Origin of the sequence: Bacillus sp. FSL K6-3431, from assembly GCF_038002605.1 — a bacterium.
GTDB lineage: Bacteria > Bacillota > Bacilli > Bacillales > Bacillaceae_C > Lederbergia.
Genome location: NZ_JBBOCT010000001.1, coordinates 3,284,800 through 3,400,142 on the forward strand (window position 1 = coordinate 3,284,800; position 115,343 = coordinate 3,400,142).

The window sequence follows — 115,343 nt, forward strand, 5'->3', positions numbered from 1 at the left end:
AGAGAATTAAGTAAAGAAAGGGGTGAAATAGATGAAGCCACATCCTCTTTTAAGTAAAAATAACCAAAATGAATTTAGGGTAAAATTTGATGATCACGCATCAGATAAGTTAATTTCTAAACGCCTCATTGAGCTTCTTCCTCCAAGTAAATACCGAACAGTGGTTATCGTTTGTATTGGAACTGATCGATCAACAGGTGATTCGCTTGGCCCATTGGTTGGGACATTTCTTCAGGAAACAGGACTACGACGATTTCAATTATATGGAACTTTAGATGACCCGGTTCATGCTGTAAATCTAGATGAAAAATTACAACTTATTCATCATACTCATTTCCGCCCCTTTATTATTGGAATTGACGCTTGTCTCGGGAAATTAAGTAATATCGGTTCAATAAAACTTGGTATTGGCCCCGTCAAACCCGGCGCTGCAGTGAATAAAGAGCTTTCTCCGGTAGGAGACATTCATATTACAGGTGTAGTAAATGTCGGCGGGTATATGGAATTATTAGTTCTTCAAAATACGAGATTAAATCTAGTAATGAAAATGGCAAAGCAAATGGCAAATGCTATCATCAAAGCTGATAAAGAATATTACGATAAAATGTCATTTTTACAGTTAGAATGGGATATAGATCAAGAATCATCTATTTAATAAAAAAATAAACTTAGAAGGTATATCCCAATTGGAATTGCTCTTCTGAGTTTATTTTGCGTTTATCATATCACCTTGTCTTTTAATTGTGTATAATAAATTAATAACTGACTATTTCGCCAATAGGAAAGGAGTTTAATATGAACGTTATATTACAATACAATGGCATTATTTTACTGAATAGTTATTTACAGCGCTTATTTGTTTTTGAAAAAATAAATTCTATGTTAGAAAATTCGAATGAACATATTCAAATAAATACAATTTCCCCTTTACTTGACACGATTGAAGAAATAGGAAATGAATTTAACCGAACAAAGCAGTTATCACAAGAAGATAAAGAAAAAGCACACTTAATAATAGGTGAAACACGCAAATTAATGAAAACATACTTACATAATATATCTACTTATACAAATTTTGAAGAAAAAATTGCTATCGCAGCATCTACTATCTATGGTGAAGAGCATATTAACAATGGGGTAATTAAATTAGGTGAGTTATTTAATTCAGAGATCCTAGATCGATATATGCAACAGAAGCCATACCACCAAAAACGCGTCGCATTAATTAATCATATTGTACACAAAAAGGTAATTGATAATTTACTAACAGATGATGAAATGATACAAATAGAAAAATGGTATGATGACGTAATCCAAAACAAAAATGGAATAGAGTCTGACTTAGATACAATCAATCGATTTATTGACGGTAAAGAATAAAGAAAGAAATAACTAAAAGCCCAGAAGAAACGCTAAGACATAGCATTTTTTCCGGGCTTATGTTGCTTTCATTTTATCCGGAATCCGGTGTAGGAACTTTCCAAAAATTGTTCCTAATATAATACATATTCCATTCATCAACGTACCTAAAAGCACCATAATTTCACCTATTACGGCAAATCCCTTCAATTAAAGAGAAGGAGTAACGACTAGGAGCGCCACGGGTCTTGGCAAAATCGTTGTACTCGCATCATAAAGGCCACACACTTTAGGAGAAGGCGGAAATTATATCACTCAAGAATTTCTAAAATCCTAGCGAGATCCTCTTTCGTTAAGAACTCTATTTCTATTTTCCCTTTTCGTTTTGATTGCTTAATCGTAACTGTAGTACCAAACTTTTCCCGCAAACTATTCTCATAACCTTCTATAAATACATCTTTTTTAGGAATAGGCTCTTTTGTTTCACGTGGAACATTTTCATTCATTTCTTGTACTAGCTTCTCTAGCTGACGAACATTCAAGCCTTCTTTTACGATTTTTTCAGCAATAGATGTTATCTTTTCTTTTCTTTTCAGCCCTAGTAATGTACGTCCATGTCCCATTGAAAGCTTTCCATCAGTTATAAATAGTTGAATATGCTCAGGTAGTGATAACAGTCGAACGTGATTGGCGATATGCGGACGGCTTTTACCTAATCTTTTTGCTAGTTCTTCCTGTGTTATATGTAGCTTATCCAATAAAGTTTGATAGGCAGTAGCTTCCTCAATAGGGGTCAAGTCTTCCCTTTGTAGATTTTCTAACACTGCGAGTTCCATCATTTGACGATCATTCAATTCACGAACAACTGCAGGAATTGTTTCTAGTTTTGCTGCTTTAGCTGCACGAAATCGTCGCTCTCCCACAACAATTTCATAGCCTTTAATATTTTTTCTAATAATAATTGGCTGTAAAATCCCATGTTCTAAAATGGAGTTTTTCAATTCCTCAATCGCTTCCACCTCAAAGACCTTTCTAGGTTGGTAAGGATTAGGTTTAATTTCTTGTAAGTCTATTTCTCGTACCGCTTCTTCTTTATTAATATCCATATTTGCAAATAAAGCATTAATCCCTTTTCCGAGACCTTTAGCCATGTTCAGCCACTTCCTTTGCAAGTTCTAAATAAACTTCCGCACCTCTAGACTTTGGATCATAAACAATAACCGGCTCGCCATGACTTGGCGCCTCACTAAGCCGAATATTACGGGGTATTATTGTTTTAAATACTTTATTTTGAAAGTATTTTTTCACTTCCTGGATGACTTGAAGTCCCAAATTTGTTCGAGCATCGAGCATCGTTAATAAAACGCCTTCAATCATCAATTCATTATTTAAGTGTTTTTGTACTAAACGTACTGTATTTAAAAGCTGGCTTAATCCCTCTAGTGCATAATACTCACATTGAACTGGAATTAGTACAGAATCAGATGCAGTTAACGAATTGAGAGTGAGCAGGCCCAACGATGGAGGACAATCAATTAATATATAGTCATATTCATCTTTTACCTGATCCACGGCACGTTTTAATCGAACTTCTCTTGATATTGTAGGAACCAATTCAATTTCAGCGCCCGCAAGCTGAATAGTTGCCGGAACAATGGAGAAGTTTTCTAATTTAGTTGCTATTATTACATCTTTGATATCCACATCATCTACGAGTACATCGTAAATACATTGGTGGACATCACCTTTATCAACCCCAGCTCCGCTTGTTGCGTTTCCCTGAGGATCAATATCAATCAGGAGTACTTTCTTCCCAATATATGCTAAACAGGCCCCCAAATTAACTGAGGTGGTCGTTTTTCCGACGCCGCCTTTTTGATTGGCCATGGAAATAATCTTCCCCAACGATGTCACCTACCTTTTACTTCCTCTAAAAATAACTGTCTTATCTTCTATTCTAGCAAACAATTTCCTTCATTTACTGTTTAATACAAAAAAAGATTATGATTATAAATTTTTATAGAGAAAAGTGAGAAACTCGATCTGCAAGTTTCTCACTTTTAGAATTCAGCCCCTACACAACATAGTGAACTTAACAAATGTTCCATTTTTGTACATGCTTCGATGAACAAAGCGCTGTAGCTAAGGCTCGCACGATGCAAGTCACAACGGCGTTGCCACATGACGTGGTTACCTTGGCCGTTGTTCCTTTATTGTCTAGCTCAAGGCTTTTTCTTTGGTATTTTAATTGTAAATTGATAAAAGTCCTCGAATTCTTCTTCTTCAGCATCAAGATTAATCCCGCTATCGGTGACCATTGACAGTGATTGGCGAATTGTATTTACAGCTATACGCATATCCTTACTAACTGCTTTGCGCTTTGCCTTACGTTTAGGTGTTTCTGTAGACAAAAGTTTGACCACTTGTTCTTCTGTCTGCTTCACGTTTAAACTTTTTTCAATAATGAGTTCCATTACCTGAATTTGTTTTGTTGGATCCTTTAATGGAATCAATGCACGCGCATGGCGCTCTGTGATTCTTTTTTTCAATAATTCTGTTTGCACTTCTTCTGGTAACTTTAAAAGCCGTAGTTTATTGGCAACGGTTGATTGTCCTTTTCCAAGTCGCTGGGCCAAGGCTTCTTGAGTCAAATCATGAATTTCCAAAAGTTTTCCGTATGCCATCGCTTCCTCAATCGGCGTTAATTCCTCACGCTGAAGATTCTCAATCAATGCTACTGATGCAGTTTCGGCATCACTTAAATTTTTAATAATTGCCGGCACATCTGCCCAACCGAGCATCTGGACCGCACGAAAACGGCGTTCTCCTGCAATGATTTCAAATTGGTCACCGGATGATTCTCTAACCACAATTGGCTGGATAATTCCATGTGTATGAATCGTTCTAGCCAATTCCTCAATTTTTGACTCATCAAAAATCGTTCTTGGTTGGAATTGATTTGGAACAATATCAGTAACTGGTATTTTCCGTACTTCATCCCGCTCTTCTGCCACTTCTTTTTCTATCGGCAATTCCTTGTCGCTCAAACCAAATAAACGAGAGAAAGGATGCTTCATCCTTCTACACCACCTTAATAGAACTCCCTTTAATACATCATTCTATTTTATTTAGCATTATCCTGCAAAACAACTGCTAATTTCCTCGAAATTAGGCTAAACAGCTCACTCTAAAGGCATTTTATTTGGTGTACCGGGTTTTCGGGGAAATTTATTAGGCGTTTTTTTGATTTTCTTAATTACGATAATATTTCGCTCACTATCCTCTATCGGCAATGTAAAAGAATGCACTGTAGATAGCTTCCCCCCGAGTTGTTTGATTGCATTATCAGCTGCAGTCAGCTCTTCCTCAGCATTAGCTGCTTTCATAGCTATGAACTGACCTCCCTGTTTTACTAAAGGTAAACACAGTTCGCTTAATACTGACATTCTTGCTACTGCCCGTGCTGTTACGATATCAAATTGTTCTCGAAATGCTTGATTTTTTGCAAATGTTTCCGCTCTATCATGATAAAAATGAGTGTTTACTAATCCTAGCTCTTTAGATAAATGTTCCAAAAAAGTAATTCTTTTGTTCAAAGAATCTACAATGGTAATATTTAAATTTGGATAACAAATTTTCATTGGTATACTAGGAAATCCAGCGCCAGCTCCAACATCACATAATTTGATCGGTTGTTGAAGATCCACAAAAAAAGCCGCACTCACTGAATCAAAAAAGTGTTTTAAATACACTTCTTCTTTTTCAGTGATTGCTGTCAAATTCATTTTTTCATTCCATTCAACAAGTAATTCGAAGTATCTCTCAAATTGTTCAAGTTGACGTGAATCAAGGACAATTCCTTGATCTTTTAACTTGTCTATAAATACATCTTTATTCATCTAGAATTCATTCCTTTTTAAACATCTCCAGATACTCGGGCAATTTTCCCATGTTCAATATATACAAGTAAAATTGAAATATCAGCAGGATTAACCCCTGCAATCCGTGAAGCCTGGGCTATTGAAAGCGGGCGTACTTCATTGAGTTTATGACGAGCCTCTGTAGCGATTCCATTGATGGCATCATAATCAATATTTTCAGGGATCTTTTTGTCTTCTAATTTTTTAAGTCTTTCCACTTGCTGTAGGGATTTATTAATATATCCTTCATATTTGATCTGGATCTCAACTTGTTCTGTTACATCTTTAGGTAAGTTGCTATCCGCCGGTATTATTTCATGAATGTGTTTATATGACATTTCTGTCCTTTTTAATAAATCGGATGCGCGAATCCCATCTTTTAATTCACTTCCACCTTCCCGACGTATCACATCTTGCACTTCTTCATTCGGTTTTAAAATAGTAGAACGAAGTCGATTTATCTCATCTTCTATTGCTGATTTTTTCTCAATATATTTATTATAACGTTTATCTGAAATAAGTCCTATTTCGTGGCCAATTTCAGTCAAACGTAAATCGGCGTTATCATGGCGAAGTAATAGTCGATATTCTGCTCTTGAAGTAAGCAAACGATATGGTTCATTTGTGCCTTTTGTTACAAGGTCATCAATTAATACTCCGATATAGCCATCAGAGCGACTTAAAATAACTTCTTCTTTGCCCAATATATTTCTTGCTGCATTGATCCCAGCCATAATACCTTGTGCAGCAGCTTCCTCATATCCTGATGTCCCATTAATTTGCCCAGCTGTATACAAGTTTTTAATTTTCTTTGTTTCCAATGTTGGCCATAGCTGTGTAGGTATAATCGCATCATACTCAATCGCATAGCCTGGTCTCATCATGCGGGCATTTTCCAAGCCCGGAACTGAAGTAATCAACTCATGTTGAATTTCTTCCGGCATGCTTGTGGAAAGTCCTTGTACGTACACTTCATTCGTATTACGTCCTTCAGGTTCAAGAAAAACTTGATGACGTGGCTTATCATGAAAACGAACGACTTTATCTTCAATAGAAGGACAATAGCGGGCGCCAGTTCCCTTTACCATACCTGAAAACATCGGTGAACGATGCAAGTTTTCGTCAATAAGCTGATGTGTTTTTGCAGTCGTATATGTGAGCCAGCACGGTAATTGATCTGTTATGAATTCAGTTGTTTCATAACTAAATGCTAACGGTTCATCATCACCAGGTTGAATTTCCGTTTTACTATAATCAATTGTTTTACTGTTAATTCTCGGTGGCGTCCCTGTTTTAAAGCGAGCCAATTCAAAACCCAATTGTTCAAGGTGTTCGGAAAGCTTAATCGATGGTTGTTGATTATTGGGACCGCTTGAATATTTCAATTCACCTAAAATGATTTCTCCCCGGAGGAATGTACCTGTTGTAATAATGACGGATTTCGCACGATAAACCGCTCCTGTTTTTGCTACTACACCCTTACATTCTTCATTTTCTACGATCAATTCATCAACCATTCCTTGAAGTAAGGTAAGGTTTCGTTCATTTTCCAATGTGTTCTTCATTTCATGTTGATATTGAAATTTATCTGCTTGTGCACGTAATGCTTGTACAGCTGGTCCCTTTCCTGTATTTAGCATGCGCATTTGAATATACGTTTTATCTAGGTTTTTTGCCATTTCTCCACCAAGTGCATCAATCTCACGAACGACAACCCCTTTAGCTGGACCTCCAACAGATGGGTTACATGGCATAAAAGCTACCATATCAAGATTAAGCGTAAGCATTAACGTATTTGCGCCCATTCGAGCAGCCGCTAAGCCCGCTTCACACCCGGCATGGCCTGCACCAATCACAATAACATCATATTGGCCTGCCTCATATTGTTTCATAATTAAATTGAACCTCCTTAAATTTCAAGACCCACACGACGTGGCGTCCTTAGCCGTTGTTCCTCTACTTCCCTAAGCAAAATTGGGAGAATAGCTCATTTATTAAGCTTTCCTGAACTGTATCGCCAATTATTTCTCCAAGTAATTCCCATGTACGGGTTAAATCTATTTGAATAATATCGATGGGTGTTCCAAAGTCTATACCCGATAGCACATCCTCTATAGCTTGTAACGCTTGATGTAGTAGAGCAATGTGGCGATTATTCGATACATAAGTAATATCTGCTGCTTCAAGTTTGCCTTGAAAAAACATGCCTGCTATCGCTTGTTCTAGATCATCAATTCCTTCTTCTTCTAATAATGAAGTCGTAACAATTTGATGACTTTCAGCAATTTCTCTGACGCGATCCATATTTATTTGTTGTGGTAAATCTGTTTTATTTATAATAACGATGACATCCATCTTTTCGACTGCAGCAAAAAGCTGTTCATCTTCGATTGTAAGTTCGTCCGCAGAATTAAGTACGAGTAAAATTAAATCGGCTTTCTTTAAAACTTGTCTTGAACGCTCTACACCAATTCGTTCTACAATGTCTTCCGTTTCCCTAATTCCTGCCGTATCAACCAATCTTAGTGGTACTCCACGTACATTTACATATTCTTCAATGACATCCCTAGTTGTCCCAGGTACATCTGTCACGATTGCTTTATTTTCTTGAACCAAACTATTCAATAAGGATGATTTACCAACATTTGGCCTTCCAATAATAACAGTGGAAAGACCTTCACGTAAAATTTTTCCTTGCTCTGAAGTTTGGATTAATTTTTGAAGTTCACCCTTTATATACGTGGCCTTATCAACAAGCATTCGATGGGTCATTTCTTCAACATCATCATATTCAGGGTAATCAATATTGACCTCAACATGTGCTACTGTATCAATAATCTCCTGCCTAAGCCCTTTAATCAGTTTTGATAGACGTCCTTCCATTTGTCCTAGGGCAACACCCATAGCTCGGTCTGTCTTTGCTCTAATCAAGTCCATAACCGCTTCCGCTTGTGATAAATCAATTCGACCATTAAGAAATGCACGTTTTGTAAATTCGCCAGGTTCGGCTAGTTGTGCTCCCGCATTTAATACTAGCTGCAGCACTCGATTAACAGAAACAATGCCACCGTGACAGTTAATTTCTACAACATCTTCCCGAGTAAAAGTGCGTGGACCTTTCATCACACTGACCATAACTTCCTCTGCCGTTTCTTGTGACTTTGGATCAATAATTCTACCATAGTGAATCGTATGTGATGGTACCTCTACAAGTTTACTTCCCCCTGCACTACGAAAAACTTGATCCGCAATTTTGATCGCTTCATCCCCACTTAAGCGTACAATAGCAATTGCTCCCTCACCCATGGGAGTAGAAATGGCGGTTATAGTTTCAAATTCCATCTTCTCCACCCCTCTTTCTCGTATTGACATTTATCTCATCATGCAGTTGCATGAAATTTATCATTTATAGGATATTTATCCCCAATATAATAGAGTAACAAAATTTCTATCTATATAAAAGAATATTTTACAGATGTAAAATATTACCCACATTTACAATGTAGTATTCCTTATTTTAACTTATCCACATGTGAATAACAATACGGCGTACTTATTTGTAAATTATCAATTGATGGCTATTCTTAATGAACGATAAAAAAACCTTGGCATTTAACCAAGGTTTCGTCAAATTATCTGGAATTTAGTTTATAATCGACAGCTTATTTCTTCCGCTATTTACCTTAATCATGTATAAATTTTAATAAATCACCAAAAATTACTTTATCCGAATAATTTAATTCTCGCTGAACCTGTTCAAAATATGGCGTGCATTTATTTCGTTTCACTTTCTCCCCTGTCTTTATACTAAGGCACTCTCCTTCACTAAATAAATGGTTAGAAGTAGCAAAGCTTCCATCTCGAAATATGACTAGGTTTTTATGATCATCCGCGAGTAAACTTGTACCAAATGCTACTGTTTCATCTTTTTTATCAATACCCAGTAAATCAAGAATGGTCGTTCTCAGATCTATTTGACCCCCAACCGTCTCGATAACCTGCCCTTCCAACCCTGGAATATGAATAATTAGCGGCACCTTTTGTAATTCCATATGATCTGCAGACGTTATTTGTTTATTCAAGACTTCCCCAAGTGCATCATAATAATTTCTTGAAATACCATAATGATCACCAACCAAGACAAATATAGAATTATTATATAACTCCGTTCCCTTTATTTGTTTAAAAAAGGTCTTAATCGCTTCATCTTCATAACGGACAGTTGTAAAATATCTATTCACTACACCTTGATCTGTTTCTGCTTCATCCATAAATAAATCTTCTGGTTCTAACAAAAACGGAAAGTGATTTGTTAATGTTAATAGTTTAGAATAAAAAGGTTGGGGTAAAGATTGTAAATACGGAACAGACTGTTGTAAGAATGGAATATCTTTTAATCCATAATTCACGGAATTATCATCATTTACTTCAAAATATTCCTTTGAATAAAATTCATCATATCCAAGTGATTCATACATGACCGAGCGATTCCAAAACTGTGCGTCATTACCATGAAAAGAAGCTGAAAAGTAATCCTTTTCTTTCAGAATTTGAGGTAAACTATAAAACACATTTTGTGGTCTTCTAACAAACACGGATCCCCCCGGAAGAGGATAAAGACTATTATCAATAATAAATTCAGCATCAGATGTTTTTCCTTGAGCTGTCTGATGATAGAAATTCGTGAAATACAAACTTTCTTCTTTCATTTTATTCAAAAAAGGTGTAACTTCTTGACTATTAATTTGTCTATCTATCACAAACGATTGAGTAGACTCTAGGAAAATCATTACAACATTTTTATTTTTAGCTATCCCATGTAATTCAGATGCTTTAGACTGTTTTTGTTTCTTATCCGTATAATTTTTAATCTCCAATATTTCCGTCCCATCAGCAAAGGCACTATTTACTGTGTTTTTGGAGTATGCAAGTAAATCATATAAATGATAATGATAGAGACCAAGTGACTTTACCATTAATTCCCTATCATACGATTTATTCCAAAAGCCAGTATTAATAATTAATGTTAAAACTAGCGGAGCAATTATTATCACACATGCCATTTTTCGCCATACACTTCTTTTTCCTGATAGTTGTGGAAGCCGTTTATTCTTTAAGAGCATAACTAGGATTACAATATCAAGAAATAATAATACATCAAAGATACTTATCAATTCCAATGTACTTTGGCTAAGCCCACCGACATTTTGGAATTGCAACAATACTGGTACGGTTATAAAATCAATATAAAATCGGTAATACAAGACATTTCCAAATAATAAAAAGGTAAGTATTATATGTATTATAAGTAGTGCAGCTATTCTCCTTTTCTTTGAAAACGCAAATCCAATGCCAAGAAGAAGTGTAGCCGATCCAAGTGAGGTTAAGGCTAAGGCTATTCCTTCACTCCATGACTGAACATTTATATGAAATACCCATATATAAAGCGCACCCATTTTCAACCAAAGAAATAAGACCGAAAGTATGTATAATGATATATCTTCACTTTGTTTTACTTCAATCAATTGTAAAAAATTTCTCCTCATATTCTCACTTCCTAATTATTCATTCTCTTATTTTAACATTATTATTTTAATAATCACTAAATAATACCATTACTCTTACTATTGACGATTTAGACATGATGAAAGTTTCAAAATGAGGTAAAACAAAAAGAACCTCCAATTTAGAAAGGTTCTTTTTATACTTTGTTTATTTCAGGTGCGATTTATTGATTTTTCTCTTTCAACCGAGGTTCAATTACAACATAACGTTTAGGTTCTTCCCCTTTTGAAAGAGTTTGGATATTCTTATTATTTGAAAGCGCAGTATGAACAACTTTTCGTTCATAATTTGGCATTGGTTCTAATAAAACAGGTTTTTTAAGGTGTAGTGCTTTTGATGCAAGCCGCTCAGCCAATTGAATCAATGTTTCTTTGCGTCTTTCTCGATAATCTTCTGGATTCAAAATAATTGTAATATAGTGTTTGGAATGTCGATTTGCCGCCAATTGAGTTAAATATTGTAGCGAATTAACAGTTTGTCCTCTTTTACCTATTAACAATCCCATTTTTTCACCAGAGATATGAAAAGTAACATTTCGTTCATCTTCTTGAACTGTTTCTATTTCAGCATCAATTTCCATATGCTTTAATACAGTTAGCAGATATTCCTTGGCAGTTTCTACTGCATCCGGCTTCATCGTAACTTCTACAACTGCTGGACGAGAACCAAATAAACCAAACAGCCCTCTTTTTCCCTCATCTACGATATTGATGTCTATTGTTTCTCTTGTTGCGTTTAGTTGAGCCAGTGCGGATTCTACTGCTTCCTCGACGGTCTGTCCTGTAGCAGTGATTTCTCTCACTTTTTAGCTCCCCCCGCTCCTCCATCTGTTTCTTTCACTTTTCCCACAACTGGCGATTTAATAAAATAAGTTTGAGCAATCATAAAAATATTACCTACTACCCAATAAAGCGCAAGTGCTGCTGGGAAGTTCACAGCAAAGATTAAGATCATAGCTGGCATGATGTATAACATCATTTGCATTTGTGGGTTTTGCCCCGACATACCAGACATCATAATTTTCTGTTGTAAAAACGTCGTTGCACCAGCAATAATCGGTAATAAATAAATAGGATCCGGTGCACCAAGGTCAAACCAAAGGAAGTCGCCCGCTTTCCCAATTCCTTCTGTTCTAATAATTGCTTGATAGAATCCAATTAAAATTGGCATTTGAACAAGTAATGGAAAACAGCCTGCAAGTGGATTAACTTTATGCGTTTGGAAAAGCTGCATTGTTTCTTGTTGCAATTGTTGTTGTGTTTTTTGATCTTTTGAACTGTACTTTTCTTTTAATTTCTTCATTTCTGGCTGAAGAGCCTGCATTGCCTTTGAATTTCTTGTTTGTTTAATCATCAATGGCAAAATAGCCAAACGAATTAAAAGTGTGACGATAATAATAGATAAGCCGTAGCTGTTACCCAATATTTCTGCTACTGTAGTAATAAGCCAAGAAAGCGGATAAACAATATATTCACTCCAAAATCCCGTACTTTCAGCTGTTATATAGTTAGGGTTATCAATTGTTGCACAACCTGTTGCTATCAGCATTAACACTAAGATTGCTGACATCAATAATATTCTTTTTTTCAAGCCTTTTTTCCTCCCTACTCACCTGAAATCACTATATCGGATATTTTAACACCTTTTAATGCTAATAGTAAAAAAACTGATATCTTTTTTTACTTTTCCCTACTTTTTAAACATTTTCCTAATCTAAGCACATGCTCCAGACTTTTTTTCACTGTATGATAATCCATTACAGCAACAGGTTTCCTGGCGATAATTACATAATCTTTCCCCGGTACCACATGCTCCGATAATTCATGAAAAACCTGGCGGACATAGCGTTTAATATGATTTCTTACTACTGCATTTCCGATTTTTTTACTAACTGATAAACCTAATCTATAGTTCTTTTGTTCCTCTTTGTTCAATATATATATAACAAACTGCCTGTTTGCAACCGATTTCCCTTTTTTGAAAACAGCTTGGAAGTCATCATTTTTCTTAATTCTAAAAGCTTTTTTCATACATTCACCCGCAATTTAAATCTATTAAAAACATTATTATAAGCACGGCACTTTATCATTATTTCTATAGAACTAGCCTCTTAAAGAAATTTTGTTTATAAGAGGCTAGCATCCTGCAGATCAGAAAAATAGTTTTTCCGTGTTTCCCATCATTTATTAGAAAAAAAGACCACTGAGACGTTTCAGTGGTCTACGCTGATAACACTTTTCTTCCTTTGCGACGACGAGCAGCCAAAATGTTGCGGCCAGTTTTTGAACTCATGCGCGCACGGAAACCGTGTACTTTGCTTCTTTTACGTTTATTTGGTTGGAAAGTTCTTTTCATACTATGACACCTCCTCGAAGGTAAAAAAAAATTCAATTCCAGACATACTAATCAATTATAAAGACCTAAGCAAATGATTGTCAACCCTTCATTCAAATTTCCCCTATTTTTTTGAAGTATATTTACTAAACTTCTCATTAATTTTAGGTTGTGGATAGATTTCGACACTGTTTTTATTATCCACAACACATATCGACAGCTTTTTCACAAACTAAGTGGCTGTGGACAATTTTAATTCACTGGCCATTAGGTTTGTGGATAATTTTCTTTGTGCATTGCTAAGCTTGCTTTTATTTGTTATGATTATGATGTTTTCACTCTGAATACATTTTGTGGGTAATTCACTTATCCCCAGATTGTGGATAAGATGTGGATAGTTTATTCACCATCGATGGATAAACTTGTCCACATTGCGTGGATGATGTCGAAAACCACTTCTCTTCCTTATTATATGTTTTCCACATTCATAGATTTGTATAATTATTAATATGAGTAAATTTGGTGAGAAACAGTTATATAACAGAAGATATAAAAGTTTATGTAAAGGAGGTATAGCTTTGGAGAATATAACTGATCTTTGGGATCAGGTCCTGATAAACATTGAAAAAAAGGTTAGTAAACCTAGTTTCGATACTTGGTTGAAATTTACGAAGGCTCACGTATTGCAAGGAGATACAATGGTTATTACTGCTCCAAATGAATTTGCTAGGGACTGGCTTGAAGGTAGATACTCCCAACTAATCTCAGGATTGCTGTATGAGATTATTGGAGAAGAGCTAAATGTGAAATTTATTATTCCACCCCAGCAAGAAGATGAAGATAATATTCCTCCCGTCGCAAACGATGTTAAAAATAATGAAGCTACAGATATTTATCAAAGTATGTTAAATCCCAAATATACATTCGACACCTTTGTTATTGGCTCCGGTAATCGCTTTGCACACGCAGCATCACTTGCTGTAGCAGAGGCTCCAGCAAATGCGTATAATCCTTTATTCATTTATGGAGGAGTTGGTATGGGTAAAACCCATTTAATGCACGCAATCGGCCACTATGTTCAAGAGCATAATCCAGCCGCAAAAGTAGTGTATTTGTCCTCTGAAAAGTTTACAAATGAATTTATCAACTCAATCCGCGATAATAAGGCTGTTGATTTTCGAAATAAATATCGAAATGCTGATGTTCTATTAATCGATGATATTCAATTTTTAGCTGGAAAAGAACAAACACAAGAGGAATTTTTCCATACATTTAATACTTTGCATGAAGAAAGCAAACAAATTGTCATTTCAAGTGATCGTCCTCCGAAAGAAATACCTACACTTGAAGATCGTTTAAGATCTAGATTTGAATGGGGACTAATTACTGATATTACACCCCCAGATCTTGAAACACGAATTGCCATTTTACGCAAAAAAGCGAAGGCTGATGGCCTTGATATTCCAAATGAAGTCATGCTATACATTGCTAATCAAATTGACTCGAATATCAGGGAATTAGAAGGTGCTCTTATTAGGGTTGTTGCGTATTCATCGCTAATTAATAAAGATATCAATGCGGATCTAGCAGCTGAAGCATTAAAAAATATTATTCCCAGCTCAAAACCAAAGGTCATTACTATCTTAGATATTCAAAAAATGATCGGTGCTGAATATAATATAAAACTTGAAGATTTTAAAGCGAAAAAACGTACACAGTCAATCGCCTTTCCACGTCAAATTGCTATGTTTTTATCTCGCGAAATGACAGATTTTTCTCTTCCTAAAATTGGAGAAGAATTTGGAGGCCGTGATCATACTACAGTTATTCATGCCCATGAAAAGATTTCAAAAATGTTGGCTTCTGACCCTGAATTTCATAGTAAAATAGAAGAAATTCGTGAGTCTCTAAAAAAACAATAATGGGGATTATGTGTATAACTGTGCCTATATTGCACACAGTCTGTCCACATGGGGATAGACTGTGTTTTCAAACGATTAACATAGTTATCCACATATCCACAAGCCCTACTACTATTACTACTATCTTTTCTTTTAAAAATAACTATATATACTGGCTTAATAGCCAAATTTTTAGACTTGGAGGAACATAGCATGAAATTCATCATTCAGCGAGATCGTCTTATTGATAATGTACAGGACGTGATGAAAGCCATTTCTACAAGAACAACCATCCCAATCCTTACAGGGATTAAAATTATTGCATCTGAAGAAGGAGTAACTTTTACTGGAAGTGACTCTGACATATCGATTGAATCTTTTATACCTACAGAAGAAGCAGGTATTGAAATAATTGAAATAATGCAAACTGGTGGAATCGTATTAAACGCTAAGTTTTTTGGAGAAATTGTTCGAAAGCTTCCGATGGATACCGTAGAAATTGAAGTTTTAAATCATCATCAAACAATTATTAGATCGGGAAAAGCTGAATTTAACTTAAATGGTCAAGATCCTGATGAATATCCGCATCTACCGCAAATTTCTGAGGAAAATGTTTTTTCTATACCAACCGATTTGCTAAAAACATTAGTCAGACAAACTGTATTTGCAGTGTCCACCTCAGAAACACGCCCTATCTTGACAGGTGTAAACTGGCAGATTACAGAGGGTATTCTTACTTGTACAGCAACAGACAGCCATAGGCTTGCTATGAGAACTGCTCCAATAGAAATTGACCCTGCGGTTTCATATACGGCTGTTATTCCAGGAAAAAGTTTAATTGAATTAAGTAAAATATTAGATGATTCTAATGATCCAGTTGAAATTGTATTTACGGAAAACCAAATTCTTTTTAAATCAAAAAACATTTTATTCTTTTCACGGAGATTGGAAGGAAATTATCCTGATACCTCAAGATTAATTCCGACAGAGAGTAAAACAGAACTTGTTTTACACGCACGTGAATTCCTTCAAGCGATCGATCGTGCTTCCTTGCTTGCACGTGGGGAAAGAAATAACGTTGTAAAATTAGCTACACTTGAAGGGAAAATTATAGAAGTTTCCTCAAACACCCCTGAAATTGGAAATGTAATTGAAGAAATTCAAAGTGAATCGATTGAGGGAGAAGAACTAAAAATATCATTTAGTGCAAAATATATGATGGATGCTTTAAGAGCACTAGAAGGTACAAATATAACTATTAGCTTTACCGGTGCGATGAGGCCATTTATCATTCGTTCTGCAGAGGATACTTCCATCTTGCAGCTGATCCTACCAGTTCGTACATTCTAAAAAAGTGGTTACTCTTCTATTTCGCTTATTTTAATCATAAAAGGTCCTGCCCATAAAGGTGGGGTTTTTTGTGATTATAGAAAATTGGATCTACATGGACATATTACGCATTTTTTACCGATTATTAGATCTTTGTAAAAAACGTTAAAGTTTAGTAAAATAAAGGAATGACTACTCATGGGAAAGAGTGAAAATGTGGAAAATAACATTAAAATTGATACGGAAGTAATTACATTAGGACAGTTTTTGAAACTTGCTGACATCATTCAATCAGGAGGAATGGCAAAGTGGTTTCTTAGTGAACATGATGTTTTTATAAATAGTGAACAAGATCAAAGAAGAGGTCGGAAACTTAAAGTAGGAGATCAAATTGAAATACCGGGAATTGGAACTTACGTTGTTACCCGTTAAAGGATGTCGACTTCATGTACATTGAAGATTTGGAGTTACAAAATTACAGAAATTATGAAAAACTCTCCATATCATTTGAAAATAATGTAAATGTTATCTTAGGAGAAAATGCGCAAGGAAAGACAAATGTCATGGAATCCATTTATGTTTTAGGTATGGCTAAATCACATCGAACATCGAACGATAAAGATTTAATCCGCTGGGATTCAGAGTATGCTAAAATAAAGGGTAGGGTTCAAAAGTCTAGAGGGGCTGTCCCGCTAGAATTAACAATCTCAAAAAAAGGAAAAAAGGCAAGATTTAATCATATTGAGCAACAAAAATTAAGTCAGTATGTTGGGAATATGAATGTTGTCATGTTTGCGCCAGAAGATCTCCACCTTGTGAAAGGTAGCCCTCAAATAAGGCGCCGTTTTATTGATATGGAAATTGGCCAAGTTTCCCCAGTCTATTTATATGATATGAGTCAATTTCAAAAAATTCTTCAGCAGCGTAATCATTATTTGAAACAGCTGCAAATAAAAAAGCAAACTGATTACACGTTTCTCCATGTTTTGACTGAACAATATATTGATGTAGCAGTAAAGGTCATAAAAAAGCGATTCGAGTTTATTCAAATGCTTGAGAATTGGGCTAAACCTATTCATTCTGGTATTTCTCGTGGACTAGAAAACCTTGAAATTCACTATAAACCTTCGTTTGAGGTATCAGGAAGTACAGACTGGTCAAAGATGGTAGAAGTGATGGAAAATAAAATCTCTGCTCTTCAAAACAGAGAAGTTGATCGTGGTGTAACTTTAGTTGGGCCACATCGTGACGAGATCCTTTTTAATGTAAACGGGCGGGATGTTCAGACATTTGGATCGCAAGGACAGCAACGTACAACGGCATTATCTGTAAAACTTGCTGAAATTGAACTAATTCATTCAGAAATAGGAGAATATCCAATCTTACTTCTAGATGATGTATTGTCTGAATTGGACGATTACCGCCAATCACATTTATTAAATACGATAAAAGGAAAAGTACAGACCTTTGTTACGACAACAACCATTGATGGTATTGATCATCAAACATTGAAGGAAGCAACAACCTTTTCCGTGAAAAACGGAGTGATGGATAGGGTGAGGTGAGCAGATGTATGTGCATATAGGCGATAATACAATGGTACGCTCTCGTGAGATTATAGTGATGCTTGAAAAAGATACTATCCATGCATCAGAAGAATTTCAAAAGCTATTTACTGAAAAAAAGGATCAAGTGATCAAGTTAACAAATGGTTCGTATAAATCGGTTATTTTTACAAGTAAGCAGATTTACCTTTCACCAATCGCTGTAGCTACATTGAAAAAGAGATTATTGAAATCAACAAGCTACCAGTTAATCATATAGTTTATCTAAAAGTTGTGACTTACCTTTTATGATATTGTGGATACTAGCTCCTGCTTACAGGGGCTCTAAGTAATAAGTCAATTGCTTTTGTTCTACAAATAGGAAAGTGCAGGTGAACTTTTTGACAATGGATCAAAAAGAATTGCAAGAACAATCATACGATGAAAATCAAATACAAGTTCTAGAGGGATTAGAAGCAGTCCGTAAACGTCCGGGTATGTATATTGGATCCACAAGTGCGAAAGGTTTACATCATCTAGTATGGGAAATCGTTGATAATAGTATTGATGAAGCATTAGCAGGCCATTGTGATGAAATTCTCCTCACAATAGAAGAAGATAATAGTATTACAGTTACTGATAATGGACGTGGAATCCCAGTTGGAATACAAGAAAAAATGGGAAGACCTGCAGTAGAGGTTATTTTGACTGTTTTACATGCAGGTGGAAAATTTGGCGGCGGTGGATATAAAGTCTCAGGTGGACTGCATGGCGTAGGTGCATCTGTGGTAAATGCACTATCTGAAAAATTAGAAGTATATGTGCACTTAAACGGGGAAATCCATTATCAAAAGTATGAGCGTGGTGTTCCTACTGCTGATTTAAAAGTAATCGGAGAAACAGACCATACCGGTACAACGATTCGCTTCAAGCCAGATTCAGAAATATTTACAGAAACAACGGAGTTTGACTATGATACACTAACAGCCCGAACTCGTGAATTGGCATTTCTAAACAAGGGTCTTACGTTAATCATCGAAGATAAGCGCGAGGAACCAAAAAGAAATGAATTTTTCTATGAAGGCGGAATTAAATCATACGTCGAACACTTAAATCGTACAAAAGAAGTTGTTCACGAAGAGCCAATTTATATCGAAGGTGAACGTGATGGAATTTCCGTTGAAGTGGCTATTCAATATAACGAAGGATTTGCAAGCAATTTATATTCATTCGCAAATAATATCAACACATATGAAGGTGGTACGCATGAGTCTGGGTTTAAGACTGCGTTAACGCGTGTTATCAATGATTATGCGCGTAAAAGTAATATTTTTAAAGATAGTGATAGTAATTTGTCTGGTGAAGATGTCCGTGAAGGCATGACTGCCATCATTTCTATTAAGCACCCTGACCCACAATTTGAAGGTCAAACGAAGACGAAACTAGGAAATTCAGAAGCGCGAACAATTACAGATTCTTTATTCTCTGAGCATTTAGATAAGGTCCTTATGGAAAACCCTGTACTTGCTCGTCAAATTGTGGATAAAGGGTTAATGGCAGCTAGAGCCCGCCTTGCTGCAAAAAAAGCGCGCGAATTAACACGTCGAAAAAGTGCCCTAGAAATTTCCAACTTACCAGGAAAACTAGCAGACTGTTCTTCCCGTGATCCCGAGATCAGTGAAGTATACGTCGTTGAAGGTGACTCTGCTGGCGGTTCAGCAAAGCAAGGAAGAGATCGACATTTTCAAGCGATTTTACCATTAAGAGGAAAGATTATTAATGTTGAAAAGGCACGCCTTGATAAAATCCTTTCCAATAATGAAATCCGAATGATCATTACCGCATTAGGAACAGGAATTGGTGAGGAATTTGATATTGCTAAAGCGCGCTATCATAAAATGGTGATTATGACAGATGCTGACGTAGATGGAGCTCATATTCGTACTTTGCTTTTGACGTTCTTTTACCGATACATGCGACCTTTGATAGAGGCGGGCTTTGTTTATGTTGCACAGCCACCTTTATATAAAATTAGCCAAGGTAAAAAGGAAAGCTATGTTTATTCAGATAAAGAGCTAGAAGACTTTTTAGCAGAAATTCCTCAAACACCTAAACCAGGACTCCAACGTTACAAAGGACTTGGTGAAATGAATCCTGAACAATTATGGGAAACAACGATGAATCCTGAAACCCGAACATTACTTCAAGTAAGTCTTGAAGATGCAATTGAGGCAGATGAAACATTTGATATGCTAATGGGCGAGAAGGTAGAACCTCGGAGAAATTTCATTGAGGAAAATGCTCTTTATGTTAAAAATTTAGATATCTAGAAACATGGCAAATGCAAATAGATCTGAGGCGTGTTAATAGTGCCTCATTCCTTTTTTGCCAATGAAAGGGAGGTTCCCAAAGGTATGGCGGATTTACCGAGATCGAATGTGAAAGAAATTAATTTGAGTCAAGAAATGCGTTCATCTTTTCTTGATTATGCAATGAGTGTTATTGTAGCACGTGCTTTACCTGATGTAAGGGATGGCTTGAAGCCTGTTCACCGTCGTATTTTATATGCGATGAATGATTTGGGTATGACAAGTGACAAAGCATTTAAAAAATCAGCACGGATTGTCGGTGAAGTAATCGGTAAGTATCATCCACATGGTGACTCTGCAGTTTATGAAACGATGGTGCGGATGGCACAAGACTTTAGCTATCGAAATATGCTTATAGAGGGACATGGAAACTTTGGGTCCGTTGATGGCGACGGTGCGGCTGCTATGCGTTATACAGAAGCAAGAATGTCAAAAATATCAATGGAACTTGTACGAGATTTAAATAAAGATACAATAGATTATAAAGATAACTATGATGGTTCAGAAAGAGAGCCAGTAGTTTTGCCAGCACGTTTTCCAAACTTACTAGTCAATGGTTCCTCCGGAATTGCTGTGGGGATGGCTACGAATATTCCTCCGCATCAACTAGGAGAAGTGATCAATGCGTTGATTGCCCTTAGTGAGGATCCGGAAATAACAATCCCAGAATTAATGGAATTTGTTCATGGCCCCGATTTTCCGACATACGGATTAATCGTTGGTAGAAGTGGTATTAGAAGTGCATATGAAACGGGCCGCGGTTCGATTATGATGCGTGCAAAAGTGGAAATTGAAACAAAAGCAAATGGTAGGGAAACAATTCTAGTGCATGAACTACCATTTCAAGTAAATAAAGCAAGATTAATTGAACGGATTGCTGAGCTCGTTCGGGATAAGAAGATTGAAGGATTAACTGATCTGCGTGATGAATCTGACCGAACAGGTATGAGAATTGTAATGGAAGTACGTAGAGATGCTAACGCTAATGTTATTTTAAATAATTTATATAAACTGACTGCCCTACAGACGAGTTTTGGAATAAATATGCTCGCATTGGTAGATGGACAACCTAAAGTATTAAATTTAAAACAATGCCTATACCATTATTTAGAGCATCAAAAGGTTGTCATTAGACGCAGAACAGAATTCGAGTTACGTAAAGCTGAAGCACGGGCCCATATCCTAGAGGGGCTAAGAATAGCGCTAGATCATATTGATGCAATCATTAGCTTAATCAGGGGCTCTGCTACAACGGATATTGCCCGCACAGGATTAATGGAACAATTCCAATTAAGTGAGAAACAAGCACAAGCAATTCTAGATATGAGACTTCAACGATTAACAGGCTTGGAACGGGAAAAAATAGAAGATGAATATCAAGAATTACTTAAAGTTATCTCTGAATTAAAAGGGATACTAGCAGATGATGAGAAAGTTCTGCAGATTATTAGAGAAGAATTAATCGAAATTAAAGAACGTTTCGACGATGGACGCCGGACTGAAATTATAGCAGGTGGTCTAGGACATATAGAAGATGAAGATCTTATTCCAAGAGAAAATATTGTCGTATCGCTAACTCATAATGGGTATATTAAACGCCTACCTATTTCTACTTACCGTAGCCAAAGACGGGGCGGACGAGGGATACAAGGGATGGGAACAAACGAAGATGATTTTGTTGAACATTTGATTACACCATCAACCCATGACACTATCTTGTTTTTTACAAATAAAGGTAAAGTGTATCGTGCAAAAGGGTATGAGATTCCCGAGTATAATAGAACGGCAAAAGGTTTACCGATTATTAATATGCTTGGAGTCGAAAAGGACGAATGGGTTAACACAATTATACCTGTGGAAGAATTTGTAGAAGATTGGTATTTATTCTTTGCGACGAAGCAAGGTGTGGTGAAACGAACTCCACTTACTGCCTTTGCTAATATTAGGAATAACGGTTTGATCGCCCTTGGACTTCGTGAAAATGATGAATTAATATCTGTTCAATTAACAGATAATAATAAAGACATGATTATGGGAACAAAAAATGGTCTGCTCATTCGCTTTAATGAAACAGACGTAAGGTCGATGGGACGAACAGCAACGGGTGTAAAAGGAATAACGTTATCGAATGATGATGAAGTGGTCGGAATGGAAATACTAGAAGAAAATCAAGATGTGCTAGTAGTGACAATGAATGGCTTTGGAAAAAGAACCCCCGCAAAAGAGTATAGAATCCAAACCCGTGGTGGAAAAGGATTAATTACTAGTAACATTACTGAAAGAACAGGTACGGTCGTTGCTGTAGAAACTGTCAACGGTGACGAAGACCTAATGATAATCACAGCTGGAGGAATTTTGATTCGGATGGATGTAAAGGATATCTCCATTTTAGGTCGGAATACACAAGGTGTTACGTTGATCAGGCTCGCTGATGAAGAATTCGTAGCTACTGTTGCGAAGGTTGAAAAAGAAGATGAAGTAGTTGAAGAAGTTGGGCAAGACGGGGAAAAGATAGAAAATAATGAGGATCACACAACCACCCCATTGGAAGAACCAATTGATGAATAAATGAATTCAAGCACTCTAGTCGATTGAAGCTAGAGCTAGGTATGAAAATTCAACTTGAAATTTTATCTCCCAAAAGACTTATATTTTCTTTCATATAGAAAAGGACGCCAATTGGTGTCCTTTTTTTATACGGAATTTTTTTATTTGAGCATATCTGTATAAAGTGATATATCCTACTGGGGCTAGGTGAACTAGGTTTATCAGCAGTTGCCAAAAGATCTTGGGAACTTTACTGATGTTACTTATATATCCCTTGAAGGCCAAGGGTCTACGCTTTTTCTGTGATACAATAGGAGTAAAGAATAGTTTTTGGGGTGATATATGTGAGGCTGAATGTGGAAGAAATACGTATAGACTTTATCTTGGAAAAAGATGTAATTGGCAAAACAAAGAATCCTATTATCGCAGCAAATACTGTGCTGACAGAGAAACACCTACATGTATTAAAAGCATTTTTAATAAAAGAAGTAGATATTCGAAATAAAGTCGCAAACGGTGATCTCAAAAAAACAGAAAGAAAAGTAAAAGCCGAAGTTGATAACACAAATACCGATATCGAATCGTCTAGCCTATTCTTTTCAGAAAAATATATGCATGCAATAGAGCAATATAAAAGAGAGTTTCAATCTTGGCAGTCAGGACTTGGGATAAATATGACCAGTTTAAGAAAATTACTTATTCCACTTATTGAGGAATCTGAACAAGATAAGGACTGGATTAAAAATATTCATCTTTATTCAAATAAAAAGAACTACTTATTCCACCATGCGATCGCCGTTGCTATGATTTCTAACTTTTTAGCACGGGGAATAGGATATGATAAAGGTCAATCTCTTCAAGTAGCGATTGCAGGATGTCTCGCGGATTCTGGTATGGCAAAAATAACTCCAAGTATTTTAACTAAAACAAAGCTTTTTACTGAAAGTGATTGGAATGAAATGAAGAAACACCCTATTTATAGTTATCAAATGGTAAAAACATTATCATTGCTGAAACCAGAAGCAAAATTAGCTATTTATCAACATCATGAGCGATTAGACGGTTCAGGTTATCCTACTGGTGAAAAAGGTGTCCGTGTACATCAATTATCACAAATACTGGCAATTGCTGATGTTTATCATGCAATGACAACAGAAAAACCGTATAAAGAAAAGCAACCACCATTTAAAACATTACAAATCATGGAAGAAGACTTATTTGGCCAATTTGATATAGCAATTTTAAAAGTTTTAGTTGCAGGAATTGCTTCACTTTCTGTAGGGAGCGCAGTAAAGCTTTCTAATGGAGAAACAGGAGAAATTGTTTATGTAAAATCGGAAGCGCTGACCCGACCTTTAATTAAGATAAAGGATAATGGCAATATGGTTGATTTAGAAAGAAATAGACATCTATATATAGAACAAATAATTAGTTAAGTGGTATAAGGTAACTAGCAGCCGTTATTTAATATTATATATGTATCGTGTTTAAAAATAGGTATTTTAAAATACTGCATCAAGCTCCAAACTCGGTCGAAACAAGATTTGTAGCTCTTTTATAGAAGAAAGAGTAGACGTTCATTAATACAAAATAAAAAAATGAACTTTATGTTATGAATAAGCTTTCAGTCTTTCTGCAAGGGTGGATACCTTGGCCTTCATAGCGTGGTGATACCTTTAAGTTTGGATTCGCCATCCCTGTGAAGGGCATACTTTGTGTAGAAATATAGCATTTAGTTAGAGGTTAAATAAATTGAATAAACTTTTTATTGAATAGCTATTGCAAATTCTAGTAGAACTTGTTATATTAATAGACGTCGCTGAAACAGAAGTTGCAGTGATTGAAAAAGCGGAAAAAGAAAAAGAAATAAACTATTGACTTTTCTAAGTAGAAGAGTTATGATAGTAAAGTTGCTGTTAGAAAGTAACGAACAAGTTTGATCTTTGAAAACTGAACGAAACAAAACGTCAAAAAGTAATACATGTAAGACCAGCAAATGAGCTACAAACACTTTAACGAGAGTTTGATCCTGGCTCAGGACGAACGCTGGCGGCGTGCCTAATACATGCAAGTCGAGCGAATGGAAGGGAGCTTGCTCCCGGAAGTTAGCGGCGGACGGGTGAGTAACACGTGGGCAACCTGCCTGTAAGACTGGGATAACTTCGGGAAACCGGAGCTAATACCGGATAATTTCTTTCTTCTCATGGAGGAAGGTTGAAAGATGGCTCCGGCTATCACTTACAGATGGGCCCGCGGCGCATTAGCTAGTTGGTGAGATAACGGCTCACCAAGGCAACGATGCGTAGCCGACCTGAGAGGGTGATCGGCCACACTGGGACTGAGACACGGCCCAGACTCCTACGGGAGGCAGCAGTAGGGAATCTTCCGCAATGGACGAAAGTCTGACGGAGCAACGCCGCGTGAGTGATGAAGGTTTTCGGATCGTAAAACTCTGTTGTCAGGGAAGAACAAGTATCGGAGTAACTGCCGGTACCTTGACGGTACCTGACCAGAAAGCCACGGCTAACTACGTGCCAGCAGCCGCGGTAATACGTAGGTGGCAAGCGTTGTCCGGAATTATTGGGCGTAAAGCGCGCGCAGGCGGTCCTTTAAGTCTGATGTGAAAGCCCACGGCTCAACCGTGGAAGGTCATTGGAAACTGGGGGACTTGAGTGCAGAAGAGAAGAGCGGAATTCCACGTGTAGCGGTGAAATGCGTAGAGATGTGGAGGAACACCAGTGGCGAAGGCGGCTCTTTGGTCTGTAACTGACGCTGAGGCGCGAAAGCGTGGGGAGCAAACAGGATTAGATACCCTGGTAGTCCACGCCGTAAACGATGAGTGCTAAGTGTTAGAGGGTTTCCGCCCTTTAGTGCTGCAGTTAACGCATTAAGCACTCCGCCTGGGGAGTACGGCCGCAAGGCTGAAACTCAAAGGAATTGACGGGGGCCCGCACAAGCGGTGGAGCATGTGGTTTAATTCGAAGCAACGCGAAGAACCTTACCAGGTCTTGACATCCTCTGACCACCCTAGAGATAGGGATTTCCCCTTCGGGGGACAGAGTGACAGGTGGTGCATGGTTGTCGTCAGCTCGTGTCGTGAGATGTTGGGTTAAGTCCCGCAACGAGCGCAACCCTTAATCTTAGTTGCCAGCATTCAGTTGGGCACTCTAAGGTGACTGCCGGTGACAAACCGGAGGAAGGTGGGGATGACGTCAAATCATCATGCCCCTTATGACCTGGGCTACACACGTGCTACAATGGATGGTACAAAGGGTTGCAAGACCGCGAGGTTTAGCTAATCCCATAAAACCATTCTCAGTTCGGATTGCAGGCTGCAACTCGCCTGCATGAAGCCGGAATCGCTAGTAATCGTGGATCAGCATGCCACGGTGAATACGTTCCCGGGCCTTGTACACACCGCCCGTCACACCACGAGAGTTTGTAACACCCGAAGTCGGTGGGGTAACCCTTACGGGAGCCAGCCGCCGAAGGTGGGACAGATGATTGGGGTGAAGTCGTAACAAGGTAGCCGTATCGGAAGGTGCGGCTGGATCACCTCCTTTCTAAGGAAACTGTTGGCCGCGGTGCCAACATAAACAGACGTTTTTGTTTCGTTCAGTTTTGAGAGGTCGAACTCTCTTACCATTCACACAATGTGGGCCTGTAGCTCAGCTGGTTAGAGCACACGCCTGATAAGCGTGAGGTCGGTGGTTCGAGTCCACTCAGGCCCACCATCCCACATTTGTTTATTTGAAATGGGGATATTTCTAATTTAATGGGGCCTTAGCTCAGCTGGGAGAGCGCCTGCCTTGCACGCAGGAGGTCAGCGGTTCGATCCCGCTAGGCTCCACCAAATACTTTCGTTCTTTGAAAACCAGATAAAATGAGAAGCAATAAACCGAGAAACATCACCTTATGGATTTATCCGTAAGTATGTATGACCTTTTTTTATGATCAGGCAATGAGAAGCTGACGCAGCAATGCATCGCTTATCATGGACCAAATGATTAAGTTAGAAAGGGCGCATGGTGGATGCCTTGGCACTAGGAGCCGATGAAGGACGGGACTAACACCGATATGCTTCGGGGAGCTGTAAGCAAGCGTTATATCCGAAGATTTCCGAATGGGGAAACCCACTGCTCGTAATGGAGTAGTATCTATTTCTGAATACATAGGAAATAGAAGGCAGACCCGGGGAACTGAAACATCTAAGTACCCGGAGGAAGAGAAAGAAACATCGATTCCCTGAGTAGCGGCGAGCGAAACGGGAAAAGCCCAAACCAAGAGGCTTGCCTCTTGGGGTTGTAGGACACTCTATACGGAGTTACAAAGGAACGGGGTAGACGAAGAGGCCTGGAAAGGCCCGCCAGAGAAGGTAACAGCCCTGTAATCGAAACTTCGTTCCCTCCAGAGTGGATCCTGAGTACGGCGGGACACGAGAAATCCCGTCGGAATCTGGGAGGACCATCTCCCAAGGCTAAATACTCCCTAGTGACCGATAGTGAACCAGTACCGTGAGGGAAAGGTGAAAAGCACCCCGGAAGGGGAGTGAAATAGATCCTGAAACCATGTGCCTACAAGTAGTCAGAGCGCGTTAATGCGTGATGGCGTGCCTTTTGTAGAATGAACCGGCGAGTTACGATTTCATGCAAGGTTAAGTTGAAGAGACGGAGCCGCAGCGAAAGCGAGTCTGAATAGGGCGAATAAGTATGAGGTCGTAGACCCGAAACCAGGTGATCTACCCATGTCCAGGGTGAAGGTAAGGTAACACTTACTGGAGGCCCGAACCCACGTACGTTGAAAAGTGCGGGGATGAGGTGTGGGTAGCGGTGAAATTCCAATCGAACCTGGAGATAGCTGGTTCTCTCCGAAATAGCTTTAGGGCTAGCCTCATGGTTAGAGTCTTGGAGGTAGAGCACTGTTTGGACTAGGGGCCCTCAACGGGTTACCGAATTCAGACAAACTCCGAATGCCAAAGACTTATCCATGGGAGTCAGACTGCGAGTGATAAGATCCGTAGTCGAGAGGGAAACAACCCAGACCGCCAGCTAAGGTCCCAAAGTATACGTTAAGTGGAAAAGGATGTGGAGTTGCTTAGACAACCAGGATGTTGGCTCAGAAGCAGCCATCATTTAAAGAGTGCGTAATAGCTCACTGGTCGAGTGACTCTGCGCCGAAAATGTACCGGGGCTAAACGTATCACCGAAGCTGCGGATTGACACCTCTGGTGTCAATGGTAGGAGAGCGTTCTAAGGGCTGTGAAGCTAGACCGGAAGGACTAGTGGAGCGCTTAGAAGTGAGAATGCCGGTATGAGTAGCGAAAGAAGGGTGAGAATCCCTTCCACCGAATGCCCAAGGTTTCCTGAGGAAGGCTCGTCCGCTCAGGGTTAGTCGGGGCCTAAGCCGAGGCCGAAAGGCGTAGGCGATGGATAACAGGTTGATATTCCTGTACCACCTTATTTCCGTTTGAGTAATGGGGGGACGCAGGAGGATAAGGTAAGCGCGCTGCTGGATATGCGCGTCCAAGCAGGTAGGCTGGAGTGGAGGTAAATCCTTCACTCTAAGGCTGAGCTGTGATGGCGAGGGAAATTTAGTACCGAAGTTCCTGATTCCACACTGCCAAGAAAAGCCTCTAGCGAGGAAATAGGTGCCCGTACCGCAAACCGACACAGGTAGGCGAGGAGAGAATCCTAAGGTGATCGAGAGAACTCTCGTTAAGGAACTCGGCAAAATCACCCCGTAACTTCGGGAGAAGGGGTGCTCATTTGGGTGAATAGCCCAGATGAGCCGCAGTGAATAGGCCCAGGCGACTGTTTAGCAAAAACACAGGTCTCTGCGAAGCCGCAAGGCGAAGTATAGGGGCTGACGCCTGCCCGGTGCTGGAAGGTTAAGAGGAGCGCTTAGACTTCGGTCGAAGGTGCGAATTGAAGCCCCAGTAAACGGCGGCCGTAACTATAACGGTCCTAAGGTAGCGAAATTCCTTGTCGGGTAAGTTCCGACCCGCACGAAAGGCGCAACGATCTGGGCACTGTCTCAACGAGAGACTCGGTGAAATTATAGTACCTGTGAAGATGCAGGTTACCCGCGACAGGACGGAAAGACCCCGTGGAGCTTTACTGCAGCCTGATATTGAATGTTGGTGCAGCTTGTACAGGATAGGTAGGAGCCGTAGAAACCGGAGCGCTAGCTTCGGTGGAGGCACTGGTGGGATACTACCCTTGCTGTACTGACATTCTAACCCGCAGCCGTGATCCGGCTGGGAGACAGTGTCTGGCAGGCAGTTTGACTGGGGCGGTCGCCTCCTAAAGAGTAACGGAGGCGCCCAAAGGTTCCCTCAGAATGGTTGGAAATCATTCGCAGAGTGTAAAGGCACAAGGGAGCTTGACTGCGAGACCTACAAGTCGAGCAGGGACGAAAGTCGGGCTTAGTGATCCGGTGGTTCCGCATGGAAGGGCCATCGCTCAACGGATAAAAGCTACCCCGGGGATAACAGGCTTATCTCCCCCAAGAGTTCACATCGACGGGGAGGTTTGGCACCTCGATGTCGGCTCATCGCATCCTGGGGCTGTAGTCGGTCCCAAGGGTTGGGCTGTTCGCCCATTAAAGCGGTACGCGAGCTGGGTTCAGAACGTCGTGAGACAGTTCGGTCCCTATCCGTCGTGGGCGCAGGAAATTTGAGAGGAGCTGTCCTTAGTACGAGAGGACCGGGATGGACGCACCGCTGGTGTACCAGTTGTTCCGCCAGGAGCATCGCTGGGTAGCTATGTGCGGCAGGGATAAGTGCTGAAAGCATCTAAGCATGAAGCCCCCCTCAAGATGAGATTTCCCATAGCGCAAGCTAGTAAGATCCCTGAAAGATGATCAGGTTGATAGGTCCGGTGTGGAAGTGTGGTGACACATGGAGCTGACGGATACTAATCGATCGAGGACTTAATCAAATATGAATTAAATCGATGTTTCACAAGTTTACCTTCTCATTTATCTGGTTTTGAAAGAATGAAAAGTTCTTTTCAATGATCTTCTGTTAAGATCGCCACGTCATGTGGCAACACAGAAGTCAGCACATCCGTGTGCAAGTCTGGTGGCGATAGCGAAGAGGTCACACCCGTTCCCATCTCGAACACGGTAGTTAAGCTCTTCAGCGCCGATGGTAGTTGGGGGTTTCCCCCTGCAAGAGCAGGACGTTGCCAGGCATCAAGGCACGACACATTTTATATGTGTCGTGCCTTTTTTTATTTTTTCTTCACTAGAAAAAAAGTTTCTAATGGTGACATATATTGAATTAGAGTTAGTTAGGTTTTACTTACATGTTTAATTTTTATTCTACGATATATTTCAAATATCTTTCTACCTTTAATAACTAATTTAATTAATCTGCAAGATGTGGAATTCCATTAATATGCAATTGGTAGTGTTGGCTGAGAAGTAACCATGGTATGCTAATTAACATTTCCTCAGAAACTGCTGAGATCTCTATGCAGTTAATAGTCGGAGATCTTATATATTTCATATAAATCCAATTAATTGATATAAAATAAAGAGAGATTATAATATTCTTCTTGAAAGTTTTATATAATACCTGTATAATATTATAAGTAAGGTCAAACGCATTTAAGTATGTGTGAGTCCGGTGATGATTGCGAAGAGGTCACACCCGTTCCCATCTCGAACACGGTAGTTAAGCTCTTCAGCGCCGATGGTAGTTGGGGGTTTCCCCCTGCAAGAGCAGGACATTGCCGGGCATATTAAAATAACACGATAAGGTGAATCGCCTAGTCGTGTTATTTTTTTATATTCTTCAGGCAAGAAAAACTTTTAAAGGACCTTTATAAGTTTTGATTTAAGATATTGGAGAATAAGGTATGGTCCCTTTTTTTCCGTGATCGATAAAAAGGTTTTAATAAAAGGGAAGTCAGCGTTTGGTGTAGTTTTGATTAAATCAAACCACCATTCCGTTTCATAGCGTGAAATCATGCTTAGATTATAGAGAAGTAGGTAATGGATAATAAGATCATGGAGCTGGCTATATGGATGAAGTGTACTAGGTAAACAAGCCTTTTGTTTAAATAGATGATATCTAAAAGGTGGTTGTACAGACGCCTCTTGATAAAAACTAAGTATGTTATTGCTTTCATCACACCAGGTTAGTGGACCATGATGCTTTGTATTCAAGTAATGTCTCAATCTTTTTTCACTCATATAGTATGACTCATGAATCTTGTTAGGAATATGCCAAAGTCCAGATTTGTTTTGATCTAGAAAAGTAATGTTATTACTATTTTTAATGAAAAGGAAAGCATCATCTAGTTCGGCGATAAGAGAAAATAAATCGCGCATAATAAATTTTTCACCTTCTAAATGTTTCACGTGAAACATTTGTTCTGAAAAATAAGTGCATAAGCCAAACTTTTGTACTTTAACTTCATCATTATAAAATTGATATTGACGTTTTTTTCTTTTTCTTGTTGAAACACCGTGAGCAAGGACAGAGGTTGTACTCGGATATAAAGGATCAACTGTAAGTAAAGATGCTTTTATTAAATGGACCAGCCCGTAAAATAGTAGTACTGGCTTGATAGAAAAGGGAGCATTAATAGCCTGATCGTAAAAGACTTTTCCTTGTTCTAAATAGTAAATAAAAGGATAAGAATTCTCGTACCCTTTTTGCTCTGGATCTTTTACAGCAATTTTATGATAACAATTTTTTAAATATTGTTGTGAAGTTTCTGCGGAATGAAAAAATAAAAGTTGTTTCCATGTAGTATCCTCATTATACAAATGTTTTCACTCCTTAAGTTATTTGAAAAATGGAACATAGCTATATATCCTTGACAGTATTGTAACCAATTGATAACCTACTAATAATATTTTCGGCAGGAGGAAGAAAAAAATGTGGGATTCCAAATTTGTAAAAGAGGGCTTAACCTTTGATGATGTGCTATTAATTCCAGCCCAATCAAACGTTTTACCAAATGAAGTTAATTTAAGTGTGGAGTTAACTAAGACACTCAAGCTGAATATACCAATTATCAGTGCAGGGATGGATACAGTCACCGAGTCGAAAATGGCTATCTCTATGGCTAGGCAAGGTGGATTAGGTATTATTCACAAGAACATGAGTATAGAGCAACAAGCAGAAAAAGTTGATAAGGTTAAGCGTTCTGAAAGTGGAGTAATTACCGATCCATTTTTCTTAACTCCGGAACATAAAGTATATGATGCTGAACATTTGATGGGTAAATACCGTATTTCTGGTGTTCCAATTGTTAATAACGTGGAGGATAAAATCCTTGTAGGTATTATTACTAATCGAGATATGCGTTTTATTCAAGACTTTTCTCTTTTAATTACAGATGTAATGACGAAAGAAAACTTGGTGACTGCTTCAGTAGGGACAACTCTTGCCGAGGCTGAGAAAATATTACAACAGCATCGAATTGAAAAGTTGCCACTAATTGATGATAATGGCGTTTTAAAAGGACTAATAACAATCAAGGATATCGAAAAGGTCATCGAGTTTCCTCGTTCAGCTAAAGATAAACAAGGGCGCTTACTCGTAGGAGCTGCTGTAGGAGTAACTGGTGATACGATGAAACGTGTACAAATGCTTGTTAACTCTCAAGTTGATGTGATCGTTATTGATACCGCCCATGGACACTCTGCGGGGGTGCTAAAGGTCGTTCAAGAGATTCGAAGTAAATATCCGACATTGAATATTATTGCAGGTAACGTAGCCACTGCAGAAGCCACACGGGCGTTAATTGAGGCTGGCGCTGATGTAGTGAAGGTTGGTATTGGGCCTGGTTCAATTTGTACGACACGGGTAGTTGCTGGTGTAGGTGTTCCACAAATCACTGCAATTTATGACTGTGCTACAGAAGCAAGAAAATTAGGCAAGGCGATTATTGCGGATGGCGGGGTTAAATATTCAGGTGATATTGTTAAAGCTCTTGCAGCAGGCGGACATGCCGTTATGCTTGGTAGTCTATTAGCAGGAACATCTGAAAGTCCAGGAGAAACGGAAATATTCCAAGGACGTCGTTTTAAAGTATACCGTGGGATGGGTTCTGAAGCAGCAATGGAAAAAGGTTCTAAAGATCGTTATTTCCAAGAAGATGCGAAGAAATTTGTACCTGAAGGAATTGAAGGACGTTTACCATATAAAGGCCCTCTTGCAGATACACTTTATCAACTAATCGGTGGATTACGTGCTGGAATGGGATATTGCGGGGCAGCTGATTTAGCAGATTTCCGTGAGCATGCACAATTTATTAAAATGACTGGAGCTGGATTACGCGAAAGTCATCCACATCAAGTACAGATTACAAAAGAAGCTCCGAATTATTCACTTTCATAAATGAAAAAATGGCAGGTGTATAATATAAACAAAACCTGCCTTTTTTTTATGGAAGTTTTCAATTTAGAGATAGGATCGAAAGTAAATGCGACGATTGTCATGTACTAAAGAGGGCGGAATTATGCTAAAATGACAAAGGTGTACATATATAGTTGGAGGGTTTTCATGTGAAAAAAAGATGGAGTAAGATGTATATAGCATTAGGTTTAGCCGTTATTGTAATGTTAAGTGTTATCCAACTCCCTGAGCGTGCTTTTGCAGAAACATCATTAGATGTCAATGCCGATGCTGCTATTGTAGTAGAAGTAAGCACAGGAAAAATTTTATATGCAAAAAATATAGATACAGCGCTGGGTATTGCGTCTATGACGAAAATGATGACGGAATATCTTATGTTCGAAGCCATTAAAGAAAAGAAAATTTCATGGGATCAAGAGCAAATAATAAGTGAGTATGTCCATCAAGTCTCTAAAGATACAGCACTTTCAAATGTTGGCCTTGAAGTAGGAAAACCTTATACAATTAGAGAATTGTACGAAGCATTAGCAATCTATTCAGCAAATGGGGCTACAATTGCTATTGCAGAAGCTATTGCTGGTTCAGAATCAAAATTTGTTAAAATGATGAATGAAAAAGCAGAAGAGCTTGGACTAGATAATTATAATTTTGTAAACTCAACAGGTTTAAATAATCAAAGTTTACTAGGAAAGCATCCTGATGGAACAGGTCCTGAAGATGAGAGTGTCATGTCAGCGCGATCAACAGCTAAACTTGCTGCTCAATTGATGAAGGATTTTCCAGAAGTACTGGAAACATCTAGTGTACCAACAATGAAATTTCGTGATTTAATAGGCGAAATGACAAACTGGAACAAAATGCTTCCAGGTCTTGATTTTGAATATCCAGGTGTAGATGGATTAAAGACCGGAACCACTGATTTTGCTGGACGTAGCTTTACAGGAACGGCTAAACGTGATGATATGAGAATTATCACCGTTGTAATGAATGCGAAAGATTCAGATGGTAATAGCAGTGATAAAGGACGATTTGGTGAAACAAGAAAATTGATGGATTATGCTTTTGCGAATTTTTCAATGAAAGAAATTTTTCCGAAAAATTATGAATTAAAAGGGAAAAAGTCATTGCCTGTAACAAAGGGTAAGGAGAAATCTGTCAAAATCCATACAGAACAACCATTACAATTGGTTATTAAAAATGGGGAAGAAAAATCGTTTAACCCTGTTTTTACAGTTGATAAAAAGAAAATGAATAAAGAAGGAGTGTTAACTGCTCCTCTCAAGAAAGGCGAACAAGTAGGAACCCTTGGAGCTGTCCAAAAAGGAAATGAAGATGATGGGTTCTTAGAAAAAGGCTACACACAAACAGTAAAAGTTGTTACAACTGAAAAAGTTGAAAAAGCAAATTGGTTTGTATTGATGATGCGTGGTGTAGGCGGTTTTTTCTCTGATATCTGGGGAAGTGCCACAGATATGGTGAAAGGCTGGTTCTAAACGGTCTGTTCTGTTGTAATTAGTGCTAGAGTCCGGGCAGCGTTAATTGTAACTTTCTATTATTCCTAAAAGATACATTGTTTCGATGAAAGTTTACAAGTACAATTTTAGACACCAATGTCTAGGCCTTCGAGATTACAGTCATTTTCATGGTTCTTGTTAGGGTTGGACAAGCTACTTGTGATTTCTGGTCCCTCCTGTATTGACAGGGGGGTATTTTTATAGTTTACTAAATGGTATCGTATTATTCCGATAGTTTTAATTAGAAAGAAAAAAAGAATCATTTACATTAAAGGGGCGACTAGAAATGAAAACTGGAACAGATCTTGTAAAACGCGGTATGGCTGAAATGCAAAAAGGCGGCGTAATAATGGATGTCATTAACGCGGAGCAAGCGAAATTAGCAGAAGAAGCTGGAGCTGTAGCAGTAATGGCTCTTGAAAGAGTGCCTTCCGATATTCGCGCTGCAGGTGGCGTAGCAAGAATGGCCGATCCAACTATCGTAGAGGAAGTAATGGCAGCAGTTTCTATTCCAGTAATGGCGAAAGCTCGAATTGGTCACATTGTAGAAGCGCGTATATTAGAGGCTATGGGCGTTGATTATATAGATGAAAGTGAAGTGCTAACTCCGGCAGATGAGGAGTTCCATTTAAATAAAAAAGAATATACTGTACCATTCGTTTGTGGATGTCGCGATCTAGGTGAAGCGGCTCGTAGAATAGGTGAAGGCGCTTCTATGCTTAGAACAAAAGGCGAACCAGGAACAGGAAATATTGTTGAGGCAGTTCGACATATTAGAAAAGTAAATGCTCAAGTACGTAAAGTTTCATATATGGATGAGGATGAATTAATGACGGAAGCTAAACTGCTGGGTGCTCCGTATGAATTATTATTGGAAATCAAGCGGACTGGACGTCTACCAGTTGTTAACTTTGCTGCCGGTGGTGTAGCAACGCCAGCGGATGCTGCTTTAATGATGCAGCTAGGAGCAGATGGTGTGTTTGTTGGCTCTGGTATTTTCAAATCTGAAAACCCTGCGAAGTTCGCTCGTGCGATCGTAGAAGCAACAACTCATTATCAAGATTATGCAAAAATTGCAGAACTTTCTAAAGGACTTGGAACACCAATGAAAGGTATTGAAATCTCTACACTTGCAGCAGAACAACGGATGCAGGAGCGCGGGTGGTAAAGTGAACGAAGCGATTACGGTTGGCATACTTGGGCTTCAAGGAGCAGTACGTGAGCATGTACGAGCAGTAGAACAATGTGGAGTACAGGCAGTTGTCGTGAAAAATGTAGATCAGCTTGTTCATGTGGATGGATTGATTTTACCTGGTGGGGAAAGCACAACGATGCGAAGATTACTTGACAAATATCAGTTCATGGAACCACTTCGTGAATTTGCTGAAATTGGTAAACCAATATTTGGGACATGCGCAGGATTAATATTACTTGCTAATAAAATAAGCGGATCTGATGAAGTTCATTTAGGACTGATGGATGTTGTTGTTGAACGAAATTCATTTGGTCGTCAGCGCGATAGCTTTGAGGCTGATATAGCGATTGCTGGAGTAACAAACTCCATGAATGCCGTGTTTATAAGAGCTCCTCATATTACAGAAGCTGGCGAAAATGTGGAAATATTAGCGAAGTATGATGGTAGAATTGTTGCAGTAAGAGAAGGACAATTTCTTGGCTGTTCATTCCACCCAGAACTAACAGTTGATAATAGTTTGACAAACTACTTTATTGAAATGATAAGAAAAGCGTAAGGCGCCCGCATATCGGCGACAAGCACAAGACGAATTGCGAGGAGGCAGCATCCCAGCCACCACAGCAATTTGACTTGTGACCTCGAGCCGATGGCGCTTGAAGCTAGACAAAGAAAAGCGTAAGGCGCCTGCATATCGGCGACAAGCACAAGACGAATTGCGAGGAGGCAGCATCCCAGCCACCACAGCAATTTGACTTGTGACCTCGAGCCGATGGCGCCTGAAGCTAGACAAAGAAAAGCGTAAGGCACTCTTTATTAGCTGACACTTTTATATAATTATAATTAGAACGATAAAAAATTTGCATTTATCTAACAGATATAGTATAGTATGAGCAAATTTATATGCGTAAAAATGTCGATAGGAAATAGTAACGGATATGTAGTCTTAAGAGAGCCGATGGTTGGTGTGAATCGGTGACGCTCCCTGTGAATCCATCCTTGAGTAAAATGCCTAAAGCCCTTGGTTATTAAGCATTTTCGGTTCAAAGCCGTTATCTAATTAAGAGGAAAGCATTGCGCTTTCAATTTGGGTGGCAACGCGGGTAACTCTCGTCCCTTCTAGGGATGGGAGTTTTTGTTTTGTCTAAAATAATATAATATAAGCAAGGAGGAAATGTCATGCTAGATATGAAATTATTGCGTGGAAATTTTGAAGAAATAAAGGCAAAGTTACAGCACCGAGGTGAAGATTTAACTGACTTGGATAAATTCGGGGAATTGGATCAACGGAGACGTGAATCTATTCTAAATGTAGAACAGTTAAAAAATAAGCGAAATGAAGTTTCCCAACAAATTGCTCAAATGAAAAAAGAAAAACAAAATGCAGACGAATTAATTACGGAGATGCGGGTAGTCGGTGATAAAATTAAAGAATTAGATACCAGGATCCGTGAGGTGGAAGAAGAGTTAGGACAATTGCTATTATCTATTCCAAATATACCTCATGAAAGTGTGCCTGTAGGTGAATCTGAAGACGATAATGTAGAGATTCGAAATTGGGGAGAAGTTCGCCAATTTGCATTTGAACCGAAGCCACATTGGGATATTGCAAGTAAACTTGGAATTGTTGATTTTGAAAGAGCAGCTAAAGTAACAGGAAGTCGGTTTGTATTTTATAAAGGCTTAGGGGCGCGTTTAGAACGAGCGTTGATCAGTTTCATGCTTGATCTTCATGTGGAGGAACATGGCTATGAAGAAATGATTCCTCCATATATGGTAAATAGAACGAGCATGACTGGCACTGGACAGTTACCAAAATTTGAAGAGGATGCCTTCTTAATTGAAGAAGAGGACTATTTCCTTATTCCGACAGCTGAAGTACCCGTAACAAATTATCATCGTGATGAAATTCTACAGGGGGATATACTTCCAATTACTTATTCAGCTTATAGCGCTTGTTTCCGTTCAGAGGCAGGATCTGCCGGGCGTGACACACGTGGCTTGATTCGTCAGCATCAATTTAACAAGGTAGAGTTAGTAAGGTTTGTTAAACCGGAAGACTCATATGCTGAATTAGAAATATTGACTGGCCATGCTGAAAAGGTGTTACAGCTACTTAATTTACCATACCGGGTCTTGAGCATGTGCACTGGGGATCTTGGATTCACAGCAGCTAAAAAATATGATTTAGAAGTATGGATTCCAAGCTATGGCACCTATAGAGAAATTTCTTCATGTTCAAATTTTGAGGCTTATCAAGCAAGGCGTGCGAATATTCGCTTCCGTCCGGAACCTAATGCAAAACCGCAACATGTCCATACATTAAATGGTTCAGGTTTGGCAATTGGCAGAACAGTGGCTGCTATTTTGGAGAATTACCAACAGGAAGATGGTACGGTGGAAATTCCAGAGGTACTCCGTCCGTATATGAGAAATAAAGAAGTAATTAATTAATAAAATGAGTCTCATGGAGTTATTATTTTCCATGAGTCTTTTTCTATCAGTGGTGTATTAAAGGAGTGGGATTAATTAATACTGTGGCGAAGATTCTTAGGTGTGTAGAAGTAAGCTGATAACGAAGTTCGACATCCATTTTTTTGGACTTTTGAATTTGACAATCGGAAAATATCCTGTTATTATTATTTTTGTTACCAAGGAGGAATACCCAAGTCTGGCTGAAGGGATCGGTCTTGAAAACCGACAGGGGAGTCAAATCTCGCGGGGGTTCGAATCCCTCTTCCTCCTCCATTAACTTAACGCATAAATATTCGAGATACTAAACCCACTGCAGAAATGTAGTGGGTTTTATTAATTTATTTTTTTACAATTTCAAAGTTATCTGTAATTAATAGCCAGTTTTGTGGGAAAGAGAGACCGAGTTTCCAATAGCTAACACCACGTAGTTTTAATTCCTTTACTAGGTCAAACTTTGCCTGAATAGATCTTGCATCTTCAAACCAAACTTCATGGTTTTTTCCATCCTCGGCAGTGTAATGAAAAAATGGCGCTTGGGATGTTTCATCATATTGGATAGCTACTTGATTATTAGCAGCGATTTGGATAGCTTGCTGTGGGCTAACAGCTTTTGCTGTTGTTCCTTGCTCGAAAGGAAGTGTCCAGTCATAACCATATAAATTTTGTCCCATTAAAATTTTATTTGCAGGTATTACTGTTAGTGCATATTCAAGTACCTGCCGCACAGGTCCAATTGGTGAGACAGCCATCGCTGGACCACCGCTATAACCCCATTCATATGTCATAATTACGGTATAATCTACGATATCTCCATGTGCTTGATAATCATGACCTTCATACCATTCTCCTTGCTGTGTTCCACTTGTTTTTGGTGCTAATGCTGTTGATATCATCAGACCTTCAGCATGTAACCGATCGCGAGCAATCCTTAAAAATTGGTTGTAGGCTTCTCGATCAGTTGGAAGAATACGTTCCAAATCGAAATGGATATCGCCAAAGCCAACTCGTTTCGCCTCATTAATAATATTTGTTAAAAATGTATTTCTCACTTGCTCATTTGTTAGGAGAACATGGACAAGCTCTGTACTGAATTGTCCATTTTCTTGATTGGCAATAACCATAACAAGTAGATTATTGTTGTCTCGGGCAATGGCAGGAAAATTATTTAATGGAGGCGGAGTTAAGGAACCATCTCGCTTGGCTAAGTATCCGAATGGAGACAAATACGTTAGATACGGAGCGGCTTTACGTGTGCTAGATTCAAGCGCTTCCGAAACCGATCCACCAAGGGGTTCAACATATGCATTAAATTCACGATTCGTCTTTTGTTTTGGTGGAATATAGAGACGCATACCGATTGTGAGCGGATGGTTGATTGTAATTCCATTTATGCGGGCAAGCTCCTGATAAGGAATACCTAATTTCCTACCGATGGACCAGAAGCTGTCCCCAGGTTCGACCCAGTAAAAGCTCCCCACGATAGGAATAACGAGTGCTTGCCCAACAACAAGTTGATCAGGGTTTGGTAATTCATTTGCTTCGGCAATTACATTTGCTGTTACACTATAGCGAGCAGCAATCGCACCCAATGTCTGAGTAGATTCGACAATATGAATTTGCATATAATTCCTCCTTAACCAAAAGAATGGCTGACACTATTGTATGAAGAATGGTAAGAAACTAGACCCAATTTAGGCATAAAACGGACATTGTTGATATTATAGTAAGATAAAATCCGATCAAAGGGGTCATTCAACTATGGTACATCGATCAGAAGAAGACTATATGCTGCTTGCTATAGCTGAAGCAAAAAAAGCAGAGAAATTAAATGAGGTTCCGATTGGGGCGGTTATTATTCTTGACGGGGAGGTCATCGCTACTGCTTATAATCTTAGGGAGACGGAACAAAATGCAATAGCACATGCAGAGCTTTTAGCGATTGACCGAGCGTGCAAAAAACTTGGTACGTGGCGCTTGGAAAATGCGGAGTTGTACGTGACACTCGAGCCATGCTCTATGTGTAGCGGTGCTATTATTTTATCCAGAATAAAAAAAGTGGTGTATGGAGCCCCAGATCCAAAAGGCGGCTGTGCAGGTACATTAATGAATTTACTCACTGATAATCGCTTTAATCACCAAAGTAATGTGATAGCAGGAGTATTAGAAGAGGAATGCGGACATTTGTTAAGTCATTTTTTTCGAAGTATTCGTGAAAAAAAGAAAGAAGAGAAACAGCGCAAATTAATGGAAAAAGAAAGTATCAATCTCGATGTGACCAGTCATTGATTTTTTTGTGAAAAAGAAGTATAATAAAATGTATCGTGCTAGACGGGGAAGTAGCGGAGCCTTGTAACCCGCAATCCGCTCCAGCGGGGTTGAATTCCTTCTAGAGGCTGTTGTTCTGTAAGGTCTGCCTTAAGTAAGTGGTGTGGACACTCGGGTCCTGCGCAATGAGAATCCATGAACCATGTCAGGTCCGGAAGGAAGCAGCATTAAGTGGAAGCTCTCATGTGCCGCAGGGTTGCCTGGGTCGAGCTAACTGCTTAAGTAACGCTTATGGAACACAGTCGAAGGAAGGTGCACGGTATTTATATTGCACATACAAAGCCATCCAATAAAGGATGGCTTTTTTGTATCCAGCTATAGACGGCATCGGCTCAAGTTCATAAGTTTGCCTTATCGATGGGAAATTGAGCTTTCCGGCTTTCCTTATGTATAAGCTACTTTAAGGGTAGATTCCCTGGGAAATAATTATAAGAAATATGTCGGAATTTCTGAGTTTATTACAAAGTAAACGAAAGGGTCTTAAGATGAGGAGAAAGGATATTTATAGAATGTAATGAAACTGAAAAAGTAAGACCAATAGTGAATTAATAATTCCAGACAAAACTATACTTTTCTGTAACAATGGCATGATATGGCGAACCAGCTACCTTTTGAACAGCTACTTTTAGAAGGTAAAGTGGAAAATCATCCGAACAATCCTAAATATTCAGCTTGGCTTTGAAAATATAGGTTTGATTAAGGTATAATAGAAGAAGTGAAAAATATTTCGGGAAAAAGAAAATGGAGGAGGAAAATATGAGCTATCAAGCATTATATCGAGTATGGCGACCGCAATCATTTACGGACGTTGTTGGTCAAGAACACGTAACAAGAACATTGCAAAACGCTCTCCTCCAACAAAAAACATCCCATGCTTATTTGTTTTCTGGACCACGTGGAACAGGAAAAACGAGCGCAGCCAAAATATTGGCTAAAGCGGTAAATTGCGAAAAGATGCCTGTATCCGAACCGTGTAATGAATGTGCTGCGTGTAAAGGGATTACAGACGGTTCCAATCAAGATGTGATTGAATTTGACGCTGCATCTAATAGTAGAGTTGAGGAAATGCGAGATGTGCTTGATAAAGTGAATTTTGCACCAAACTCTGTTCCTTATAAAGTATATATTATTGATGAAGTGCATATGCTTTCCATCAGTGCTTTCAACGCATTATTGAAAACATTGGAGGAGCCGCCACAGCATGTTATTTTCATATTGGCTACAACGGAGCCACATAAAATTCCATTGACGATCATATCACGTTGTCAGCGTTTCGATTTTAAACGGATTACTGCACAAGACATTGTTGGACGAATGACTCATATTGCAACTGAATCAGGGCTTCAGTTTGATGAAAAGGCGCTCCACGTTGTTGCTAGGGCCGCTGAAGGTGGAATGCGTGATGCACTTAGTCTTCTTGACCAAGCTGTTTCTTTTAGTGTTGATGGGGTGACAGTGGAGGACGCTTTAGCTGTAACAGGTTCAGTCGCACAAAGTTACTTAAATCGATTAGGACAAGCAATGCATGAAAAGGATATTCCACAGGCACTTGAGGCGCTTGAAGAGTTAATGCGTCAAGGAAAAGATCCGGCGCGTTTTGTAGAAGACCTAATTTTGTATTTTCGTGATATGCTTCTATATAAAACAGCCCCAAACTTGGAAGAATCATTAGAACGTGCACTACTTGATGAAGGATTTACAACATTATCAACGCAAATTTTTCCTGAACAGATATATGAATACATTGATATATTAAACAAAACCCAGCAAGAAATGAGATTTTCTAATCATGCGCGAATATACTTAGAAGTATGTTTAGTGAAACTTTGCCAAACAGAATCTAAAACAGGTGTTGCGGATGATTCAAGCGTACAAGAGTTATTCGCCAAAATTGATGCCCTTGAAAAAGAAATATCATTATTAAAAAACAATAGACCAATTGGGGAAGAGGCAACGAAAGCTCAACCATCCCAAAAAGCTACTCGGTCGACAAAAAGGTATCTCGCAAATACAAGGATGATTAGGGAAGTATTAAAAGATGCAACACGTGAAGATTTAAATGCGATCAAAAGCCGTTGGGGCGATCTACTTGAAATGCTGAACAGTAGGCAAATGCGTTCTCAATCTGCCCTTTTAAATGATGCAGAGCCGGCAGCTGCTTCACCTAATGCTTTTGTGTTAAAATTCAAGTATGAAATCCATTGTCAAATGGCAGTGGAAAATCATAAACTCATTGAAACAATATCAACATTTTTAAAAGAAGTGTCAGGAAAGCAATATCAATTTGTTGGTGTTCCAGAGGATCAATGGACTGAGATTAGAGAAGAGTTTTTGCAAAGCCAAACGCAAAGTGGTGAACAAGGTGAGGAAAATAGTGAAGATCCACTGATTGCGGAAGCGATGAAGCTTGTAGGTGCAGATTTGATTGAAATAAAAAATTAATTATTTAATGGAGGTTATGTAAATGCGTGGTGGAATGGGAAATATGCAAGGTATGATGAAGCAAATGCAAAAGATGCAAAAGAAAATGGCTGAGGCGCAAGAAGAGCTAGGAGAAAAGCGGATTGAAGGATCAGCTGGTGGCGGTATGGTAACAGTTGTTGTATCTGGTCATAAAGAGGTGTTAGAAGTAAATATTAAAGAAGAAGTAGTTGATCCTGAAGACATTGAAATGCTACAAGACCTTGTGCTTGCTGCTACAAATGACGCTTTGAAGAAGGCAGAAGATCTGACAAGTCAAACGATGGGGCAATTCACTAAAGGAATCAACCTTCCTGGAATGTAGGAGGTTTTAAATATGCACTATCCTGAACCAATATCAAAGCTAATTGATAGCTTTATGAGACTGCCGGGAATCGGGCCAAAAACTGCTGCCCGCCTGGCTTTTTTTGTTTTAAATATGAAAGAAGACACAGTGTTAGACTTTGCAAAGGCACTCGTAAATGCCAAGCGCGACTTGGGATTTTGTACGGTTTGTGGCCATATTACGGATCAAGATCCCTGCTATATTTGTAAAGACGAGCGACGGGATAGAAGTGTGATCTGTGTAGTCCAGGAAGCGAAAGATGTTATTGCAATGGAAAAGATGAAAGAGTACAGTGGACTTTACCATGTATTACATGGTTCGATTTCTCCAATGGAGGGAATTGGACCAGAGGATATTAATATTCCTGATCTATTAAAAAGGCTACAGGATGATACTGTGCAGGAAGTAATTCTAGCTACAAATCCAAATATTGAAGGTGAAGCTACAGCGATGTATATTAGTAGGCTCTTAAAGCCGTCTGGTATTACGGTAACTAGAATTGCTCATGGTTTGCCGGTTGGAGGAGATCTGGAATACGCGGACGAAGTCACCCTCTCTAAAGCAATGGAAGGTAGAAGAGAATTATAATAACGAAAGGGTGCGTTATATGTTTCGTAAACAGAAGCTTCGTAAAGCGTATGACCAGAAATTAATAGATGTAATGGAAAGTACACGAGAAAATTGGCTTCATCAAAGACATTTGGAAAACTTAAGCTATGAACAAAGTGAAGATATACGTTGTAGAACATTACTTGCACAAGCAAAATACTTTTTTTTATTTCGAGAAGCAAAAATCAGAAAAATATCAACGAAAAAATAATGTTAGGTTCCCGGTTTGTTCTTTTCGGACAATCTTTTCATACACTAGGTTGAAAGGATAATTCGATATGGGAGGGGTAAACTTGGATCCGATGATAATTATATTGGCAATCTTTGGATTGATTGCTTTCTTGTTGGTAGTCGGGATGCCAGGTAAGGCATTGAAGTGGACTGGACAGGCTGTTATGAAAGTGATGATAGGTGCTATATTCCTATTTTTTTTAAATGCCATCGGCAATCAATTTGGCATTTTTGTGCCAATTAATTTCGCCACTTCTGTTGTTTCTGGTTTTTTAGGATTGCCGGGCGTTGCCGCTTTAACTGTAATACAATTATGGATCATTTAATAAACATCCGCTAATAACCTGGCGGATGTTTTTATTTTTTGTGTACGGGGGCAGCGCCCGCTCCCCTTTATGCTATTCATGGGTAAAGGGCCAAGAACATAGGACCTAGCGCTGAATAAGGGGCTTGTGCTTTTCTTACGGAATAAAAAATAGTTAACAGATTAATGGTATGATAGGGAGGAAAATATTGGGTGTATAGGTTTTATTATCTATTTGCATTATATAAAATAGGATATTAAAAACTATCATAATTAAAGGGTGGTCAAAATGGATTTAAAGCATGAAACATTTGATGTAAGCGTTCTCGGTGGAGGGCCAGCAGGGATCACAGCGGCCCTTAGCGCAGCAAGAAGTGGCGCGAAAACAATATTGATAGAAAAGTATGGATTTTTAGGAGGAATGTCAACCGCTGCAATGGTATATCCATGGATGACGTTTCATACTGCTACAGGAAAACAAGTAATTCGTGGAATTGCTCAAGAAATAGTAGATAAACTAATGAGTCTGGATGCTTCACCGGGCCATTTACGAGATACTATCGGATTTGTTCATACATTAACACCTTACAATCCAGAAGTGTATAAAATGGTGGCTTTTGATTTATTAGAAGAAGCCGGAGTGAAGCTGCTCATGCATTCTATGGTCACTGAGGTAAACATGTCTGATCAGCAAATTGCTAGTGTATCTGTATATAATAAAAGTGGAAAAGTAAATATTAAATCAAAAGTTTTTGTTGATGCAACTGGAGATGGAGATGTAGCTTATCTTGCTGGAGCTCCGTGGGAAAAAGGAAATAAGGATGAAAAGGTTCAGCCGATGACGATGAAATTTAGAATGAAAGGTGTAAAGCTGGACGAAGTAAAGAAATATATGCAGGAAAACCCGGATGAATTTTATGAAAAGTCATTAGTTAGTGAACTAGATAAATTACCATTAACCGGGGTTATGGGTTTTTATCGTCAATGGGATGAAGCGAATTTACCGATTGCTCGAGATGGTATTTTATTTTTTGCGGGTCCAGGGGATGATGAAGCATTAATCAATGTATCCCGTGTGTCAGGTCTAGATCCAACGAATACTGAAGACTTAACAGCAGCTGAAATTGAAGGACGAAGACAAGTATATATGCTAGAAAAGTTTTTTCGACAATATATACCTGGTTTTTCAGAGGCCACAGTAGTTTCTACTGGAACTCAAATAGGTGTGAGGGAAGCACGAAGAATTATAGGGGAATATGTTCTAAATGGTGAAGACGTGTTGAATGGAACGAGATTTGCCGATGTGATTGCTAGAAGCGGTTACCCGATCGATATTCATAATCCAGAAGGGAAAGGCGTGACAGCTAATTTTATTAAGGAAGGTGGCGCATATGACATACCATATCGATCCATCGTCCCTAAAAGTGTCAATAATTTATTGTTAGCAGGACGCTGCATTTCTACTACACACGAAGCACAAGCAACGACACGTTTAACACCAAGCTGTATGGCAATTGGACAAGCGGCAGGAGCGGCGGCCGCAATCGCAGCCAAAGAAAATTGTGCAGCCAGAGATGTAAATATATCTTCACTACAAAATGAACTAATAAAGGGAAATGCTGATCTAGGGTAATAAGAAAAGTGAAAGCGTCTTGCTCATCGACGTATAGACAGCAATGTTTCGGACGGAATAAATAAAAGGTGAGCATCCTCAAAAAAACATATTAGACCAGATTAGTAGGAGGAAATAGAAACATGCAATCAATTATTAAACTAGAGGATCACCCTGTCATTTTGTTTGCTTGTGAGGAGCTAGTCGCTGCCTCTATGCGAGCTGGTTTACAATGGAAGGTCATAGAAGCAAATAAGCAAATCGATGATAAGTCAGTCATTGTTGGAACTTGGGCAACTTTAAAGAGCAAGGGATGGTTCCCATCTACATTAAAATTTGGTGTTGACCATTACCTTTTTGGTGAAAGTGATGGTCATATATGGATATCAGGTCAAAGTGAACGGGCTACTCTATATGCCGTATACCATTTTTGTAAAGTATACTGGGGAGAGCAGTGGATTTATCCAGCAGAACTTACACTATCTGAACCGACCAACACATCATTACATATTGTCAGTTATGAACCCGCTTTTATCCGTAGGGGTTTTGTATTTGAGACGATTAATGAGCCAGACTACATTATCTCGATGATTGATTGGCTTGTAAAAAATCGGATCAATGAAGTATTTTTTACTTTTACTTTATGGGATGAATTGAAGGATAGGATTGCTCCTGAAATTAGTAAACGTGGATTAAGTGTGACATTGGGTGGTCACAGTATGAAGTTTTTCTTGGACAAGGAAACAGCGTTGAATCAATCGGTAGCTAACCATCCATATACAGCTATAAAACAGCTCAATTATCAAGATAAGGTATGGCAAGAAAAGATATATGAAGAGATTGTAGCATATTGCCAGGATGTCCCAAACTTAACAAGAATCTCTTTATGGCCTGAAGATGTAGCGATAGAACCGGACTCTGAGCAAACCAATAGTTTTTTAAAGTCATATATCGAATACACAGAAGGTTTAAAAGCTACCCTCATACGTAAAGGAATAGATATAACTGTGGAACATATTGCTTATAATGCTGGTTTATCATGGATGATGCTTGAACGAGACGGGATGGAGATCTCACAGGAAGTAGATTCACTATTCGCATACTGGGGTCGTGATTATCGATATTCCTTTTTGGAATCACCCCAAAAAAGTGATCAGAGAGCATGTATATCATTGAAGGATTGGATCAAAGGGACAAAGAAAAGTAATCGAGAACTGACTATATTTGAATATTATAGTGATCAATTTATGTTGACACCGTTATTTCCCTTATTATCTCAACGCATCACGGCAGACTTGAAAGAATATAATCAATTAGGGATTGAGGGAATCACAAACTTGATAGTTCCAGTTCGAACAATTGAAAATCATCCATGGCATTGGATTCACCAATTTAACAGCTATGTTTTTTGTCGAGCGTGTTGGGGTGACCAGCTAGAGGATATTTTAGAAGATTATTATTTATATTTTCAAGATAAAGAGCGAGCGTGGATTAGGTGTGCATTTGAACTAGTCGAAGAAATTTTACCGGCAATAACAACGTGGAATACGCTACTTTTCCCAGCTAGAATAGTTGATCCAGAAATGGCGAAGGGTAATAAAAAGCAAAGTCTAGATGCATATGCATTATTGGAGGAAATTAGTAAGAATATGCAGAGGCTTTTGCAACAATCACCCTTATCAGAAGATAATATGGCTAATAAATATATTGAACATCTGGCTAATTATTCTCATGAAATGGCTAAGCAATGGAATGATAAAAAAGAATGAGGTTCCCTATGAATTTAATTTTACAGACAAACACGGCTAAGGTTTTGTTGGCATATGATGAATGTAAACGAATATTTAGGTAATTTTAGCAATTGTGTATACAGTAATGTAGATTGGGTAAAATATTATGTATGGGGGTGGAGTTATGGAGAAATGCATCGTTTGCGATGAAGCGCAAAAGCATGGTATTCATCTTTATACATCTTTTATCTGTACAGATTGCGAGAAAGCTATGATTAATACGGATCCAACCGATCCAACATACAAGTATTTTATCAATCAACTAAAAGTAGTTACAGAATCGAAAATCATGTCTTGAACCAGGCTTATAAACATAGCCTGGTTTTTATAATACAAAGATATCAAACAATGTCGAATAAGAATATATAAATATGTTATTATCGTTGCAATAGTTGTTACTGGAAAGGACAAACAGAATGGATCAAAATCAAATACCGCTTTTGAAGAAATTAATGGATCATAAAATAAAAAAAACAATTCCCTTTCATGTTCCTGGTCATAAAAATGGAATATTATTCAATGGGCTTGATGATGCATTTACTGCCTTTATGGATTTCGATGTAACTGAGCTATCAGGGCTTGATGATCTACATGAGCCTGAAGAGGTGATTTCTGAGGCGCAGCAGCTTTTAACTAATGTATATCAAACAAAAAAAAGTTACTTTCTCGTTAATGGCAGTACAGTGGGGAATTTAGCGATGATTTTAGCTTGTTGTAAGGAAGGGGACACGGTTTTAGTCCAACGTAATTGTCATAAATCCATTTTAAATGGTTTGATGTTAGCGAATGTGAAGCCAATATTTATAACCCCTGACATATCTGAAAGTACTTCGCTGTTTTCAAGTATAGAACCGGTGCATGTGGAGCAAGCATTTGCTCGTTATCCTGATATAAAGGCATGTATATTTACATATCCTGATTATTACGGTCAAACATATAAATTGAAAGCGATTATAGAGATAGCACATCGACAAGAATCAATTGTTTTAATCGATGAGGCACATGGACCTCATTTTCAGATTGGAGATCCATTCCCAGATTCTGCTCTTAAGCTAGGTGCTGATATCGTTGTTCATTCCGCACATAAAATGTTGCCTGCAATGACGATGGGTTCTTATTTGCATATTAATAGCGATCAAATAGAACGACAAAAAGTTGAATTTTATTTATCCGTTTTGCAATCAAGCAGCCCCTCTTATCCTATTATGGCCTCACTTGATATTGCCCGCTCTTATTTAGCTAATTTTTCAAACGAGGATATTACATATACGATGGAAAAGAGACAAACCTTCTTGGACAAACTTGTCGATATACCTAATCTATATGTTCATCCCCTTGAAATAGGACAAGATCCGTTAAAAATGCTGATTGCTCATGAAGACTTAACCGGATATGCGTTGCAATCTGTTTTTGAAAAACATCATATTTATCCTGAGATGGCAGACCCTTATCAGGTACTTTTCACACTGCCACTATTAAAACAAAACATGGTATTTCCTTATGAAGCAGCAGCTAGCAAAATAAGTAAGATATTTTGGGGTAGAATGGAAGAAGGCCACTCACGCTATGCCATTAATAATAAAGTTAATAAGCAGGAAAAAATGAGTGAATTGTATTTTTCATATAAAGCTATGTTAAATAAATCGGCAGAAGTGATTCCCATGGGAGAAGCGATCGGAAGAATTGCAGCTAAAATGGTCATTCCTTACCCACCAGGAATCCCATTATTATTACCAGGCGAAAAAATTACAACTACACATATAGAGAGGCTAAAGGAATTATTGCTGATAAGCGCCCGTTTTCAAGGTGGAGGAGAGGCACTGCAAGCGGGGATGGTAGAAGTATTTATTCATTAGCTTTGATATACTAAAACAACAAGTACAGGCAACGGGGGTATATAGAATGCAAGGATTATTTATTACAATAGAAGGTCCCGAAGGTGCGGGAAAAACAACCATTATTCAAAGGTTAGCAAAGGAAATAGGAAATAATGGTGTTGATGTTGTGTTAACAAGAGAACCGGGTGGTATCCAAATTTCGGAGCAAATAAGAGAAACTATTTTGGATCCTAAAAACACTGCAATGGATGCGAGAACGGAAGCTTTGTTATACGCAGCTGCGAGGCGTCAGCATTTAGTGGAAAAGGTAGTGCCAGCACTAGAGAAAGGCGCAGTTGTGCTTTGCGATCGATTTATCGATAGTTCGCTCGCCTATCAAGGGCATGCGCGAGGCTTAGGAATAGAGGAAGTCCTTTTAATCAATCAATTTGCCATCCGGGATTTAATGCCCGATAAAACACTGTATTTTGATATCGCCCCTGAAATAGGCCTAAGAAGAATTGAAGAGCATGCAGGCCGGGAGATAAACCGCTTAGATTTAGAAAAGCTCGAATTCCATTATAAAGTAAGGGAAGGGTATCAAATTCTTTTGGAGAAATTCCCTGAAAGAATCATTTCCATTGATGCAAGTGCATCTATTCAAAATGTATATGAAGCGACAAAAGCTTTAGTCGATCTACTCCTTACAAAAAAGGGAATTTAGATTGATCTACGTTTTAAAAAAATATATTTTTAAGATTGTTTGATTTCCATTGTGTATCATATAAGGATAGCTGATATAATAAATATAAGAGAATATGATGAAACTAATAAATGGAGGGGTGATTCACCAATGAAATTAATTATGGCAGTTGTACAGGATCAAGACAGCAATCGATTAATGAGTGCATTAGTTGATAATAACTTTAGGGCAACAAAGCTTGCCACGACAGGTGGTTTTCTTAAATCAGGTAATACTACATTTATGATTGGTACAGAAGACGTTAGAGTAGCTAAAGCGCTTCAAGTGATAAGAGAAAATTGTAAAACCCGTGAGCAATTAATGGCACCTGTATCGCCTATGGGCGGCAACGCTGATTCTTACATCCCCTATCCAGTAGAGGTAGCGGTGGGCGGCGCCACTGTTTTTGTTCTTCCAATTGAGCAATTTCATCAATTTTAATAAAATCTAACAAATTACACATACTGGACTCACGGAATGTGGGTCCATCGATGCTAGCAGTGTACGTCATGTACATTGGCAGCTACCACATCCAAAACGGATGATTTGATTATCATTAAAGGACAAAACATTCTGGAGAATATTTTCTACTGGATTGCTCCTTAATTTATATATGTTAGCGAGTGAATGCATGTGTCCATATCATGGAACGAATTTGAGCAAGCTCAGCCATTTGCAGCTAAAATGATGAGAAGTAGTATAAACAAGAAACGTGTTGCTCATGCTTATCTTTTCGAAGGTGAAAGAGGGACAGGGAAACGGGATGTTAGTATATTAATAGCGGAAAGTCTTTTCTGTGAAAATCCGTCTAATATCGTTCCCTGTGGAAGTTGTATTAATTGTAAACGCATCAAGCATGGAAATCACCCAGATATCCATATGGTTGAACCTGATGGATTATCGATTAAAATAGATCAGATTCGTGCGTTGCGTACGGAATTTAGTAAGTCTGGTGTGGAATCGAAGAAAAAACTATATGTGATTATGGATGCGGAAAAGATGACGATTTCGGCAGCTAATAGTCTGTTGAAGTTTTTGGAAGAGCCGCATTCAGAAACGACAGCAATTTTAATAACAGAACAACCGCAACAAATACTACCGACAATATTATCTCGTTGCCAAGTGGTTTCTTTTAAGTCACTTCCTGCTGTCTTTTTTAGTGAAAAGCTTCAAAAAGCAGGTGTACATCCCGTAAAGGCCCCACTCTTGGCATCTATAACAAATAATTTACAAGAGGCGTTAGAACTTGATGGTGATGATTGGTTTGCACAAGCTCGAAAGATAGTGTTAAAATTGTATGAAGTCTTGAAGAAGAATCCATTATATGCGTTAACTGCCCTTCAAGATGAATGGATTGGTCACTTTAAGGACAAATCTCAAATAGATATAGGTTTAAATCTTTTATTGCTTGTATATAAAGATGTGCTATATATACAAATGGGGAAGGAACAGCAGCTTGTATATGCGGATCAAAAGAACATATTTGAATCAGATGCTTTGCACATCTCGTCAAGGCGGCTGTCCGAACAAATGACTGCCATTCTGGAAGCTAAACGGAAATTAAACGCAAATATGAATCCTCAGCTGTTAATGGAACAGCTTGTGCTAAATTTGCAAGGGGGACCTTCTTTTGTATAATGTGATAGGTGTCCGGTTTAAAAAAGCCGGTAAAATATATTATTTTGACCCAGGAGAGTTTCCGATCGAAAAGAATGATTATGTAATAGTGGAAACCGCTCGTGGTATTGAATATGGGAAAGCTGTCACTGCTAAGAAGCAGGTAAATGAACATGATGTTGTTTTGCCGCTGAAAAAGGTAGTGCGTATGGCTGACCCAAGGGATCAAATGAATGTGGAAGAAAATAAGCAAGCAGCGGAGCAGGCATATGAAGTTTGTTGCGACAAAGTAATAGAGCATCAGCTAGACATGAAGTTAGTTGATGTGGAATATACGTTTGATCGTAATAAAGTAATATTCTATTTTACGGCGGATGGCAGGGTAGATTTTCGAGATCTTGTAAAAGATTTGGCTTCAATTTTTCGTACAAGAATAGAGCTTAGGCAAATCGGAGTAAGAGATGAAGCGAAAATGCTTGGCGGAATTGGCCCCTGTGGTCGCATGCTTTGTTGCTCTACATTTCTCGGAGACTTTGAGCCAGTATCAATTAAGATGGCAAAAGATCAGAATCTTTCCTTGAATCCTACAAAAATTTCAGGGCTGTGTGGGCGACTAATGTGTTGCCTAAAATATGAGAATGATGAATATGAAGAGGCTAAAGCTGAATTACCTGATATAGGTGAGGCGATCAAAACGCCTGATGGACCTGGAAAAGTTATTGGTTTAAATTTATTAGAGCGTGTGATTCAAGTGAATTTAACAGGGCAGGAACGCGTTTTAGACTATACTTTGGAAGAAATATTGAGTGAGAGTGCAGTTCCGGCTAGAGAATAACGAGGTGTAAAAATATGGATAAAAAGGAGTTCTTCGATTCTGTCAGCAGCATGGAGATGCAGATTGGCCATTTGTATCAGCAGCTTGGGGAGATCAAGCAATATCTTGCTGAGTTAATAGAGGAAAACCATGCCTTGAGACTTGAAAATACGCATTTGCGTAACCATATGGAACAAGAGCCGGAAACGAAAAGTATATCATCTAATTCTGAAGAACAACCGAAGGAAAGTGTATACGACAAAATGTCAGAGATTGGCGAAGGCTATGATAATCTTGCTCGTCTCTATCAAGAAGGCTTCCATATTTGTAACGTTCATTTCGGCAGTCCTCGCCGTGATGAAGATTGTCTGTTTTGTCTTTCTTTTTTAAATAAGAAATAATAGATTCGACAAACTTCTACCTAGAGAAAACTGGCCATAAAAATGTGAGGCAGCCTTCCTTTTATAAAAGGAAGGCTCTTTAAATACCTAGTTTTAAGGCAGTTGAGGTAGTAGATTCAGAAGGCTCCCAAGAGTATACTACGAAGATGTAGTAGGCATTTTTTAGTGAAAGTTCCTTAAACGGTGTTACACTCAAAACAGATGACTAAGCTGTTTGACTTTACATGGAGGTGAAAGTAATGCCTAAGCTCTACGATGATGAACGGCTTGATTATTTATTAGCTGAGGACTTGCGGATTATCCAAAGCCCTTCAGTATTTGCTTTTTCACTTGATGCAGTTTTACTTGCTCGTTTTGCATATTTACCAATTCAAAAAGGAAATATTATTGATTTATGCAGTGGAAATGGAGTAGTACCTTTACTTATCAGTAATCGAACAAATGCAAATATAACCGGAGTTGAAATTCAGGAGCGGTTGTATGGTATGGCTGTTCGAAGTATTTCCTATAATAATCTTGAAGCACGCTTGAACATGATTCACGGAGATATTAAAGAGATCCCTGAACAGCTCGGACATGGAAAATTCGATGTCGTGACATGTAATCCACCTTATTTTACATCACCTTCCCCTGAAGTGATCAACGCAAATGAACATTTAGCAATTGCCCGTCATGAAATCTTATGTAATTTAGAAGATGTTGTTCGTGTGAGTAGTCAACTACTACGACAAGGGGGAAAAGTTGCCTTTGTTCATAGACCAGAAAGACTGATGGATTTATTCATGTTGATGCGGCAATATCGCTTGGAACCGAAACGGTTAAGGTTTGTTTATCCGAAACCTGGTAAGGAAGCAAACACAATCTTAGTAGAAGGAATAAAAGATGGAAATGCAGGTTTGAAAATACTACCGCCCCTATTTGTTTATAATCAAGATAATGAGTACACATTAGAAGTGAAAGAGATGTTGTTTGGAAATGAAAAGTAGTAAACACTTTTTTTACGTTTTAGAATGTAGGGATGGCTCCTTCTATGGTGGCTACACAACTGATCCGATTCGCAGACTGGCCCAGCATAATCATGGAAAAGGTGCAAAATATACGCGTATGAAAGCACCAGTAAAAATGATTTACACTGCTGAGTATGAGGATAAAACAGCGGCGATGAGAGCTGAATATGCTTTTAAACAGCTGTCTCGTTTAAAGAAAGAACAATTTTTAAGAGAAGCTGGTGATTGGAATGAAGATTCAAAAGAGCTTTAGTGTCACAGACAATAAAGGAATTCTATATTTGGTACCAACTCCGATCGGTAATTTAGAAGATATGACCTTTCGTGCTATTCGTATGATGAAAGAAGCCAATATTATTGCCGCTGAAGACACGCGAAATACAAAAAAGCTATGCAATTACTTTGAGATTGCTACACCATTAGTAAGCTATCATGAACATAATAAGGAAGCGAGTGGGCTACAATTGCTAACAAGGCTAGCAAGAGGTGAAAAAGTGGCACTTGTTAGTGATGCAGGCATGCCTTGTATTTCTGATCCTGGCTATGAGCTAGCTGCAGAGGCAATTGCCGCCGGATATACTGTTGTGCCTTTGCCAGGGGCGAACGCTGCTTTGACTGCACTCATTGCTTCTGGTATAAATCCACATCCTTTCTTCTTCTATGGATTTTTACCAAGGGGTAAAAAGGAGAAGAAAACTGAATTGGAAGTATTGAAAAAACAGACTAGTACTGTTATTTTTTATGAGGCGCCCCATCGATTGAAAGAAACATTAAAATCGATGCTCTCTGTATTAGGTGATCGGCAAATAGTTCTCTGCCGTGAGCTTACGAAAAAGTTTGAAGAATTTATGCGTGGAACGATTGAAGAGGCGCTTCAATGGGCAGAACAAACAGAAATCCGCGGTGAATTTTGTCTTATTGTTGAGGGGAATGCAGAAGAGGTCGAAGAAAGCGACGTGCCATGGTGGACTGACATGGGAATAAAGGCACATGTTCAACACTATATAGATGTGCAACAACTATCATCTAAAGAAGCGATCAAACAAACATCACTCGATCGTAAAGTTGCAAAACGTGATATTTATCAAGCCTATCATATTGAAAACTAAAGAAGTAAACTGTTGAATATTCGACAGTTTACTTCTTTGCAATTCATTGCAATAAATGATAAATTTAATTATATATTAATCCTAAGTATTTACATAGGATAAGAAGTATATAAAGTGTGGATAGTGAATGTAATTTACTTTTTGATAATTGGTCAATACCTTTGAGGAGGTTGTGACTGATTATAATCCTGAGTATATGGAATTATTTCGTGATTATGATCGTATTTTAGAAGAAGTAATATTACACAACCGTTCCTGTACCGCATAAAATAATTAAATCAAGTCGATTTTCAAGTACATTCACAAAGAAAAATGACTTTGTATAGTTAAACGAAGCAACTAAATGAGGAGGAATTCTGATGTCTAAAAAACAAGCGATGAACGTAGAAAGTTTTAATTTGGATCATACAAAAGTAAAGGCCCCTTTTATAAGACTTGCGGGTGTTAAAAAAGGCGTAAACGGTGATGTAATTCATAAATATGATCTTCGTTTTACACAACCCAATAAAGAACATATGGAAATGGCAGCAATTCATTCGCTTGAACATATGATGGCGGAATTTAGCAGAGATCACTCGAATAAAATTGTGGATATTAGCCCAATGGGATGCCAAACTGGCTATTATCTGTCAGTGATTAATCATGATGATTATGATGACATTTTAATGATTGTTGAAAAAACATTGACAGATGTGCTATCAGCTACCGAAGTGCCAGCTTGTAATGAGGTGCAATGTGGATGGGCTGCAAGCCATAGTTTAGAAGGCGCAAAAGAACTAGCAAAAGCTATGTTATCGCACCGTGATGAATGGACAGAAGTTTTTTCATAAAAGAGGTATGGACAATGAAATATGCAAAAAATATTCAAGAGTTGATTGGGCATACACCACTGTTAGAAATTACTTCCTTTCCATTGCCGACAAGTGTTCGGTTGTTTGCAAAACTAGAGTATTTTAACCCAGGTGGCAGTGTGAAGGATAGACTCGGTTTATTTTTGCTCAAGCGGGCAATCGAGAGCGGTAAGCTAAAGAAAGGCGGCACGATTATTGAACCGACAGCGGGCAATACAGGCATCGGACTCGCGCTTGCTGCTTTAAAATATGAAGTGAACGCAATTTTTGTGACGCCCGAGAAATTCAGTAAGGAAAAACAGACGTTAATGCGGGCGCTTGGGGCAAAAGTTGTCAATACGCCAACAAAGCATGGAATGGAGGGCGCTATTCAAAAAACAAAGGAGCTATTAGCAAGTATTCCCAGAGCGTTTTATCCAGGTCAATTCCAAAATCTTAATAATCCGCAGACATATTATGAAACCTTAGGTCCGGAAATATATGAAGCACTAGATGGGAAGGTTCATATATTTATAGCTGGAGCGGGGTCTGGCGGCACCTTTATGGGAACATCTCGCTATTTAAAGGAGCGCAATGAGCAAATAAAATGTGTGATTGTAGAACCAGAGGGATCGATTTTAAATGGCGGGGTACCGAGGGCTCATCGAACGGAAGGAATCGGGATGGAATTTGTACCAACCTTTATGGATGAATCTTATTTTGATGGAATGTATACAATCTCTGATAATGAAGCTTTCTATTATTTGAAGGAGTTAGCGAAAAAAGAAGGCGTATTAGTAGGCAGTTCTTCAGGAGCTGCAATGGCTGCTAGTTTGGCAGAGGCAGAAAAGGCGAAGCCTGGTACAAATATTGTCACCATTTTCCCAGATAGCAGTGAACGATATATAAGTAGTAATATTTACGATGAGGTGGCTGAATGATGAAAAAGAAAACGAGATTAATCCATGGTGGCGTAGGCAGAGATCCCCATACAGGGGCTGTAACGATTCCAATTCATCACGCAAGTACATTTAAACAAAATGGTGTTGGAAATTTTGAATATGAATATGGAAGAACTGGAAATCCAACGAGGGAAGCACTGGAGAAGCTCATTACTGAGATGGAAGGCGGAGTTCGCGGTTTTGCGTTTGCATCGGGGATGGCGGCAATTACAGCGGTTATACAGCTTTTTTCCAAAGGTGATCATTTTATTTTTACAGATGATGTTTACGGTGGTACGTTTCGCCTGATGACGAAAGTATTTAATAAATTTGGTATTGAAGTGACGTTTGTAGATACAACTAAATTAGATCAGGTAAAAAGCGCCATTCGTGAAAATACGAAAGCTATTTACGTAGAAACGCCAACAAACCCACTACTGAAGATAACGGATCTTGAGGCGATTAGTTCGATTGCAAATGAATATGAGTTAAAATTAATCGTCGATAATACCTTTAGTACACCATACTGGCAAACACCGATTACATTTGGTGCTGATATCGTATTACACAGTGCTACAAAGTATTTAGGTGGACATAGTGACGTAGTATCTGGGCTTATTGTAGCTGCAGATAAAAAAATTGGAGAAGAATTGCATTTTATTCAAAACTCCACAGGTGGTATACTTGGCCCGCAAGATAGTTGGTTGCTGATGAGGGGTATTAAAACACTCGGTATTAGAATGGAAGAAATAGAAAGAAACACGAAAGAAATTTCTGAATTTTTAATAAACCACTCTGGTGTGGAAAAGGTATTTTATCCAGGATTTGAAGATCATCCTAGCCATTCGATTCATAAAAAGCAAGCTGATGGTTTCGGTGGAATGATTTCCTTTACAGTGGAAAATGAGGAAAAAGCACTGGCGCTTGTAAATAAGGTGAAATATTTTACCCTTGCTGAAAGTTTAGGAGCGGTCGAAAGTCTTATTTCGGTACCAGCATTAATGACCCACGCATCCATTCCACGTGAAAGAAGACTGGAATTGGGAATTGAAGATGGTCTTGTACGTATTTCAGTAGGGTTAGAAGATGTTGAAGATTTAGTTAATGATCTTAAACAAGCCTTAGAGTTAGACAGTTAAGGAACGCGTTAAGGAACGTTAAGGAACGTTAAGGAACAACGGCTAAGGTCGCCACGTCGTGTGGGCCTAAAAAAAGAAGTAGATTTATCCGTAGTTCACTCGGATAAGTCTACTTCTTTTGGTTCATTAATTTTTAGTAAATGCATCTTGAATTTCTTTAATCAGTTGGTCTGCGCCTTCGCGACTAAGAACAAGTTTACCACCAGCAAGTACTGCATTATTATCGGATACGTCTCCAGTAATTTGGCAAGTCATGCTTGGTTTATATTTTTTCAAAATAATTTTATCGTCGTCCACATAAATTTCAAGAGCGTCTTTTTCTTCTATACCTAATGTGCGGCGTAGTTCTATAGGAATTACTACCCGGCCCAACTCATCAACTTTACGCACAATACCTGTAGATTTCATGTTATTTCCTCCTACAATATTAAAAAATAGAATACTAGTTTAATCGCCATAATTCGACAATTTTCTTCGTGTTTTCAGCATACCATTCTTTCCCATTAACGTCAATTATTAAAAAAACAAAAAATGTAAGAAATAAAGATTTTCTTGCATTGTTCATTCAACGTGAGAATTGTTTTTCTTATTTGAAAAAATGTTCCAATGTTTAAAACCTTCTGTTCCTATAACATACGTTTTCCGTCTGATTACGCAAAAAGAATAAAAAGTAAGCATAAAAAAACTGCTCAAGTTGCGCAAATAGTTAATTTCACGTATATTTTGAAGATATAAGAGGTTAAGATGCCAATGAGAATTTATAGTTAATGGAGGGCTTAAGATGAAAGAAAAATTAAAAACGTTTTACTTAACAACACCGATTTATTATCCAAGTGGAAATTTACATATAGGTCATGCGTATACGACCGTGGCAGGTGATGCGATGGCGCGCTATAAAAGGCTACGTGGATATGATGTTATGTATTTAACGGGGACAGATGAGCACGGACAGAAAATTCAACAAAAGGCAGAAGAGAATGGATTATCTCCACAAGCATATGTAGATGATATAGTTAGTGGGATTCAGGATCTGTGGAATAAATTGGATATTTCATATGATGATTTTATCCGAACAACTGAAACACGCCATAAACAAGTAGTAGAAAAGATATTTCACCGTTTACTTGAACAAGGAGATATTTATCTTGATGAATATGAAGGTTGGTATTGTACACCTTGTGAGTCTTTCTTCACTGAATTCCAATTAGAAAATGGGAATTGCCCTGATTGTGGTCGTCCAGTTGAAAAAGTAAAAGAAGAGTCATATTTCTTTAAAATGAGTAAATATGTGGATCGACTAATTCAATATTACGATGAAAATCCGGAATTCATCCAACCAGAATCTAGAAAAAATGAAATGATTAATAATTTCTTAAAACCAGGACTAGAAGATTTAGCTGTATCTAGGACAACATTTGATTGGGGAATTAAAGTACCAGGGAATCCAAAACATGTTATTTATGTATGGATCGACGCATTGACGAACTATATCACCGCCCTTGGTTATGGATCGGACAACGACGCTAATTATGTAAAATATTGGCCAGCAGATGTTCATCTTGTTGGAAAAGAAATTGTTCGTTTTCACACTATTTATTGGCCAATTATGCTTATGGCTCTCGAACTGCCACTTCCAAAGAAAGTGTTTGCGCATGGTTGGTTGTTAATGAAAGATGGAAAAATGTCAAAATCAAAAGGTAATGTTGTAGACCCAGTTACGTTAATTGACCGCTATGGACTCGATGCTCTCCGTTATTACTTATTACGTGAAGTGCCGTTTGGTTCAGATGGCGTCTTTACACCTGAAGGATTTGTAGAGAGGATCAATTTCGATTTAGCAAATGATCTTGGTAATTTATTGAACAGAACAATTGCCATGATTAATAAATATTTCGATGGCAATATCCCAGCATATGAAGGTATAGTAACTGCCTTCGATGAAGATCTCCTAGCTGTCAATAAAGAAACAGTTAAACAATATGAAGTTGCCATGGAAAAAATGGAGTTTTCAGTTGCCTTAGTATCCGTCTGGCAATTAGTAAGTAGAACAAACAAATATATTGATGAAACGCAACCTTGGACTTTAGCTAAGGAAGAAACGAAACGTAAAGAACTTGGAAGTGTTATGGTTCATCTAGCTGACTCGTTAAGACGCGTTGCAATATTATTACAGCCATTTTTAACACAAACGCCTGGGAAAATCTTTGATCAGTTGAAAATAGAGAATGAGCAATATAAATCATGGGAAAGTCTTGAATCATTTGGAAATATACCAAAAGATACGATCGTTGTTAAAAAAGGCGAACCAATTTTTCCACGCTTAGAAATGGAAGAAGAGATAACGTATATCAAAGCCCAAATGCAAGGACAAGTTCCTGCCACGGAAGAACAACAGAAGCAAGAAGATGAGATATCTGAACCAAACCCAGAAATATCCATAGATGATTTTATGAAAGTGGAATTAAGGGTAGCGGAAGTTATTCATTGCGAGCCAGTAAAAAAGACAAATAAATTATTAAAACTCCAATTGGATCTAGGATATGAAAAAAGGCAAGTTATTTCGGGAATTGCAGAGTTTTATAAACCAGAAGAAGTAATCGGAAAGAAAGTAATAGTTGTAGCTAATTTAAAACCAGTGAAATTAAGAGGAGAATTATCACAAGGAATGATTCTTGCTGGTGAAAAAAGTGGTGTTCTTGCTTTAGCAAGCGTGGACCAAACTCTTGAAAACGGAGCGCTTGTAAAGTAAATTTAATAGTGCTGAAAATTCAGATATATTGTTATAACTTGGTAGCGTAGAGGGTGGAAGTGTTTACTTGCAGTTTATATATCCCTCTCTATGTTGCTTTAATGTAATATAAATGTTAGTTTACTGTGATAATGATAACGATACTATAGCGTATACTCTTAAAGAGAGGATTTTGACTATGCTTTTTGATACACATGTACATTTAAATGATGATCAATTCTCAGAAGATATTGAAGAAGTAATAAACCGAGCACAAGCTTCAGGCGTAGAAAAAATGGTTGTAGTTGGCTTTGATCGAAAGACGATCCAAAAGGCACTAGAGTTAATTGAGAAATACGAGTTTTTATACGCAAGTGTAGGTTGGCATCCCGTTGATGCAATCGATATGACTGAGGATGACCTGATTTGGATTGAAGGAATTGCAGCACATCCAAAAGTTGTAGCTCTTGGTGAAATGGGGTTAGACTATCATTGGGATAAATCTCCTAAGTCTGTCCAACAAGATGTGTTTAGAAGACAAATCAGACTAGCAAGAAAGCTGAATTTGCCAATTACCATCCATAATAGAGAAGCTACTCAAGATATCGTTCAAATATTGAAAGAAGAAAAGGCATATGAAGTTGGCGGAATTATGCATTGTTTCAGTGGTAGTGCAGAAGTTGCGAAGGAGTGTATAGATTTAAACTTTTATATTTCTTTAGGTGGCCCGGTAACATTTAAAAATGCAAAAAAACCAAAAGAAGTGGCCGTACAAGTGCCAATCGATCGTTTGCTCATTGAAACGGATTGTCCGTATTTGGCACCACATCCTTACCGAGGCAAAAGGAATGAACCTGCATTTGTAAAATTTGTTGCAGAAGAAATTGCGGAATTGAAGGGTCTTTCACTAGATGAAGTAGCGCAGGCAACGACAGCGAATGCAAAAAAAGTATTCAACATTGAATGACAAAAAATACGCTAATGTGTGAAAGTGGATGCCTTCTCTTAGTTGGTTTGCAGGAAATTCAACAAAACTTTACTACTCCAAAGAGTAATTTTGTCGTTAACTATTTCTTTTCTTTTTAGTAATCTATCGTCATAATGATGCGTAACTTACCAAAAAGGGATAGGGGTTGACAAATGATAAATAGTATATATATAATCTCTCGGAGAAGAAGGAGGCGTGTTTTGTGAAGACAAAACCCACAAAAAGGTTATCTTTTGCATCAATGAGTAGAAAGAAATTAGGTATTTTTGTTGCTAGTTTCATAGTGTTTTTAGCGACATTAAGCATCTTGACATACGAACGTACAAAGAATGTAGTCGCGCTTACAATTGATGGCGATGAAGTAGTAGTTAGAACGCATGCTAAAACGATTGGTGAAATTTTTACAGATCTTAACATAAATATAAAAGATGATGATTTTTTGTCTCATTCCAAAGATGCATTGGTTAAGAATAAACTCAATGTAATCTGGGAACCAGCAAAACTTGTTGTTTTAAAAGATGGAGAATATTCCGAACGAGTTTGGACGACGGCTAAAACAGTTGAAGAGTTTTTAGGTGAAAACAACATTACAATGTCTGAGCATGATCAAATTAGTGTTTCGCTTGAAGAGCAAATTTCAGAAAATATGAACCTAGCGATAGAGCGCGCTTTCCCCCTAATATTAAAGAATGGAAATAAAGAGGAGGAAGTTTGGTCAACTTCGACTACGGTCGCTGACTTTTTAGTACAGCAAGGAGTTACACTCGGTAATTTAGATCGTGTGGAACCAGAACCAGATACCAGCTTGGAGCCAAATGGTGTCATTAGCGTTATTCGAGTTGAAAAGGTCACCGATGTAGTGGAAGAACCAATTGATTACGCAATTGTGACGAAAAAAGATTCAAATATGACCAAAGGCGCTGAAAAAGTAGTTCAAGAAGGCGAAGAAGGTTTGTTGAAAAAAGAGTTTGAAGTGACAAAAGAAAATGGCAAGGAAGTTGCTAGAAAATTGGTCGACGAAAATAAGGTGAAAGATAGTACAGATAAAGTTGTAGCTGTAGGAACAAAGGTTATAGTTGCGCAGGCTTCACGTGGGCAATCTAAATCAGTACCTAGAACAAACAGCAGCGAAACTGTTGAGGCAACTCCAAGTGGCGGAGAAGAAATGTATGTCAGTGCTACAGCTTATACAGCTCAATGTAATGGTTGTTCAGGAGTTACAGCTACAGGTATTAATTTAAATGCTAATCCTAATCTTAAAGTGATTGCAGTTGATCCAAATGTCATCCCATTAGGGTCGAAAGTTTGGGTAGAGGGATATGGTCACGCCGTTGCAGGTGATACGGGTGGAGCAATCAAAGGAAACAAAATTGATCTATTTGTCCCGTCAAAGGAACAGGCATATAAATTTGGCAGAAAACAAGTGAAAATCAGAGTATTAAACTAAGTAATGATGAATCTGCAGGGGAAAGTCTTTCCTCTGCTTTTTGCATTATCCTTTTTTAGGTTATAATAGGAAAAGTGTATGCACCGTTTATTGTTGTGTATAAGAGGATGTTCAAAAAGTCACCAAATGATAAACGGCGAATTTCTTCGTGCTATAGGTACGTACTTCTACTAAAAGCGCCCACGTCCTGTGGGTAACGTAGAAGTCAGCACATCCTGTGCAAGTCCGGTTCTCACGTATTAAAAGCATACGCTCTGATCCTCAAAACCTTCTCGCCTCGAACTTCTTGTTTCTAATTTGGCATCATTTTGAACACGAACTATAACTTGGGGCCGCATGAATTTGGGTCTCAACAATGGGTGCTAGAACAAACAAAGAAAAACGACTTAAATATCTTGATCGGCTCTAGTAATGTGCATGAGCACGAATTTGGGCGACTAAAAAATCAGTTATTTAACTACCGATTGTCTTCGGTCCAATTAGGAAAGATGGCGTGAAAAAGGTATTAGAGAACCATCTTAATATATTAGACGTTTATCAAATGAAAAGAGTTTCAATATTTGGAGGGAAAATGAAAATAAAAGAAATTATTGTGGTAGAAGGTAAAGATGACACAAGAGCAATTCAAAGAGCTATTAATGCAGATACAATTGAAACAAATGGATCAGCGGTTTCTAAAGAAACGATTGAAAAGATCAAGCTAGCACAACGAGTGAGAGGTGTGATCGTTTTAACAGACCCGGATTTTCCAGGTGAAAAAATACGTAAATATATCTCTCAACATGTTCCCGATTGTAAACATGCATTTATTGATAAGAAGCAAGCCTTACCTGCACATGGTCGTGGCCTGGGAGTCGAACATGCATCTGATGCTGTTATTCAGGAAGCGTTAAAAGAGGCTCAGCAGATGGAGACAGATGCTGAGGAGTGGATTTCTAAGGACGAATTAATGGACGCTGGATTAATCGGAGGGGCAAAAGCAAAAGTTCGCAGAGAGAGAATTGGTGAATTACTTAAAATTGGTTATACAAATGGAAAACAGCTTCATAAGCGTTTAATGATGTTCCAAATATCCAAGGAGGATTTTACAAAAGCATTAAAGACCGTTTTACAGGAGGAACAAAACTAATGCAAAAAGATATTGCCACACCATTACGCACAAAAGAGATTCTAAAAAAGTATGGATTTTCATTCAAAAAAAGCTTAGGACAAAACTTTTTAATTGACCCAAATATTTTACGTAATATTACTGGTTTTGCAGAATTAACAAAAGACTCTGGTGCAATTGAGATCGGACCAGGAATAGGAGCATTAACGGAACATTTAGCTAGAGCTAGTAAGAAAGTCGTTGCATTTGAAATTGACCAGCGTTTATTCCCCATTTTGGAAGATACGCTTTCTCCTTATGGCAATATTAATCTTATTCATCAAGATATACTTGAAGCAGATTTAAAACAACTGATTATAGATGAGTTTAATGACGTGAAAGATGTGATGGTAGTAGCTAATCTTCCCTATTACGTAACCACTCCTATTATTTTGAAATTATTAGAAGCAGACTTACCGCTACGAGGGATTGTCGTCATGCTACAAAAAGAGGTAGCGGAAAGAATAGCTGCAAAGCCAAGTACGAAAGAATATGGATCGTTATCGATTGCAATTCAATATTATACAACAGCTGAAACGGTAATGGTTGTACCAAAAACAGTTTTTATGCCGCAACCGAATGTAGACTCTGCTGTTATCCGATTAATTAAGCGGGAAAAGCCCGCAGTTGATGTAACCGATGAAGTGTTTTTCTTTAAGCTTGTTAGAATGTCTTTTGCTCAACGCCGAAAAACAATATTAAATAACTTAACAATCGGGCTGCCACAAGGAAAAGAAAAAAAAGCAGAGATCATTCATGTTCTTGAATCGGTTGGCATTGATCCGAGAAGAAGAGGAGAAACCCTCTCTATTCAAGAGTTCGGTGTATTAAGTAATGCATTATGGTCTTTATTTCATTCATTTTGACACAACAACTTGAATCATAGCATAGCCTGTGACTAGGAATGTACTTATTCGCTGTTCATTGGAGTTGGTGACTATGATCGAAATCAATATGATTGTTGGCCGTCTTTCCTATCAATGTGATATCTTATTCAGAGTCATCGATATGAGGGAGATAGGCGGCCAACAGGTGGCTATTTTGTCAGGAAAAGATTACCGTCTTGTGGCAGATGCCCCAGTTATAGATTTGATTCTTATTTCTGAAAGTGAACAGCTTAAGAAAATAACGGAAGTACGTTCACTTGAAGAACAATCATTTGAACTGTTTAGACAAGATGTGGATCTTCTTCGTCTTACCCAAGAATATAAAGAGACGTCAATGTATAGAAAAGAACTAAATTCTTTCCAAGTTCCTGGGCGTGTACTTCATCTTGATGGGGATGCCTATTATTTGGAAAAATGCCTAGATCTATATGAAAGGCTTGGAGTGACAGTACACGGTGTTCATTGTAATGAAAAAGAAATGCATCTACGCATCGCTGAATTAATTGAACTGTATCGTCCGGATATACTTGTTATTACAGGACATGATGCATATTCAAAAACGAAAGGGAAAAAAATTGATTTAAATGCGTATCGCCATTCTAAATATTTCGTAGAAACTGTAAAAGAGGCAAGGAAAAAGATACCGAGCCTCGACCAGCTTGTTATTTTCGCTGGGGCATGCCAATCCCATTTTGAATCCCTCATTTTCGCCGGAGCAAATTTTGCAAGTTCACCTCTTCGGGTAAATATTCATGCACTTGACCCAGTATATATTGTAGCCAAAATAAGTTTTACGCCATTTATGGAAAGAATAAATGTGTGGGATGTCTTACGAAATACACTCACAGGAGAAAAAGGTCTTGGGGGTATCGAAACGAGGGGGGTTCTCCGTACAGGTATGCCTTTTAAACCAGCATTACTTGAGGAATAACATAAGAAGGATGAAAAAAGCATTGGAATCTGACACCAGTGCTTTTTAATTTAACAAGTGGTGAAATAAATAATTGTTTCATTTATGATTAGATACATAATAATCCGATATTTGAATATAATAAACATGTTGTAAATTTAGTGATTTTGTTGATAAAAAAACATTGACAACAAGATGGTTTCATTGGTAAAATTAATGATTTGTTTGACATTTTTAAAGCGCTGTGGTAAAATAAAAAGCAGTGAGGTGGAGCGATATGCCAAAAACATTAGCAAGCATTAAAAAATCCCTTGATTCCAACTTGGGTAAGAGATTAATGTTAAAAGCAAATGGAGGCCGCAGAAAAACAATTGAACGTTCTGGGGTTTTGGCAGAAACTTATCCATCAGTTTTTGTCATCGAATTAGATCAAGAGGAAAATGCCTTTGAGCGTGTTTCCTATAGCTATGCAGATGTACTAACGGAAACAGTTGAATTAACTTTCTACGAAGATACAGCAGGTAACTTAGTTCTAGGACAGCAGTAAACATTCATTTGTTTACTGTTGTTTTTTATTTCCTTCAGTAATTTCAGGATAATGGTCCACACTAAGAAAGCGGGTGTTAAAGGGGGAATTTATTTTGGGTAGACGTAGAGGTGTAATGTCTGATCAATTGAAAGAAGAGTTGGCAAAAGAGCTTGGCTTTCATGACGTCGTCCAAAAGGAAGGCTGGGGCGGCATCAGAGCAAGAGATGCAGGCAATATGGTTAAGCGTGCAATCGAAATGGCGGAAAGGCAGCTTGCCGAAAAAAATGATGAATGACAATTTGCTCCTCTAGCCTGAAGATAATGAACACATTTTACCCGCAAAAGCCGAAGTAACCGCTTCGGCTTTTTTTGATAGGGGAAATAATTCTGTGTCTAGCTTCGCAGTTAAAAGTGACGAATTAAAACGGTCAATAGAAACATTTTGAAATAAATGAATTTGCACTTTTTTATAATATTATTGTCATATGTTTCGATAGAGGAAGGTTTCGTGTTAAAATGGGAAAAATGAAGAGACGGAAGACAAGCAGGTGAAAACAATGAAACTTTTAATGAAGGCGCCAGCCAAAATCAATTTATCTTTAGATGTTTTGAATAAGCGAGCGGACGGTTATCATGAAGTCGAAATGGTAATGACGACAATTGATTTGGCGGATCGCATTGAATTGGCCGCATTGAATGAAGATAAGATCAAGATTATTTCCCATAATCGTTTTGTTCCTGATGATCAGCGGAATCTTGCTTATCAAGCAGCTAAGCTTTTGAAAGAAAGGTATGACGTGAAAGAAGGAGTATCTATCTCTATCGATAAAATAATTCCTGTAGCAGCAGGCTTAGCCGGCGGAAGTAGTGATGCAGCTGCCACATTAAGGGGGTTAAATACTTTATGGGGTCTTGAGTTAACAGTAAATGAGATGGCGGAACTTGGTGCAGAAATTGGCTCTGATGTATCCTTTTGTGTTCATGGGGGTACTGCTTTGGCACAGGGACGAGGAGAAATGATTACAAAACTACCAGCTCCACCAAATTGTTGGGTAATCTTAGCTAAGCCTTCTATCGGTGTGTCGACAGCGGATATATACAAAAATCTTGATATTCAAAGCATACAACATCCTAATACGAATGCGATGGTAAATGCATTAAAAGATCAAAGATACGATGAGATCTGTCGGCATATGGGCAATGCACTTGAAGGAGTCACATTAAAGTTACACCCGGAGGTACTTCATATTAAAGAACAAATGGAAAGGTTCGGGGCTGATGCTGTTATGATGAGTGGAAGTGGCCCAACTGTTTATGGTTTAGTCCATCATGAATCGCGGTTGCAGCGAATATATAATGGCCTCCGAGGATTTTGCGGCCAAGTGTTTGCGGTTAGAATGCTTGGTGATGAATAATCAAACTGACTATCGACGAAAAGCACAGGAATCTAGAATCCTTGGAAATGAGAGAGGAGAGACAGCCTAGGTACGTCGCGTCGAAGTAGGAAGAGTAGGTATGATCTACATCGTGCAAAATCAAATGAGCAAATCTTGCTAATAACCGTACAATCGTGTATATTTACTGTAATAATATTCGTATTTGGTTTACGCAGGAGGTTATAAAATGAAATTCCGCCGCAGCGAGCGTCTTGTGGACATGACTCATTATTTAATGAATCATCCTAGAAAGCTTGTTTCATTAACTCATTTTTCTCAAAAATACTCATCAGCTAAGTCATCTATTAGTGAGGATTTAGTCATTATAAAGGATACATTTGAAAATCAAGGGATTGGTACCCTACAAACGTATCCTGGGGCTGCAGGGGGGGTTAAATACATCCCTAAGGTAAAGGAAGCACAGGCTGAAGAATTTGTCGGCCAACTTTGTCATCTTATTGCAGATACAGATCGATTACTTCCAGGTGGCTACTTATACATGACAGACTTGCTTGGCGATTCTCAAATATTGAATGAAGTTGGAAAGCATTTAGCATCTGCTGTTTCAAACCGTGATATAGATGTAATTATGACTGTAGCAACGAAGGGGATTCCTATTGCTCAAGCGGTTGCACACCATTTAAATGTTCCTTTTGTCGTGGTGAGACGTGATAGTCTTGTAACAGAAGGTTCGACTGTCAGTATAAATTATGTTTCTGGCTCATCAAAGCGTCTGCAAACTATGTCTCTTTCAAAACGTAGTTTAAAGGAAGGTGCAAAGGTTTTAATAGTCGATGACTTTATGAAGGCTGGAGGCACTGTAAACGGGATGGTTAATCTTCTCGCTGAATTTAATGCCACTGTAGCTGGAATTGCAGTTCTAGTCGAAGCGGAATACCAGGAAGAGCGCCTTGTAGAAGATTATATATCACTTATTAAACTGTCAGATGTCGATGTAAAAGGGAAGCAGATCAATGTAGTAAAAGGGAACTTCTTTTTTGAAAAAACAAAATTTTTATAAGGAGTGATTTTAATGAGATCAGTATCTACAAACAAAGCACCGGCTGCTATTGGCCCATATTCACAAGGAATTATAGTTAATAATATGTTTTTTAGCTCGGGACAAATTCCGTTAACTTCAGAAGGAACAATCGTTTCGGAGGATGTTACCGAACAGGCGCACCAAGTTTTCCGTAACCTAGAAGCGGTGTTAGTGGAAGCAGGCGCTTCATTTGATACAGTAGTGAAAGCGACTGTCTTTATTAAAAATATGGATGATTTTGCTGTTATAAATGATGTATACGCTGGATACTTTCCAATACATAAACCCGCACGATCTTGTGTGGAGGTAGCGCGTTTACCTAAAGATGTACTTCTTGAAATCGAAGTAATCGCACTTATTCGATAAAATTTACCACCATTCCTATTGCGGGAGTGGTGGTTTTTATTAGCTTCAAAAACGCAAAATATCCAAAATAAACCTTTTAAATGTAAATTTTATAAAGATTTACATTTAAAAGAAGGAGATAGATAACTTTTGTTGAATACATACTTATGATTCTATCTAGGGGCAGAAGGTGGTGAACACAATGGAAGTAACAGATGTGAGATTACGCCGTGTTAACACAGAAGGACGAATGAGAGCGATTGCATCAATTACGCTGGATAACGAATTTGTTGTTCACGACATTCGTGTGATTGACGGAAATAACGGATTGTTTGTTGCAATGCCAAGCAAGCGTACTCCGGACGGAGAATTCCGTGATATTGCTCATCCGATCAATTCAAACACTCGTAGCAAAATTCAGGATGTTGTATTGGCAGAGTATCATCGTATGGGGGAAATCGAAGAACCAGAGTTGGAAGAAGCTGGTGCTTCCTAATTATACAACTGCAAGAAGTGCCTAACCTTAGAGTTAGGTTCTTTTTTTTGATTAGAATGTATAAGTTTAATTGGGTACAATGGATAATGTATCCATACTCTATCTGTTCATGGTATCTTCGTTTCAGTAGGTGAATTTACAAATAACTAATTTATCTTCTTACACTTCAGTTCTTATTATCGATAAATAATCACATTAAACTGTACCTTTTTTCGACAAATTACATGGCAAATTTGTGCTTATTCTATCGTTTTCTTGAAAAAACACGCAATTTAAGATATATTCATAATGGAAAATAACATTGGAGGACCGTTTATGACAAAAAGATTCGCTGTAATATTGGCCGCAGGGCAAGGAACTAGAATGAAGTCAAAACTATACAAAGTGCTCCATCCAGTTTGCGGTAAGCCAATGGTTGAGCATGTAGTCGACAATACTTCAAAACTCAAAGTGGAACAAACAGTAACGGTAGTTGGACATGGAGCGGAAATTGTTAAAACATACCTAGAAGGAAAAAGTGATTTCGTTCTTCAAGAGGAACAGTTAGGAACGGCCCATGCGGTAAAACATGCGAAAGATATATTGTACGGAAAAAAAGGAACGACACTCGTCATTTGCGGGGATACGCCACTTATAAAAGCTGAAACGATGGAAGCTTTATTGAAGTATCATGAAGTACAAAAGGCTAAAGCGACAGTATTAACTGCTATAGCGGAGCAACCAGACGGTTATGGCCGTATTATTCGTAATTCCGATGGCTCCGTGGAAAAAATTGTGGAACATAAGGATGCAAATGAAGAAGAAAGAAATGTAAATGAAATTAATACAGGAACATACTGTTTCGATAATGAAATATTATTTAATGTGCTCGATCAAGTGTCGAATGAAAATACACAAGGAGAGTATTACCTTCCTGATGTAATTGAAATATTAAAGCATGCGAATGAACATGTTACAGCATATCAAACGCCAGAATTTGAAGAAACATTAGGTGTCAATGACCGTGTTGCTTTATCAGAGGCGGAAAGGATCATGACACAAAGAATTAATGACCAACATATGCGTAATGGGGTTACGTTAAAGGATCCAATGAGCACATATATTGATGCAGATGTTATAATAGGATCCGACACAATCATTCTTCCTGGAACGATAATACAAGGGAAAACAGTAATTGGGGAAGATTGTATAATAGGTCCTAATAGTGAATTGAAAAATTCTAATGTTGGTGATAATACAATCATTCGTCAGTCTGTTATTCACGACAGTACGGTTGGAATGCATGTAAATATTGGTCCATTTGCCCATATTCGTCCAGAATCCATTATTCATGATGAAGTAAAAGTTGGAAATTTTGTAGAAGTGAAAAAGTCGGAAATTGGCAAACGTAGTAAGGCATCACATTTAAGTTATGTAGGAGATGCAGAAGTTGGATCAGATGTAAATCTTGGATGTGGCTCAATTACAGTCAATTATGATGGAAAAAATAAATTTTTAACAAAAATAGAGGATAATGTATTTGTGGGATGCAATTCAAATCTTGTTGCACCTGTTACAATTGGTAAAGGTGCATTTATTGCGGCGGGTTCAACGATTACAAGGGATGTACCCGGGGAAGCCCTTTCTATTGGGCGTGCCAAGCAAGTGAATAAAGAGAATTATGTCAAGAAACTAAATTTGAATAATTAATTGGAGGCTCGACATGTCAAATCAATATCTTGACCCTAGTTTAAAAATATTTTCATTAAGTTCAAACCGTGCTTTGGCGGAAGAAATTGCAGATGTAATAGGATTGGAACTTGGAAAATGCTCCGTAAACCAATTTAGTGATGGAGAAATTCAAATAAATATTGAAGAAAGTATCCGTGGTTGCGACGTATATGTTGTGCAATCTACAAACGAACCTGTCAATCATCATTTGATGGAATTACTCATTATGATTGACGCGCTAAAGCGTGCATCGGCAAAAACAATTAATCTTGTAATGCCTTATTACGGTTATGCCCGTCAAGATCGCAAAGCAAGAGCACGTGAACCTATTACAGCTAAGCTTGTCGCTAACTTAATTGAAACAGCGGGTGCAACTCGCATGATTAATCTTGACCTCCATGCCCCTCAAATACAAGGTTTCTTTGATATTCCAAATGATCACTTAATGGGAGTACCTATTTTGGGAGACTATTATAAAGAGAAAAATTTTAATAAAGAAGATATCGTCATCGTCTCTCCAGATCACGGCGGTGTAACGAGAGCAAGAAGGCTAGCAGATCGCTTAAAGGCACCAATTGCAATTATTGATAAACGCCGTCCGCGTCCGAACGTGGCAGAGGTAATGAATATTGTAGGTAATGTCGATGGGAAAATTGCTATTTTGATTGATGATATTATTGATACTGCTGGAACGATCACACTTGCTGCGAGTGCACTGAAGGAAAACGGAGCAAAACAGGTGTATGCATGCTGTACACATCCGGTACTATCAGGACCAGCAATCGAAAGAATCCAGAACTCAGAAATCGAAGAACTGATTGTTACAAATTCAATCGCTCTTCCAGAAGAGAAGAAAATCAGCAAAATTAAAGAACTATCAGTAGCCGCTTTACTAGGCGAAGCAATCATTCGTGTGCATGAGAATCAATCGGTAAGTACGTTATTCGACTGAATCGCTTTTACAGAAGTTAGTGAATTTAGTGCATTAAAGTACCATCTACGGTAGAAGACAAGGAAACCACGTTACGACTCCACATCTATAGTCACATTGTGGTAAGTCTTCTAAGATCTAAAAATTACAGAAATATTCCATAATAATAGATGTTTATTCATTATTGTGATAGGGTAATGATAGGGATATTGACAATTTTTTAATTTACAGGAGAGTGAATGATACAGATGAGTACAGTATTAAAAGCACAGACACGTACAAATGAGCGACATTCGCAATTAAGTGAACTACGTTCAGAAGGGGACGTCCCAGCTGTAGTTTACGGATATAATGTGGAAAATACACCGGTTTCTGTGGAAAGCAAAAGCTTTCTAAAAGTAATGCGTGAAGTAGGAAGAAATGGTGTTATTTCACTTGATTTAGAAGGAAAGAAATTAAATGTAATTCTCCATGAGTATCAAGAAGACCCAATACGAAAAGAAGTTATTCATGCTGATTTCCTAGCTGTAGACATGTCAGTTGAAATCGAGGCGAATGTTCGCGTTGAATTATCTGAAGATGCTGCAGGAGTGAAATCTGGTGGAGTGCTTCAACATATTCTTCATGAGTTAACAATTACTGCAAAGCCAGATGATATTCCTGAAGTTATTGAAGTAGATATTTCTGGTTTAGAAATTGGCGAAAGCGTAACAGTAGCTGATGTACGTGGAAATTATTCCGTTGTCATCAACCATGAAGACGAAGAATCTATTGCTGCAATTACACCTCCTAGAGAAGAGGAAGCAGAAACAGAAAATGCTGGAGAAGCTTCTACAGAAGGACAAGCAGAAGAAAAATAAAACATGTTAATCATTAAATTGAGCGCAGCCCCGGGAGGCTGCGCTTTATTATCGTTAGATAAAAAGGAAGTTTTTTTACATTAACAAAAGCATACATCAGTTTCCAAAAAATTAACTAGCGTTTATAATGGTTTTTAGAATGCTTTGTATAATTTTGATTGTGTGGATAATACTTTTCTGTATAATAAAGGTATATGTATACTGGAGTGGTACTAAATGAAATTAATTGTAGGATTGGGAAATCCCGGCTCAGCATATAATAAGACGAGGCATAATATAGGCTTTGAGGTAATTGAGGAGCTGGCTAATCGATTTGCTATGCCGTTAAATCAAAATAAATTCAATGGTGTTTATTCTTTGATTCATCGAGGTGGATCAAAAGTTATTTTATTAAAACCATTAACATATATGAATTTATCTGGTGAAAGCATACGTCCGGTTATGGAATACTATGATATAGATATGGAAAATGTACTCGTCATTTATGATGATTTAGATTTGCCTGTTGGTAAAATTAGACTTAGGCAAAAAGGTAGTGCTGGTGGACATAATGGTATTAAATCAACAATTGCAAGCCTTGGAACCCAAAATTTTAATAGGTTAAGGGTTGGAATAGATCGGCCACCACTTGGTATGAAGGTTCCCGACTATGTGTTAGGCAAGTTTCGTAAGGAAGAAATGCAAGAGATGCAAACAGTCGTACAAACATGTGCTAATGCGTGTGAAAAGTGGTTAGAAAAACCCTTTATTGAGGTAATGAATGATTTTAATATAAAATAATGAATAACTCCAGGCAATAGCGATCATAATATAGATATGTTTGTATTTGTATTGCAAGGAGGTTATTCCATGCTAATTCACTACCAATGTCGTCATTGTGCGGCCAAGATGGGTACTATTGAAGGCGTTTCTTTGAATATTGAACAACTAGGGATCCATCTATTAACTAATGAAGAAAGACAAGAAATGGTCGCTTATCATTCGAATGGAGACATTCATATTCAAGCAATTTGTGAAGACTGTCATGAGACGCTTCTTAAAAACCCCGATTTGCACCAGTATGATTATCTCATTCACTAAAAGCTTTGGAGTAGAAATCCAAAGCATTTTTCTGTTTACTACACGGCGTGACAAGTCAGCTTTGTTCCACATCATGTTACTGGATGTTCTTCGCTTACAAAGAGCTTTTATTTTTCCATTCGGATTTAGGGTGTAAGTTGGGCCTAATCGAGTGCTATCTGTTTTGTTATGGTTACTTTTTGAAAAGAGGAGATTGAAATGCACGGTTTAGAGAAAATGATAATAGAACAAAATGAAATACAATCAATTATTGCTGGGGTGGAAGAAAACCTACCAGAACAGCTAATAGCGGGGTTATCCGGCTCTACAAGAGCGGTTTTTATAGCAGCGGCAGCGAAACAAACAGGAAAATCAATTGTTGTCGTTACACATAATCTTTTACAGGCACAAAAGTTACATGACGACCTGGCACAATTTATCGATGATGATCAGTTGTTTTTATACCCATCAAATGAATTAATTGCGGCAGAGTTAAGTATTGCAAGTCCGGAATTACGTGCTCAACGAATTGAAACTCTTAACTACATGGCGTCCGGGCGACGCGGTGTTTTTGTTGTTCCAATGGCAGGCTTAAGGAAAATGATGCCATCGCCGTCTGAATGGAAACAATATCAGCTTCATTTAGAAGTAGGAAAAGATATTGATATGGAAAAGGACATGCTTACACTAGTGGAGATGGGATATAGTCGATCTGAAATGGTAAGCGCACCAGGTGAATTTAGCGTGCGTGGGGGGATTTTAGATATTTATCCGCTTACAGAAGCAGATCCAATCAGAATTGAATTATTCGATACAGAGATAGATTCTATCCGTGCTTTTTCCATTGATGATCAGCGGTCTAAGGAAAAGGTGGATCAAATTGTAATTGGCCCTGCGACTGAGACACCAATTAACACTAGTAAGTTGCCGCAGATTGCTGCTCAGTTAGAAGTGGATCTTTCTAAGTCTTTAAAAAGGCTAAAAAGTGAAAAATCAAAAGAACGTATGGCTGAAAATATCGGAATAGATTTAGAACAATTTCGGAATGGGCAAAAACCAGAGAACTTTTTCAAATACTTATCATATGCCTATCAACCCGCTTCAAGCTTACTAGACTATCTATCTAGTGATACTTTACTTATATTTGATGAAATGAGCCGCATTCATGAAATGAATGAGCGGCTTGAAAAAGAAGAGGCTGAATGGTATACAGCGCTCTTGGAGCAAGGGACCATTATTAATGATATCGTGGTATCCCATAAGCTGGTTCAGCTTATTTCCAGTCATAAGTTTACGCGAGTTTATTTATCATTATTTTTAAGACATATTCCGAATACAAGTCCGCAGAATATTGCAAATGTCTCGTGTAAGTTGATGCAAAATTTCCACGGGCAAATGCATTTATTAAAGACGGAAGTCGACCGTTGGCGTAAAAATGACTTTTCTATTACCTTTTTAGCGCCGGATGTGCAAAGAGCAAAGAAAATACAATCAGTTTTACTCGATTATGAAATTGAAGCAGCAATAAATGAAGATTCAACAAGAATATTATCGGGTATTCAAATTTTAGAAGGGTCATTACAAACTGGTTTTGAACTTTCATCATCTAAAATGGTTGTAATTACTGAACAGGAAATTTTTAATAAAAAAACAAGAAAACCAAAAAGTCGACAAAAGCTCTCCAATGCAGAGAGAATAAAAAGCTACTCTGAGTTGCAAATCGGTGATCATGTAGTTCATGTTAATCATGGGATAGGTAAGTATCTAGGTATAGAAACACTGGTGATTAACGGTGTTCATAAAGATTATCTCCACATTAAATATCAAGCGGACGACAAATTATATGTCCCTGTTGAGCAAATTGATCTTGTGCAAAAGTACGTAGGCTCTGAAGGAAAGGAACCTAAAGTATATAAGCTTGGTGGTAGTGACTGGAAACGCGTGAAGAAAAAGGTTGAGTCTTCTGTTAAAGATATAGCTGATGATCTCATTAAACTTTATGCAGAAAGGGAAGCAGCTAAAGGGTATGCATTCTCTCCTGATGCTGATATGCAACGCGAATTTGAAGCTTCCTTCCCATATCAAGAAACGGATGACCAACTTAGATCCGCACTGGAAATTAAGCGTGATATGGAACGAGAGCGACCAATGGATCGACTTTTATGTGGTGATGTTGGGTACGGTAAAACAGAGGTAGCGATCCGTGCCGCTTTTAAAGCGATTCATGATGGAAAGCAAGTTGCGATCCTTGTGCCTACAACGATTTTGGCCCAGCAACATTTTGAAACAATAAAAGAGCGGTTTCAAGAGTTTCCTATAAACATTGGGTTATTAAGCCGTTTTCGATCTAAAAAGCAACAAACAGAAACAATCAAGGGAATAAAAAATGGAACAATAGATATCGTTATTGGTACCCATCGTCTATTATCTAAAGATCTCCATTTTACAGACCTTGGATTGCTTATTGTCGATGAAGAGCAACGTTTTGGTGTCACCCATAAGGAAAAAATTAAGCAGCTAAAGGCTAATATTGACGTTTTAACGTTGACTGCGACGCCGATTCCTCGAACGCTTCATATGTCTATGCTTGGGGTTCGTGATTTATCTGTCATTGAAACGCCACCAGAAAATCGTTTTCCAGTTCAAACATATGTAATGGAATACAACGGTTCCCTTACGAAGGAAGCAATTGAACGTGAGCTTGCGAGAGATGGTCAGGTATACTTTCTATATAATCGTGTGGAAGATATTGAACGAAAAGCAGAGGAGATTGCTCTACTTGTACCAGATGCTAGAGTGGCATTTGCGCATGGCCAAATGCAGGAAGCAGAACTTGAAGCTGTCATATTAAGTTTTCTTGATGGGGAATTTGATGTGTTAGTAACAACGACTATTATTGAGACAGGGGTAGATATTCCCAATGTCAACACATTGATTGTCCATGATGCCGACAGAATGGGGCTTTCACAGTTATACCAGTTAAGGGGTCGTGTTGGACGATCAAATCGGGTCGCGTACGCGTATTTTACCTATCGACGAAATAAAGTTTTGACAGAGGTAGCAGAGAAGCGACTGCAAGCGATTAAGGAATTTACAGAATTGGGTTCCGGTTTTAAAATCGCAATGCGCGATTTGTCTATTAGGGGAGCAGGTAATTTGCTTGGCTCTCAACAGCATGGATTTATTGAATCGGTTGGTTTCGATTTATATTCACAGATGCTCAAAGAGGCGATAGATGAGCGTAAAGATGGCGGACATGTAAAAGCTATCCCCACGTTTGAAGTTGAACTTGAACTTGACGCATATATACCTGAATCATATATAGGTGATGGCAATCAAAAAATTGAAATGTATAAACGGTTTAGAACGGTTGAATCGCTTGATGAATTGGAAGAATTGCGTGATGAAATGGTGGATCGGTTCGGTGACTATCCGCAACAAGTCGACTACTTGTTGACAGTTGCAGAAATGAAAGTATATGCACGTAAAGTAAAACTAGAATCCATTAAACAGTCTAAATCAGATATTGCCATCTTTATGTCACCGGAGGGAACAGCTGAAATAGATGGGAAAAAAGTATTTGATATATGTAGTAAACACGGAAGAAATGTTGGGTTAGGAATGGACGGGGATAGATTGAAAATAAGTCTGAAAATCAATCGAATGCATACGGATGAATGGTTAGCTGTGTCCAAAGAAATAATGCAAGGGCTAGAAGAAGCAAAGAAATAGTGCTATTTGAGGATGTTCAAAAAGTCACCAAATGATAAACGAAGAATTTCTTCGTTGCTCGGTTTTTCCGGTTCTCACGTATTAAAAGCATACGCTGTGATCATCAAAACCTTCGCGCCTCGAACTTCTTGTTTCTAATTTGGCACCTTTTTGAACACGCACTATTGGGGGCTGTTGGTTTTAGTCGTGGGCTCTTTCATACATATGATTAGATAAGGGGAATTTAGGATAAATTGAAAATACTAGCCAATAATTGAACTTATTATGTATAGAACTTTTGATCTGAAAGATACTAAATTCAATAGCTAGTATTTAGGAACTGGATCGTTCGGAAGCTAATCAAGAATTATAACTAGAAGTTTCCGAAAAATCATCTGATGAAAGAGAGGCAACTAAGATGAAAGCAACTGGTATTGTTCGTCGTATTGATGATTTAGGAAGAGTGGTCATCCCAAAAGAAATTCGTAGGACACTTCGGATTCGAGAGGGAGATCCTTTGGAGATTTTTGTTGATCGTGATGGCGAGGTAATATTAAAAAAGTATTCTCCAATAAACGAGTTGGGTAGCTTCTCCAAAGAATATGCAGAGGCCTTGTATGATAGCCTAGGAAGCACTGTTTTAATTTGTGATAGGGATGAAATTATTGCGGTAGCGGGAAGTTCAAAAAAAGATTATTTGAATAAAAATAATGGAGAAGTTATTGAAAAGGCGATATCAGAACGAGCAAGCCATCTAGAAAGAAAAGCGGGTAAGACCTCAATAGTAGATGGTTATGAAGAAGATATTGAATCCTATTCCATCGCCCCAATTATTGCAAGTGGCGACCCAATTGGAGCAGTAGTCATTTTTTCAAAGGAAGAAAGCATCGGTGAGGTCGAACAAAAGTCTGTAGAAACCGCAGCAAACTTCCTAGCAAGACAAATGGAATCATAATAAGAAACGCGGGAGCACCCGTAGAGCGACGTACAAACTGCCTTAAGATATGGCGGCAGTAGTCGAAGATCCACCGAGATAAAGGAAGAGCGTAGGATTCGATGTTGAATTATCATAGGAAAGTATATCCTGAAATTTGCTAGTTCGGTGGACACCTTAAAACACCACGTCATGTGTAGCGTGGCTCCTGCGTGGCATAAGACAATAAAGAACAACGGTCCTAGTGCCATGTCATGTGGCAACGCTGTTGTAAACCACTTCGTGTGGACCTAAGGATCAAGCATCGTGCTTGGTCCTTTTAGTATGTTATAATACATTCGCTTTATAATATAACTTAGAAGGGCGAGGGGCGTTTGTTGTATAAGGAATCAAATGAATTCATTAAGAGTGCGCTTATATTATCAGCCGCTGGTTTTGTTGTTAAAATAATGAGTGCCGCCTACCGTGTACCTTTTCAAAATATCGTAGGTGATATCGGATTTTATATATATCAGCAAATATATCCGATTTACGGGATTGCTGCTGTCCTTGCAACATCTGGATTTCCAATTATTATTTCTAAATTAGTTGCAGAAGACAGGCAAAAGGATCAAAGGCAACTTATTTATAAATTACAAGCGGTTTTTTTTACACTACTTTTTATAGGAATTAGTTTCTTTGGGGTGTTTTTTTTCGGAGCGAGCACGGTTGCTGGTTGGATGGGAGACCCACTTCTGGCACCGCTTATACGAACAATTTCTTTTATTTTTCTGTTTTTACCATTTCTATCGATGTGGCGCGGTTATTTTCAAGGAAAAGGAGATATGAAGCCAACTGCGGTGAGTCAAGTGGCTGAGCAATTTGCCAGAGTTATTGTCATTTTATTACTAGCATCGCTACTAGTCGCAAAGCGGTATTCCTTATACGACGCTGGACGTGGAGCACTTGTTGGCTCATTAGTGGGAGCGATCGTCGGAGTCGGTTTATTAACGTTATTTGCAGTTCAAAAAAAAATAATCAGTGGCTTTTTCATTAATGGCCTTACGTTAAAACAATTTTATCGAACTGCACAAATTGTGTTGATTCACGGAACAGCAATATGTATAAGTGGTATGGTACTTATTTTATTTCAATTAATTGATTCATTTAGTTTATATTCACTTCTGCTCGATACTGGGATTACCGTTGACTATGCAAAGAGTTTAAAAGGTGTCTTTGACCGAGGACAACCACTCATTCAACTAGGAACGGTAGCTGCTGCTTCATTCTCTCTTGTGCTTGTGCCGCTAATAACTACTGCTTGGAATCAGAACAAAGTCGAGTTATTAAGGGTGAAGGCGCAAAGTGCCATCAAGTTGAGTATGATCATTGGAGCTGGTGCGGCAGCGGGGCTTGCAAATATTATTCGACCAACTAATGTAATGTTATTTGAGACTGCTTCCGGTTCAGATGCCCTAACCATCTTATCAGTATCAATATTTTTTAGTTCTATTATTTTGGTCTGCTCAGGGGTCTTACAGGGCCTTGGCCATGTATTTACACCATCAAAATACATTTTAATTGGTCTCGTATTTAAATGGGCGTGTAATTATTTCTTTATACCGATATTTGGTATGATGGGTGCAGCTCTCGCCACTGTTTGTGGACTAGCTATCATAGCATTTTTGCTCGTACAAAAACTACATAAAAGAGTGGACATTCTACCTGTGATAAAATTGATTTTACCACACCTTATTTTCGCAGTTGTTTTGATGACTGCTAGTTTGCAAATATGGCAAATTGTCTTAGCGGTAACAGGCTACTCTGGAAGGATATACAACACTTTTTTGGCGTTTTCAGGGGTCACCATCGGAGCCATCGTTTATCTTGCTGTCATCATACGTAAAGGTTTATTAACGGAAGAAGAAATGAGGATTTTACCATTTGGATCTAAGTTAGGACGAATTGGAAAAAAAGAAAGGAGGCGATATTAATGGGGAGAATACTGATTCTAGGCCTAGGTGCGGGAGATATAGACCAATTACCACTCGGTGTTTACAAAGCATTGAGGAGTGAGAAGCACCTTTATTTAAGAACGAAAGAACATCCAGTAGTGGATAGTTTTCCGGAAGAAAACATTGTTTACACATCATTTGATGCAATATATGAAAAACACGATCAATTTCCTGCAGTTTATGAGGAAATAACAGAAACATTATTAGAAAAGGCTGCTAAAAATAATATCGTCTATGCTGTTCCAGGGCATCCTATGATTGCTGAGAAAACAGTTCAGCTTCTGCTCGAACGTGGGGAGGAGCAAGGTATCGATATAAAGATAGGTGGTGGACAAAGCTTCCTAGACAATTTATTTGCGGCAGTACGAGTAGATCCTGTAGAAGGCTTTCAATTATTGGATGGGACATTGCTTCATAAGGCAGATATCAAGATTAATCAACATATAATTATTGCTCAAGTATATGATGCTTTTGTTGCTTCAGAGGTAAAACTGACATTGATGGAAAAGTATCCCGATGAATATGAAGTGCAAATTGTCACTGGTGCGGGCAGTGAATTAGAAAATGTGAAAATAATTCCGCTTTATGAGTTGGATCGGCATGCGGAACTTAATAATCTTACAAGCGTCTATGTGCCACCGATACCTGCAAGGGAATTTGCCTATAAGGAATTTTCCACATTACACAAGATTATTGCAGATTTAAGAGGTCCAAATGGTTGTCCGTGGGATAAAAAACAAAGTCATTTATCATTAAAAAAATATTTGATTGAAGAAGCTTATGAATTATTGGATGCCATTGATCGCGATGACATCGATAATATGATTGAAGAGCTGGGAGATGTCCTACTGCAGGTGATGCTCCATGCCCAAATTGGTGAAGATGAGGGAATGTTTGCAATAGAGGATGTAATTGAAGGTATCTCCGCAAAAATGGTTCGACGTCATCCTCATGTTTTTGGTGATACCAATGCTAACACTCCAGAAGATGTCATTGCTAACTGGGAAAAAATTAAAAGAGATGAAAGAAAAATGGAACAGCCGCAATTATCCTTGTTAGATGCTATTGGGAAAGGACTTCCAGCAATGCTAAAAGCTTTTGATTATCAAAAGACAGCTGCGAAGGTAGGGTTTGATTGGGATCGTCCAGAAGAAGCTTGGGAAAAAGTCACCGAAGAGATGCAGGAATTTGCAGTTGAAATGGCGAAAGGGAATAAGCGAGCCCAGTTGAATGAGTTAGGGGATTTATTGTTTGCTGTAATAAATGTGGCTCGATTATTAGGTTTCCATCCGGAAGAAGCATTGCAGGACACAAATGAGAAGTTTAAACGTCGTTTTTCTTTTGTAGAATCGAAGGTGGCAGAAAGCGGTCTTACGTTTGAAGGCTTTAGTTTGGAAGGCTTAGATCGATTTTGGGATGAAGCGAAAAAACAGGGATTATAGGAGAGGATGAAAAGCGATGACAACGATGCGACTGGATAAATTTTTAAAAATATCACGCCTAATAAAAAGACGAACTTTAGCGAAAGAAGTAGCTGATAAAGGCCGGATTACGATGAATGGTCTGCAGGCAAAAGCTAGCTCAAATGTAAAGGTTGGCGATGTATTAGCGATTCAATTTGGACAAAAGCTTGTAACCGTCAAAATCGAAATGTTGCAGGAATCTACTAAAAAAGATGATGCAGCAAATATGTTTACAATTGTGAAAGAAGAAAGACTGGGCGAAAAAAAATAATGCGAGAAAACCATAGTTAAAACCGAGACCACTGAATAACATTCGGCTTTTCAAAGAGATTAATAGCAGGAATAAGAAAAATCGGTTAAAAACAACATACCTGGTCCTTTTATAACTACTCGAATATGAGTGTTGATTTCCGTTCTAGGTGCTCGCTTTCCGCTTTTCCGTGAGCCTCCTCGGTGTGTTACCATCCTGCGAGGGCTCGTACCTTTCACTTCAATCAAGCAGTGGGAATTTGGCTAGAAGTATAAACAAAGCTTTTCATTTAACAATGAAGGATGTTGTTTTGCCTTTTTAGTACTCCAATTACCCTTGCAAAAAAAGAGACGACTCACAAAATTCTAAAAGTGAATTTTGAGTCGTCTTTATAATCGATATTTTAATCAATTAGTTTTAATAATCGGTTACTAATTATTTTTAGCAGGTTCCGTTGATTGGAGTGAAAGGCGGCGAATCCTGAGGGATTAGCGTGACAGGTGAGACCCTGCAAGGAGCTATTACGGAACGAAGCTTAAAGGCGCCACTTCGCGTGGCGGCGTTTTCGTGACCAACATCCTGTTGGAATCAGGCGGCTCACTGCACGCCTGGAGCGAAAATCAACAGTATTCTATAATGGATCCTTACATTATAAGCACCTTTTCAATGCTCTCTTAAAAATGCAGTGTGTGTTTTTTTTGAAAGTGACTTTACATTTTTTGGTCAGAATAAAGCCGATTCGTTGAGAATTGCGTCAAGACTTAGATTCGCATTGGGATAGCATTGTTATAGAAGGCTAAGATCTTAACCATTTTCAACTTCAAAGAAAGGTTGGTCTATTCTAATAATTGGATCTTAAATAGGGCTTGTTCTATTTGGTTCATTCCACTCATAAGTATGTAATAAAATCAGTGCGAAAAAGAGGGATGAATATGAGCCAATTTTATGAGCCAGCAGCTACAGGGAAATCAGTACCGGTAGAACATGATATAACTATGAGAGGGAGGAGATTAACAGATATTACGGGGGTAAAGCAGGTAGAAAGTTTTGATAATGAGGAATTTTTACTAGAAACTACAATGGGCTTTTTAGCGATCCGTGGACAAAATTTACAAATGAAAAACTTGGATGTTGATAAAGGTATTGTATCGATTAAAGGTAAGGTATACGATCTAGTTTATCTCGATGATCAACATGGGGAGAAAGCCAAAGGGTTCTTCGGCAAATTGTTTCGATGAGTCTATCTGTCCAATTGTCCACCATGCTTGCCATGATTGCCATGGGAAGCTTTTTTGGCGCAACACTTGATACGTATCAAAGGTTTTTAAAGAGAAACAAGCGAAAAAGGTTCATCGTGTTCATGAATGATATTTTATTTTGGATCCTTCAAGGAAGCATCATTTTTTATATTTTATTTCTCGTAAATCATGGGGAACTGCGCTTTTATCTTGTGCTTGCCCTTTTATGTGGATTCTCAGCCTATCAAGCATTAATCAAAAAGTACTATTTAGCAATCCTTGAGTATATAATTATTTTTATTCAATCTACTGCCCTCTTTTTTTACAGATTATTGGATATAATGGTATATCGACCGTTGAAATGGTTTGTAATATTTATCATTAGCTTACTTTTATTAGCAGTAAGACTTCTTTTGGTACTTGTAAAAATAGTAATAAAAATGTTATTATGGATGTTAAAGATCATCCTATACCCAATTTTGTTATTAGGAAAAGGAATCTGGACACTGCTTCCGAAGCCAGTGCAAAAAACAGTTAGGCGATTAAAGGTTTGGTTCGTGGGCTATTTTGCACTTTTAGAAGATAAATTAAGTAGTATGTTTTCCCTTTTTCAAACTATCTTTAGCAAATTAAAGTAAGGAGGCCTCAAGATGGGAGTTAAAAATCGAATGCCAATTGCTTCATTGGAAACAAATTTTATGAAGCAGCAAGAAGTTTCGAAACGAAGATCAGTAAAGAGAAAGAAACTACTAATTCGCAGATTATCTGTATTTCTCATCTTGGTGCTTGCTTTATCTTATTTGACGATATCCAGTTTTATATCTAGAACCTCGCTTCTCGAGGCAAAGAAGGAAGAAAAACAAATGCTAGAGGAAACGCTTGCCAAGCTAGAAAAAAAGCAAAGTATGCTTGAAAATGAAGTCATCAAACTAAATGATGATGAATATATAGCGAAATTGGCAAGGAGTGAATATTTTCTTTCTGACAAGGGAGAAGTAATCTTTAACATCCCTGAAACAAAGAAAAAAGAAAAGGAAGATAAAGTGCCATATTGACACTTTTTTTCGAAGTCCTATATAATATAGAATAAGTGTTATTTTTATACTTTAAGGAGGATAAATTTTTTTATGTCGATCGAAGTAGGCAGCAAGTTACAAGGTAAAATAACAGGCATTACTCATTTTGGGGCGTTTGTAGAATTGCCCGGCGGTTCAACAGGACTTGTTCACATTAGTGAAGTAGCCGACAATTATGTAAAAGACATCAACGAACATTTAAAAGTTGGTGAAGAAGTTCTTGTGAAAGTTTTGAATGTTGAGAGTGACGGGAAAATTGGATTGTCTATCCGTAAAGCGAAAGATCAGCCACCAGCTCCAGCTTATTCTAGTCCGCGACCACGTCAAAACAGAAATAATAATAATGACTTTCGTCCAAAAGAAAACTTTGAGCAAAAAATGAGTAGGTTTTTGAAGGATAGTGAAGACCGTTTATCAACGTTGAAACGTAGTACGGAATCTAAGCGCGGTGGACGTGGCGCAAGGCGAGGTTAACTTGCTGTCTGTTTTTTTATCTAAATGATAAATCCATGATTCTCGGATTTATCATTTTTTTTGGATAAAATTGTACTTTTAAACTGTTTTTATCTACGTGTATTGACAATTTTTTTGAGAATATGTACAATGGACATTGTGCCTTTTATAAAGGAGCAATGGCGGCGTAGCTCAGCTGGCTAGAGCGTACGGTTCATACCCGTGAGGTCGTGGGTTCGATCCCCTCTGCCGCTATAACAAAAAACGTAAGGAAGGAACGTCGGACTAATATCATCGCGTCCTGCGGCAACGCCGACGCGATCCACACTCGACACCTGCTGATATGACCCACTTCGTGTGAGTCTTATGAGGAAAGCGCATGTATTTTACCAACTGGTAAATCCTTGCGCTTTCTTTTTTTTTGCCCAAATTAGTCGAATCATTCTTTGTTTTCACTACATCAAATTGACAAAATTTTAATATAAGTCCATTTATAATGAGAATCATTATCCACAATGGGGAGTGTTAAAAAATGGGAAGAGGAGAACGAGTACTGACAGAGTCAAAAAGTAATGTAGATTTAGAGGCGACCAAGTGGAATATAGAGAATGGGTTCAGGAAGGTACAGCAAAAGATTGAATATTTATTTTTGCAAAAAGGGATTGCACTATTAATCGTTGCTATGTTGTTAGGACGAGCATTGATATTGTCCCAGCTTACTCCATTTGCTCTACCTTTCTTTGCAGCTGTCTACATACTAAGAAAGGAAAAGGCACCGCTTGTTTTATTTGGACTACTTGCAGGCTCTCTCACATTATCGATTGAGAAAGCTGCCTTCACATTCACATTATGTACTTTGTTTCTGATTCTTTTTCAGTTGAGCAAGAAATTAGTAAAACCTTCGTTGAAAGTTCTTCCTTATTTGGTCTTTTTCTTAACATTTTTCACAAAATGTGGTTTCACTTACATTCAGAATGGACAAACCCTAACAAGTTATGATGGATTTATGTCGAGTGTAGAGGCTGGTTTGTCTTTCGTTCTAGTTTTCATCTTTATGCAAAGCATCCCATATTTAAACTCCTACAATAAAAAGAAAGTGCTAAAAACAGAAGAAGTAATTAGTCTTATTATTATGCTCGCATCCGTTATGACAGGAACAATTGGTTGGACCTTGTACGATTTATCTATTGAGCATATTCTTTCGCGTTATCTAGTTATCCTCTTTGCTTTCACTGCAGGAGCTACAGTAGGTTCAACTGTTGGCGTGGTAACAGGTCTAATTTTTAGTCTAGCTAGTATCTCTAGTCTTTTTCAAATGAGTCTGCTCGCATTTTCGGGATTATTAGGAGGATTGCTGAAAGAAGGAAAGCGAATAGGGACAGCAATTGGACTTTTAGTGGCTACATTGTTGATTGGAATGTATGGTGAAGCGAATGTATCATTGGTCGAAACAATGTACGAATCACTTGCTGCTGCATTTTTATTACTTATTACTCCTACTAGTTTTACAGAAAAACTAGCGCGACATATACCCGGTACACCAGAATATGCGCAAGACCAACAGCGTTATGCTCGTAAGATTCGTGATATTACAGTTCGGAGGGTTGAACAATTTTCATCTGTTTTTCACGCATTATCCAATAGTTTTTCACAGCCGGAAAAATGGAGTGATTCGGAAGATGATCAACAGGAATTTGATTTATTTTTAAGCAATGTAACAGAGAAAACTTGCCAAACATGTTTTAAAAAAGATCAATGTTGGGGAAATCACTTTGATAAAACATATGAATTAATGAAAGATGTTATGCATGATATGGATGAAAATACTGGTGCAGTTCAACCAGCTGTATACCGAGATTTAGATAAACATTGTAATAAGGCAAAAAAAGTACGTGATGCTATATACCAAGAATTAAATGTTCATCAAGCTAATCAACACCTGAAAAAACAAGTTCAGGAAAGCAGGAGAATAGTTGCGGAACAACTGTTAGGTGTGTCTGAGGTAATGGGGGATTTCGCTAAAGAGATTAAAAAGGAACAGGAAAATCATCATCGTCAGGAAGAAATGATGCTCGATGCACTTCAAGAATTTGGAATAGATGTAGATCAAGTAGAAATATATAATCTTGAAGCTGGGAACGTCGATATTGACATCACGATTCCAAGTTACAAAGGTCTAGGTGAATGTGAAAAAATTATTGCACCATTATTATCAGATATTTTAAATGAAACAATTATCGTTCACAGTGAAGAGTATTCAGACCCGTCAATGGATATTTGCTATATCACGTTTCGATCTGCAAAAGCATTTGTTGTTGAAACCGGCGTAGCGCATGCGGCAAAAGGAGGTGGCTTCCTCTCTGGTGATAGCTATTCAACGATTGAATTAGGTCCTGGTAAGTTTGCTATAGCTATTAGCGATGGAATGGGCAATGGTGAACGAGCACATCACGAGAGTAGTGAAACATTAAAATTAATGCAAAAAATTCTTCAGTCAGGAATTGAAGAAAAAGTAGCTATTAAATCTGTGAATTCTGTCTTGTCGCTTAGAACGACGGATGAGATCTTTTCCACACTTGATTTAGCGATGATTGATTTGCAAAATGCTCAAGTGAAATTTTTGAAGATTGGATCTACTCCAAGCTTTATTAAACGAGATTCAAAGGTGATAAAAGTGGAGGCTGGAAATTTACCTATGGGAATTTTACAAGAGTTCGATGTCGACGTAGTATCTGAACAATTACGTGCGGGGGATCTATTAATTATGATGAGTGACGGAATATTTGAAGGACCGAAGCATGTGGAAAATTACGAATTGTGGATGAAGAGGAAATTAAGAGAAATAGAAACGAATGACCCACAAGCAATTGCCGATTTAATCATGGAGGAAGTAATTCGGACAAGATCAGGAGTAATAGCAGATGATATGACAATCGCTGTCGTAAAAATTGTTCACAATACACCAAAGTGGGCGGCTATCCCGTTGCGTAATAGAAAAATGAAAATCTCTTAATAAGGACCAATGCTTTATAAAGTATAAAAACACCTTCATCAGGCGAGGATGGTAGCAAGATCGTTGAATTGTAAATCTGACTGTTCTACTACAAGATGGAGGGAAGTAAATTGACTAAAGGGAGTCTTAAGCAAATTTTGCTAATTACTGATGGGTGTTCCAACCAAGGAGAGGACCCTGTCGCTGTGGCTGCGCTAGCCAATGAGAATGGGATAACTATAAATGTAATTGGTGTCATTGAAAATGATACGATCGAAGAAAAAGGGATGAAGGAAATTGAAGAGATCGCTGCATCTGGTGGAGGAATTAGTCAAATTGTATACGCGGAACAGCTATCACAAACTGTTCAGATGGTCACTCGGAAAGCGATGACGCAAACGTTACAAGGGTTAGTAAATCGAGAATTAAGACAAATATTAGGCAGCAAGACTAATTTAGAAGAGCTTCCTCCTGATAAACGCGGTGAAGTAATTGAGGTAGTAGATGAGCTTGGTGAAACAGCAGATCTTCAAGTGCTTATTATGATCGACACAAGTGCGAGCATGACACATAAACTTGAAACTGTAAAAGAGGCATTACTAGATCTATCCTTAAGTTTAAATGCTCGAATGGGAAATAACCAATTCTCTGTATTAGTATTTCCCGGGAAAAGAAAAGATGTGGAAAAGCTATTAGACTGGACTCCAAATTTAGAGCTATTAACGCGTATTTTTCCTAAGCTTGCTACGGGAGGTATTACACCCACAGGTCCGGCGCTTAGGGAGGCTATGTCTTACTTTAAGAAGAAGCGCTCCTTAAGGAGGCTGCGATCAGACGATGAATACATGGAAGAATCAATGTAAGTTCCCGGTAAATACTACAGTGGTGGGAAAATGGCATAGGAATAACTATCGACTAATTAAGCAACTTGGTGAAGGCGCAAATGGTGTCGTTTATTTAGCTTCTGGCAATCACGGCCATTTAGCTTTGAAGATGAGCCCTGATAGTTTTTCAATCACATCAGAGGTAAATGTCCTGAAAGCATTTGCAAAGGCCCAGGGTGCTACCCTTGGGCCTTCTTTACATGATGCCGATGATTGGGATGTAAGTGGAGGTCGTATACACTTTTATACAATGGAGTATATTCAAGGACAGGATTTGCTTTCTTTTATTCGTAAAAAAGGACATGCGTGGTCAGGGGTAATGATTGTGCAACTGTTAGACGTTTTGGAAAAGTTGCATAGTCAAGGTTGGATTTTTGGTGATTTAAAACCAGAAAATTTAATCGTAACAGGTCCACCGCCAACGATAAGATGTATTGATGTTGGTGGGACTACTTTAAAAGGAAGGGCCATTAAGGAGTTTACAGAGTTTTTTGATCGTGGTTATTGGGGTTTGGGATCGAGGAAAGCTGAACCTTCCTATGATTTATTTTCTACAGCGATGCTAATGATTAACTTATTTCACCAAAATAGATTTACTAAAAAGAGTCATCCCTACAAACAGTTAATTGAAGTCATTCGTTCGGATCTGGAGTTAGCCAAGTTTGAAATACCTTTAAAAAAGTCAATTAGCGGAGAATATGAAAATGCTGGAGAAATGAAAGCTGATATACTTTCTGTGCTATCTACCGGTTCGGTTAATAAGTCTACTTCTAGAAGTTTACAACGTAGGAAACGGCAAAATAATTTTTTAGAAACGGTGGCACTCCTGATTTTTACAGTCTTTTTATATGTATTTTATATATATGGATATATCCTATAGTACTTGTCGCTACAAGGAAGGCAATGGAAATGGTAATATTATAACCAGAAGAATGTATTTCGAGTAATGATAAGGGGAAGGGTTTGCCATGTTGAATCTTGAAAGAAAAACAGAGTTATTTGTGGGGACACAATCTTTAATAAAAGAAGGCGATTATATTGTTGTTGCTGTATCAGGTGGCCCAGATTCTATAGCAATGCTTGATTTTCTAGTAAACAGACAGAAACAATACGGTATAAGACTCGCTGTTGCACATGTGGATCATATGTTAAGAGGGAAAGAGTCGTTATTAGATCTTGAATATGTAAAAACGTATTGTTCCAATCATGATATTCCTTTTAAAGCAATTTCCATAGATATTAAAAGTAAAATGGAAAACGATAAAACAGGCTTACAAGAAACAGCAAGAACATATCGGTATCGTTTTTTAGAAAATGTGATGCAGGAGCTTCATGCAAATAAACTGGCCGTTGGTCAGCATGGCGATGATCAGATTGAAACGATACTTATGCGGTTAACGAGAGGGAGTAGAGGGATATCTCGAGCTGGTATTCAGGTGAAGCGTCCATTTGGAATTGGTGAATTGATCCGACCGTTACTTGGTGTTTCAAAAAGGGAAATAGAAGAATACTGCAGTGAAAAGGGTCTACAACCACGTTATGATGGAAGTAATGATAAGCCTACATATACTAGGAATCGATTCAGAAAGGATGTACTTCCTTTTTTAAAGGAAGAGAACATTCGTGTCCATGAACAATTTCAACGATTTAGTCAGGATGTTACAGAGGAGGAATTGTTCTTACAGGAATTAGCAGAAGAGCAAATGAAAAAAATGTGTCAAGAGTTTGGCGGTCATGAAATTAGTTTAAATATCAGCTTGTTTAAGCAAGTACCTTTGCCTTTACAAAGGAGAGTGATTCATCTAATATTAAATTATCTTTATCAGCAAATGACGCTTGACTTGACAGCGTTGCATATTAATTTGATCCAACAGCTTATAAAAAGTGAAAATCCATCAGGGAAAATGGATCTTCCCAATGGTCTAAAAGTAATAAGGTCTTATGGAGAATGCAGGTTTACTTTTGTTAAAGTAGAGAAAACTCCAGAATATTATTACGAATTAGAGGAAAATAGCCATGTTCTACTTCCGAATAATCTAACCATTCAAGTAGAAAAAGTAAATGGTGATATAATGAAGGATCAAGAAGATACACTGATACTCGATCCCAATACAATCCAGTTTCCTATCATTGCTAGGACAAGGCGACCTGGTGATCGAATGAAAATAAAAGGGATGAATGGGTCGAAGAAGGTTAAAAGTATTTTTATCGAAAGGAAGATACCTTTGCAGGATAGGGAAGATTGGCCAATTATTACGGATAATACTGGTCAAATCCTTTGGATCCCCGGACTCAAGAAATCCTGTTATCATACTTCTCCAAACAAAGAACATCTTTATTACAGCATACACTGTAGCAACCAAACAATTCCTAGGGGGCAACCAAATCAATGAAGCAAGATATTGAAAAAGTATTAATTACTGAAGAAGAAATTAATGAGAAAATACTTGAAATTGCTGGTCAACTAACTGAAGAATATGATGGGCGCTTTCCGCTCGTTATCGGCGTTCTAAAAGGCGCTACACTCTTTATGTCAGATTTACTAAAGAGAGTGGATACATATTTGGAAATGGATTTTATGGATGTGTCTAGTTATGGAAGGTCGACTATTTCTTCTGGGGAAGTGAAAATTCTTAAAGATTTAAATACTCCAGTTGAGGGTAGGGATATCCTAATCATTGAGGATATTATTGATAGCGGCTTAACGTTAAGCTACCTCGTCGAACTATTCCGTTACCGCAAAGCAAAGTCCATTAAAATTGTTACACTACTTGATAAGCCGACTGGAAGACAAGCGGATGTTCAAGCCGATTTTGTTGGATTTATTGTCCCAGATGCATTTGTAGTAGGATATGGTCTCGACTATGCTGAGAAATATCGTAATCTCCCGTATATTGGGATTTTAAAGCCCGAAATATATGGGAAGAATGAAGAGGAATAAAAAATTGAAAACAAGGTTGAAGTGTTGTAAAGCTGGAAATATCTATGATACTATTGAAGTTAGTTTTTTTACTGTGGGAGGAGGTAAGTAATGAATCGAATTTTTAGAAATACAATCTTTTATTTACTCATTTTTCTCGTTCTTATTGGAATTGTTAGTTGGTTTAACAATAGTAATGAGACGACAAAGAATATATCTTACGATCAATTTGTAACCCACCTGGAAAGCGGAGATATTAAAGAGTTTTCAATGCAACCAGAACGTGGTGTATACGTTATTCAAGGTAATTTGAAAGGTGCAAAAGAAGGCGAGATATTTGAAACCTATGTAATGAATAGCCCGGTAATGCTAGATCGAATTGATGCTGCATCATCGAAAGTGGAAGTGATGCCTGCAAAAGAGACGAGTGGATGGGTATCCTTCTTCACGATGATTATTCCGTTTGTTATAATCTTTATTCTCTTCTTCTTCCTAATGAATCAAGCGCAAGGTGGAGGTAGCCGGGTAATGAACTTCGGTAAAAGTAAGGCGAAGCTCTACACGGAGGAGAAAAAGAAGGTACGCTTTAAAGATGTTGCTGGAGCTGATGAGGAAAAACAAGAACTTGTAGAAGTTGTTGAATTCCTGAAAGATCCACGTAAGTTTTCAGAATTAGGTGCTAGGATTCCTAAAGGTGTGCTATTAGTTGGGCCTCCGGGTACTGGTAAAACATTACTTGCTAGAGCTGTAGCTGGAGAATCTGGTGTGCCGTTTTTCTCCATTAGTGGTTCCGACTTTGTAGAAATGTTTGTCGGTGTTGGTGCATCACGTGTACGTGATTTATTTGAAAATGCGAAGAAAAACGCACCATGTATCATTTTCATTGATGAAATTGATGCAGTAGGTCGTCAGCGGGGAGCGGGTCTTGGTGGCGGTCATGATGAGCGTGAGCAAACGTTAAACCAATTGCTAGTTGAAATGGACGGATTTGGTGCGAACGAGGGAATTATTATTGTTGCAGCAACGAACCGCCCTGATGTGCTAGACCCTGCGTTATTGCGTCCAGGTCGTTTTGACAGACAGATTACAGTGGATCGCCCAGATATTAAAGGACGAGAAGCTGTATTAGAAGTACATGCTCGGAATAAACCATTGGATGAATCTGTAGACTTAAAAGCAATTGCTGCTAGAACTCCTGGTTTCTCTGGTGCAGATTTAGAAAACTTATTGAACGAAGCAGCACTGGTTGCAGCCCGTCAAGATAAAAAGAAAGTTGATATGTCTGACGTCGACGAAGCGACAGATCGTGTTATCGTCGGTACTGCTAAAAGAAGTCGTGTCATTTCTCAGAAGGAACGAAATATTGTTGCTTACCATGAGGGTGGTCACACGATTATTGGATTAGTCTTAGATGAAGCGGATGTTGTTCATAAGGTGACGATTGTCCCGCGTGGTCAAGCTGGAGGATATGCTGTGATGCTTCCGAAAGAGGATCGTTACTTCATGACGAAGCCAGAACTGTTGGATAAAATTACTGGTCTTCTTGGAGGTCGTGTTGCGGAGGAAATTACCTTCGGTGAAGTATCTACAGGTGCTCATAATGACTTTCAACGTGCAACTGCAATTGCTCGTAAGATGGTAACAGAATACGGCATGAGTGATAAGCTTGGACCATTGCAGTTTGGTCAACCTCAAGGAGGGCAAGTTTTCCTAGGGCGAGATTTGCATAATGAACAAAACTACTCGGAAGCAATTGCGTACGAGATCGATATGGAAATTCAACGAATCATTAAAGAGTCTTACGTACGTGCGAAGAAAATCTTGTTAGAACATCAAGATAAATTAATATTGGTTGCGAAGACATTGTTAGAAGTAGAAACATTAGATGCGGCGCAAATCAATCATTTATTTGATCACGGCACACTTCCGGAACCTAAAACAATCAATAATGATAATGATGAATCATCCAATTTTACTGGTGGATCTAGAGATCAAGGTGATGAGACTGGCGATTTAGGAATCGACGAGAATCGTAAGGATATTCTTGAGGATTTACCACCGATGGATTCATATGAATCTGAAACAGATCGTGGAAAATTCGGTCCAACCAATCCTGTAAAGGACGACGAGAAGCCGAAGGAATAAAACAATGTATGTAGAGAAAACATCGCTTATAGCGATGTTTTTTTACACCGAAAAATAAAAGTCATTTAGGAATAATTCAGATGGAATTCAGTGTTTTGGCAACGTGATACAAGTCTTTACGATGAGATGAAATGAGGACCAGCAAGCTGGATCAGGTGACGTTTCCACGGTAAATTCGGATAAATAATCGAGCAACCTTTTCTTATGTCACTTAATATGTAAACTACTTATTCTACACTTCATCTGAATTATGGTATGATGTTTGAAGTAAAAAAAGTCTCTTGTAAAAGTGGTGAAAATATTGATCTTTGTTCTAGATGTAGGTAATACAAATATTGTTCTTGGGGTTTATAAGCAAGATGATTTGAAGTATCATTGGCGGATTGAAACAAGCCGGCACAAGACGGAAGATGAATTCGGAATGGCTATCAAATCGTTATTTGAGCATGTAGGGCTTCGTTTTGAAGATATTAATGGCATCATTATCTCTTCTGTCGTACCACCGATCATGTTTACGTTAGAAAAGATGTGCCATAAATATTTTCAAGAAAAACCATTAATTGTTGGACCCGGGATTAAAACTGGCCTAAATATAAAATATGAAAATCCGCGAGAAGTAGGTGCGGATCGTATTGTGAATGCTGTGGCTGGGATAGAATGTTATGGTAGCCCTCTAGTAATAGTCGATTTCGGAACAGCGACTACATTTTGTTATATTGATGAAAATTGTAATTATATGGGTGGCGTCATTGCGCCTGGAATAGGTATTTCGACTGAAGCGCTATATTCAAAGGCAGCGAAGCTTCCGAGAATTGAAATTACGCATGTCGATGAAATTATTGGAAAAAATACAGTAGCAGCGATGCAGGCAGGTATTTTATTTGGTTTCGTGGGACAAGTAGAAGGTATTGTAAAGCGTATTATGGATAAAAGTAAACATAAGCCAACAATTATTGCTACGGGTGGCTTAGCTAATTTAATTGCATCCGAGACAAAAATGATCGATATTGTCGATCAAGATTTAACGTTAAAAGGCCTGCAGTTTATATATAAAAGAAATATGAACGGATGAAAGGCGGTTAATAAATGAGTGATTATATGGTAAAAGCGCTAGCTTATAATGGACAAATTCGTGCTTATGCAGTTAGAAGTACGGATACAATTAATGAGGCGCAACGTCGTCATTACACATGGCCGACTGCATCAGCGGCACTAGGTAGAGCGATGACTGCCGGGGTTATGATGGGGGCTATGCAAAAAGGTGAAGAAAAAATAACGGTTAAAGTAGAAGGTGACGGCCCCCTAGGTATTATTTTGGTTGATACCGATGCAAAGGGCCATGTGCGTGGTTATGTAACAAACCCGCAGACTCATTTTGAATTAAATGAACAAGGGAAGCTCGATGTCAAAAGAGCCGTTGGTGTGAATGGTACACTGACAGTTGTTAAAGATACGGGTCTTCGTGATAATTTTTCTGGTCAGGTTCCATTAGTTTCTGGTGAACTAGGTGAAGATTTCACATATTATTTCGCTACATCTGAGCAAACACCGTCATCTGTTGGCGTAGGTGTTTTAGTAAATCCGGATAATACCATTTTAGCAGCAGGTGGATTTATTATTCAGTTAATGCCTGGCACAGAAGACAAAGTTATTACAGAAATTGAGGGACGATTGACATCAGCGCCACCAGTTTCTACTATGATTCGAGAAGGCTTAATGCCTGAAGAAATTCTAAATCGTCTTCTTGGAAAAGAAAATGTGAAAATTCTTGAAAAGATGCCAATAGAGTTTCGCTGTACTTGTTCGAAAGAACGTTTTGGTAATGCAATTATAAGCCTAGGTGTAAAAGAAATCCAAGAGATGATCGATGATGATGGAAAAGCAGAAGCGCAGTGCCATTTTTGTAATGCAGCTTACCAATTTTCATTAGAAGAATTAGAAGAATTACGTAATTTAGCTAAATAGTAATCAAAAAGGTAGACCTATCGGCTGGTCGCCTTTTTTGGTTTTTAAAACTTATATTTTGTTAATACTTATATAACAAGGGTTGAGTGGCCAGCAAAGTTCCGAGAGTGGCTTATAAAACAGATGAGTGGCCGGTAAAGAGTCATGAGTGACTCATAAAAATGATGAGTAAGCTATAAACCGACCATTAGTTACTCTGGATTGCTAGTATCGCTCCTATTCTCCTTTTCTTAGTAAAGAAAAAAATAAGCGGACTGTTATGTTTAAAATACTTCTGTAATAATTCAGATCTTTTCCTAAAATATTCGATTTACCTATTTCAAAAAAATGATGATGCCAGATGGAATAATAATGTAAAAGTACGCTTTTATTATTGACATAAAAGCGTAATCGTGTTAATTTATAATTAAACCAACAAAAATACTCGGAATTAGGGGTTGAGAAAATGGCAATATTGGTAAACACAATTGCAGAACTAGTAGGTAATACACCAGTAGTTAAGTTGAATCGGTTAGTGGATGAGGATAGCGCAGAAGTTTATGTGAAACTTGAATATATGAACCCGGGGAGTAGTGTGAAAGACCGAATTGCGCTTTCGATGATTGAAGCTGCGGAGAAGGATGGAAAACTTAACGAAGGCGATACAATTATTGAGCCGACAAGTGGAAATACAGGTATTGGCTTAGCGATGATTGCTGCAGTCAAGGGTTACAGAGCCATTTTAGTCATGCCTGATACGATGAGTATGGAACGTAGAAATTTATTAAGAGCATATGGAGCAGAGCTTGTTTTAACTCCGGGATCTGAAGGTATGAACGGAGCTATTAAAAAAGCGAATGAACTTGCGGATAAAAACGGATATTTTGTTCCCCAACAATTTGAAAATTTAGCAAATCCGGAAATACACCGTTTGACCACAGGTAAAGAAATTGTGGAACAGATGGGTGACCAATTGGACGGATTTGTTTCAGGGATCGGTACTGGTGGTACAATTACTGGAGCTGGGCAAGTGTTAAAAGAAAAGTACCCTAATATTAAAATATATGCAGTGGAGCCAGTGGATTCTGCCATTTTGTCTGGAGGAAAACCGGGACCTCATAAAATTCAAGGAATCGGCGCAGGATTTATCCCTGCCACTTTAAATACAGAAATATATGATGAAGTCATTACAATAACAAATGATGAATCATTTGAAACATCTAGAAAAGTTGCAAAGCAAGAAGGAATTCTTGGTGGAATTTCATCGGGTGCAGCAATAGCAGCGGCACTAAAGGTTGCTAAGAAGCTGGGAAAAGGAAAGAAAGTGTTAGCAATCCTACCAAGTAATGGAGAACGTTACCTGAGCACGCCATTATATCAATTCGAAGATTAATTAAGATTATCGCTGTTTTTTTGTAATATGATGATAAAGACCCATCTTAGAGCGAGGCCATTGTGGCTCGCTCTTTTATTTTTTTGATCGAGTTTGGTAAACTAGAGAGTAGAATTGTGAAATGGAAGGAAAGGTGCATCCAATGAAGCCGATTGTTTGTGGGCCATTTGAACTTAATGTAAACAAAAAAACATTAATTATGGGAATATTAAATGCCACACCAGATTCTTTTTCAGATGGTGGTCAGTATAATTCAGGGGAAATTGCTGTTGCTCGTGCACAGCAAATGATTGCAGATGGTGCAGATATTATTGATATCGGTGGAGAATCGACAAGACCTGGCCATGATCCTATTTCTGTTGAAGAAGAAGTAAGTCGAGTTATTCCCATTATTTCAGCATTTGCAGAAAGTTCGACTGTTCCAATTTCGATTGATACATATAGGGCTGAAACTGCTAAACAAGCTATAGAAGCAGGAGCTCATATCATTAACGATATTTGGGGTGCGAACAAGGATCCTGAAATTGCTGATGTTGCAGCAGAATACAATACACCAATTATTTTAATGCATAACCGAGAGCAACGTGATTATGATGTGTTTATTCGGGATGTTTTAAATGATTTATATAAAAGTATTATGATCGCAAAAAAGGCTGGAGTGCCTGATGATAAGATTATTCTGGATCCAGGGATTGGATTTGCTAAAGATCTAGCACAGAATCTCGAGATAATGAGAAATTTGGACAAGCTTGTAGCTCTAGGCTATCCTGTTTTATTAGCTACTTCTAAAAAGAGGATGATCGGTTCAGTACTGGATTTACCTGTTGAAGAACGATTAGAAGGTACAGGTGCAACAGTCTGTTTTGGTATTCAAAAGGGTTGTCATATCATGCGTGTTCATGATGTGAGAGAAATGAGTAGGATGGCAGTTATGATGGATGCACTAATAGGAAAGGATGAGGTTATTGGATAAGATATATTTAAATGAGATGGATTTCTATGGGTATCACGGCGTACTTCCAGAAGAAACTCGCTTAGGTCAGCGATTTCGGGTGAGTATTATAGTTGAAACGGACTTGCGTGCAGCCGGGAAAACAGACGACCTAAAGGAAACGATTAGCTACGCTGAAATATATTCGTTATGTCAACAAATAGTAGAAAAGCAAATATATAAACTTATCGAAGCTGTTGCAGAAAATATCGCGGGATCCATACTTGAGCAATTTAATAAGGTGGAGAGAGTTACTGTTAAGGTAATTAAGCCTGATCCACCAATTCCGGGGCATTATCACTCTGTAGCTGTAGAAGTCACGAGAGCAAAAAAGATATGATTCATACAGCGTATCTATCATTAGGTTCTAATATAGGGGACAGAGAAGAATGTTTAAAATTGGCGGTTCAAAGTTTGAGAAAAAACCCCAATGTAAATATAGAGGCACTCTCATCCATTTATGAAACGGAACCAGTCGGGTTTATCGATCAAGCTAATTTTTTCAATATGGCGATTAAGATAACAACCTCTTTGTCTGCGGTAGGACTTCTTCAACTTTGTTTGAAAGTTGAAGAGGATTTGGGGCGGATTAGGGAGTTTCGTTGGGGGCCGAGAATAATAGATCTTGACATTTTGTTGTATAATAAAGAAGATATTGAGACAGAAGCTTTACAAATTCCGCATCCTCGGATGACTGAGCGAGCATTTGTCCTAATTCCATTGTTAGAGATTGATAAGAATCTTAAATTACCGACTTCATTGATTCCATTAGTTGAAGTGCTGGATGAAATATCTGATAAAGAAGGAGTTCGATTATGGAAACGGATAGATGGGGAAGGCGTATCCGAGCTTTTCGAAAATTAAAAGGATTTACGCAAGAAGGACTTGCGAAAAATATAGGTGTATCTGTTTCAATTTTGGGTGAGATTGAGCGAGGAAGCCGTATACCTGCAAAGGATATTCTTAATAAGATTGCTCAATCATTGGATATTTCAATCCAAGAATTGCAACCCAAAAATGTTCGAAACGAAAATTAATAAGTAGAGATGGATGATTTACCAAACAGTCAAATACCTAGAAACGGGTATTTTGATAGGTGAACCTACTGTACAGGAAAAGATGGATGTTTGTAAGCTTCATCTTGATCGCCTGATCGGGCTAAAGGGAGAAAATTAGCAGTTCGGGAAATGCGAAAGCATGCTACATGGTATTTAAAAGGAATTCGTAGAAATGGAAAAATAAGAAACGCGATTAATGAATGCATACAAGGGAAGATCTGATTTGCTTGTTAGATGAGATTGTAGAAATTGCGTCAATAAAGGAAATGCAAGCGGGATAACCATATTTCATACACTGCCAGTCGATGCTGGCAGTTGTTTTTTTAGAAGCTGAAAGTTCAAGGGTGTTTGACTAAGTATAATTGTGTACAATAATAAAAGGATATCTAATTTTTTTCATTGGCTATATAAATAGATTGGAGTGTAAAGAATGAGTCATGAAGAGTTAAACGATCAACTGCAGGTTAGACGTAATAAAATGGATTCAATGCGTGAAGGGGGTCTTGATCCTTTCGGAAAGAGATATGAAAGAACGCATAATACGAAAGAAATCAAGGAACAGTTTGATGTTTTATCAAAAGAAGAGTTAGAAGAAATGGCAATCGTTGTGACGTTAGCTGGTCGACTTATGACAAAACGTGGCAAAGGAAAAGCTGGCTTTGCACATATTCAGGATTTACCTGGTCAAATACAAATCTATGTTAGACAAGATGTAGTTGGTGAAAAACAATACAATCTGTTTACTACTTCGGATCTTGGTGATCTTGTTGGAGTTACTGGAACTGTATTTAAAACAAAAGTTGGTGAACTCTCTATTAAAGCGAAGGAATTTACGCATTTGACTAAAGCGCTGCGTCCGTTGCCAGAGAAGTTTCATGGTTTAAAGGATGTGGAACAAAGATATCGCCAACGTTATTTAGATTTAATTACAAATCAAGATAGTAAGGAAACTTTTATTGCGCGTAGTTTGATAATCCAATCAATGAGGCGTTATCTTGATCAACAAGGCTTCCTTGAAGTAGAAACGCCAATGCTGCATTCAATAGCAGGTGGAGCGGCTGCTCGCCCATTTGAAACCCATCATAATGCATTGGACATGCCGTTTTTCATGAGAATAGCAATTGAATTACACTTGAAGAGGCTAATCGTTGGCGGACTAGAAAAGGTATATGAGATTGGCCGGGTTTTCCGTAACGAAGGGGTTTCAACTAGACATAACCCTGAATTTACAATGATTGAGTTATATGAAGCATATGCAGATTATAATGATATCATGGAACTAACAGAAAATATGGTTGCACATATAGCTAAAGAAGTACTCGGTTCTACATCTATAAAATATGGAGAACAAGAAATTAATCTTGAACCGAAATGGCGTCGACTTCATATGGTTGATGCAGTAAAAGAATACAGTGGAGTAGATTTCTGGAAAGACATGACGGATAAGGAAGCGCGGCAGTTAGCTAAAGAACATAATGTTGCTATAACTGAGCATATGACTTATGGTCATATTCTTAACGAATTTTTTGAGCAGCATGTGGAAGAAAAGTTAATACAGCCAACGTTTATTTATGGTCATCCGGTAGAAATTTCGCCACTTGCGAAAAAAAATGAGGAAGATCCAAGATTTACGGATCGCTTTGAACTCTTTATTGTTGGCCGTGAACACGCAAATGCGTTTACAGAGTTGAATGACCCGATTGATCAAAGGCAACGTTTCGAAAGTCAGTTGCTTGAGCGTGAACAAGGTAATGATGAAGCCCATGGAATGGACGAAGACTTTATTGAAGCGCTGGAATATGGAATGCCGCCAACAGGGGGTCTAGGTATAGGGATTGATCGCTTAGTCATGCTGTTGACTAATTCTCCATCAATAAGAGATGTACTATTATTCCCGTTAATGAGAAATCGAGATTAATATAATAATACTCCCTTGCTACGGCAGGGGAGTTACTACTTTTCATGTGAAAATAAAATAAATTTAAACTTATTCTAAAAAGCTATTGCCACAACAAAGAAAAGGTGGTATATTATTACTCGTGCCTGTTCGAGACAACCAACTGAAAGAAAAAATAAAATAAAAAAGTTGTTGACTTACTAATTTAGTTTTGGTAAGATAGTAAAGTCGCTGTCAGAAGCAGACAAAAAAGTTTGATCTTTGAAAACTGAACGAAACAAAACGTCAAAAAGTAATACATGTAAGACCAGCAAATGAGCTACAAACACTTTAACGAGAGTTTGATCCTGGCTCAGGACGAACGCTGGCGGCGTGCCTAATACATGCAAGTCGAGCGAATGGAAGGGAGCTTGCTCCCGGAAGTTAGCGGCGGACGGGTGAGTAACACGTGGGCAACCTGCCTGTAAGACTGGGATAACTTCGGGAAACCGGAGCTAATACCGGATAATTTCTTTCTTCTCATGGAGGAAGGTTGAAAGATGGCTCCGGCTATCACTTACAGATGGGCCCGCGGCGCATTAGCTAGTTGGTGAGATAACGGCTCACCAAGGCAACGATGCGTAGCCGACCTGAGAGGGTGATCGGCCACACTGGGACTGAGACACGGCCCAGACTCCTACGGGAGGCAGCAGTAGGGAATCTTCCGCAATGGACGAAAGTCTGACGGAGCAACGCCGCGTGAGTGATGAAGGTTTTCGGATCGTAAAACTCTGTTGTCAGGGAAGAACAAGTATCGGAGTAACTGCCGGTACCTTGACGGTACCTGACCAGAAAGCCACGGCTAACTACGTGCCAGCAGCCGCGGTAATACGTAGGTGGCAAGCGTTGTCCGGAATTATTGGGCGTAAAGCGCGCGCAGGCGGTCCTTTAAGTCTGATGTGAAAGCCCACGGCTCAACCGTGGAAGGTCATTGGAAACTGGGGGACTTGAGTGCAGAAGAGAAGAGCGGAATTCCACGTGTAGCGGTGAAATGCGTAGAGATGTGGAGGAACACCAGTGGCGAAGGCGGCTCTTTGGTCTGTAACTGACGCTGAGGCGCGAAAGCGTGGGGAGCAAACAGGATTAGATACCCTGGTAGTCCACGCCGTAAACGATGAGTGCTAAGTGTTAGAGGGTTTCCGCCCTTTAGTGCTGCAGTTAACGCATTAAGCACTCCGCCTGGGGAGTACGGCCGCAAGGCTGAAACTCAAAGGAATTGACGGGGGCCCGCACAAGCGGTGGAGCATGTGGTTTAATTCGAAGCAACGCGAAGAACCTTACCAGGTCTTGACATCCTCTGACCACCCTAGAGATAGGGATTTCCCCTTCGGGGGACAGAGTGACAGGTGGTGCATGGTTGTCGTCAGCTCGTGTCGTGAGATGTTGGGTTAAGTCCCGCAACGAGCGCAACCCTTAATCTTAGTTGCCAGCATTCAGTTGGGCACTCTAAGGTGACTGCCGGTGACAAACCGGAGGAAGGTGGGGATGACGTCAAATCATCATGCCCCTTATGACCTGGGCTACACACGTGCTACAATGGATGGTACAAAGGGTTGCAAGACCGCGAGGTTTAGCTAATCCCATAAAACCATTCTCAGTTCGGATTGCAGGCTGCAACTCGCCTGCATGAAGCCGGAATCGCTAGTAATCGTGGATCAGCATGCCACGGTGAATACGTTCCCGGGCCTTGTACACACCGCCCGTCACACCACGAGAGTTTGTAACACCCGAAGTCGGTGGGGTAACCCTTACGGGAGCCAGCCGCCGAAGGTGGGACAGATGATTGGGGTGAAGTCGTAACAAGGTAGCCGTATCGGAAGGTGCGGCTGGATCACCTCCTTTCTAAGGAAACTGTTGGCCGCGGTGCCAACATAAACAGACGTTTTTGTTTCGTTCAGTTTTGAGAGGTTAAACTCTCTTATTATTCGTTCTTTGAAAACCAGATAAAATGAGAAGCAATAAACCGAGAAACATCACCTTATGGATTGTATCCGTAAGTATGTATGACCTTTTTTATGATCAGGCAATGAGAAGCTGACGCAGCAATGCATCGCTTATCATGGACCAAATGATTAAGTTAGAAAGGGCGCATGGTGGATGCCTTGGCACTAGGAGCCGATGAAGGACGGGACTAACACCGATATGCTTCGGGGAGCTGTAAGCAAGCGTTATATCCGAAGATTTCCGAATGGGGAAACCCACTGCTCGTAATGGAGTAGTATCTATTTCTGAATACATAGGAAATAGAAGGCAGACCCGGGGAACTGAAACATCTAAGTACCCGGAGGAAGAGAAAGAAACATCGATTCCCTGAGTAGCGGCGAGCGAAACGGGAAAAGCCCAAACCAAGAGGCTTGCCTCTTGGGGTTGTAGGACACTCTATACGGAGTTACAAAGGAACGGGGTAGACGAAGAGGCCTGGAAAGGCCCGCCAGAGAAGGTAACAGCCCTGTAATCGAAACTTCGTTCCCTCCAGAGTGGATCCTGAGTACGGCGGGACACGAGAAATCCCGTCGGAATCTGGGAGGACCATCTCCCAAGGCTAAATACTCCCTAGTGACCGATAGTGAACCAGTACCGTGAGGGAAAGGTGAAAAGCACCCCGGAAGGGGAGTGAAATAGATCCTGAAACCATGTGCCTACAAGTAGTCAGAGCGCGTTAATGCGTGATGGCGTGCCTTTTGTAGAATGAACCGGCGAGTTACGATTTCATGCAAGGTTAAGTTGAAGAGACGGAGCCGCAGCGAAAGCGAGTCTGAATAGGGCGAATAAGTATGAGGTCGTAGACCCGAAACCAGGTGATCTACCCATGTCCAGGGTGAAGGTAAGGTAACACTTACTGGAGGCCCGAACCCACGTACGTTGAAAAGTGCGGGGATGAGGTGTGGGTAGCGGTGAAATTCCAATCGAACCTGGAGATAGCTGGTTCTCTCCGAAATAGCTTTAGGGCTAGCCTCATGGTTAGAGTCTTGGAGGTAGAGCACTGTTTGGACTAGGGGCCCTCAACGGGTTACCGAATTCAGACAAACTCCGAATGCCAAAGACTTATCCATGGGAGTCAGACTGCGAGTGATAAGATCCGTAGTCGAGAGGGAAACAACCCAGACCGCCAGCTAAGGTCCCAAAGTATACGTTAAGTGGAAAAGGATGTGGAGTTGCTTAGACAACCAGGATGTTGGCTCAGAAGCAGCCATCATTTAAAGAGTGCGTAATAGCTCACTGGTCGAGTGACTCTGCGCCGAAAATGTACCGGGGCTAAACGTATCACCGAAGCTGCGGATTGACACCTCTGGTGTCAATGGTAGGAGAGCGTTCTAAGGGCTGTGAAGCTAGACCGGAAGGACTAGTGGAGCGCTTAGAAGTGAGAATGCCGGTATGAGTAGCGAAAGAAGGGTGAGAATCCCTTCCACCGAATGCCCAAGGTTTCCTGAGGAAGGCTCGTCCGCTCAGGGTTAGTCGGGGCCTAAGCCGAGGCCGAAAGGCGTAGGCGATGGATAACAGGTTGATATTCCTGTACCACCTTATTTCCGTTTGAGTAATGGGGGGACGCAGGAGGATAAGGTAAGCGCGCTGCTGGATATGCGCGTCCAAGCAGGTAGGCTGGAGTGGAGGTAAATCCTTCACTCTAAGGCTGAGCTGTGATGGCGAGGGAAATTTAGTACCGAAGTTCCTGATTCCACACTGCCAAGAAAAGCCTCTAGCGAGGAAATAGGTGCCCGTACCGCAAACCGACACAGGTAGGCGAGGAGAGAATCCTAAGGTGATCGAGAGAACTCTCGTTAAGGAACTCGGCAAAATCACCCCGTAACTTCGGGAGAAGGGGTGCTCATTTGGGTGAATAGCCCAGATGAGCCGCAGTGAATAGGCCCAGGCGACTGTTTAGCAAAAACACAGGTCTCTGCGAAGCCGCAAGGCGAAGTATAGGGGCTGACGCCTGCCCGGTGCTGGAAGGTTAAGAGGAGCGCTTAGACTTCGGTCGAAGGTGCGAATTGAAGCCCCAGTAAACGGCGGCCGTAACTATAACGGTCCTAAGGTAGCGAAATTCCTTGTCGGGTAAGTTCCGACCCGCACGAAAGGCGCAACGATCTGGGCACTGTCTCAACGAGAGACTCGGTGAAATTATAGTACCTGTGAAGATGCAGGTTACCCGCGACAGGACGGAAAGACCCCGTGGAGCTTTACTGCAGCCTGATATTGAATGTTGGTGCAGCTTGTACAGGATAGGTAGGAGCCGTAGAAACCGGAGCGCTAGCTTCGGTGGAGGCACTGGTGGGATACTACCCTTGCTGTACTGACATTCTAACCCGCAGCCGTGATCCGGCTGGGAGACAGTGTCTGGCAGGCAGTTTGACTGGGGCGGTCGCCTCCTAAAGAGTAACGGAGGCGCCCAAAGGTTCCCTCAGAATGGTTGGAAATCATTCGCAGAGTGTAAAGGCACAAGGGAGCTTGACTGCGAGACCTACAAGTCGAGCAGGGACGAAAGTCGGGCTTAGTGATCCGGTGGTTCCGCATGGAAGGGCCATCGCTCAACGGATAAAAGCTACCCCGGGGATAACAGGCTTATCTCCCCCAAGAGTTCACATCGACGGGGAGGTTTGGCACCTCGATGTCGGCTCATCGCATCCTGGGGCTGTAGTCGGTCCCAAGGGTTGGGCTGTTCGCCCATTAAAGCGGTACGCGAGCTGGGTTCAGAACGTCGTGAGACAGTTCGGTCCCTATCCGTCGTGGGCGCAGGAAATTTGAGAGGAGCTGTCCTTAGTACGAGAGGACCGGGATGGACGCACCGCTGGTGTACCAGTTGTTCCGCCAGGAGCATCGCTGGGTAGCTATGTGCGGCAGGGATAAGTGCTGAAAGCATCTAAGCATGAAGCCCCCCTCAAGATGAGATTTCCCATAGCGCAAGCTAGTAAGATCCCTGAAAGATGATCAGGTTGATAGGTCCGGCGTGGAAGTGTGGCGACACATGGAGCTGACGGATACTAATCGATCGAGGACTTAATCTAATATGAATCAAATCGATGTTTCACACGTTTACCTTCTCATTTATCTGGTTTTGAAAGAATGAAAAGTTCTTTTCAATGATCTTCTGTTAAGATCGTCACGTCATGTGGCAACACAGAAGTCAGCACATCCGTGTGCAAGTCTGGTGGCGATAGCGAAGAGGTCACACCCGTTCCCATCTCGAACACGGTAGTTAAGCTCTTCAGCGCCGATGGTAGTTGGGGGTTTCCCCCTGCAAGAGCAGGACGTTGCCAGGCGAAATGATATTTTTTGAAATGTTGTTTTAGAAGAAATAAACACTTATAAGGAAACGACCGAGAAATTAAGGGAGTCAACAAGTGTGTAATTGAAAAAAATGAAGTTTATGTACCTTATGATTATTTTTAAAATGGAGGATTAGCTCAGCTGGGAGAGCATCTGCCTTACAAGCAGAGGGTCGGCGGTTCGAACCCGTCATCCTCCACCATTTTCATTGCCGGCCTAGCTCAATTGGTAGAGCAACTGACTTGTAATCAGTAGGTTGGGGGTTCAAGTCCTCTGGCCGGCACCAGTTTTTTAATGTTAAATTATAAAAGGATATATGTTATGTACGAGCCATTAGCTCAGTTGGTAGAGCATCTGACTTTTAATCAGAGGGTCGCAGGTTCGAATCCTGCATGGCTCACCATTTTATGCGGGTGTGGTGGAACTGGCAGACACGCTAGACTTAGGATCTAGTGCCGCAAGGCGTGGGGGTTCGACTCCCTTCACCCGCACTTAATTAATATCTGCTAAGGGCAATTATGTCCTATAAACTATGCAGGTTCTAAAATGCCAATTTCAAACGCGGAAGTAGTTCAGTGGTAGAACATCACCTTGCCAAGGTGGGGGTCGCGGGTTCGAATCCCGTCTTCCGCTCCAAAGTAGTGCCGGGGTGGCGGAACTGGCAGACGCACAGGACTTAAAATCCTGCGGTAGGTGACTACCGTACCGGTTCGATTCCGGTTCTCGGCACCATTTATATGCGCCCGTAGCTCAATTGGATAGAGCGTCTGACTACGGATCAGAAGGTTGTGGATTCGACTTCTGCCGGGCGCGCCATTTAAAACGGGAAGTAGCTCAGCTTGGTAGAGCACTTGGTTTGGGACCAAGGGGTCGCAGGTTCGAATCCTGTCTTCCCGACCACTTTCAATAGATTTTAATGGGGCCTTAGCTCAGCTGGGAGAGCGCCTGCCTTGCACGCAGGAGGTCAACGGTTCGATCCCGTTAGGCTCCACCAAAAGAATGTGTTGACAAATGCTTTTAATAGTGATATTATAGATAAGTCGCAATCAGAAGGCAGAAAATAAGTTTGATCTTTGAAAACTGAACGAAACAAAACGTCAAAAAGTAATACATGTAAGACCAGCAAATGAGCTACAAACACTTTAACGAGAGTTTGATCCTGGCTCAGGACGAACGCTGGCGGCGTGCCTAATACATGCAAGTCGAGCGAATGGAAGGGAGCTTGCTCCCGGAAGTTAGCGGCGGACGGGTGAGTAACACGTGGGCAACCTGCCTGTAAGACTGGGATAACTTCGGGAAACCGGAGCTAATACCGGATAATTTCTTTCTTCTCATGGAGGAAGGTTGAAAGATGGCTTCGGCTATCACTTACAGATGGGCCCGCGGCGCATTAGCTAGTTGGTGAGATAACGGCTCACCAAGGCAACGATGCGTAGCCGACCTGAGAGGGTGATCGGCCACACTGGGACTGAGACACGGCCCAGACTCCTACGGGAGGCAGCAGTAGGGAATCTTCCGCAATGGACGAAAGTCTGACGGAGCAACGCCGCGTGAGTGATGAAGGTTTTCGGATCGTAAAACTCTGTTGTCAGGGAAGAACAAGTATCGGAGTAACTGCCGGTACCTTGACGGTACCTGACCAGAAAGCCACGGCTAACTACGTGCCAGCAGCCGCGGTAATACGTAGGTGGCAAGCGTTGTCCGGAATTATTGGGCGTAAAGCGCGCGCAGGCGGTCCTTTAAGTCTGATGTGAAAGCCCACGGCTCAACCGTGGAAGGTCATTGGAAACTGGGGGACTTGAGTGCAGAAGAGAAGAGCGGAATTCCACGTGTAGCGGTGAAATGCGTAGAGATGTGGAGGAACACCAGTGGCGAAGGCGGCTCTTTGGTCTGTAACTGACGCTGAGGCGCGAAAGCGTGGGGAGCAAACAGGATTAGATACCCTGGTAGTCCACGCCGTAAACGATGAGTGCTAAGTGTTAGAGGGTTTCCGCCCTTTAGTGCTGCAGTTAACGCATTAAGCACTCCGCCTGGGGAGTACGGCCGCAAGGCTGAAACTCAAAGGAATTGACGGGGGCCCGCACAAGCGGTGGAGCATGTGGTTTAATTCGAAGCAACGCGAAGAACCTTACCAGGTCTTGACATCCTCTGACCACCCTAGAGATAGGGATTTCCCCTTCGGGGGACAGAGTGACAGGTGGTGCATGGTTGTCGTCAGCTCGTGTCGTGAGATGTTGGGTTAAGTCCCGCAACGAGCGCAACCCTTAATCTTAGTTGCCAGCATTCAGTTGGGCACTCTAAGGTGACTGCCGGTGACAAACCGGAGGAAGGTGGGGATGACGTCAAATCATCATGCCCCTTATGACCTGGGCTACACACGTGCTACAATGGATGGTACAAAGGGTTGCAAGACCGCGAGGTTTAGCTAATCCCATAAAACCATTCTCAGTTCGGATTGCAGGCTGCAACTCGCCTGCATGAAGCCGGAATCGCTAGTAATCGTGGATCAGCATGCCACGGTGAATACGTTCCCGGGCCTTGTACACACCGCCCGTCACACCACGAGAGTTTGTAACACCCGAAGTCGGTGGGGTAACCCTTACGGGAGCCAGCCGCCGAAGGTGGGACAGATGATTGGGGTGAAGTCGTAACAAGGTAGCCGTATCGGAAGGTGCGGCTGGATCACCTCCTTTCTAAGGAAACTGTTGGCCGCGGTGCCAACATAAACAGACGTTTTTGTTTCGTTCAGTTTTGAGAGGTCGAACTCTCTTACCATTCACACAATGTGGGCCTGTAGCTCAGCTGGTTAGAGCACACGCCTGATAAGCGTGAGGTCGGTGGTTCGAGTCCACTCAGGCCCACCATCCCACATTTGTTTATTTGAAATGGGGATATTTCTAATTTAATGGGGCCTTAGCTCAGCTGGGAGAGCGCCTGCCTTGCACGCAGGAGGTCAGCGGTTCGATCCCGCTAGGCTCCACCAAATACTTTCGTTCTTTGAAAACCAGATAAAATGAGAAGCAATAAACCGAGAAACATCACCTTATGGATTTATCCGTAAGTATGTATGACCTTTTTTTATGATCAGGCAATGAGAAGCTGACGCAGCAATGCATCGCTTATCATGGACCAAATGATTAAGTTAGAAAGGGCGCATGGTGGATGCCTTGGCACTAGGAGCCGATGAAGGACGGGACTAACACCGATATGCTTCGGGGAGCTGTAAGCAAGCGTTATATCCGAAGATTTCCGAATGGGGAAACCCACTGCTCGTAATGGAGTAGTATCTATTTCTGAATACATAGGAAATAGAAGGCAGACCCGGGGAACTGAAACATCTAAGTACCCGGAGGAAGAGAAAGAAACATCGATTCCCTGAGTAGCGGCGAGCGAAACGGGAAAAGCCCAAACCAAGAGGCTTGCCTCTTGGGGTTGTAGGACACTCTATACGGAGTTACAAAGGAACGGGGTAGACGAAGAGGCCTGGAAAGGCCCGCCAGAGAAGGTAACAGCCCTGTAATCGAAACTTCGTTCCCTCCAGAGTGGATCCTGAGTACGGCGGGACACGAGAAATCCCGTCGGAATCTGGGAGGACCATCTCCCAAGGCTAAATACTCCCTAGTGACCGATAGTGAACCAGTACCGTGAGGGAAAGGTGAAAAGCACCCCGGAAGGGGAGTGAAATAGATCCTGAAACCATGTGCCTACAAGTAGTCAGAGCGCGTTAATGCGTGATGGCGTGCCTTTTGTAGAATGAACCGGCGAGTTACGATTTCATGCAAGGTTAAGTTGAAGAGACGGAGCCGCAGCGAAAGCGAGTCTGAATAGGGCGAATAAGTATGAGGTCGTAGACCCGAAACCAGGTGATCTACCCATGTCCAGGGTGAAGGTAAGGTAACACTTACTGGAGGCCCGAACCCACGTACGTTGAAAAGTGCGGGGATGAGGTGTGGGTAGCGGTGAAATTCCAATCGAACCTGGAGATAGCTGGTTCTCTCCGAAATAGCTTTAGGGCTAGCCTCATGGTTAGAGTCTTGGAGGTAGAGCACTGTTTGGACTAGGGGCCCTCAACGGGTTACCGAATTCAGACAAACTCCGAATGCCAAAGACTTATCCATGGGAGTCAGACTGCGAGTGATAAGATCCGTAGTCGAGAGGGAAACAACCCAGACCGCCAGCTAAGGTCCCAAAGTATACGTTAAGTGGAAAAGGATGTGGAGTTGCTTAGACAACCAGGATGTTGGCTCAGAAGCAGCCATCATTTAAAGAGTGCGTAATAGCTCACTGGTCGAGTGACTCTGCGCCGAAAATGTACCGGGGCTAAACGTATCACCGAAGCTGCGGATTGACACCTCTGGTGTCAATGGTAGGAGAGCGTTCTAAGGGCTGTGAAGCTAGACCGGAAGGACTAGTGGAGCGCTTAGAAGTGAGAATGCCGGTATGAGTAGCGAAAGAAGGGTGAGAATCCCTTCCACCGAATGCCCAAGGTTTCCTGAGGAAGGCTCGTCCGCTCAGGGTTAGTCGGGGCCTAAGCCGAGGCCGAAAGGCGTAGGCGATGGATAACAGGTTGATATTCCTGTACCACCTTATTTCCGTTTGAGTAATGGGGGGACGCAGGAGGATAAGGTAAGCGCGCTGCTGGATATGCGCGTCCAAGCAGGTAGGCTGGAGTGGAGGTAAATCCTTCACTCTAAGGCTGAGCTGTGATGGCGAGGGAAATTTAGTACCGAAGTTCCTGATTCCACACTGCCAAGAAAAGCCTCTAGCGAGGAAATAGGTGCCCGTACCGCAAACCGACACAGGTAGGCGAGGAGAGAATCCTAAGGTGATCGAGAGAACTCTCGTTAAGGAACTCGGCAAAATCACCCCGTAACTTCGGGAGAAGGGGTGCTCATTTGGGTGAATAGCCCAGATGAGCCGCAGTGAATAGGCCCAGGCGACTGTTTAGCAAAAACACAGGTCTCTGCGAAGCCGCAAGGCGAAGTATAGGGGCTGACGCCTGCCCGGTGCTGGAAGGTTAAGAGGAGCGCTTAGACTTCGGTCGAAGGTGCGAATTGAAGCCCCAGTAAACGGCGGCCGTAACTATAACGGTCCTAAGGTAGCGAAATTCCTTGTCGGGTAAGTTCCGACCCGCACGAAAGGCGCAACGATCTGGGCACTGTCTCAACGAGAGACTCGGTGAAATTATAGTACCTGTGAAGATGCAGGTTACCCGCGACAGGACGGAAAGACCCCGTGGAGCTTTACTGCAGCCTGATATTGAATGTTGGTGCAGCTTGTACAGGATAGGTAGGAGCCGTAGAAACCGGAGCGCTAGCTTCGGTGGAGGCACTGGTGGGATACTACCCTTGCTGTACTGACATTCTAACCCGCAGCCGTGATCCGGCTGGGAGACAGTGTCTGGCAGGCAGTTTGACTGGGGCGGTCGCCTCCTAAAGAGTAACGGAGGCGCCCAAAGGTTCCCTCAGAATGGTTGGAAATCATTCGCAGAGTGTAAAGGCACAAGGGAGCTTGACTGCGAGACCTACAAGTCGAGCAGGGACGAAAGTCGGGCTTAGTGATCCGGTGGTTCCGCATGGAAGGGCCATCGCTCAACGGATAAAAGCTACCCCGGGGATAACAGGCTTATCTCCCCCAAGAGTTCACATCGACGGGGAGGTTTGGCACCTCGATGTCGGCTCATCGCATCCTGGGGCTGTAGTCGGTCCCAAGGGTTGGGCTGTTCGCCCATTAAAGCGGTACGCGAGCTGGGTTCAGAACGTCGTGAGACAGTTCGGTCCCTATCCGTCGTGGGCGCAGGAAATTTGAGAGGAGCTGTCCTTAGTACGAGAGGACCGGGATGGACGCACCGCTGGTGTACCAGTTGTTCCGCCAGGAGCATCGCTGGGTAGCTATGTGCGGCAGGGATAAGTGCTGAAAGCATCTAAGCATGAAGCCCCCCTCAAGATGAGATTTCCCATAGCGCAAGCTAGTAAGATCCCTGAAAGATGATCAGGTTGATAGGTCCGGCGTGGAAGTGTGGCGACACATGGAGCTGACGGATACTAATCGATCGAGGACTTAATCTAATATGAATCAAATCGATGTTTCACACGTTTACCTTCTCATTTATCTGGTTTTGAAAGAATGAAAAGTTCTTTTCAATGATCTTCTGTTAAGATCGTCACGTCATGTGGCAACACAGAAGTCAGCACATCCGTGTGCAAGTCTGGTGGCGATAGCGAAGAGGTCACACCCGTTCCCATCTCGAACACGGTAGTTAAGCTCTTCAGCGCCGATGGTAGTTGGGGGTTTCCCCCTGCAAGAGCAGGACGTTGCCAGGCATCAAGGCACGACACATTTTATATGTGTCGTGCCTTTTTTGTCTTTTATCAGCTAGTAATAGAAACGGTGTATTTCTCGATTAAACTAGTGTAATTTTTAAATTTATGATATTAACATTAATTAGTAAGACTTTAAGTGCTTTTACGCGTGTTTTTTACAAAGATTGTAATCTTGTCGAACATTGCGAAATTAATTAATTGATTTTGCAAAAAATGGTCCTTCATTTTGGTTTCATGTTTCCAAAGTATGGATAGAATAATAATGTTAAACCTATCTAATTGCATACATAACATATTCTCTTGTATAATTAAGTCAAATATAGTCAAAGTCAAGCATTGGTTAGGGAGGCGCCTTGATGATGCGGAATATTTCCGATATTATTGAAAGTTATTTGAAAAAGGTGCTCGAAATGAGCGAAACAGAAATTGTTGAGATTAAAAGAAGTGAGGTGGCAGATAAGTTTCAGTGTGTACCCTCGCAAATTAATTACGTGATAAATACAAGATTTACGATGGAAAGAGGCTATTTGGTAGAGAGTAAGCGAGGCGGAGGAGGGTATATAAGAATAACAAGGGTAAGAATTCATGATAAGGCGCACTTAATTGACCAACTTAAAGTAATAATAGGTAGCAAAATTAGTCAGGCAAGTGCCCAAGATGTTATTATCCGGTTGCTTGAAGAAGGATTGGTATCTGAGAAAGAAGCAAAATTAATGTTAAGTGTAATGGATAGGTCGGTTATATATATTGATTTGCCTGATCGGGATCACTTACGAGCAAGGTTGCTGAAAGCATTACTTCAAGCAATAAAATATGAATGAAGCGAAAGGGTGAACAAGATGATATGCCAGGAATGTAATGAAAGGCCGGCAACCTTACATTTTACAAAAGTTGTGAATGGCGAGAAAATGGTTATACAACTTTGCGAAAAGTGTGCACATGAAAAAAGTGAATTTTTTATGATGGATGGATCTGCAGGTTTCTCGATTAATGATTTGCTTGCAGGCATTCTGAATTTAGATAATGTTATGCAACAGCAACATGCACACCCTCCAACCGCAGCACATGTTATCCAATGTGGTGAATGCAAAATGACGTTTCAACAATTTATCAAGACAGGTAGATTCGGCTGTGCAAATTGTTACTATGCCTTCAAGGGACGGTTAACTCCTATTTTAAAAAGACTTCATAGTGGAAATATCATTCATGGTGGAAAAGTGCCTGAAAGAATTGGCGGTTCTATTCATATAAAAAAGAAAGTACAACAATTGCGTGCTGAATTAAACATGCTTATAGAACAAGAAGAGTTCGAAAAAGCCGCTAATGTACGTGATCAAATT

Annotated in this window: 92 protein-coding genes, 15 tRNA genes, 10 rRNA genes, 1 other RNA gene, 1 pseudogene and 1 other annotated feature (1 of these 120 running past the window's edge); of the genes and pseudogenes, 105 read left to right on the forward strand and 14 right to left on the reverse strand. The window is 39.5% G+C overall.

The window, feature by feature from the left end:
* Window positions 1–31: 31 nt before the first annotated feature.
* Window positions 32–655, forward strand: coding sequence for a spore protease YyaC (gene yyaC, locus MHB53_RS15870; RefSeq protein ID WP_340920126.1), 624 nt, complete (start codon window positions 32–34; stop codon window positions 653–655).
* A 140-nt stretch (window positions 656–795) separates the two neighbouring features.
* Window positions 796–1,380: a hypothetical protein gene (locus tag MHB53_RS15875; protein WP_340920128.1), complete on the forward strand. Its 585-nt coding sequence runs from the start codon at window positions 796–798 to the stop codon at window positions 1,378–1,380.
* 290 nt (window positions 1,381–1,670) lie between these two features.
* On the opposite strand, the gene MHB53_RS15885 is transcribed toward MHB53_RS15875, so the two are convergent.
* The 11 genes from MHB53_RS15885 to rpmH form a co-directional block, all read right to left on the reverse strand.
* A complete protein-coding gene (locus MHB53_RS15885; RefSeq protein WP_340920130.1) occupies window positions 1,671–2,510 on the reverse strand; it encodes a ParB/RepB/Spo0J family partition protein in 840 nt (279 codons plus the stop codon).
* Complete coding sequence (locus MHB53_RS15890) at window positions 2,503–3,264, reverse strand: ParA family protein (protein ID WP_340920132.1); 762 nt, start codon at window positions 3,262–3,264, stop codon at window positions 2,503–2,505. The genes MHB53_RS15885 and MHB53_RS15890 overlap by 8 nt, the downstream gene beginning before the upstream one ends.
* Before the next feature lie 317 nt (window positions 3,265–3,581).
* A complete protein-coding gene (gene noc / locus MHB53_RS15895) occupies window positions 3,582–4,436 on the reverse strand; it encodes a nucleoid occlusion protein (protein ID WP_340920134.1) in 855 nt (284 codons plus the stop codon).
* Between the two features lie 105 nt (window positions 4,437–4,541).
* Window positions 4,542–5,258 carry a 16S rRNA (guanine(527)-N(7))-methyltransferase RsmG gene (gene rsmG / locus MHB53_RS15900; protein ID WP_340920136.1) on the reverse strand — a complete coding sequence of 239 codons (717 nt, stop codon included), beginning with the start codon at window positions 5,256–5,258 and terminating at the stop codon, window positions 4,542–4,544.
* 17 nt (window positions 5,259–5,275) lie between these two features.
* Complete coding sequence (gene mnmG, locus MHB53_RS15905) at window positions 5,276–7,171, reverse strand: tRNA uridine-5-carboxymethylaminomethyl(34) synthesis enzyme MnmG (RefSeq protein WP_340920138.1); 1,896 nt, start codon at window positions 7,169–7,171, stop codon at window positions 5,276–5,278.
* A 64-nt stretch (window positions 7,172–7,235) separates the two neighbouring features.
* Entirely contained in the window at window positions 7,236–8,621 is a 1,386-nt protein-coding gene (mnmE, locus tag MHB53_RS15910; RefSeq protein ID WP_340920139.1) for a tRNA uridine-5-carboxymethylaminomethyl(34) synthesis GTPase MnmE, read from the reverse strand.
* A 341-nt stretch (window positions 8,622–8,962) separates the two neighbouring features.
* Window positions 8,963–10,825: an LTA synthase family protein gene (locus MHB53_RS15915; RefSeq protein WP_340920141.1), complete on the reverse strand. Its 1,863-nt coding sequence runs from the start codon at window positions 10,823–10,825 to the stop codon at window positions 8,963–8,965.
* A gap of 182 nt (window positions 10,826–11,007) precedes the next feature.
* Entirely contained in the window at window positions 11,008–11,646 is a 639-nt protein-coding gene (gene jag, locus MHB53_RS15920) for an RNA-binding cell elongation regulator Jag/EloR (protein ID WP_340920143.1), read from the reverse strand.
* The gene (gene spoIIIJ / locus MHB53_RS15925; protein ID WP_340920145.1) at window positions 11,643–12,434 is read right to left on the reverse strand and encodes a YidC family membrane integrase SpoIIIJ; all 792 of its coding nucleotides are present in this window, start codon (window positions 12,432–12,434) and stop codon (window positions 11,643–11,645) included. Before spoIIIJ ends, jag begins: the two co-directional genes overlap by 4 nt.
* An 89-nt stretch (window positions 12,435–12,523) precedes the next feature.
* Window positions 12,524–12,874, reverse strand: a complete 351-nt coding sequence (rnpA, locus tag MHB53_RS15930) for a ribonuclease P protein component (protein ID WP_340920147.1) — start codon at window positions 12,872–12,874, stop codon at window positions 12,524–12,526.
* A 190-nt stretch (window positions 12,875–13,064) separates the two neighbouring features.
* Window positions 13,065–13,199, reverse strand: coding sequence for a 50S ribosomal protein L34 (gene rpmH / locus MHB53_RS15935; RefSeq protein ID WP_066144591.1), 135 nt, complete (start codon window positions 13,197–13,199; stop codon window positions 13,065–13,067).
* 557 nt (window positions 13,200–13,756) lie between these two features.
* Between rpmH and dnaA the strand changes: the two genes are divergently transcribed.
* From dnaA to rrf (MHB53_RS16005), 14 genes are all read left to right on the forward strand, one after another.
* Window positions 13,757–15,100 (forward strand): chromosomal replication initiator protein DnaA, encoded by a 1,344-nt coding sequence (gene dnaA, locus MHB53_RS15940; protein WP_340920155.1) that lies wholly within the window; start codon window positions 13,757–13,759, stop codon window positions 15,098–15,100.
* Window positions 15,101–15,292: 192 nt separating this feature from the next.
* Window positions 15,293–16,429 carry a DNA polymerase III subunit beta gene (gene dnaN / locus MHB53_RS15945; protein ID WP_340920157.1) on the forward strand — a complete coding sequence of 379 codons (1,137 nt, stop codon included), beginning with the start codon at window positions 15,293–15,295 and terminating at the stop codon, window positions 16,427–16,429.
* A gap of 177 nt (window positions 16,430–16,606) precedes the next feature.
* Window positions 16,607–16,840, forward strand: a complete 234-nt coding sequence (gene yaaA, locus MHB53_RS15950; RefSeq protein WP_340920160.1) for a S4 domain-containing protein YaaA — start codon at window positions 16,607–16,609, stop codon at window positions 16,838–16,840.
* A 14-nt stretch (window positions 16,841–16,854) separates the two neighbouring features.
* Window positions 16,855–17,973, forward strand: coding sequence for a DNA replication/repair protein RecF (recF, locus tag MHB53_RS15955; protein ID WP_340920162.1), 1,119 nt, complete (start codon window positions 16,855–16,857; stop codon window positions 17,971–17,973).
* A gap of 4 nt (window positions 17,974–17,977) precedes the next feature.
* Entirely contained in the window at window positions 17,978–18,232 is a 255-nt protein-coding gene (gene remB / locus MHB53_RS15960; protein ID WP_340920165.1) for an extracellular matrix regulator RemB, read from the forward strand.
* A gap of 127 nt (window positions 18,233–18,359) precedes the next feature.
* The gene (gene gyrB / locus MHB53_RS15965) at window positions 18,360–20,282 is read left to right on the forward strand and encodes a DNA topoisomerase (ATP-hydrolyzing) subunit B (protein WP_340924765.1); all 1,923 of its coding nucleotides are present in this window, start codon (window positions 18,360–18,362) and stop codon (window positions 20,280–20,282) included.
* Window positions 20,283–20,366: 84 nt separating this feature from the next.
* Complete coding sequence (gene gyrA, locus MHB53_RS15970) at window positions 20,367–22,889, forward strand: DNA gyrase subunit A (protein WP_340920167.1); 2,523 nt, start codon at window positions 20,367–20,369, stop codon at window positions 22,887–22,889.
* A 335-nt stretch (window positions 22,890–23,224) separates the two neighbouring features.
* Window positions 23,225–24,304 (forward strand): HD-GYP domain-containing protein, encoded by a 1,080-nt coding sequence (locus tag MHB53_RS15975; protein WP_340920169.1) that lies wholly within the window; start codon window positions 23,225–23,227, stop codon window positions 24,302–24,304.
* Between the two features lie 575 nt (window positions 24,305–24,879).
* Window positions 24,880–26,431, forward strand: a 16S ribosomal RNA gene (locus tag MHB53_RS15980).
* A gap of 94 nt (window positions 26,432–26,525) precedes the next feature.
* Window positions 26,526–26,602, forward strand: a tRNA-Ile gene (locus MHB53_RS15985).
* Window positions 26,603–26,645: 43 nt separating this feature from the next.
* A tRNA-Ala gene (locus tag MHB53_RS15990) sits at window positions 26,646–26,721 on the forward strand.
* A 152-nt stretch (window positions 26,722–26,873) separates the two neighbouring features.
* Window positions 26,874–29,806 (forward strand): 23S ribosomal RNA (locus MHB53_RS15995).
* Window positions 29,807–29,945: 139 nt separating this feature from the next.
* Window positions 29,946–30,061, forward strand: a 5S ribosomal RNA gene (rrf, locus tag MHB53_RS16000).
* A gap of 433 nt (window positions 30,062–30,494) precedes the next feature.
* A 5S ribosomal RNA gene (gene rrf / locus MHB53_RS16005) occupies window positions 30,495–30,610 on the forward strand.
* The 16S, 23S and 5S rRNA genes sit together here with 2 tRNA genes alongside, the layout of an rRNA operon.
* Window positions 30,611–30,683: 73 nt before the next feature.
* Here rrf (MHB53_RS16005) and MHB53_RS16010 read toward each other — a convergent pair.
* Entirely contained in the window at window positions 30,684–31,646 is a 963-nt protein-coding gene (locus tag MHB53_RS16010) for a YaaC family protein (RefSeq protein ID WP_340920170.1), read from the reverse strand.
* A gap of 112 nt (window positions 31,647–31,758) precedes the next feature.
* Here MHB53_RS16010 and guaB point away from each other — a divergent pair, with 112 nt between their 5' ends.
* The 6 genes from guaB to MHB53_RS16040 all read left to right on the forward strand — a co-directional run bounded on the left by guaB (window position 31,759) and on the right by MHB53_RS16040 (window position 38,697).
* Entirely contained in the window at window positions 31,759–33,225 is a 1,467-nt protein-coding gene (gene guaB, locus MHB53_RS16015) for an IMP dehydrogenase (RefSeq protein ID WP_340920172.1), read from the forward strand.
* A gap of 188 nt (window positions 33,226–33,413) precedes the next feature.
* A complete protein-coding gene (locus MHB53_RS16020; RefSeq protein ID WP_445661529.1) occupies window positions 33,414–34,736 on the forward strand; it encodes a D-alanyl-D-alanine carboxypeptidase family protein in 1,323 nt (440 codons plus the stop codon).
* 307 nt (window positions 34,737–35,043) lie between these two features.
* Window positions 35,044–35,925, forward strand: a complete 882-nt coding sequence (gene pdxS, locus MHB53_RS16025; RefSeq protein ID WP_340920175.1) for a pyridoxal 5'-phosphate synthase lyase subunit PdxS — start codon at window positions 35,044–35,046, stop codon at window positions 35,923–35,925.
* 13 nt (window positions 35,926–35,938) lie between these two features.
* Window positions 35,939–36,508: a pyridoxal 5'-phosphate synthase glutaminase subunit PdxT gene (pdxT, locus tag MHB53_RS16030; RefSeq protein ID WP_340924768.1), complete on the forward strand. Its 570-nt coding sequence runs from the start codon at window positions 35,939–35,941 to the stop codon at window positions 36,506–36,508.
* Between the two features lie 348 nt (window positions 36,509–36,856).
* Window positions 36,857–37,070 (forward strand) — a binding site (T-box leader).
* Window positions 37,071–37,128: 58 nt separating this feature from the next.
* The gene (gene serS / locus MHB53_RS16035) at window positions 37,129–38,403 is read left to right on the forward strand and encodes a serine--tRNA ligase (RefSeq protein ID WP_340920177.1); all 1,275 of its coding nucleotides are present in this window, start codon (window positions 37,129–37,131) and stop codon (window positions 38,401–38,403) included.
* Window positions 38,404–38,604: 201 nt separating this feature from the next.
* Window positions 38,605–38,697, forward strand: a tRNA-Ser gene (locus MHB53_RS16040).
* 65 nt (window positions 38,698–38,762) lie between these two features.
* Here the strand turns inward: MHB53_RS16040 and MHB53_RS16045 are convergent.
* Entirely contained in the window at window positions 38,763–40,046 is a 1,284-nt protein-coding gene (locus MHB53_RS16045; RefSeq protein WP_340920179.1) for a glycoside hydrolase family 18 protein, read from the reverse strand.
* A gap of 136 nt (window positions 40,047–40,182) precedes the next feature.
* Here MHB53_RS16045 and tadA point away from each other — a divergent pair, with 136 nt between their 5' ends.
* From tadA to MHB53_RS16155, 22 genes are all read left to right on the forward strand, one after another.
* A complete protein-coding gene (tadA, locus tag MHB53_RS16050) occupies window positions 40,183–40,710 on the forward strand; it encodes a tRNA adenosine(34) deaminase TadA (RefSeq protein ID WP_340920181.1) in 528 nt (175 codons plus the stop codon).
* 33 nt (window positions 40,711–40,743) lie between these two features.
* Window positions 40,744–41,009, forward strand: an RNA gene (gene ffs, locus MHB53_RS16055) — signal recognition particle sRNA large type.
* A gap of 496 nt (window positions 41,010–41,505) precedes the next feature.
* On the forward strand, window positions 41,506–43,191 hold the full coding sequence (gene dnaX / locus MHB53_RS16060; protein ID WP_340920184.1) for a DNA polymerase III subunit gamma/tau: 1,686 nt from the start codon (window positions 41,506–41,508) through the stop codon (window positions 43,189–43,191).
* A 22-nt stretch (window positions 43,192–43,213) separates the two neighbouring features.
* The gene (locus tag MHB53_RS16065; protein ID WP_340920187.1) at window positions 43,214–43,534 is read left to right on the forward strand and encodes a YbaB/EbfC family nucleoid-associated protein; all 321 of its coding nucleotides are present in this window, start codon (window positions 43,214–43,216) and stop codon (window positions 43,532–43,534) included.
* A gap of 12 nt (window positions 43,535–43,546) precedes the next feature.
* A complete protein-coding gene (gene recR / locus MHB53_RS16070) occupies window positions 43,547–44,143 on the forward strand; it encodes a recombination mediator RecR (protein ID WP_340920189.1) in 597 nt (198 codons plus the stop codon).
* A 19-nt stretch (window positions 44,144–44,162) separates the two neighbouring features.
* Complete coding sequence (locus MHB53_RS16075) at window positions 44,163–44,375, forward strand: YaaL family protein (protein WP_340920191.1); 213 nt, start codon at window positions 44,163–44,165, stop codon at window positions 44,373–44,375.
* A 91-nt stretch (window positions 44,376–44,466) separates the two neighbouring features.
* On the forward strand, window positions 44,467–44,721 hold the full coding sequence (locus MHB53_RS16080; RefSeq protein ID WP_445661530.1) for a pro-sigmaK processing inhibitor BofA family protein: 255 nt from the start codon (window positions 44,467–44,469) through the stop codon (window positions 44,719–44,721).
* 267 nt (window positions 44,722–44,988) lie between these two features.
* Window positions 44,989–46,332 carry an FAD-dependent oxidoreductase gene (locus tag MHB53_RS16085; RefSeq protein ID WP_340920195.1) on the forward strand — a complete coding sequence of 448 codons (1,344 nt, stop codon included), beginning with the start codon at window positions 44,989–44,991 and terminating at the stop codon, window positions 46,330–46,332.
* 122 nt (window positions 46,333–46,454) lie between these two features.
* The gene (locus MHB53_RS16090) at window positions 46,455–48,080 is read left to right on the forward strand and encodes a hypothetical protein (RefSeq protein WP_340920197.1); all 1,626 of its coding nucleotides are present in this window, start codon (window positions 46,455–46,457) and stop codon (window positions 48,078–48,080) included.
* 145 nt (window positions 48,081–48,225) lie between these two features.
* Window positions 48,226–48,399 carry a sigma factor G inhibitor Gin gene (locus MHB53_RS16095; protein WP_340920199.1) on the forward strand — a complete coding sequence of 58 codons (174 nt, stop codon included), beginning with the start codon at window positions 48,226–48,228 and terminating at the stop codon, window positions 48,397–48,399.
* A gap of 118 nt (window positions 48,400–48,517) precedes the next feature.
* Window positions 48,518–49,957, forward strand: coding sequence for an aminotransferase class I/II-fold pyridoxal phosphate-dependent enzyme (locus MHB53_RS16100; RefSeq protein WP_340920200.1), 1,440 nt, complete (start codon window positions 48,518–48,520; stop codon window positions 49,955–49,957).
* A 46-nt stretch (window positions 49,958–50,003) separates the two neighbouring features.
* Window positions 50,004–50,642, forward strand: a complete 639-nt coding sequence (tmk, locus tag MHB53_RS16105) for a dTMP kinase (protein ID WP_340920202.1) — start codon at window positions 50,004–50,006, stop codon at window positions 50,640–50,642.
* A gap of 129 nt (window positions 50,643–50,771) precedes the next feature.
* Window positions 50,772–51,101: a cyclic-di-AMP receptor gene (locus tag MHB53_RS16110; protein ID WP_340920204.1), complete on the forward strand. Its 330-nt coding sequence runs from the start codon at window positions 50,772–50,774 to the stop codon at window positions 51,099–51,101.
* Between the two features lie 186 nt (window positions 51,102–51,287).
* Window positions 51,288–52,298 carry a DNA polymerase III subunit delta' gene (holB, locus tag MHB53_RS16115; protein WP_445661441.1) on the forward strand — a complete coding sequence of 337 codons (1,011 nt, stop codon included), beginning with the start codon at window positions 51,288–51,290 and terminating at the stop codon, window positions 52,296–52,298.
* Window positions 52,291–53,112: a PSP1 domain-containing protein gene (locus tag MHB53_RS16120; protein ID WP_340920206.1), complete on the forward strand. Its 822-nt coding sequence runs from the start codon at window positions 52,291–52,293 to the stop codon at window positions 53,110–53,112. The genes holB and MHB53_RS16120 overlap by 8 nt, the downstream gene beginning before the upstream one ends.
* A gap of 14 nt (window positions 53,113–53,126) precedes the next feature.
* Entirely contained in the window at window positions 53,127–53,492 is a 366-nt protein-coding gene (yabA, locus tag MHB53_RS16125) for a DNA replication initiation control protein YabA (protein ID WP_340920209.1), read from the forward strand.
* 239 nt (window positions 53,493–53,731) lie between these two features.
* Window positions 53,732–54,478, forward strand: coding sequence for a tRNA1(Val) (adenine(37)-N6)-methyltransferase (locus MHB53_RS16130; RefSeq protein WP_340920211.1), 747 nt, complete (start codon window positions 53,732–53,734; stop codon window positions 54,476–54,478).
* Entirely contained in the window at window positions 54,468–54,752 is a 285-nt protein-coding gene (locus MHB53_RS16135; RefSeq protein ID WP_340920213.1) for a GIY-YIG nuclease family protein, read from the forward strand. Before MHB53_RS16130 ends, MHB53_RS16135 begins: the two co-directional genes overlap by 11 nt.
* On the forward strand, window positions 54,730–55,608 hold the full coding sequence (gene rsmI, locus MHB53_RS16140; protein WP_340920215.1) for a 16S rRNA (cytidine(1402)-2'-O)-methyltransferase: 879 nt from the start codon (window positions 54,730–54,732) through the stop codon (window positions 55,606–55,608). Before MHB53_RS16135 ends, rsmI begins: the two co-directional genes overlap by 23 nt.
* A 359-nt stretch (window positions 55,609–55,967) precedes the next feature.
* Window positions 55,968–56,438, forward strand: coding sequence for an S-ribosylhomocysteine lyase (locus MHB53_RS16145; protein WP_340920216.1), 471 nt, complete (start codon window positions 55,968–55,970; stop codon window positions 56,436–56,438).
* A 14-nt stretch (window positions 56,439–56,452) separates the two neighbouring features.
* Window positions 56,453–57,379 (forward strand): PLP-dependent cysteine synthase family protein, encoded by a 927-nt coding sequence (locus MHB53_RS16150; protein WP_340920218.1) that lies wholly within the window; start codon window positions 56,453–56,455, stop codon window positions 57,377–57,379.
* Window positions 57,379–58,518: a bifunctional cystathionine gamma-lyase/homocysteine desulfhydrase gene (locus MHB53_RS16155; RefSeq protein WP_340920220.1), complete on the forward strand. Its 1,140-nt coding sequence runs from the start codon at window positions 57,379–57,381 to the stop codon at window positions 58,516–58,518. The genes MHB53_RS16150 and MHB53_RS16155 overlap by 1 nt, the downstream gene beginning before the upstream one ends.
* Before the next feature lie 126 nt (window positions 58,519–58,644).
* Here the strand turns inward: MHB53_RS16155 and MHB53_RS16160 are convergent, their stop codons facing one another.
* Window positions 58,645–58,926, reverse strand: a complete 282-nt coding sequence (locus MHB53_RS16160; protein ID WP_340920222.1) for an AbrB/MazE/SpoVT family DNA-binding domain-containing protein — start codon at window positions 58,924–58,926, stop codon at window positions 58,645–58,647.
* Between the two features lie 373 nt (window positions 58,927–59,299).
* Here MHB53_RS16160 and metG point away from each other — a divergent pair, with 373 nt between their 5' ends.
* From metG to MHB53_RS16465, 61 genes and pseudogenes are all read left to right on the forward strand, one after another.
* Complete coding sequence (gene metG, locus MHB53_RS16165; RefSeq protein WP_340920225.1) at window positions 59,300–61,267, forward strand: methionine--tRNA ligase; 1,968 nt, start codon at window positions 59,300–59,302, stop codon at window positions 61,265–61,267.
* Between the two features lie 178 nt (window positions 61,268–61,445).
* Window positions 61,446–62,213, forward strand: coding sequence for a TatD family hydrolase (locus MHB53_RS16170; RefSeq protein WP_340920227.1), 768 nt, complete (start codon window positions 61,446–61,448; stop codon window positions 62,211–62,213).
* 223 nt (window positions 62,214–62,436) lie between these two features.
* Window positions 62,437–63,681, forward strand: a complete 1,245-nt coding sequence (locus MHB53_RS16175; RefSeq protein WP_340920229.1) for a ubiquitin-like domain-containing protein — start codon at window positions 62,437–62,439, stop codon at window positions 63,679–63,681.
* Window positions 63,682–64,252: 571 nt separating this feature from the next.
* Window positions 64,253–64,810: a ribonuclease M5 gene (rnmV, locus tag MHB53_RS16180; protein ID WP_340924775.1), complete on the forward strand. Its 558-nt coding sequence runs from the start codon at window positions 64,253–64,255 to the stop codon at window positions 64,808–64,810.
* Window positions 64,810–65,694: a 16S rRNA (adenine(1518)-N(6)/adenine(1519)-N(6))-dimethyltransferase RsmA gene (gene rsmA, locus MHB53_RS16185; RefSeq protein WP_340920230.1), complete on the forward strand. Its 885-nt coding sequence runs from the start codon at window positions 64,810–64,812 to the stop codon at window positions 65,692–65,694. Before rnmV ends, rsmA begins: the two co-directional genes overlap by 1 nt.
* A gap of 73 nt (window positions 65,695–65,767) precedes the next feature.
* Window positions 65,768–66,646, forward strand: coding sequence for a sporulation peptidase YabG (gene yabG, locus MHB53_RS16190; RefSeq protein ID WP_340920232.1), 879 nt, complete (start codon window positions 65,768–65,770; stop codon window positions 66,644–66,646).
* A gap of 256 nt (window positions 66,647–66,902) precedes the next feature.
* Entirely contained in the window at window positions 66,903–67,172 is a 270-nt protein-coding gene (veg, locus tag MHB53_RS16195; RefSeq protein WP_340920235.1) for a biofilm formation stimulator Veg, read from the forward strand.
* Between the two features lie 94 nt (window positions 67,173–67,266).
* Window positions 67,267–67,449, forward strand: a complete 183-nt coding sequence (locus tag MHB53_RS16200; protein WP_340920237.1) for a small, acid-soluble spore protein, alpha/beta type — start codon at window positions 67,267–67,269, stop codon at window positions 67,447–67,449.
* 262 nt (window positions 67,450–67,711) lie between these two features.
* Window positions 67,712–68,569 carry a 4-(cytidine 5'-diphospho)-2-C-methyl-D-erythritol kinase gene (gene ispE, locus MHB53_RS16205; RefSeq protein ID WP_340920240.1) on the forward strand — a complete coding sequence of 286 codons (858 nt, stop codon included), beginning with the start codon at window positions 67,712–67,714 and terminating at the stop codon, window positions 68,567–68,569.
* 208 nt (window positions 68,570–68,777) lie between these two features.
* Window positions 68,778–69,611 (forward strand): pur operon repressor, encoded by an 834-nt coding sequence (purR, locus tag MHB53_RS16210; protein ID WP_340920242.1) that lies wholly within the window; start codon window positions 68,778–68,780, stop codon window positions 69,609–69,611.
* A 12-nt stretch (window positions 69,612–69,623) separates the two neighbouring features.
* Window positions 69,624–69,998: a RidA family protein gene (locus MHB53_RS16215; RefSeq protein WP_340920244.1), complete on the forward strand. Its 375-nt coding sequence runs from the start codon at window positions 69,624–69,626 to the stop codon at window positions 69,996–69,998.
* Between the two features lie 181 nt (window positions 69,999–70,179).
* Window positions 70,180–70,473 (forward strand): septation regulator SpoVG, encoded by a 294-nt coding sequence (gene spoVG, locus MHB53_RS16220; RefSeq protein ID WP_066146188.1) that lies wholly within the window; start codon window positions 70,180–70,182, stop codon window positions 70,471–70,473.
* Window positions 70,474–70,788: 315 nt separating this feature from the next.
* Window positions 70,789–72,162: a bifunctional UDP-N-acetylglucosamine diphosphorylase/glucosamine-1-phosphate N-acetyltransferase GlmU gene (gene glmU / locus MHB53_RS16225; protein ID WP_340920247.1), complete on the forward strand. Its 1,374-nt coding sequence runs from the start codon at window positions 70,789–70,791 to the stop codon at window positions 72,160–72,162.
* Window positions 72,163–72,175: 13 nt separating this feature from the next.
* Window positions 72,176–73,135 (forward strand): ribose-phosphate diphosphokinase, encoded by a 960-nt coding sequence (locus tag MHB53_RS16230; RefSeq protein WP_340920249.1) that lies wholly within the window; start codon window positions 72,176–72,178, stop codon window positions 73,133–73,135.
* Window positions 73,136–73,362: 227 nt separating this feature from the next.
* Entirely contained in the window at window positions 73,363–73,974 is a 612-nt protein-coding gene (locus tag MHB53_RS16235) for a 50S ribosomal protein L25/general stress protein Ctc (protein WP_445661531.1), read from the forward strand.
* 216 nt (window positions 73,975–74,190) lie between these two features.
* The gene (gene pth / locus MHB53_RS16240; RefSeq protein ID WP_340920254.1) at window positions 74,191–74,754 is read left to right on the forward strand and encodes an aminoacyl-tRNA hydrolase; all 564 of its coding nucleotides are present in this window, start codon (window positions 74,191–74,193) and stop codon (window positions 74,752–74,754) included.
* A gap of 69 nt (window positions 74,755–74,823) precedes the next feature.
* Complete coding sequence (locus tag MHB53_RS16245; protein ID WP_340920256.1) at window positions 74,824–75,054, forward strand: anti-sigma-F factor Fin family protein; 231 nt, start codon at window positions 74,824–74,826, stop codon at window positions 75,052–75,054.
* Window positions 75,055–75,252: 198 nt separating this feature from the next.
* Window positions 75,253–78,765 carry a transcription-repair coupling factor gene (gene mfd / locus MHB53_RS16250; RefSeq protein ID WP_340920258.1) on the forward strand — a complete coding sequence of 1,171 codons (3,513 nt, stop codon included), beginning with the start codon at window positions 75,253–75,255 and terminating at the stop codon, window positions 78,763–78,765.
* Between the two features lie 397 nt (window positions 78,766–79,162).
* A complete protein-coding gene (gene spoVT / locus MHB53_RS16255; RefSeq protein ID WP_340920261.1) occupies window positions 79,163–79,699 on the forward strand; it encodes a stage V sporulation protein T in 537 nt (178 codons plus the stop codon).
* A gap of 356 nt (window positions 79,700–80,055) precedes the next feature.
* On the forward strand, window positions 80,056–81,651 hold the full coding sequence (locus tag MHB53_RS16260; RefSeq protein WP_340920264.1) for a putative polysaccharide biosynthesis protein: 1,596 nt from the start codon (window positions 80,056–80,058) through the stop codon (window positions 81,649–81,651).
* Window positions 81,651–83,114 carry a nucleoside triphosphate pyrophosphohydrolase gene (gene mazG / locus MHB53_RS16265; protein WP_340920266.1) on the forward strand — a complete coding sequence of 488 codons (1,464 nt, stop codon included), beginning with the start codon at window positions 81,651–81,653 and terminating at the stop codon, window positions 83,112–83,114. The genes MHB53_RS16260 and mazG overlap by 1 nt, the downstream gene beginning before the upstream one ends.
* 25 nt (window positions 83,115–83,139) lie before the next feature.
* A complete protein-coding gene (locus MHB53_RS16270; RefSeq protein ID WP_340924777.1) occupies window positions 83,140–83,406 on the forward strand; it encodes an RNA-binding S4 domain-containing protein in 267 nt (88 codons plus the stop codon).
* Between the two features lie 911 nt (window positions 83,407–84,317).
* Window positions 84,318–84,623, forward strand: coding sequence for a sporulation protein YabP (gene yabP, locus MHB53_RS16275; RefSeq protein ID WP_340920268.1), 306 nt, complete (start codon window positions 84,318–84,320; stop codon window positions 84,621–84,623).
* Complete coding sequence (yabQ, locus tag MHB53_RS16280; protein WP_340920270.1) at window positions 84,620–85,261, forward strand: spore cortex biosynthesis protein YabQ; 642 nt, start codon at window positions 84,620–84,622, stop codon at window positions 85,259–85,261. The genes yabP and yabQ overlap by 4 nt, the downstream gene beginning before the upstream one ends.
* Window positions 85,262–85,273: 12 nt before the next feature.
* Window positions 85,274–85,678, forward strand: a complete 405-nt coding sequence (locus tag MHB53_RS16285; protein ID WP_340920273.1) for an FtsB family cell division protein — start codon at window positions 85,274–85,276, stop codon at window positions 85,676–85,678.
* A gap of 72 nt (window positions 85,679–85,750) precedes the next feature.
* Window positions 85,751–86,173, forward strand: coding sequence for a S1 domain-containing RNA-binding protein (locus tag MHB53_RS16290; protein ID WP_340920275.1), 423 nt, complete (start codon window positions 85,751–85,753; stop codon window positions 86,171–86,173).
* A 160-nt stretch (window positions 86,174–86,333) separates the two neighbouring features.
* Window positions 86,334–86,407, forward strand: a tRNA-Met gene (locus MHB53_RS16295).
* A gap of 277 nt (window positions 86,408–86,684) precedes the next feature.
* Entirely contained in the window at window positions 86,685–89,165 is a 2,481-nt protein-coding gene (spoIIE, locus tag MHB53_RS16300; protein ID WP_340920278.1) for a stage II sporulation protein E, read from the forward strand.
* 110 nt (window positions 89,166–89,275) lie between these two features.
* On the forward strand, window positions 89,276–90,007 hold the full coding sequence (locus MHB53_RS16305; protein WP_340920281.1) for a VWA domain-containing protein: 732 nt from the start codon (window positions 89,276–89,278) through the stop codon (window positions 90,005–90,007).
* Complete coding sequence (locus MHB53_RS16310) at window positions 89,982–90,908, forward strand: protein kinase domain-containing protein (protein WP_340920283.1); 927 nt, start codon at window positions 89,982–89,984, stop codon at window positions 90,906–90,908. The genes MHB53_RS16305 and MHB53_RS16310 overlap by 26 nt, the downstream gene beginning before the upstream one ends.
* 88 nt (window positions 90,909–90,996) lie before the next feature.
* The gene (gene tilS, locus MHB53_RS16315) at window positions 90,997–92,421 is read left to right on the forward strand and encodes a tRNA lysidine(34) synthetase TilS (RefSeq protein WP_340920285.1); all 1,425 of its coding nucleotides are present in this window, start codon (window positions 90,997–90,999) and stop codon (window positions 92,419–92,421) included.
* Window positions 92,418–92,969: a hypoxanthine phosphoribosyltransferase gene (gene hpt / locus MHB53_RS16320; protein ID WP_340920288.1), complete on the forward strand. Its 552-nt coding sequence runs from the start codon at window positions 92,418–92,420 to the stop codon at window positions 92,967–92,969. Before tilS ends, hpt begins: the two co-directional genes overlap by 4 nt.
* A 90-nt stretch (window positions 92,970–93,059) precedes the next feature.
* Window positions 93,060–95,093, forward strand: coding sequence for an ATP-dependent zinc metalloprotease FtsH (ftsH, locus tag MHB53_RS16325; RefSeq protein WP_340920290.1), 2,034 nt, complete (start codon window positions 93,060–93,062; stop codon window positions 95,091–95,093).
* A 301-nt stretch (window positions 95,094–95,394) separates the two neighbouring features.
* Entirely contained in the window at window positions 95,395–96,165 is a 771-nt protein-coding gene (locus MHB53_RS16330) for a type III pantothenate kinase (RefSeq protein WP_340920293.1), read from the forward strand.
* A gap of 14 nt (window positions 96,166–96,179) precedes the next feature.
* Window positions 96,180–97,058, forward strand: coding sequence for an Hsp33 family molecular chaperone HslO (gene hslO, locus MHB53_RS16335; protein WP_340920296.1), 879 nt, complete (start codon window positions 96,180–96,182; stop codon window positions 97,056–97,058).
* A gap of 445 nt (window positions 97,059–97,503) precedes the next feature.
* Window positions 97,504–98,430: a cysteine synthase A gene (gene cysK / locus MHB53_RS16340; RefSeq protein ID WP_340920299.1), complete on the forward strand. Its 927-nt coding sequence runs from the start codon at window positions 97,504–97,506 to the stop codon at window positions 98,428–98,430.
* Window positions 98,431–98,572: 142 nt separating this feature from the next.
* On the forward strand, window positions 98,573–99,403 hold the full coding sequence (gene folP, locus MHB53_RS16345; RefSeq protein WP_340920301.1) for a dihydropteroate synthase: 831 nt from the start codon (window positions 98,573–98,575) through the stop codon (window positions 99,401–99,403).
* Complete coding sequence (gene folB / locus MHB53_RS16350; protein WP_340920303.1) at window positions 99,396–99,761, forward strand: dihydroneopterin aldolase; 366 nt, start codon at window positions 99,396–99,398, stop codon at window positions 99,759–99,761. The genes folP and folB overlap by 8 nt, the downstream gene beginning before the upstream one ends.
* Window positions 99,758–100,285, forward strand: a complete 528-nt coding sequence (folK, locus tag MHB53_RS16355) for a 2-amino-4-hydroxy-6-hydroxymethyldihydropteridine diphosphokinase (RefSeq protein WP_340920304.1) — start codon at window positions 99,758–99,760, stop codon at window positions 100,283–100,285. The genes folB and folK overlap by 4 nt, the downstream gene beginning before the upstream one ends.
* Window positions 100,237–100,458: a helix-turn-helix domain-containing protein gene (locus tag MHB53_RS16360; RefSeq protein ID WP_340920307.1), complete on the forward strand. Its 222-nt coding sequence runs from the start codon at window positions 100,237–100,239 to the stop codon at window positions 100,456–100,458. The genes folK and MHB53_RS16360 overlap by 49 nt, the downstream gene beginning before the upstream one ends.
* Window positions 100,459–100,468: 10 nt before the next feature.
* A pseudogene (locus tag MHB53_RS16365) lies at window positions 100,469–100,760 on the forward strand (tRNA-dihydrouridine synthase); the annotation flags it as partial.
* Window positions 100,761–100,909: 149 nt separating this feature from the next.
* The gene (gene lysS, locus MHB53_RS16370; protein ID WP_340920309.1) at window positions 100,910–102,397 is read left to right on the forward strand and encodes a lysine--tRNA ligase; all 1,488 of its coding nucleotides are present in this window, start codon (window positions 100,910–100,912) and stop codon (window positions 102,395–102,397) included.
* A gap of 308 nt (window positions 102,398–102,705) precedes the next feature.
* Window positions 102,706–104,257 (forward strand): 16S ribosomal RNA (locus tag MHB53_RS16375).
* A 228-nt stretch (window positions 104,258–104,485) separates the two neighbouring features.
* Window positions 104,486–107,418, forward strand: a 23S ribosomal RNA gene (locus MHB53_RS16380).
* Window positions 107,419–107,557: 139 nt separating this feature from the next.
* Window positions 107,558–107,673 (forward strand): 5S ribosomal RNA (gene rrf, locus MHB53_RS16385).
* A 133-nt stretch (window positions 107,674–107,806) separates the two neighbouring features.
* Window positions 107,807–107,882 (forward strand) — tRNA-Val (locus MHB53_RS16390).
* Window positions 107,883–107,890: 8 nt separating this feature from the next.
* Window positions 107,891–107,966 (forward strand) — tRNA-Thr (locus MHB53_RS16395).
* 41 nt (window positions 107,967–108,007) lie between these two features.
* Window positions 108,008–108,083, forward strand: a tRNA-Lys gene (locus MHB53_RS16400).
* 6 nt (window positions 108,084–108,089) lie between these two features.
* A tRNA-Leu gene (locus MHB53_RS16405) sits at window positions 108,090–108,171 on the forward strand.
* Window positions 108,172–108,241: 70 nt separating this feature from the next.
* A tRNA-Gly gene (locus MHB53_RS16410) sits at window positions 108,242–108,316 on the forward strand.
* A 7-nt stretch (window positions 108,317–108,323) separates the two neighbouring features.
* Window positions 108,324–108,412: transfer RNA gene (locus tag MHB53_RS16415), tRNA-Leu, on the forward strand.
* Window positions 108,413–108,419: 7 nt separating this feature from the next.
* A tRNA-Arg gene (locus tag MHB53_RS16420) sits at window positions 108,420–108,496 on the forward strand.
* Between the two features lie 7 nt (window positions 108,497–108,503).
* Window positions 108,504–108,580 (forward strand) — tRNA-Pro (locus tag MHB53_RS16425).
* A gap of 18 nt (window positions 108,581–108,598) precedes the next feature.
* Window positions 108,599–108,674, forward strand: a tRNA-Ala gene (locus MHB53_RS16430).
* 147 nt (window positions 108,675–108,821) lie between these two features.
* Window positions 108,822–110,373: ribosomal RNA gene (locus tag MHB53_RS16435) — 16S ribosomal RNA — on the forward strand.
* Window positions 110,374–110,467: 94 nt separating this feature from the next.
* Window positions 110,468–110,544 (forward strand) — tRNA-Ile (locus tag MHB53_RS16440).
* Between the two features lie 43 nt (window positions 110,545–110,587).
* Window positions 110,588–110,663, forward strand: a tRNA-Ala gene (locus MHB53_RS16445).
* Window positions 110,664–110,815: 152 nt separating this feature from the next.
* Window positions 110,816–113,748: ribosomal RNA gene (locus MHB53_RS16450) — 23S ribosomal RNA — on the forward strand.
* Between the two features lie 139 nt (window positions 113,749–113,887).
* A 5S ribosomal RNA gene (gene rrf, locus MHB53_RS16455) occupies window positions 113,888–114,003 on the forward strand.
* Window positions 114,004–114,362: 359 nt separating this feature from the next.
* On the forward strand, window positions 114,363–114,824 hold the full coding sequence (locus MHB53_RS16460; RefSeq protein ID WP_340924780.1) for a CtsR family transcriptional regulator: 462 nt from the start codon (window positions 114,363–114,365) through the stop codon (window positions 114,822–114,824).
* Window positions 114,825–114,842: 18 nt separating this feature from the next.
* Window positions 114,843–115,343, forward strand: partial view of a UvrB/UvrC motif-containing protein gene (locus MHB53_RS16465; RefSeq protein ID WP_340924783.1) — the 5' portion only. It continues 48 nt past the right edge of the window; the window shows 501 of its 549 coding nt (coding positions 1–501); its start codon is at window positions 114,843–114,845; its stop codon lies beyond the right edge, outside the window.

Excerpts from the sequence above, each read along its gene's own strand:
- yyaC (WP_340920126.1), top strand. The coding sequence starts at position 32 with ATGAAGCCACATCCTCTTTTAAGTAAAAATAACCAAAATGAATTTAGG.
- MHB53_RS15875 (WP_340920128.1), top strand. The coding sequence starts at position 796 with ATGAACGTTATATTACAATACAATGGCATTATTTTACTGAATAGTTAT.
- MHB53_RS15885 (WP_340920130.1), bottom strand. The coding sequence starts at position 2,510 with ATGGCTAAAGGTCTCGGAAAAGGGATTAATGCTTTATTTGCAAATATG.
- noc (WP_340920134.1), bottom strand. The coding sequence starts at position 4,436 with ATGAAGCATCCTTTCTCTCGTTTATTTGGTTTGAGCGACAAGGAATTG.
- rsmG (WP_340920136.1), bottom strand. The coding sequence starts at position 5,258 with ATGAATAAAGATGTATTTATAGACAAGTTAAAAGATCAAGGAATTGTC.
- mnmG (WP_340920138.1), bottom strand. The coding sequence starts at position 7,171 with ATGAAACAATATGAGGCAGGCCAATATGATGTTATTGTGATTGGTGCA.
- mnmE (WP_340920139.1), bottom strand. The coding sequence starts at position 8,621 with ATGGAATTTGAAACTATAACCGCCATTTCTACTCCCATGGGTGAGGGA.
- MHB53_RS15915 (WP_340920141.1), bottom strand. The coding sequence starts at position 10,825 with ATGAGGAGAAATTTTTTACAATTGATTGAAGTAAAACAAAGTGAAGAT.
- rnpA (WP_340920147.1), bottom strand. The coding sequence starts at position 12,874 with ATGAAAAAAGCTTTTAGAATTAAGAAAAATGATGACTTCCAAGCTGTT.
- rpmH (WP_066144591.1), bottom strand. The coding sequence starts at position 13,199 with ATGAAAAGAACTTTCCAACCAAATAAACGTAAAAGAAGCAAAGTACAC.
- dnaN (WP_340920157.1), top strand. The coding sequence starts at position 15,293 with ATGAAATTCATCATTCAGCGAGATCGTCTTATTGATAATGTACAGGAC.
- yaaA (WP_340920160.1), top strand. The coding sequence starts at position 16,607 with ATGGGAAAGAGTGAAAATGTGGAAAATAACATTAAAATTGATACGGAA.
- recF (WP_340920162.1), top strand. The coding sequence starts at position 16,855 with ATGTACATTGAAGATTTGGAGTTACAAAATTACAGAAATTATGAAAAA.
- remB (WP_340920165.1), top strand. The coding sequence starts at position 17,978 with ATGTATGTGCATATAGGCGATAATACAATGGTACGCTCTCGTGAGATT.
- gyrB (WP_340924765.1), top strand. The coding sequence starts at position 18,360 with ATGGATCAAAAAGAATTGCAAGAACAATCATACGATGAAAATCAAATA.
- gyrA (WP_340920167.1), top strand. The coding sequence starts at position 20,367 with ATGGCGGATTTACCGAGATCGAATGTGAAAGAAATTAATTTGAGTCAA.
- guaB (WP_340920172.1), top strand. The coding sequence starts at position 31,759 with ATGTGGGATTCCAAATTTGTAAAAGAGGGCTTAACCTTTGATGATGTG.
- MHB53_RS16020 (WP_445661529.1), top strand. The coding sequence starts at position 33,414 with ATGTATATAGCATTAGGTTTAGCCGTTATTGTAATGTTAAGTGTTATC.
- pdxS (WP_340920175.1), top strand. The coding sequence starts at position 35,044 with ATGAAAACTGGAACAGATCTTGTAAAACGCGGTATGGCTGAAATGCAA.
- serS (WP_340920177.1), top strand. The coding sequence starts at position 37,129 with ATGCTAGATATGAAATTATTGCGTGGAAATTTTGAAGAAATAAAGGCA.
- MHB53_RS16045 (WP_340920179.1), bottom strand. The coding sequence starts at position 40,046 with ATGCAAATTCATATTGTCGAATCTACTCAGACATTGGGTGCGATTGCT.
- tadA (WP_340920181.1), top strand. The coding sequence starts at position 40,183 with ATGGTACATCGATCAGAAGAAGACTATATGCTGCTTGCTATAGCTGAA.
- dnaX (WP_340920184.1), top strand. The coding sequence starts at position 41,506 with ATGAGCTATCAAGCATTATATCGAGTATGGCGACCGCAATCATTTACG.
- MHB53_RS16065 (WP_340920187.1), top strand. The coding sequence starts at position 43,214 with ATGCGTGGTGGAATGGGAAATATGCAAGGTATGATGAAGCAAATGCAA.
- recR (WP_340920189.1), top strand. The coding sequence starts at position 43,547 with ATGCACTATCCTGAACCAATATCAAAGCTAATTGATAGCTTTATGAGA.
- MHB53_RS16075 (WP_340920191.1), top strand. The coding sequence starts at position 44,163 with ATGTTTCGTAAACAGAAGCTTCGTAAAGCGTATGACCAGAAATTAATA.
- MHB53_RS16080 (WP_445661530.1), top strand. The coding sequence starts at position 44,467 with ATGATAATTATATTGGCAATCTTTGGATTGATTGCTTTCTTGTTGGTA.
- MHB53_RS16085 (WP_340920195.1), top strand. The coding sequence starts at position 44,989 with ATGGATTTAAAGCATGAAACATTTGATGTAAGCGTTCTCGGTGGAGGG.
- MHB53_RS16090 (WP_340920197.1), top strand. The coding sequence starts at position 46,455 with ATGCAATCAATTATTAAACTAGAGGATCACCCTGTCATTTTGTTTGCT.
- MHB53_RS16095 (WP_340920199.1), top strand. The coding sequence starts at position 48,226 with ATGGAGAAATGCATCGTTTGCGATGAAGCGCAAAAGCATGGTATTCAT.
- MHB53_RS16100 (WP_340920200.1), top strand. The coding sequence starts at position 48,518 with ATGGATCAAAATCAAATACCGCTTTTGAAGAAATTAATGGATCATAAA.
- tmk (WP_340920202.1), top strand. The coding sequence starts at position 50,004 with ATGCAAGGATTATTTATTACAATAGAAGGTCCCGAAGGTGCGGGAAAA.
- MHB53_RS16110 (WP_340920204.1), top strand. The coding sequence starts at position 50,772 with ATGAAATTAATTATGGCAGTTGTACAGGATCAAGACAGCAATCGATTA.
- holB (WP_445661441.1), top strand. The coding sequence starts at position 51,288 with ATGCATGTGTCCATATCATGGAACGAATTTGAGCAAGCTCAGCCATTT.
- yabA (WP_340920209.1), top strand. The coding sequence starts at position 53,127 with ATGGATAAAAAGGAGTTCTTCGATTCTGTCAGCAGCATGGAGATGCAG.
- MHB53_RS16130 (WP_340920211.1), top strand. The coding sequence starts at position 53,732 with ATGCCTAAGCTCTACGATGATGAACGGCTTGATTATTTATTAGCTGAG.
- MHB53_RS16135 (WP_340920213.1), top strand. The coding sequence starts at position 54,468 with ATGAAAAGTAGTAAACACTTTTTTTACGTTTTAGAATGTAGGGATGGC.
- rsmI (WP_340920215.1), top strand. The coding sequence starts at position 54,730 with ATGAAGATTCAAAAGAGCTTTAGTGTCACAGACAATAAAGGAATTCTA.
- MHB53_RS16145 (WP_340920216.1), top strand. The coding sequence starts at position 55,968 with ATGTCTAAAAAACAAGCGATGAACGTAGAAAGTTTTAATTTGGATCAT.
- MHB53_RS16150 (WP_340920218.1), top strand. The coding sequence starts at position 56,453 with ATGAAATATGCAAAAAATATTCAAGAGTTGATTGGGCATACACCACTG.
- MHB53_RS16155 (WP_340920220.1), top strand. The coding sequence starts at position 57,379 with ATGAAAAAGAAAACGAGATTAATCCATGGTGGCGTAGGCAGAGATCCC.
- MHB53_RS16160 (WP_340920222.1), bottom strand. The coding sequence starts at position 58,926 with ATGAAATCTACAGGTATTGTGCGTAAAGTTGATGAGTTGGGCCGGGTA.
- metG (WP_340920225.1), top strand. The coding sequence starts at position 59,300 with ATGAAAGAAAAATTAAAAACGTTTTACTTAACAACACCGATTTATTAT.
- MHB53_RS16170 (WP_340920227.1), top strand. The coding sequence starts at position 61,446 with ATGCTTTTTGATACACATGTACATTTAAATGATGATCAATTCTCAGAA.
- rnmV (WP_340924775.1), top strand. The coding sequence starts at position 64,253 with ATGAAAATAAAAGAAATTATTGTGGTAGAAGGTAAAGATGACACAAGA.
- rsmA (WP_340920230.1), top strand. The coding sequence starts at position 64,810 with ATGCAAAAAGATATTGCCACACCATTACGCACAAAAGAGATTCTAAAA.
- yabG (WP_340920232.1), top strand. The coding sequence starts at position 65,768 with ATGATCGAAATCAATATGATTGTTGGCCGTCTTTCCTATCAATGTGAT.
- veg (WP_340920235.1), top strand. The coding sequence starts at position 66,903 with ATGCCAAAAACATTAGCAAGCATTAAAAAATCCCTTGATTCCAACTTG.
- ispE (WP_340920240.1), top strand. The coding sequence starts at position 67,712 with ATGAAACTTTTAATGAAGGCGCCAGCCAAAATCAATTTATCTTTAGAT.
- purR (WP_340920242.1), top strand. The coding sequence starts at position 68,778 with ATGAAATTCCGCCGCAGCGAGCGTCTTGTGGACATGACTCATTATTTA.
- MHB53_RS16215 (WP_340920244.1), top strand. The coding sequence starts at position 69,624 with ATGAGATCAGTATCTACAAACAAAGCACCGGCTGCTATTGGCCCATAT.
- spoVG (WP_066146188.1), top strand. The coding sequence starts at position 70,180 with ATGGAAGTAACAGATGTGAGATTACGCCGTGTTAACACAGAAGGACGA.
- glmU (WP_340920247.1), top strand. The coding sequence starts at position 70,789 with ATGACAAAAAGATTCGCTGTAATATTGGCCGCAGGGCAAGGAACTAGA.
- MHB53_RS16230 (WP_340920249.1), top strand. The coding sequence starts at position 72,176 with ATGTCAAATCAATATCTTGACCCTAGTTTAAAAATATTTTCATTAAGT.
- MHB53_RS16235 (WP_445661531.1), top strand. The coding sequence starts at position 73,363 with ATGAGTACAGTATTAAAAGCACAGACACGTACAAATGAGCGACATTCG.
- pth (WP_340920254.1), top strand. The coding sequence starts at position 74,191 with ATGAAATTAATTGTAGGATTGGGAAATCCCGGCTCAGCATATAATAAG.
- MHB53_RS16245 (WP_340920256.1), top strand. The coding sequence starts at position 74,824 with ATGCTAATTCACTACCAATGTCGTCATTGTGCGGCCAAGATGGGTACT.
- mfd (WP_340920258.1), top strand. The coding sequence starts at position 75,253 with ATGCACGGTTTAGAGAAAATGATAATAGAACAAAATGAAATACAATCA.
- spoVT (WP_340920261.1), top strand. The coding sequence starts at position 79,163 with ATGAAAGCAACTGGTATTGTTCGTCGTATTGATGATTTAGGAAGAGTG.
- mazG (WP_340920266.1), top strand. The coding sequence starts at position 81,651 with ATGGGGAGAATACTGATTCTAGGCCTAGGTGCGGGAGATATAGACCAA.
- MHB53_RS16270 (WP_340924777.1), top strand. The coding sequence starts at position 83,140 with ATGCGACTGGATAAATTTTTAAAAATATCACGCCTAATAAAAAGACGA.
- yabP (WP_340920268.1), top strand. The coding sequence starts at position 84,318 with ATGAGCCAATTTTATGAGCCAGCAGCTACAGGGAAATCAGTACCGGTA.
- yabQ (WP_340920270.1), top strand. The coding sequence starts at position 84,620 with ATGAGTCTATCTGTCCAATTGTCCACCATGCTTGCCATGATTGCCATG.
- MHB53_RS16285 (WP_340920273.1), top strand. The coding sequence starts at position 85,274 with ATGGGAGTTAAAAATCGAATGCCAATTGCTTCATTGGAAACAAATTTT.
- MHB53_RS16290 (WP_340920275.1), top strand. The coding sequence starts at position 85,751 with ATGTCGATCGAAGTAGGCAGCAAGTTACAAGGTAAAATAACAGGCATT.
- spoIIE (WP_340920278.1), top strand. The coding sequence starts at position 86,685 with ATGGGAAGAGGAGAACGAGTACTGACAGAGTCAAAAAGTAATGTAGAT.
- MHB53_RS16310 (WP_340920283.1), top strand. The coding sequence starts at position 89,982 with ATGAATACATGGAAGAATCAATGTAAGTTCCCGGTAAATACTACAGTG.
- tilS (WP_340920285.1), top strand. The coding sequence starts at position 90,997 with ATGTTGAATCTTGAAAGAAAAACAGAGTTATTTGTGGGGACACAATCT.
- hpt (WP_340920288.1), top strand. The coding sequence starts at position 92,418 with ATGAAGCAAGATATTGAAAAAGTATTAATTACTGAAGAAGAAATTAAT.
- ftsH (WP_340920290.1), top strand. The coding sequence starts at position 93,060 with ATGAATCGAATTTTTAGAAATACAATCTTTTATTTACTCATTTTTCTC.
- hslO (WP_340920296.1), top strand. The coding sequence starts at position 96,180 with ATGAGTGATTATATGGTAAAAGCGCTAGCTTATAATGGACAAATTCGT.
- cysK (WP_340920299.1), top strand. The coding sequence starts at position 97,504 with ATGGCAATATTGGTAAACACAATTGCAGAACTAGTAGGTAATACACCA.
- folP (WP_340920301.1), top strand. The coding sequence starts at position 98,573 with ATGAAGCCGATTGTTTGTGGGCCATTTGAACTTAATGTAAACAAAAAA.
- folK (WP_340920304.1), top strand. The coding sequence starts at position 99,758 with ATGATTCATACAGCGTATCTATCATTAGGTTCTAATATAGGGGACAGA.
- MHB53_RS16360 (WP_340920307.1), top strand. The coding sequence starts at position 100,237 with ATGGAAACGGATAGATGGGGAAGGCGTATCCGAGCTTTTCGAAAATTA.
- lysS (WP_340920309.1), top strand. The coding sequence starts at position 100,910 with ATGAGTCATGAAGAGTTAAACGATCAACTGCAGGTTAGACGTAATAAA.
- MHB53_RS16460 (WP_340924780.1), top strand. The coding sequence starts at position 114,363 with ATGCGGAATATTTCCGATATTATTGAAAGTTATTTGAAAAAGGTGCTC.